The sequence below is a fragment of the Phocaeicola sp. HCN-6420 genome (genome assembly GCF_037890145.1).
In the GTDB taxonomy this organism is placed as follows: domain Bacteria; phylum Bacteroidota; class Bacteroidia; order Bacteroidales; family Bacteroidaceae; genus Phocaeicola.
This window is the reverse complement of record NZ_JBBKBJ010000006.1, coordinates 57,672-173,014: the sequence shown is the minus strand read 5'-3', so window position 1 is coordinate 173,014 and position 115,343 is coordinate 57,672. Positions and strand designations below refer to the sequence as shown.

Genomic DNA, 115,343 nt, shown 5'->3' with positions numbered 1-115,343 from the left:
TGGCGACCGCATGGCTACACTGGTAGCTATGGATACCAAGTCGGTCGTTGGTAAGGCATTGGTAGAAGAACGCACTGATTCTGTTTGCAATCATTTCCGTAACGGTGACCATACTACAACCTTGATTCGTACAGCGAATGGAAAAGTAATCGAAATACAGCACGATGTCATGACGCCACAGCCTTATAACCGTTTGTATCAGCTTACGGGAACGAAAGGCTTCGCCAATAAATATCCGGTAGAAGGCTATGCATTGGATGCCAAACAGTTGGCAGCATCGGGAGTTCAGCCTAAAGTGGATGACTTGAGCTCACATGGATTTTTGCCGGAAAAGGAAATGGCTGCATTGGTCGAAAAGTATCAGCATCCTATCTTGAAAAAATATGGTGAAATGGCTAAAGAAGTCGGCGGACATGGCGGTATGGACTTTATCATGGATAGTCGTTTGGTATACTGCTTGCAGAATGGCCTGCCACTGGATATGGATGTCTACGATCTGGCTGAATGGTGTTGCCTTGCCGAGCTGGGAGAACTTTCCATGGATAACGGTTGTGCACCTGTAGCCTTTCCCGATTTTACCCGTGGAGAATGGAATGTTGTAAAAGGGTATAAGCATGCGTTTGCTGCTCCTGAGGATGAGGCCGAAGCTGCACGGAAGGCTTCAGAAGCCACATCACGACTAAAAGCACAAGGTGCCAAGGAATGGGCAAAGAGTAAATAAAGTAATAAGCCGAAAATAAAGACTTCGAAACAGATTAAATATAACGAGTAATGGATGCCTTAAACAATGTTATAGCCCACTTTCCCGAAGTGGGTGAAATTATTCAAATCAAACCTTTGACTTCCGGACTGATTAATCAGACTTATCTGGTACAGACTAAGAGCGTGACAGATCCTGATTATATTTTGCAGTGTATCAATCATCATATTTTTACAGACGTAGATATGCTTCAGCACAATATAGAAGCAGTTACCTCACATATCCGGCAGAAGCTGGAAGAGGCTCACGAAGACGATATTGACCGGAAGGTACTTCGTTTTGTAAAAGCTGATAACGGTAAGACATATTATTTTGATGGAGAAAAATATTGGCGCATGTCGGTGTTTATTCCCGATTCGCAGACGCTCGATGTGGTTACTCCAGACTCGTCATACCTTGTCGGACTGAAGTTTGGGGAGTTTGAAGCCATGCTGGCAGATATGACCGAATCCTTGGGCGAAACCATTCCCGACTTCCACAACATGGAGTTCCGTCTGAAACAGTTGCGTGAGGCTGTACAGCAGGATGCGGTCGGACGGATGGAAAAGGTACATACTTTGGTCGCAGATATAGAAAAAGATGCCGAAGAAATGTGCTGTGCGGAACGTTTGTATCGGGAGGGTAAGTTGCCGAAACGTATTTGCCATTGCGATACGAAGGTAAGCAACATGCTGTTCGATGAGCAGGGAAAAGTACTTTGCGTTATCGATCTGGATACGGTAATGCCGAGTTTTGTCTTTTCCGATTTTGGCGATTTCCTTCGTTCGGCAGCCAATACGGCTCCAGAAGACGAACCGGATTTAAGCAAAATACATTTCAGATTCGATATTTTTCAGGCTTTTGCCAAAGGATATATTGAATCAGCCAGAAGTTTTCTGACGCCTGTTGAAATAGAGTTGTTGCCTTATGCCGTAACCTTGTTCCCGTACATGCAGGCGGTACGTTTTTTGGCCGATTATATCAATGGCGATACTTATTATCAGATAAAATATGCCGAGCATAATTACGTTCGTACATTGGCACAATATACATTGTATCAGGAAACAAGACGTGCCGTACCTGAAATGAAGTCATATATCGCATCCCTGATAAAGTAAGGTTTTTTGTCTTGACGAGGAGGGTATAGGCTTGTGTTAAGGGCTGTTAATGCTTTGGCTCATCTTGAAATATATGAAGCATTTTGCTATTTTTGCGGCGTAAATAATATGAAAATGAAAAAGATAAAACTGTTTTTTGCGGTAGTTTGTGTAGTGGCTTGCTGTTTGCAGAGTTGTAATAATGGCAAGACTTATGCTGAAATGAAAGAGGACGAAGCCGATGCGATTAACGCATGGATTCTGAGTCATAATTATCAGGTCATCAGCGAGAGAGATTTTTACAATCAGGATACAATCACAAATGAGAACCAGTTTGTGCTGTTCGAGGAGAGTGGTGTTTACATGAATATCGTACAGCCGGGAGAAGGTACTTCTAAGTTGGCAGACGGGTATTACGAAATTGCTTCCCGTTATTTTGAAATAGCAATGCAGAATCGTGACGGAATGTTTGCTGTCGGTGATACGCTTTCTGGGAATATGAATTTGCTTGATTATCCTGCGTATAGGGTTAATTCCAGTTGGAGTTTACCACAGTATATGCTTTATCCGGAAGTGTATAAACTGACGATAAGTGGCTCTTCTTATTCTGCTGCATTTACGGAAAGTTACCAGATGTATTCTATTTATAGTACGACTTCTGTACCTTCAGGATGGTTGATTCCGTTGAAATATGTAAAGCCGAGTCGTACTACTTCTTCAGAGAAAGTGGCGCGTGTACGTCTGATTGTTCCACATGGACAGGGAACCAGTCAGGCTTCTAAGTATGTATATCCTTGCTATTACGAAATAACTTATAATTTAGGTAAATAATGACACTGATTAAATCGATCTCTGGTATTAGAGGTACTATCGGAGGAAAAGCGGGTGAAGGATTAAATCCGCTGGATATCGTAAAGTTTACTTCGGCTTATGCCACGCTGATTCGTCGTACATCGACGGTTGGCAGCAACAAGATTGTTGTAGGACGTGATGCCCGTATTTCGGGTGAAATGGTGAAGAATGTAGTTTGTGGTACATTGATGGGAATGGGCTTCGACGTGATAAACATCGGTCTGGCCTCTACACCTACTACCGAACTTGCTGTGACAATGGCAGGCGCATGTGGTGGTATCATTCTGACTGCAAGCCATAATCCGAAACAGTGGAATGCACTGAAGTTATTGAATGAACACGGTGAGTTCCTGAACGCAGCCGAAGGTCAGGAAGTCCTTCGTATTGCCGAGGCAGAAGCGTTCGAATATGCAGACATCGATCACTTGGGTTCTTATACAGAAGATAATTCTTATAATGAAAAGCATATCGACAGTGTGCTTGCTTTGAAGTTGGTGGATGTAGAAGCTATCCGTCGTGCTAACTTCCGTGTGGCAATAGATTGTGTAAACTCTGTTGGAGGAATCATATTGCCGCAGTTGCTTGAGCGTTTGGGTGTGCAGCATGTCGAAAAACTATATTGTGAACCTACGGGAAATTTCCAGCATAATCCGGAACCTCTTGAAAAGAACCTGGGTGATATCATGAACCTGATGAAAGGAGGTAAGGCTGATGTTGCTTTTGTAGTTGACCCGGATGTAGACCGTCTTGCTATGATTTGCGAAGATGGAACCATGTATGGTGAGGAATATACACTGGTGACTGTTGCCGATTATGTACTGAAACATACACCGGGCAATACCGTATCTAACTTGAGTTCTACACGTGCTTTGCGCGATGTCACTCGTAAATATGGTATGCAGTATAACGCAGCTGCTGTAGGAGAGGTAAATGTGGTTACCAAAATGAAAGAAACAAATGCCGTTATTGGCGGTGAAGGAAACGGTGGAGTAATCTATCCGGAGTCACACTATGGACGTGATGCGCTGGTAGGTATTGCTCTTTTCCTGAGTCATCTGGCACACGAGGGAAAGAAGGTTTCCGAACTTCGTGCTTCTTATCCTAACTATTTCATCGCAAAGAACCGTATCGACCTGACTCCTCAGACAGATGTAGATGCTATTCTGGCTAAAGTGAAAGAATTGTATAAGAATGAAGAGATAAACGATATCGACGGTGTGAAGATTGATTTCCCTGATAAATGGGTTCATCTGCGGAAGAGCAATACCGAACCGATTATCCGTGTATATTCTGAAGCTGCCACCATGGAGGCTGCCGACGAACTGGGTAAGCAGATTATGGACATCGTTTATAGTCTGGCAAAATAACGATTAAGATAGAATTTTATAGGATAAGTGTGTTACCTTTGCGGTGGCACACTTATTTTTTGCTTTTTAACCCTTCATATCTTTCACGTTCTCATAGTCAACCCTTGTGCCTTTTTAAACTCACTGGGCGATATGCCACAACATCTTTTAAAAAATTTGCAGAAGGAAGCCTGGTCTGAAAAACAAAGTAACTCTGCTATATATTGTATTGACTGGCTCGGATTCTGTAAATAAGCTTTTGCTTCTATCATTAAATATTCGTCTATAATCTGTCCAGCCGATTTGTCGTAGGTCCTTCTTGCCCTGGCAGAAAGCGCATCCGATGAAACACACAACTGGTTGGCATACCATTTTACTTCGTGATGGTAACGGCAGTTTGTACGTACCAAGTGCAAGAAGTGTGAGAGAATATCGCTCCATAGCTGTTGTTCGTCCACTACTTCATTTTTATACAGATTAAAGACAATATTCCATATCTCAAGCTGGAGTGTACGCAGCATGTTTTCCATGACTTCATAACGAAAATGATATTCTGGCTGCTTGATAATGGCTATCAGTAAGTGCAGAAAAAGGATAATTCGTTGTATAGTTTCTTCATTGAGCGGAACGAAAGGTTTTTGTGCATATTGGTAGATAAGCCCTCCGAATTTGGAACGAATACTTGCCGATACTTTTATAAAGAAACTTTGTTCTGTCGTAACGAAATATCCTTCAAAGTCTTTACTTGTTTTTATCTTTTTCCACGGATAGATAAGGATAAAATCGATGTGTGACGGAGCTTGAATCTCGATGTAATCTCCGTTCATCCAGAAATTTAATTTACCTTTTGATAGAAAAAGAAAAGTTGGATGTGATTCTTCCAGCAGGTCAGGGCAAATTACATTTTCTCCTTGTGCTTTCAGTATAGTCATTTTGTCGTTTGCTGCCAGAATTTCAACTTGTCTGTTAGCTATAGATTTATCGTTAATCCATTGAAAAATAATATTTTCTTTCATTGCTCATGATGTTTTGAAGGCAATAAATGTAGAAATATATTTTTATCATGAAAAGGGCTTTTAAGTGTTTTATGTTTTGTAAACAGAAAAATTCCTAAACGTCGGTTTGAGGCAAGTATCTTTCGGTTTAAGACAAATGATTTGCTGATACAGCCTTTTAATTTTACACCGGATTTTAACTAAAAAAGGAAGGAAATGAATAGATTGTTTTTACCGATGAGTATTGCTTCTTTCTCTTTGGCGTTGCTTCTTACGGCATGTGGTCAGTCTGCCGGACAGCAAGGAAGAAGTGAATACAAGCTGATAACAGTAGAAAGAACAGACCGGACGCTGACCAGTGCTTATACGGCAGTCATCAGTGGTCGGCAGAGTGTAGAAATACGTCCGCAGGTAAGTGGTACCCTTACGGATATTTGTGTGAATGAAGGAGCCAAGGTCCATAAAGGACAGACCTTATTCATTATCGATCAGGTTCCTTATCAGGCATCCTTACAGACGGCATTGGCAAATGTGAAGAGTGCGGAGGCAGCCGTTGCTACGGCCCGACTTACAGCAGACAGTAAGGAGGAATTATTCCGAGAACATGTTGTTTCCGATTTTGACCGTCAAACGGCACGCAACTCCTTGCTGGAGGCAGAAGCTACGCTGGCACAGGCAAAAGCCGAAGAGGTGAATGCCAGGAACAACCTTTCGTATACCGTAATCAAAAGTCCGGTCGACGGGGTGGCTGGTATGTCGTCCTATCGTGTCGGAGCATTGGTTAACTCTTCTATTACTACTCCCTTGCTGACTGTTTCGGACGACGAAGAGATATATGTTTATTTTTCCATGACCGAACAGCAGATTCTTTCGCTTGTCCGCCAGTATGGCACAATGGATAAGGCTCTGGAAGGAATGCCTGAGGTAGAACTTCGTCTGAGTGACGGGCAAATGTACGGGCATAAAGGAAAAATTGATGCTATCAGTGGTACGACCGATACGGAAACGGGAGCGATTACGCTGCGTGCTGTCTTTCCGAATCCTGAAAGAATGCTCCGAAATGGAAGTACGGCAACAGTTATTTTTCCTTATGTAAAGAAAGGTATATTTGTTATTCCTCAGGAAGCTACATTCGAAATACAGGATAAAATATACGTTTATAAAATAAATAAGGAAGGTAAGGCTGAGTCGGCACAGGTTACGGTATTCCCGCAAAACAACGGGACGGAGTATATTGTGGAAAGTGGCTTACAGCAAGGTGAAACAATTATAGCCGAAGGAGCCGGACTGATTCAGGAAGATACGCAGGTGACGGGTGCTTCACCGGAAAAAGAATAAAGGAAGGAGGGTATCATGAAACTGAAGACATTTATAGACCGTCCCATTTTGTCGTGCGTGATTTCTGTGCTCATCCTGATGCTGGGAATTATTGGACTGGCCAATTTGCCGATGGAGCAGTATCCGGACATTGCTCCGCCTACCATTATGGTTTCGGCTACTTACACCGGAGCCAATGCGGAAACGGTTCAGAAGAGCGTGATTGCTCCATTGGAGGAAGCAATTAATGGTGTAGAGAATATGACTTATATGACGTCTACTGCTACCAATAACGGGTCGGCTTCCATTACCGTTTACTTTGCGCAGGGAACCGATCCGGATATGGCAACCATCAATACGAAAAACAGAGTGTCGGAAGCAGAAGGACTTCTGCCTGCCGAAGTTACCAAGATTGGTGTTACGGTAGAGAAACGTCAGAACAGTATGGTCAAGATTCTGGCGCTTTATAGTAAAGACGATAACTATGACCAGAATTTTATCAATAATTATTTTAAGATAAACGTTGAGCCTCGGTTATCACGTATTACCGGTGTGGGTAACGTGAATGTGATGGGTGGAGATTATGCGATGCGTATCTGGATGAATCCGCAAGTCATGGCTCAGTATGGGCTGGTCCCCGATGATGTGACATCCCTGTTGGATGAGCAGAATATCGAGGCGGCTACCGGAACCTTGGGCGAAGATTCGGAAAACACTTTCCAATACACATTGAAGTATCGCGGACGTTATGAAACGGAAGAGGAGTTTGGCAACATGGTAATCAAGGCACTTCCGTCGGGAGAAGTACTTCGCTTGAAAGATATTGCACGGATTGAACTGGGGGCACAGACTTACAGTTATAACAGTCAGATATCCGGGCATCCGGGAGCTACCTGTATGATTGCCCAGACGGCCGGATCGAATGCCAATGAAATAGTAAAAGATGTAGATAAGTTAGTGGAGGAAATCTCGAAAGAACTGCCGAAAGGACTGGTTCTTACCGATTTGATGAGTACCAAAGACTTTCTTGATGCATCTATCCATGAAGTGGTAAAGACACTCATAGAGGCCATCATTCTGGTTATTCTGGTTGTTTATTTCTTCTTGCAAAGTGTACGTTCTACCATTATTCCATCGGTGTCTATCATCGTATCTTTGGTCGGTACATTTGCCTTTCTTTATGTAGCCGGATTCAGTTTGAACTTACTTACACTTTTTGCCCTGGTACTGGTTATCGGTACGGTGGTCGATGATGCTATCGTCGTGGTAGAAGCGGTGCAGGCAAAGTTTGATGAAGGGTATCGTTCTCCTTACAAGGCGACTTTGGCTGCTATGGACGGCATTTCGGCAGCTATCGTAACCACTTCGTTGGTTTTTATGGCTGTGTTCATTCCTACATCTTTTATGGGAGGAACCAGTGGAGTCTTTTATACTCAGTTCGGACTGACTATGGCAGTAGCTGTCGGTATATCTGCCATCAATGCCCTGACGTTGAGTCCTGCTTTGTGTGCATTGATCATGACACCGCACATGGATAAGCAGTCGGGTAAAAAACTGAGCTTTTCAAGTCGCTTTCACCATGCCTTCGAGGCTTCTTTCAACCGGCTGGTGTTGAAGTATAAGAACGGAGTTTCATTTTTCCTGCATCGCAGATGGCTGGCAGGGGTTGCATTGGCTGCGGCTTGTGTATTGCTGGTACTTTTTCTTCGTACTACCAAGACGGGATTGGTACCCGATGAAGATATGGGAACCATTTTTGTTAATGTGACCACACCTCCGGGTAGTAGTCTGTCGCAAACAAAGAAAGCAATGGAGCAGATAGATGAGCGTATCCGGGAAATTCCTCAAGTCAAACTTTATAGTAATGTGAGCGGATTCAGTATGATGGGAGGACAGGCTGCTTCGGGAGGTATGCTCATCATTAAACTGAAGCACTGGGACGAACGTACCAGGGCGGAAGATAACATTAATGCGATTATTTCACAGATTTATGTGCGTACAGCAGATATTAAGTCGGCTAAGCTTTTTGTTTTTGCACAACCTACCATATCCGGATATGGTATGGGAAGTGGCTTTGAGCTTTATGTGCAGGATCGTGCCGGAGGAAACGTGAGTACTTTACAGAAGTATTGTCAGAATTTTATTGCGGCTTTAAACCAGCGTCCTGAAATATCGATGGCCTATACCACTTTCGATACCAAGTTCCCGCAGTACATGGTAGAAGTAGATGCGGCAAAATGCAAGCGGGCCGACATCAAGGTTTCCGATGTGCTGAGCGTACTTTCGGGTTTCATTGGCGGTAACTATTCTTCCAACCTGAACCGTTTTTCGAAACTTTACCGTGTCATGATTCAGGCCGACAAGAATTACCGTCTGGATACAGAGTCGTTGAATAACATGTTTGTACGTACGGGTAGCGGAGAAATGGCACCTGTGGGACAGTTTGTTACACTGACCAAAGTGTATGGAGCTGAAACGCTGACACGTTTCAATATGTATACTTCTATTCCGGTGAATGGAATGCCGGCCGACGGATATAGTACGGGAGATGCCATTCGGGCGATTGAGGAGGTTGCTGCACAGACGCTTCCTACCGGATACGGTTATGAGTTCAGTGGTATTACACGTGAAGAGGATCAGAGTTCGAGTAATACGACTATTATTTTCATCATTTGTGTCTTGTTCGTTTACCTGATTCTGTGCGCTTTGTACGAGAGTCTGTTTATTCCGCTGGCAGTTATCCTGTCTGTCCCGTTCGGGTTGATGGGAAGTTTTCTTTTTGCCAAATGCTTCGGACTGGACAATAATATTTACATGCAGACAGGATTGATTATGCTGATTGGTTTGCTTTCTAAGACGGCTATTTTGTTGACGGAATATGCTTCTGCCCGTCGTAAGCAAGGAATGACTATCGCTCAGGCAGCTATCTCGGCAGCGGGCGTTCGCTTGCGTCCTATTCTGATGACTGCCTTGACCATGATTATCGGTTTGTTCCCGCTTATCGTGGCCTCGGGAGCCGGAGCCAACGGAAACCGTTCGTTGGGAGTGGGTACCGTAGGAGGTATGTTGGTCGGAACATTGGCGTTGCTTTTCATCGTTCCGGTACTGTTCATGATTTTCCAGGTTGTCGAGGAGCGGGTAATGCCCCGGCACAATCGGGAAGAGGACGGTGAAGAAGTCGTCGCTCGGAACTAATGTTTTTAATGTAGCTATTAATATAAAGTGATATGCAGAAAAGAACCAATTATATATTGACTTTCGCCATTGCACTACTGCTGTTGAGCAGTTGCGGTATTTACAATAAGTACCGGCGTCCGGAGGTGAAGACGGATTCGCTTTTCGGAGAAATGTCTGCGGAGATAGACACCACATCTTCGCTGGCAGATTTGGAATGGCATGAGTTGTTTACCGATACATTGTTGCAAAAGCTGATAACCCGGTCACTGGAGGCCAATACGGACTTGAATGTGGCGAGGTTGAAAGTAGAGGAGGCGCAGGCTTCGCTGACATCGGCACGGTTGGCTTATTTGCCTTCCGTACAGCTTGATCCGGAAGGCTCTTTAAGTAAGGTGAAGGGCGGACAAACCAGTAAGACGTATACTCTTGGAGGTTCGGCAAGCTGGGAAATCGATTTGTTTGGCAAACTGACCAATGCCAAGCGCAGTGAACAGGCAGCACTGGAGCAGAGTGTTGCTTACCGGCAGGCGGTACAGACTCAACTGATTGCCACGGTAGCCGAAAGCTATTATACGTTGTTGATGCTGGATGAGCAGATTGCCATTACATCCGAAACCATTACGAACTGGAAAGAATATATTCATAGCTTGCGCGTACTGATGAAATCCGGTCAGGCAGACCGTGCGGCAGTCAGTCAGGCAGAAGCTTCTCGTTTGGGAGCAGAGGCCTCCTTGCTCGACTTGAAGCAGCAGATGGTGGAAATGGAGAATACACTTTGTTCGCTGCTGGCATGGTCTTCTCAGCATATAGAACGTAGCTCACTCGATTGTCAGCGTTTCCCGCAGAAACTTTCGGTGGGCATACCGCTGGAGTTGCTGTCACGCCGTCCCGATGTCATGCAGGCAGAAGCCGAGTTGAAACAGGCTTTTTACGGAGTCAATCAGGCAAAGTCGAATTTCTATCCAAGTATCACCTTGAGCGGATCAGCCGGTTGGACAAACAGTGCCGGAGCTGTTGTTTCCAATCCCGGTAACTGGTTGCTTCAGGCTATCGGTTCGCTTGTACAACCTATCTTCAACCGAGGTAAAAACATTGCTAATCTGAAAATATCGAAGGCACAGCGGGAAGAAGCTTTGCTGCAATTCCAGCAAACGCTTCTCGATGCGGGTGGAGAAGTAAATAATGCTTTGAATCAATGGCAGAACGCCCGGCAGAAGGTTGTACTTGATGAACAGCAGGTTGAACATCTGTCGGTTGCCGTTCACGATACCCGTTTGCTGATGGAACATGGTACGACCAATTACCTGGAAGTGCTGACGGCACAACAGTCGCTTCTGTCTTCTCGTCTGACAATCGTTGCCGATATAAATTCGGAAATACAAAGTGTTATCAGTCTTTATCATGCATTGGGAGGAGGTGTAAGCTACTAATAATTCTCACAAACATATTCATATTTTTTGTTCCACCCTGTTCGTGAAGAATCGGGTGGAATTTGTATATAAGTAGCACAGAAATCTGCCTTTTTATTGATGCATAAAAGAGCGCTTTATTGAATAGAAACGAACCGCGTTAAATTATGTTATTAAGTCCATGCAAGCATAACTGTTTGCATATTATGTTATAACTTTAAAAATATAAAACTTTTAACCTTAGTTGGAACATGGAAAAAACAGTAAGAAAGTCATGGTGGAATAATATTGTATTATTGGCTATGATGGGGCAAATCCTGATTGATAAATCTGTTCTCTTTTATCCTTATGGACTTTTTACACCTTATCTCATGGTTCTGGTTTATATATTGTTCTTTATTTACAGCCTTGATATTGTTATCGGTCAGATAAAGTCTTCCGGAACATGTATGAAGGATTTTTCGCAGGCATATCGTATCTGTCATCTTACGACACTCATTCTGTCCGCTTGCTACATTGTGGTATTTCTATTCTTTGGCATTAAGGACTTATTGAAAATAATATAATCGGCAATTCACAGTCGGCAATGAGCTATGGAGTTGACTAATCTACCCATAGCATATCGCTCATGATACCGTCGGATATAAACACACCTTTTTCCGTAAGCTTCAACACATTGTTGCTAAGCTCCAATGTCCCTTGTGATAAATGAGGTTGAGCCATGCGGAGGCAATAGTTGTACAGTTTCTCACCGAACTGCTCTTTCAGTGCGTCGAGCTGCATTCCCCACATAGTACGGATGGTTGTAATGACAAAATCGTTGTAGCGGGTATACAGATCGAGGTCTTCTACCTCAAAGTAAGTTTGCCCGTTATTTACCTGTTCGATGTATCTGTCCAGCGAAGCAACGTTCCATTGTCGGGAGATACCGTTGTACGAATGTGCCGAAGGTCCGCATCCCAGGTATTTCTTTCCAGTCCAGTAACTCGAATTATGCCGGGAATGCATTCCCGGCAGGCAGAAGTTGGAAATTTCGTAGTGCTGGTATCCGTTGTCTTTCAGCTTGTGGATGAGTTGAGTGAAGAGCGAAACACTCAAGTCTTCATCTGCTTCTTCTACCCGGTGTTGCTCGCGTAGTTTCCAGAGCACGGTACCTTCTTCATAAATCAGGTGATAGGCAGATATATGTTCCGGTTTCATGCTGACAGCTTGACGCAGGTCAGTTTCCCAGGTTTGCAGTGTTTCTCCCGGCAGTCCATACATCAGGTCGATGCTGATGTTGGTGAATCCGGCTTTCCGGCAGCGATTGAAAGCCTCCACAGCTTGCTGTGCCGTGTGCCGTCTGTGAAGCAGGCGCAGAATATCTTCCTGAAATGTCTGGATACCCATGCTCAGACGGTTGAATGGGAAGGTGCGCAGCATGCCGACGTATTCGTCTGTCAGGTCATCGGGATTGGCTTCGATGGTAATCTCTGCTTCCGGGGAAATTTCGTACAAACGGTAGAGTGCCTGGAAAATCTGTTCAAAGTCTTTGGCTTCAAGTTGCGACGGAGTTCCGCCTCCCAGATAGATTGTTTCTATTTTTTCACCTTCCAGATAGCTCTTTCTCTGGTCCAGTTCCCGGCAGAGCGCATTGATATAAGCGGCTTTCTTTTCGTTTTGTGTCGTTGAGTAGAAGTCGCAGTAAATACAGCGACGTTTACAAAAAGGGATATGAAGATAAATTCCTGCCATGAGTTTCTGCTGTTATTTCGGGTGCAAAAATAATGAGAACCTGTAAATTTCAGCCGATGTGCAGCAAATAAAGTTGTAAGGTGAAGATGCCCTTCCTGTGTTTTATGCAAAAGTGACGAGCTGTATTCAACCTGCTACGAACGTGTCAGGAGCTCGTCACGTTCGTGTTAAGGTGTCAGCACATACGTGATGAGAACATGACACGTTCGTGTTGAGATAAGTTCGGGCTTTAGTTACTGCTTGTTCTGAATATCTTGTTGCGAATATCTTTTCGTTAGGATAAAGAGAATAACAAAATGTTAGTAAAATCATATAATATTATATCTATGTGAAAAATATGCGATGAAAAGATTGCGGAAAAGTTTAATATATTTTATATTTGCATATCACACGAAAACAAACTTGTTTCTGGAAATCTTAAATCAATGTAAATATGAATTGTTGTAAGTTGGTAAATCTTTTGGCTGTACTGGGTGCAGGAACTTTACATGCAGAATCTGTTTTTGCTACAGAAGCTCCTGGATGGGAAAAAGGAATAGTACAGCAGGCAAATCAACAGAAAAATGTTGTGACCGGAACTGTACTTGACGAGAACGGGCTTTCTGTTCCCGGAGTATCAGTGATGGTTTTGGGAACTACAGAGGGTGCTGTGACTGATATGAACGGAGAATATTCGCTTTCATTGTCGCAGAAGAAAGCTGTTTTACGTTTTTCCTTTATCGGTCTGAAATCGGTTGATGTGGAATATACAGGGCAGAAAACATTGAATGTAGTTCTAAAACCGGATAATCAGGTGCTTGATGATGTTGTAGTTATCGGTTATGGAAGTAAGAACCGAAAGAGTCTTACCAGTTCTATTTCGTCGGTAAAGAAGGATGATTTGAATAAATTGTCGAAAACTTCTTCTACGGTTCAAGACATGTTGGGTGGAACGATAAAAGGTGTATTAGTGACTCAGAACAGTGGAGAGCCCGGGGCTACAATGACAGTCAACGTGCGTGGTATTACTTCACCATACCCTATTTCTACCTCACTTACAGCAAACAATGCTCCGCTTTATGTCATAGACGGAGTGCCTATGTTTGTAGATAGTAATGCGCTGAATCCGTTAATGAATATTGCACCAAACGACATAGAAAGCATTGATGTGCTGAAGGATGCTTCTGCCACGGCTATCTATGGTTCTCGCGGTGCCAATGGAGTTATTATAGTTACTACCAAAAATGGCCGGAAAGGAGAAAAGGCGACTGTGGAGGCTGGATATACATTAAGTATAGCCAATCCGGTGAAAATGTTTGAACCTTTAAACAATCAGGAGTTCCGTTCCTTGCAGGAGGAGATTTTGCGAAATACCATGGATGCATATAATTATGATATGGCAAACTATACCATGACTACGCAATACAGCATGATGTTCGATCCCACAATATTGATGGCGTATGGAAACTTTGAAGTGGACTGGAATACATTTATGTATACCAAATTTTTGGGATTGAATGAAAGTGCATACGGTAAGGAAAATATTAACTGGGTAGATGAAACAAGAAACAAGAATGCAATAACCAATCAGTATAATGTTTCTGTTCGTGGTGGTTCCGAAAAAACAGATTATTCGTTTGCTTTCAATGCTATCGACCAGGAGGGCTTGTATAAAAACGATAATCTTGAAACGTACAGCGGACGTCTGTCTGTCAATACGGATATAACCCGCCGTATACGTATGGGTGCCTTGCTGAGTTATTCATATTCCAAGCGTACCAGTCCGAGTCAGGAAAGCATTATGATGCCCGATACACATGCCTGGCTGGTTCGTCCGGATTTGCCGGTTTACGATGAAAATGGTGACTATACCCGTCTGGATAGAGGTGCTTTATATTTTATGCCGGCTGGTTATGTGAGTGGCCCTAATCCGGTTGCTTTGCTGAATCGTAAGGCTGAATATGAAAGTGACCAGTTTATGGGAAATGTATACGTTGACATTGAATTGTTACGTAATCTGAAGTTTCATTCAGACTTTACTTTGGCTTCTTATAACTATGATAATAGTTATTTCTCTCCCAGTTATTTGCAGGAAATTTGGGTAGGGAGTCCTTACTATGCACAGCTGACGACCAATAATTCGAAGTATGTAAGTACGTCAATAAATTTCCGTCTGGATTATAATTATCATACAGGCAAGCATTTATTGGGGGCTATGGTTGGTTATGGAGCTGATCGTACACGTAGTACCGGAGGAACAAACATGTATCAGGGTTTTCCAAATGATGATAATCTGGATAATGTAGGTTCGGCACAGTCTGTTCTGATGTATTCAGATTATGTCGTAAAAAGTGGACTAAATTCTGTTTATGGTAGATTGTCGTATGATTATGATTCTCGTTACTTGCTGGAAGTTAGTATGCGTGCTGATGCTTCGTCAAAATTTGGACCGGGTAATCAGTGGGGCGTTTTTCCGGCAGTTTCTACCGGATGGGTGATAAACCGTGAATCATTCATGGAAAAGGCTTCGTGGATAGATAATTTGAAAATGCGTTTGAGCTGGGGACAAACCGGTTCTACTAACGTGTCTGACTTTTCATTCCGGCAGTTCTATACATCCAGTCAGTATGGCGAAAACTCTTCGGTCAAGTTACAGGACTTGCTTCCCAATCGTGGTATTCATTGGGAAAAGACGAATGAAGTGAATTTTGGTTTAGACTTTTCTTTCTTCGACGGTCGTTTGTACGGAAGTATGGATGCTTACTATCGTTATACGAATGGTGCGCTGGCGCCAGCTCCTCATATTCTGGAATCGGGAATGTCGAATTATTATGACAATATCATAGATGTATCAAACCGTGGGGTAGAAGTAGCTGTAGGAGGATATCCCGTACGTGGAAAGAATTTCTCATGGAATACAGATTTAAATATTTCGGTGAACCGGAATCGTATCGAATCATTGAACAATGCTCAGATTAATTCGTACATGCAGGATGCCTTTATTGTAGGTCGTCCGGCTGGTACGGTAAAGGGATATGTGGTAGACCATATCGTGCAAGATATGGATGAAGTTAATCAGTTGAATGTAAAGGCAATGGAGAATGGCTATGCTGAATATCAGTCGGGTACGGGAGTCGGAGATTTTTTGATGAAGGATATCGATGGAAACGGTACCATTACTTCTGATGATAGGGAAGTAATTGCAACTCCCGAGCCGAAGTTTTTCGGGGGATGGACCAATACGTTTACGTATAAAAATTTTTCTTTGTCATTTCTGATGCAGTTTTCTTGTGGAGGTGAAGCGGTATACAGTAATTTAGGTGAGGAAATTGTTGGAATTCTTGGACAGAGTGTAGGTCGTGAATTGTATGGAAATACATGGACACCAGAGCGTACGGATGCAAAATATGCGCGTCTTGTGGCTGGGTCAATGAGCTATAATTATCAGACCAATGATCGTTTTGTCTTTGATACTTCTTACTTACGAATGAAGAATGTAACTCTTTCTTATTCATTGCCGAAAGCGTGGATCTCTAAATTATATGTAAGTAATGCTTCTCTATTTGTAACTGCTACTAACTTGTTTACGGTTACTCAGTGGCCGGGACTTGATCCGGAAACTGTAGCAACCGGTATAACAAGTATGGGTACAAATAATGATCCTTATCCGTTAAGTCGTTCATTCTCATTGGGTGTTAAACTGCAATTCTAAAAAAAGCTGGTTATGAAAATAAATATAAGATATTGTTTGATGGCAGGTTTGCTCTCTTTTGCAATGGCTTCTTGCAGCCTGCTTGGACCGATAGACGATATTCATCCGGAAAATGTGCTGGATGATGAAACTGTAATAACTGATGCCCGGTCGGCTGCTATTGCTGTTAATGGCATTTATGAAGGGTGGAGAGCGAAAAGTTCTATTTACAACGCAATGTTCTTGCGTACGGGAGTTATGCAGAGTTCGAGTGTAAATGGGGCAAGAAGCTTTATTAATGGTGATATACAAGATAATAACGTCATTGTAGAAGAAACATATATTTATCTGTATTATATTATCAATCAGGCAAACTCTGTCTTGACAGCCTTGGATAAAGATATAAAGGGGCTTTCAAAAGAAGAAAATCAGAATTATCAGAAGGAAGCAAAGTTTAATCGTGCCATGGCGAACTTTATGTTGTTGCGCTTATATGGAGAGTTCTGGAACTTGGATTCTCAGTATGGTATTGTATTGAACGAGGCTCCTATACGTGATAACGTATCTAAGAAGCGTTCAACAGTTCGTGAATGTTATACTTCTATTTTGAATGATTTGACTGAAGCTGAAACTTTACCGGTAAAGCTTACTTCTTCTGGTACTCCTGCCATGTATTATGCAAATGCTTTATCGGCTGGGGCATTAAAGGCGAAAGTATTGTTGTCGATGGGTGATTTTGATGGAGCCTTTCAGAAAGCGGATGAGGTGATAGCCCAGGGGCAAGAGCAGGGAATTGTACTTGATCCTGTATATGGCAATATTTTCAGCAGTTTCCAAAGTACAGACTTATTGTTCTATCCGTATACAATGAATAGCCAGCAAACTGTAGCCGGCTATCGCTACGACTGGAATGCCGGAGCAGGAAGTACTCTGAAGAAAATAGCGGCTCTCTATCCGGAGGATACTCGTTATAAGTGGGCATTCGATGCGGAACATATGGTGTCATCTTATCGTATGAATAAATATCAGATGAATGATAATGTAGATAAAGTGCCGGGTAACTCTTTATATATGTTACGCTTGTCGGAAATGTATTTGGTGAAGGCTGAGGCTGCTATTCGTAAGAAAGTTCCTGATTTTGGAGCTGCTCGTGAAGCTCTTCGTCCGATAACAGACCGTGCTGGATTTGCTGCTTATTTTGTTGATAATCTTTCCGAAAAAGATATGCTTATGGCTGTCTTCTATCAGAAGTATTTGGAATTGTTTGGAGAAAATTTTGAAGACTGGTTCGATATGGTACGTTATAATAAGCTTGATGGTGTCGATTGGGTTGCAATGGGATATGTCAATTCGTGGACAAAATTGATGCTTCCTATACCTCGTGCTGCTATAGCTGGAAATGATTTGTTAGTTCAAAACCCTTAAATGAAAATACATAGTTATGAAGAAAATTTTTTTATTGGGCATGATGGCTGGTATGTTAGCGTCATGTCATACGCAAACAGACGGATATACAATAAAAGGTTCGTTGACTGGAAATGCTGATTCCGGAAAGGTTTATCTGGAACGTTCGGAATATCAGGCTGAACCGACTGTTGTTGATAGTACGGTAGTGGAAAATGGAAGTTTTACTTTTTCAGGAAAGGTAGATCGTCCGGGATTATATTTTGTTGTTATCGATTTGAACAAGCCGGGAGAGGAACCCGACTACCAGAACAAGATGTTCCGTACGATGCTGTATCTGGAGAACTCGGATATTACATATAAGGGAGATGTTGCTACGCTACCGGGCTTTTATTATGCTCCCGAACGTAAGAGCGAAGCCCCAAAGATAACGGGATCTTCCGTGCATGATTTGTTTACAAAAATGAATGAAGGAATGCAAACATATTCTGATACGCTGAATGTTTTGTCGGATCGGTATTCTGATGAATATTTGATTCCGGATTCTGAAGGTAAGGATGTCAGTGCCGTTGGTATGGAGATTGCTCGTGAAGAAATGAAATGGAAAGATAAGTTGCTGGCTTATCAGTTGAAGTTTATCAAAGATCATGCTGATTCTCCGGTAGCTATGGATCAGGCTATGTATTATCTTTTGGGCATGGAGTTCTTACCTGATGTAGTCGAAATCGACCAGTTGCAGGCTTTGTTTGAAAAATATTGGGCGGGTACGCCGGAACTGAAACTTTTTGAGCAGGCTGCATCGGCTGCACGTCCGCTGGCAGTAGGGCAGAAATATAAAGATATCGATGTACTCGACCGTAACGGCAAAACGGTAAAACTGTCTTCTCTGATTCCTGAGAATGAATATGTCATGCTGGAGTTTTGGGCAAGTTGGTGCGGTCCTTGCCGTGGAGAGATACCGCATTTGCGCAAGATACATGAAAAGTATAAAGATTTTGCCATTGTAAGCATTTCGCTGGATGAAAAAGAATCGGAGTGGCAGAAGGCTCTGAAAGAGGAAAATATGAGTTGGACTCAGGGTAGAATGGACGGTGGTATTTATGGATCCGGAGCGAAAACTTATAATATCCAGGCTATCCCGATGTGTCTGATTCTGGACAAAGAAGGACGGTTTTATAAAACTAACATGAGAGGTGCGTACCTGGATGTATTTTTGGAAGATTTGTATCAGGCAGATTGATGAAATTGCCTGATAGAATGTCCCTCGGTAACTAATTTTTAGTATGTGCCGAGGGACATTTTTTGTTAGTTCGCTGGAAACCGTTATCTTTGCATTCGCAAATAATAGGCAAATGGATAAACAGTTACGATATAATGACTTCGCCGGCTTCTTGGCTCAAAAGTTTCCGTTCAAGGTACAGAAACTGTCGGTCAATGCAGGTTTTACCTGTCCCAACCGCGACGGCTCAAAAGGTTACGGCGGATGTACGTATTGTAATAACCAGACGTTCAATCCTGAATATTGTCGTACGGAGAAAACGGTCAGCGTCCAGTTGGAGGAAGGAAAGCAATTCTTTGCCCGCAAATATCCTCAAATGAAGTATCTCGCCTATTTTCAGGCGTATACCAATACATACGGAGAACTGGAACAGTTGAAGCGGATGTACGAAGAAGCATTAGCGGTAGAAGATGTTGTAGGATTGGTTATCGGTACTCGTCCGGACTGTATGCCCGATTCATTGCTGGACTATTTGGAGGAATTGAACCGGCAGACATTTTTATTGGTAGAATATGGTATAGAGAGTACTGATGATGAAACACTGGCAAGAATAAACAGAGGGCATACATTTGCCTGCACCCAGGATGCTGTTCGTCGTACTGCCGGAAGAGGTATCTTGACAGGAGGTCATGTGATACTGGGACTTCCCGGCGAAGACTCCGCAAAACTGATTCATCAGGCTGAAGCTTTGTCGGAACTGCCGCTGACAACATTGAAAATGCATCAGTTGCAACTGATAAAAGGTACGCGTATGGCACACGAATTTGCATTGCATCCCGAAGATTTTCATTTATATGCGGTCGATGAGTACATTGATCTGGTCATTGACTATATAGAATATCTTCGTGCGGACTTGGTTCTGGAACGGTTTGTGTCGCAGTCGCCTAAGGAATTGCTGATTGCGCCCGACTGGGGCTTGAAGAATCATGAGTTTACGGCTCGGCTGAAACGCCGGATGGAAGAGCGTGATGCATGGCAAGGAAAACATTGTAGTGAAATATATAGTATAACTAATTCGGATAACAAAAATGGAAATTAAAGGAAAAGTACATTATGTAGGTGTGAACGATCGTTCGAAAGCGTTGTTCGAAAACCTTTGGCCGTTACCTTATGGAGTGTCTTATAACTCATACTTGATTGCTGACGATGAAATGGTGGCATTGGTAGATACGGTTGATGTAGCCTTTTTCGAGGTGTATTTAAAGAAAATTCGTGCCGTTATCGGTGACCGTAAAATCAATTATTTGATTATTAATCATATGGAACCTGACCATTCTGGTTCTATCGCATTGATTAAACAATATTATCCTGACATCGTATTGGTAGGAAACAAGAAGACTTTCGATATGGTAGAAGGTTATTATGGTGTGGGAGGTGACCGTTACGTAGTAGGTGACGGCGATTTCCTGAAGCTGGGACACCACAACTTACGTTTCTATCTGGTACCGATGGTGCACTGGCCTGAAACAATGGTTACTTTCGATGAAACAGAAGGTATCTTGTTCTCGGGTGATGCTTTCGGATGCTTTGGTGCATTGAATGGCGGTTGCATCGACAAGAATATCAATACTGATATTTACTGGAACGAGATGCGTCGTTACTATTCTAATATTGTAGGTAAATTTGGAAACCCTGTACAGAAGGCATTGCAGAAATGCGGTGGACTGCCTATCAAGATGATTTGTCCTACTCACGGACCGGTATGGGAGGAAAAGATTCCTCAGGTTATCGATATGTACGACAAGATGAGCCGTTACGAAGGTGAAGAAGGCGTTGTTATTGCTTATGGTACGATGTACGGCAATACAGAGGAGCTGGCCGAAACCATCGCTGAGGAGTTGAGCGCTCAGGGAATCAAGAATATTGTAATGCACAATGTTTCGAAGACTCATCATTCATTTATTCTGTCGGATATCTTTAAGTACAAGGGGCTGATTGTGGGATGTACTACTTACAACATGCACTTGTATCCTGAAATGGAGGCATTGCTGAGCAAGGTAGCTGCCCGCGAAATGAAGAATCGTGTGATGGGATATTTCGGCTCGTTTACATGGGCAAGTGCTGCTGTCAAGAAGTTGGGTGAATATACCGAAAAACTGAAATTCGAGGTTGTCGGCAATCCGGTGGAAATGAAGCAGAGCATGAAAGAAGATACTTACCGTCAGGCTAAGGAACTGGCCAAGGCTATGGCCGACCGCTTGAAAGCTGACCGTTGATGGTCTGGTAAGCGTTACGAATTTTATAGCGTAAAATATAAAGGAACCGTATTAAACTCTCTATTATAGAGTGGTGATGCGGTTTTTTTTTATTGTGCAGTTGTTGGTCTGATTGGGTGGTGTGATTGTCGGCTTTCGACAAAAAATCTTGTGATGAATAATAGTGGCTAAAAAATGTCATTGTGTTCTAAAAAACATTATATTTGTGATTATGATACAGAAATTATACTCCAAAAATAATGATCCCGAAGTGCTGCAGCACATTGTGGACATTTTGAATGACGGTGGAATAATCATTTATCCTACCGATACCATGTATGCTATGGGGTGTCACGCATTAAAAGAGCGTCCTATCGAGCGGATTTGTAAGTTGAAAAACATCGATCCGCGTAAAAACAACCTTTCCATTATTTGTTATGATTTGAGCAACATCAGCGAATATGCCCGTGTAAGCAATGCTACCTTTAAGTTGATGAAGCGTAACTTGCCCGGACCGTTTACGTTTGTACTGAATGCCGACAGCCGGTTGCCTAAAATATTCCGAAACCGTAAGGAGGTAGGAATCCGTGTGCCGGATAATAATATAATCCGTGAAATATGTCATTTGCTCGATGCTCCTATCCTCACCACCACGCTGCCTTTACGTCCCGGCGAAGATATAGAGTATGTTACCGATCCGGAACTGATAGACGAAAAGTTTGGTGAGGAAGTCGATTTGGTAATAGACGGAGGAATAGGAGGCATTGAACCTTCTACCGTCATAAATTGTTGTGAAGATGTACCTGAAATTATCCGACAGGGTAAAGGTATACTGGAAGAATAAATAATTTATCATTAAAAACAAACAACTATGTTATTATCATCTTTACTGAATGCAACTTTACTTAGTGCTGGTTCTCAGCATATAGATGTAGAACCGTTGCTGTCGAAGTTACTTGACTGGGGCATAGAGGTAGGCAAGGACCTGCTGGGGGCAATTATCATTTACATTGTCGGACGCTTTATCATCAAACAGGTCGGACGTTTGCTTTCTCGTATTCTGGAAAAGAGAAAACTGGAAATCAGTGTACAGACTTTCTTGAAGAGTCTGGTTAGCATACTGCTGAACTTGGTACTGGCCTTTGCCATTGTGAGCAGGCTGGGTGTAGAAACTACCAGTTTTGCTGCTTTGCTTGCTTCTGCCGGTGTTGCCATCGGTATGGCTTTGTCGGGAAATCTTTCCAATTTTGCAGGTGGACTGATTATATTGGTGTTCAAACCTTTCAAGGTGGGCGATTATATTGAAGGACCGAATGCAAACGGAACAGTCCGCGAAATTCAGATTTTCCATACAATTCTGACTACGGTAGACAATAAGGTGATTTATGTTCCGAATGGAGCTTTGAGCAGCAATGCCATCACTAATTACAGCAAGCAGGAAACTCGTCGTGCTGAATGGGTGTTCGGTGTAGAATATGGAGAAGATTTTGAAAAGGTAAAAGCGGTGTTGCAGCGTATTATTGACGCAGACGAACGTATATTGAAAGATCCGGCTCCGATGATTGCTCTGGGGGCTCTTTCGGCAAGTAGTGTAGACATTAAGGTTCGTGTATGGACTAAGTCGGCCGATTACTGGAATGTTTATTTCGACATGAACCAGGTAGTGTATGATACATTCAATAAAGAAGGTATCGGGTTCCCGTTCCCGCAGCTCACTGTTCATCAGGCAAAAGACTGATTTAAATTGAAAATCTAAATAAAAAGCATTTTCCGTTCTCTGTATAGAGGGGTGGAAAATGCTTTTTTTGTTTGGAAGTTATTTGCAATATCGTTGTATCAGTTGTCGTACTTCATCTTTCTCCGAAGGAAAATCCATCGTATCGATGATAATCTGCTGGTTGTGACAGTCGTATATATGAGGAGCCATGACTTGCAGGAACTTCATTCGTTCGCTGTCGAAGTCACATATCGAAAGTAGCTTGACACATTGCTTGCAGGTAATGTTTCGGCTGTTCAATCCTGTTTCCAGAGTTTTCAACTGCTCGGACGATGGAAAAGCATTCTTAACTCTGTCGTATAATGTATTGATTTCGGCATCAGTATATAGGCGACTGCTGCAATGCTTGGTATTCAATATGTTTCGTGCCTTTTCTTCTCCCGAAATGAAAGTCATGGAATTGATAATGCGGTCTGCATTCTGCCGGTCAATGATCGTCGGTTCCAGAATGACCAATGCTTCCAGTCTTTCATCGTCGGAATTGAATATTTTCATCAGTTGTACAATTTCATCACACGTAAAGTCGGACTGGCGAGCAGCGTTTCTGAGTACATCCAGACGTCCGTCCTTGAAGGGTTTCTCCTTTACTCTTTGGCATAATTCGCGAAACCATACCTGATCGTCTGTCGAGGCGGGAAGAGAGGAGTTGCTTCCGGCAGGAGCAGGCGGGCAAATAGCTATAGGTGGGTAGGCAGGAGAGGGATAGTTTCCGTCATACGAATCGAATGAAATGACCTTGTCGTTCCGAAAATCGAGCAGGATAACTGTTTGTGCTCCACTGAAGTGTGTCTTATGAAATTCCCATTGTTCTATTCCATTGTTGGAACGTCTGAATTCAGGATTTCCTAATATAGCTACGACTTCACGTTTCGTCATCCCTTCGTGCAGGTTTTCCATCAGTTGGGCACGTTGTCCGGCAGTATCGTAAAGTCCACAACTGGTCATTGCTACCAGTAAGGTTGCCATAGTGATTGCTTTCATTAAGTTCTTCATATTCTTCATTCTTTTTGGTTGATGTTGCAAAAATAGATAATAAAATAAGGGCAGACGAATAGAAAATCCTATAAATATGCAGGTAAATTCCTATAATAAATAGGAGTTTCCCTATAGACAGTATTGCTTGGAGTATAATTTCTGCAGTCTTGCTTTTTTATTATAAAAAAAAAACTATTTTTGTGATAAATCCGAAAACTATGAATACAAATCTGTCTCTTCGTCGCAGGCTGGGGTTAGAGATAGCCCGTAAGATGACTAACGCATTGGTCGAACAGCATCCTCTGAAACAATTATTCTGGGAATGTACTTTACGCTGTAACTTGCATTGCCGTCACTGTGGCAGCGATTGCAAGAAAATATCCGGTTATGCCGATATGCCTAAAGAAGATTTTCTCCGGGTTTTGGATAATATAGCTTTACATACCGATCCGCATCATGTTTTTGTCGTGATAACGGGTGGGGAACCTCTTATGCGTGAAGATTTGGAAGAGTGTGGAAAAGCGATTCACGACAAAGGATTTCCGTGGGGAATGGTGACCAATGGACTGGCTATGACTCCCGAACGTCTTACTGCTTTGCTGAAGGCCGGAATGCATACCGCTACAGTCAGTCTGGACGGGTTTGCCGATGAGCATAACTGGATGCGCGGGCATCCTCAAAGTTTTGACAAGGCTGTTCGGGCCATTCGTATGATGGCTGCTCTCCCCGGATTTGTGTTCGATGTAGTAACATGCGTCAATAAACATAATTATGCACGGTTAAGTGAATTGAAAGAGTTTCTCATTGGCATTGGCTTAAAGCAGTGGAGGTTGTTTACGGTATTTCCTGTAGGACGTGCAGCCAGGGATGCCGAACTTCAATTGTCCGGCGAGGAATTTCGTGGAATGCTCGATTTTATCAAGCAAACTCGCAAGGAAGGGCGTATACGCATCAGTTATGGATGTGAGGGATTTTTAGGTAATTATGAAGGCGACGTACGCGATCATTTCTTTTCTTGTCAGGCAGGAGTAACAGTGGGATCAGTCCTTATCGATGGTTCTATATCCGCTTGCCCCAGCATTCGTGCTGATTACCATCAGGGAAACATTTATAAAGATGAGTTTATGGATGTTTGGGAGAATAACTATCAGCCTTATCGCGACCGCACATGGATGAAGAAAGGAGAGTGTGCTACATGCAAGTATTTCCGTTATTGTCGTGGAAATGGTATGCATTTGCGTGATGGACAAGGAGAGTTAATGGTCTGTCATTTGAAAAGAATCGTCAATCCTTAATGTAAAAATCATACAGTTATGAGAAAAAAAGTTAGTTGTTTTAGTACTCGTGTCTGGGCTGGATTTTTAGCCTTGTTAGGCTTTGCTTCATGCAACAGTAATGAGGACCCGGGTGATATTCCGTTGGAATATGGAACACCTACGGTTGGTTTTCAGGTTCAAGGGGTAGTAACCGACGAAGAAGGCAATCCGCTGGAAGATATTCAGGTTATCGTACGCAGAGCGTACAATAATGATTATCGTTCGGGGGATACGATTTACACGGACAGCAAAGGAGCATTTGCTGCAGAGAAGTTTGTTACAACTGGTTCCGTGCCGGACGAGCAGAAAGTCTATTTCAATGACGAAAACAAGGTTTTCAAGTCGGATTCTATTTTACTGAAAGATATGAAGCTTGAAAAAATAGAGGAAGGGTCCGGCTGGAGCCAAGGTACTTATCAGGCTACTACGGAAGTTAAGTTGAAGAAGGCGGAAAAAGAAGAATAAGTCGCTTTTCTTTTGACAAAAAGACGATGAATTATGGCAGAAAATTTGTACAAATTTTCTAATCTTTTGTACAAAAAAAATAAAGACCTCAGCATCTTTTCGGAAAGAGATACTGAGGTCTTTTATATTGTTACATTACAAACTTTACAGCCACCCAGCGGTTCTTTTCCCGGTGATGAACAAAAGTCATTCCCAGACTTTCTGCCTTTTCGCGGATAGCAGGAATGTCTTCTACATAGAAGCCACTCATATAAAGTTCAGATCCCTTGTGCATGCATGCTGCATAGGCAGCCATATCATTCAACAAGATGTTGCGATTGATATTGGCTATGATGATGTCGAACGGCTTGCGTCCCTTCAGCAGCGATGCATCTCCCAGTTCGACTGTAATGTTTGAAATATGGTTCAGGGCAATATTATCGCGTGAATTGTTTACACACCAGTCGTCTATGTCGATAGCCGTTACCGGGTCTGCTCCTCTCATGCTTGCCAGAATAGCCAGAATGGATGTGCCGCATCCCATGTCGAGTACAGACTTGCCTTTCAGGTCGGCATCCAGCAGTTCTCCCAGAATAGAACTTGTCGTTTCGTGATGTCCGGTTCCGAAAGCCATTTGCGGATTGATGACAATGTCATATTCAGCACGCGGATAATCGTGGTGGAATGTACTGTGTATCACGCAGCGGTTGTCGATGACGATAGGCTGGAAAAAATTCTTTTCCCATTCCTCGTTCCAGTCTTTGTCTTCCGGTTCGGTAATGGTATAAGTGATTTTCGTATCGGGTATAGGGAAGTTTTCCAGTGTTTCTTTCAGGGCATTTTCGTCGAACAAGCTTTGCTGTACATAAGCTTGAACGCCTCCTTCACACTCGACAAAACTTTCGAAACCTATTTCACCTGCCAGTGCCGACAGGACATCGGTAACAATTTCATTGCACGGCTGTGCAGTAAAAGTGACTTCAAAGTATTTCATATATATATGGAGATATTCGTTTGTACACACAAAGGTAGTGAAAATAGGGAAAACCCTATATCGAAATAGGGAATTTCTACTTGTACATAACGATTAACTCCTTACTTTTGTAAGTGAAATAAACCGTATAAATGATATATGTGTATGAAAAGTAGAATATGTGCTTCGTTGCTGATAGCTTGCTTGCCGTGGCTGGCTATGGCGCAGAGTAATGACGACCTTTACTTCGTTCCGAAAAAAGAAAATAAAACGGAGCAGAAGACAGAGGTACAGTCCGTTCCGAAGCAAACCTCAAACAATACGACGGTATATGCAGCTCCCGGGTCGACAGTTGTGGTGAAAGACGTAACTGGAAAGACTCGCGATATTGATGAATACAACCGACGCTATACTTCGCGCGACAATACTTTTTCTATGCAGAATGATACATTGTATATAGAAGAAAAGCCTTATAGTGAGCGTGGGGAATGGGTGAACGGTTTTGAAGGTTCACAAGACGATTATGAATACGCCATGCGTATCGTACGTTTCCGCAGTCCGCGTTATGCCATACCTGTAAGCAGTCCGCTTTACTGGGATGTAGTGTATGGCGTATATCCTTCATGGGACTGGAATGTGTATGATGATGGTTTGTATGCTTATATTTTCCCGACGGCTACAAATCCGCTGTGGTGGGACTGGCGCTGGAACTGGGGCGTTGCAGGTCCAAGATGGGGATTTGGCTGGGGATGGTCGTCTCCATGGTATTATAGCAGTTGGTATTCTCCCTATTGGTACGGTGGCTACTGGGGGGGCTATTGGGGAGGCTACTGGGGCGGTTACTGGGGACCGGGCTGGCATCATCATCATCCGTACTGGGCAGGCAATTATCGTGTAGGACACACAGACTATCGTCCGTCGAGATATACAGGTTATTCTTCTTCCAGACGGAGTAACGCCGTTTTCGGTAATACCAGCCGGTATACGAATACCTCTTCGCGGAGAAGTTCGTCTTCTAACTCTACCATAGGTCGTGTAGTACGTCCGGGAAGTGGTTTCGACAATACGTCCAGCTCTGTACGTCCGTCGGCAGGTGGAGGTTCCAGCTTCCAGCCTGGCAGCGGTTCTTCTGTCACTCGGCCTTCTCGTGGAAACGGTTCGTATGTACGTCCCAGCAGTACGGTCGACCGTACGGGCTCTACCTACAATCGTCCGAGCAGTACCCGACGCAGTTCCAGCTATAACTCGAACACCCGTTCCAGCAATAGCTATTCTGCTCCTCGTAGTTCGAGCAGTTCTTTCTCTGGAGGAAGTGGCGGCAGCTTTAACCGTGGTTCGTCTGTAGGTGGAGGCTCTTCACGTTCCAGCTCCAGAGGTGGAGGTTCAAGCAGAAGATAAAAATGTAAAATAGAAGATTGTTTGAATTATGAAAAAGAAAATAATGGTTCTGACTGTGGCAGGTGCACTGGCTTCTGCCGCAGCAGCACAAAATCAATATGATGCGCTCCGCTTTTTAGGAAATGATGTAAATGGTACGGCTCGTTTTGTGGGTATGGGGGGTGCAATGAGTGCTTTGGGAGCTGATTTGTCTACCATCAGTACAAACCCTGCCGGTATTGGTCTTTATCGGAGTAACGATGTGGCTTTGAGTTTTGGCTTTAATACCAATAAGTCGCACAGTGATTTTAGCGGAAGCGTGATGGACGAAAAGCGTAATCGTGCTTCGTTCGATCAAATCGGTTTCGTATGGAGTACGAAGATTGGTAATAAGACCGATTTGAGATTTTTGAACTTTGCATTCAACTATCATAAACTGGTGAATTTTAACCGTCAGTTTGCTTCGAAAGGGGGATTGAACGGCAACTCACTGACGTGGCAGATGGCTGATATGATTAACGGAGCAGGATATCAGAACAAAACAAATTTTGATGCTCTGCTGGATGCGGGTAACCCGTATACGGAAAGTGCGTTTTACGATACTCCTTATTTAGGTGTTATGGGTGCACGTACCGGACTGGTGGATGTTGACTGGAATGATCAGGGAAATATTACTCGTATTTATGGATGGAATGGTATCGACGGAGAATATTACAGCCGCGAAACGGGATCTATCAACGAATACGATTTCAATATTGCCTTTAATGTCCGCGACCGCTTTTATTTTGGTGCGACATTGGGCGTATACGATGTAGATTATCTGCGCTATTCTTCGTATGGTGAGAATATGCAAAGATCGAACGGTGACTATCAGGGCAATTTTACATTGAACAATACGTATAAGACTGAGGGTACAGGACTGGACTTGAAGGTGGGTGCCATTATCCGTCCGTTCGAATATTCTCCGTTCCGTTTTGGTCTGGCTATACATACGCCTGTATGGTATAATATGTCCGACCGTTACACTTCTGTCTTGACAAGCAATTTAGCATTGGGTAATTCTACATCCAGCTATACCGAAAATCTGATGGACTATCTGAGCGGTGGACAATATGCATGGGATTACAGGCTGATTACTCCGTGGCGTTTCAACGTCAGTGCCGGTACTGTAGTGGGTGGTATCATGGCTTTGGATGCCGAATATGAATTCGAGAGTTATTCGTCTACCAAGCTACAGGATTATGAAGGTCGGGAACTGAACGGTCAGGCTGCTATAAAGGAAACCTTGAAAGGAGTTCATTCGTTCCGTGTTGGTATGGAAACAAAAGTTTCATCGGCTTTCAGTGTGCGTGCCGGATATCATTTCCGCTCAACACCTATTACGAGTGACGCATTCAAGAATATTCCGGCTACCGATAATACTCGTACCGATGCCGAATATATGAACCTGAAATCGCGTCAGGCAGTCAGTGTCGGACTGGGTTACAGAGGACGCCTGATTTATGCGGACGTAGCTTATAAATACGATTTTTACAAAGGTGATTTCTATGCTTTCGATGGTGGGATAGATCAGGCAGGAAACTTGATGTTAGCGCCTACCAAAGTGAACAATGAGCGTCATCAATTGTTATTTACAGTAGGAGTACATTTCTAAAAAGATAGGATTTAAATTGTGTGTGTTTATCTGCTTCACCGTGGGCAATGTTTATTGCCTGTGGTGAAGTTTTTTTATTGTTTATCTTCTCTGTATTCCTTTTTCTTCCAGAAGTTGAAGCCGACATAGATGCGTAGGCTGCCGAATGAATTGGTCATTGAGAAGTCTGATTTACGGTAATCGTAGGTATTCAGTACGAGTGAAGCGCCTACGTAGTATTTGCTGTTGTTCCAGGTGATACCCGCGCGAGTCACCAGATCGAAGTTGATATCATTGATCCATTCCATCCAGTTGTTTTCCATTTCAGCCGGCTGTCCGTTCAGTTTTGCTTTCTTGTAGGCTATGGCAGGCATCAGTGATACATTCAGCAGGCAGTTCTTTGCAAATACCCAGTTGTACCCGTATCCGAAGCTGAGATTGTAGTCGCGATACTCCAGCTTATTGAACTTGAGCGGTGAACGGATTTGTTCAATCATGTCGGCAGGCAGTTTGGTATGGTCGAAGGAGATGCTGTGATGTGAATAAGAAAATCCTGCCATAAATGAGCCGCAGCTGCGCCGCTGGTTGGTAGACTGGCTGTAGGCGGCAGGGTAAGAGAATTTTTTGTTGTTGAAAATCCAGTAAGTATTCAGCCCGACTATCTTGCTTTGGAATCCTTCGAATTTATGTCCTTCATAATCTTCGGGCAGGTTGAATCCGGAATATGAAGTAATATGAAAGTCGCTTCCTGTTTTTCGGTAATATAAGTCCACTCCTATGCGAGAACTGTACAGGTTGAATACATATTCTTTTTTCGATTTACCGTTATGACTTTTACCCAACAGTTCCGGGTAGCTGAAAGATATTCCCAAAAAAATCCATCTCCATCCGAAATAAGCTCCGATTTTAGGTGTAGGAGTCGGTGCGAAAGTAATGTTCTGGCGTTGGTTGTCGATACGTGCTCCCAGCTGATAGCGCTCATGCCAAAAGCTTTGTTCGATCATAAATGCCAGATTATATTTGTTGGGTTCGATATAACTGGAGTCTGTTTCACTGAAAATTTCTCCGAGGCGCTGCATGAATTTGTGCTGTTTTTCGGTCTGAGCATATAGTGTCTGACCGAAAAACAGCGACAGAATCAGGATATATCGTGAAAAATTCATGCGGCTGTCCGAATAAAAACAGTAACTGAAGGCTTTTTAGAGTTTATTTAAAATGCGGTCCATTACCCAGTTGGTAGGAGTGGCACTTACACCGTCGCACGTACATATTGCTTTTCCCTGTAAATGCTCTACTACAGCCTGAATCAGGGGAAGCTGTACGTAAGGTGGATTTTGCGGAAGAATCTCTTCACGTCCACGTTCAGTGTGCAAGGCTATCGGGTCGTAAGTGAAGACAGAAAAGCATATCATTCCTTTGTCGCCAATGATTTCTATGCGGTCTTCCTTGGCAGATTCGTGAGCCACGAAGCACCATGAGCCGGAACCCGGCAGACCGGACGCGAATTTAAAACAGGCACTGATGGTATCTTCTGCCTGATAAAGTCCTCCACGGTTGCTCTTGTATCCTTCGGCTTCGAGTATGCAGCCAAACATTTCCTGCAAGAGATCCAGTTGATGAGGTGCCAGATCATAAAAATATCCACCTCCGGCAATATCCGGCTGAACACGCCACGGTAAGTTGGTACTGTTATAGTCGAGTGCTCGCGGAGGCTGGGCGAAACGTATCTGTACGTTAATGACATTTCCTATTTCTCCTTCTTCTACCAGTTGCCTTACTTTTTGGAAATAAGGCAGATACCGACGGTAGTAGGCAACAAAGCAAGGTATTCCGGTTTCTTGCGATATACGGTTGATGCGTGCACAATCCTCATAGCTGGCAGCCATCGGTTTTTCGATGTAGACAGGCTTTCCTGCTTTCATTGCCATAATGGCAAATGTCGCATGCGATGAGGGAGGGGTAGCAATATAAATGGCGTTCACGTCTTCATCGCCTATCAGTTCCTGCGCATCGGTATACCATCGTGGTATATTATGCCGGCGTGCATACGATTTTACTTTTTCTTCATCGCGGCTCATTACTGCAACGACTTTCGATCCTTCTATCATGTTGAAGGCCGGACCGCTTTTCTTTTCAGTCACTTCACCGCAACCGATAAATCCCCAGCGTACATTATCTAATTGTATCATAGCTAACGGTATTAGTTAAAGTATTTATTATATAAATTTTTATATGTCTTGGTTTGTATAAAGCTGTCCATCCATACATTCAGGCTGTCCAGCAGGGCGGGAGAGTGTTTGCTTACTCCCCATGCATAAAACTGGGTAAAGCTGATGTCTGTATTAATGTCCAGATTAGGAAATTCTTTTATGGAAGCTTTGGCTATATTTTCGTCGCATACTGCATAGTCGATATCTCCGCCCGAAACCATTGCCAGCAATTGTTCGGGACCATATAAGTCGACTTCATCAATATAGATTGTATCTGCTATTTCATTGATAAGGTTGTGTATGCGGAGCAGGGCAGGAGAACCTTTGATAACGTGAAGGTGTTTGTTGGCCAGATCGAGCTGGTTGTGTATGTATAGGCTGTCCTTTCCATCTTCTTTTTTCCGTTGTACCAGCACTTGCTTGCTCAGCAGCAAGGTTCGCGTAAAGAATAGCGAATCTTTTAGCTGAGTGGTTACTACAGTTCCCGTAGCCAGAATATCGTATTTACCGCATATGATGCCTTGCAGGCGTTTCTCGAAACTCATTTCGGGAGTTATTTCGAGTTTCAGTCCTTTCTCCGATGCAAAAATATTCAGCAGCTCGTAGTCGAATCCTTGCAAGGTATCGTCGGTTACGTGATAACTTACCGCATTATATTCGGTTACGGCACGAAGAATGCCCGAACTGGCTATTTCATCATAATCACGTGGTGTAAAAGCTGTTTGTTGCTCTTTTTGCGTATTCAGCAGGATGATGCCTGCTGCAATAGCCAGTGCGATAAAACCATATCGTAACCATTTCTTTTTCATAAGCGTACAGGTTTAATCGAAGAAATTCCATGACAGTCCGAATTTCAGCAAGCGAGGATTCAGCGGGTAGTGAGGAGCCAGGAAATAGCTCTTTTCTCCTTGTCCTTGAATCAGGTTGTACATGGCTATGAAGATACGTGTACGTTTCAGGTGGAGGTTGATATATCCGTTCAACAGCGGGTAACCGCCCAGTTTGTAGCGGGTTTCTTTGTTCTGCAAATAAAATTGTCCGATAGCCGGAGCGTAATCGGGGGCATAATACTGTGTGAAATAACGTACATCTGCTCCCATTTCTATTTGCAGCACTTTCTTTGCCAAACCGAATTTGATATATAAATTGTGGTAGAGAGTCAGTTCCGGTAATGGAAGAACATCCTGATTGCTCGATTTCTGATAAGTTATCTCATTGTCGAGATGGAAGATACCCAACTTGAAATCTTGTCTCAGAGCCGCACTGAAGACCTGTATGTTGCCAGAGTTCTGTCTTACAGCCACGTCGTTCTTGTAAGTCGTGACTTCTTTATCTGAAGACGTTTCTGTATATTTAACAGAGGTATTATCCAGGTACGTATAGTTCTTGATATTTTCTACTCCGGCTTTAAGCTGGGTTTTCCAGCGGTCAACGCTCAGCTTTCCTTCGAGGCGGGTACGCATGATTTTAGACAAATCGTCATTATCCCACCAGTAATGTTTGGAATGGAAATGTCTGTAGTAGAAAATTGGGTTCAGGTTTTTGATATAAGCATTGGCTTCCAGACGTACCGTATCACTGAACAGGCGGAAGTTCAGGTCGCCTTTACCTTGTATCTGAAATTGTCCGGCATCTTCTCCCACAAGGGCGATTTCTCCCATTACATTATAATGCAGAGTCTGTCCCTGTTCCTTGATAAGCTGTCCACCTACCGAAATTGTGTTTTCCACATAATCGGTGGGTATGCGCTGACCCGGAGTTCGTGCAATAGTGTCGGTCATGGTAAAGCGTCTGTATTCGTGACTCATGAACGCCGTAAGTCCCGCCTTCGCCCATTTGTTGAATCCTTCACGCAACGATATACCGAAAGTGTTCTTTACAGCCAGCTGTTCCGTTTCGTCACGCTGTACATCCGTCAGGTAATTGTTCTGGAAATATTGCTGGTTTTGAGTTTCGTCGTATGAAATGTATTGACGGCGGTTAATGTCTACCTTGAGGGTGTGCAGGAAGCTTGTCACAGGTACAAAAACTTCTGTGTTGACTGTATCTTTGGCATCCGGATTCTCACGGTAGAATCCCACGTTATAACGGTGAGTCAGAAAAGCGTGGTAACCGGTGTTGTGGTTCCATACTTGCGACAAGTTAGTAGGAATTTCATCATTGGCATATACCTTTCCGCCTTCCGCCATATCCAGCGGACGGGTAACATACCGGTCGTCTACGATACCTCCGTTCTCGGCAACCTTCAGGTTGTCGTTGATGAAACTGAAATGCATGTTGTATTTATCGCCGAGATAGTAGGCAAAAAGATCTCCGTTGAATAAGGCTGTAGACTGGTTCATGTATTTTCCGCGTCCATACACATAGTCAATATTGAATCCAAATCCCAATCTTTTGTTGGCATTGACGGCAAAATAAGCCTTGAAACGCTCTTCTCCGTCAGAGCTTCCTCCTTGTTTGTAATAGGTAAGATTTGTAAAAGGGGACTTGGTGTTGGTATATACCACGTCTTCCGGTTCGATGACGGTAAAGTCGTAAGGGTCGAGAAAAAAGAATTGTTCGGGGTCTTTCCGTTCGAAAAAGATATGTGAAATACGTGGAGAACCCAGATTACCCAAATAAGTATAATGACCGGTTGGCCCTCCAGTATCATTTGTGTTCTGGAAATCATGCTGCAAGGTATCCACCGGAACTTCAGTCATGTTGCCGAACTGACGGTCTATTTTCCAGCAAGACAATCCGATAGGAATAGTGCTGGCATCAATCACAGAGGTTGTGTCAATCGGGTTTCCGTTACGGTCGTACAGATTGCTGTCTACTCCCGAAGCAGAACTACCAAACTGTCCCGTAAACTGACTTTGCTGATAGGTGTTTTGAGCGGAAATCGTACCGCAAATCAGTAATATTGTTACTATAAAAAATATCTTCCTCATAATGGGGGCAAAGATACAATTTAAAAACGAAAGAAACCGTGTGCAAAGTGCAAAAATACGAGAAGATATCTATTGATACAGAGGCGTGCGGAATATCTTCTTGCTGAAAAAATCCGTACGCCTCTCTCATGTCTTGGTATGATATGGATAATTCCTGTTATTTTACTTCTTTGATGATGTCCATACCAATATGAATAGCCTCTTCATTCATCGGTATCAGATGATGATGGCGTTCGGGCAGTGTTTTGCGCAGTGCCTTGATGACGCTTTCAATAGAAACAATCGGGCGGATTTTCAATAAGCCACCCAGTACGATCATATTGAATGTTTTTGCCATTTTCCGTTCGTTGGCTTCATCCATGGCATCAATGCGATATACATGAATGTCCTTGCGTGTCGGCGGATTGATGATACCATAGCCATCGTAAATAAGTACGCCGCCGGGTTTCACCTTGTTTTCGAACTTGGCAAGCGAAGGCTGGTTCAAGATAATGGCTGTATCGTATTTGCTTAGAATAGGAGAGGAAATGCGTTCGTCACTGATGATGACGGTCACGTTGGCCGTACCTCCTCGTTGTTCGGGACCATAGGCAGGCATCCAAGTGACTTCCTTGTCTTCCATCAGTCCTGAATAAGCCAGGATTTTACCCATCGACAATACACCTTGTCCGCCGAATCCTGCTATAATGATTTCTTCTTTCATGATAGTTCTTTTTTTGATGATTTTATTTGTTATCTCCGCTTGTGTCTTTCAAGTCGCCCAGCGGGTAGAACGGGAACATGTTTTCTTCCATCCATTTGTTGGCTGCTTCGGGTGTCATTTTCCATCCAGAGTTACATGTAGATACGATTTCCACCAAGTTTGAGCCTTTTCCCTGCATGCTGTTTTCGAAAGCCTTGCGGATTGCTTTTTTAGCCTTGCGGATAGCTGCTACCGTATGAACTGCCTGACGGGTAACGTAGCATGTTCCTTGCAAGGTTGCTGCTATTTCTGTCATCTTCAAAGGATATCCGTGTATTTCCGGATTTCGTCCGTAAGGACAGGTGGCTGTTTTCATTCCTATCAGTGTAGTAGGAGCCATTTGTCCTCCTGTCATGCCATATATCGCATTGTTGATGAAAATGATAGCTATATTATCTCCACGGTTCAGGGCGTGGATTGTTTCTGCTGTACCAATACATGCCAGGTCACCATCTCCCTGATAAGTAAATACCAGTCGGTCCGGCCACAAACGTTTGATGGCTCCGGCAAGAGCAGGTGCACGTCCGTGAGCGGCTTCCAGACAGTCAACATCGAGGTAGTTATACATAAATACGGCACATCCTACCGGGCTGATACCGATAGTTTTCTCTTCCATGCCCATTTCTTCTATAACTTCAGCTATCAGTTTGTGAACTACTCCATGGCTGCATCCCGGGCAGTAGTGCATTGGATTATCATTCAATAAACGAGGCTTCTGGTAAACCAGATTCTCGGGCTTCATTATATCTTCTTTTGTCATAAATATCTCCTCCTTGTCGGGTTAGCGTAGAAAGAAACGGAACACAAATTCCATCATCTTTATAAACAGCGATGCGCCGCACACATAAAAGAAAATGGTTTTATCATCTCCCAATGAAAAATACAGAATGAAAGAAGCTACGGCTCCTATCATAAATATTACATTGAGTACGGTTCTGATCTGATCTATATTGCCCATAAGTTTCTTACTTATTAATGATTTTTTCTTTTAACGCATCGATAACTTCGTCTGGATCGGGGACGATACCTCCCAGGCGTCCGAAATGTTCGACGGGGACACTGCATTTTACAGCCAGCTCTACGTCTTCAATCATTTGTCCGCTATTCAATTCCACAACAAGGATGCCTTTTATATTTTTAGCTCTTTCGGCTAATGGCTTACTTGGGAACGGCCATAAGGTAATAGGACGGAACAATCCGACTTTGATACCCTCTTCGCGTGCATGCTCCATTGACTTTTGTGCGATACGTGCACATGATCCGAATGCCACGATCAGATATTCTGCATCCTCGCAGTCTATTTCTTCGTAGCGAACTTCCTTAGCCTCGATTTCTGCATATTTTTCCTGCAGGTGAAGATTTCGTTTTTCCATTACAGCAGGATCAAGTTCCAGCGAAGTGATGATATTGGGCTTACGTCCCTTGCATCCGGTTGCAGCCCATGGACACTGTGCAATGATTTCTTCTTCCGTACGTCGTGGGCGAGGAGCTGGAAGGACTACCTTTTCCATCATCTGACCGATAACTCCATCGGCGAGAATCATTGCCGGATTGCGATATTTGAAAGCCAGTTCGAAAGCCAGACTCACAAAGTCGGCCATTTCCTGAACCGAAGCCGGCGCCAGCGCTATCAGATGATAGTCACCGTGTCCACCACCTTTTGTTGTCTGGAAATAATCAGCCTGACTGGGCTGGATGGTTCCCAGTCCCGGACCTCCACGCATAACGTTTACTACCAGACAGGGCAATTCTGCACCTGCAATGTATGAAATACCTTCCTGTTTCAGGCTGACACCCGGACTGGAAGATGAAGTCATAACCATTTTACCGCTTCCGGCACCTCCATATACCATATTAATTGCTGCAACTTCACTTTCGGCCTGCAAAACCACCATACCGGTAGTTTCCCACGGCTTCTGTTCGGCAAGAGTTTCCAATACTTCTGATTGGGGAGTGATAGGGTAACCGAAGTATCCATCTACACCGATGCGGATAGCCGCATGGGCAATGGCTTCGTTTCCTTTCATTAGAACTACTTCTTCTGCCATAATTTTGATTGTTTAGCTTATAAGCACTTAAAAATTATTCTTCACATTTTGCTCTATATACGGTCAAGCAGCCGTCTGGGCATACAATTGCACACGAAGAGCATCCGTTGCAGGTATCTTCTACAACCTGTTGAACGTAATTATATCCTTTTTGATTTACTTTGGCGGTGAGCGACAGTACGTGTAACGGGCAGGCTACCACGCACAGGTTGCACCCTTTGCAGCGTTCTGTATTCACTACAACTACACCTTTCATTTTAGCCATAAGTCGATTATCTTATTGATTAAACATATCTTTATTATAAAAATTGAGAATATCCATCACCATATTTCGGGCCTCTGCTGCCGGACTCTCCGGATTTAGTGCAATGGCTTCCTGATAATTGTTCAGCGCCCCTTGCCAGTCACCTTTTTTCCGGAAAGCATTCCCTAATAAATAATACGCTTCGGATGCGTATTCTGGGTTTTGATTGATGAATTGATTCAATTGGTCGATTGCGTGATCTGTAGAGCCCTCGGCGATTAAATTCTTTATATCTTTCAGCTTTTCGGTCATGATTATGAATTTATAGTATACCCACAAAGATAAAGTTTATTTTCAATCGAATAGGAATTTTAGGCAATTATTTCCTCCAAATAGATGAAAAAATTTTTTTCTCTTTTGTGCAATTTGTTGATTGTAAATTGTTTATTGGTATGCTCAAAATGTTTCATTTGAAAAAGTTGTTTGTTTAATTATATAAGCGTTTTTCGGAAATACAGTGGCGATTTGATGTGCTTTGCTGCACAATATTCTAATCTTTATGCAGGATATAGATTCGTTTTTTTGCAAAAAATTATATTGCGGCATTGAAGAAACAAGGGCATCTCTATATTATTCGGGAATATATATTTACTTTAATGAAGTCGTTTAGTGTCTAATTATTTTATATATTTGCTGATTATAATGTTTTTTATTAATAAATAATCGAATTTATGAAAATCAAGTTGTTGTTAGCTGCCACAGTTGCATGCGTATTGGGCTTTTCTTCATGCTCAAATGAATCAGTGAAAACTATCCCTGTGTATGGTTGGCAAGGAGAAGGGGAGGAAGCTACAGAGGCATCTATCCAGTCCGATTTCCAGAAATGGAAAGATCACGGTTTGGTAGGTATATGTTACAATGCGGGTGGTTTCAATGTGGAGAAACACGCTCGTGCGGCAAAAATAGCTCATGCTACTGGGCTGGAGTACCATGCATGGATTCCTGCCATGCTGAAAGGAGATGCTGATTCTACATGGTATGCAGTAAACCGTAAAGGAGAGTCGGCATATTCTGTGCAGGCATATGTTCCTTATTATAAATGTATGTGTCCGAATAATCCGGATGTAATCAATTATCTGGTTACCGAATATAGCAAGATAGCAGAAATACCGGATGTAGATTTTGTTCATTTGGATTATATCCGCTATGTAGATGTAATTCTGGCTCGCGGCCTTTGGGAAAAATACGGTTTGGTGATGAATGAAGAGTATCCTACAGCCGATTATTGTTACTGCGACAAGTGTGTAGCCGATTTCAAGGCTGAAAGTGGTATAGATATCAAGGCTGTGGAAGATCCTTCTACTTGCGAGGAATGGAAGCAGTTCCGTTATAACCGCATTACCAATCTGGTGAATAAGATTGCGGCTGCGGTTCACGCAAAAGGTAAAAAAGTCAGTGCTGCTGTATTCCCAGGTCCTGATTCTTATGCAAAGAAACTGGTTCGTCAGGAATGGAACAAATGGGATATCGATGCGTTTTTCCCGATGAATTACAATGACTTTTATTTGGAACCAGCTTCTTGGGTAGGAAAAATAACCAAAGAAGAAGTGACTTCCGTAAACGGTAAAAAGCCTGTTTACAGTGGCCTCTTCATTTGTCATGACTGGCAGAACAAGGCTAATATTAAAGATCCGGAAGGTCACGGTCTGACACCTTCTGAAATTGGTGAAGCTGTTCGTGGTTCGATTGAGGCCGGAGCTGCCGGAGTTGCATTGTTTACTCCTGCCAACATGACGGACGAGCATTGGGCTGAGCTTGATAAAGCGATTCAGGTAAAACGTTGATGTAGTTGTATCAGACTATACAAAAGAATAATTGAAAATGGAATCTCCTTCGGATTTAAAAAAAAGTCCGGAGGAGATTTTATTTTTATATATGGTTTGATTGAGCAGTTCGTGTTACGTTTTCCCTAAGAATATAATGTTTAACAGCAGTGGGGCGATTGCCTGACTATAATGAATCGCTATCTTCACCATAGTGAGGCGATCGCTTCACTATAGTGAAATGATTTGTATATGCGGAAGATTCACAATCCTATGAGGTAATGGAATAAAATAGGATAAGGTAGTTCCTTTACGTATCATTTCTATAAAAATACCATTTGGTCTGTCTGTAATATATCATGCATTCATCGTTATTGTAAGTTTGGGTCAAAACAAGAAGGGCATAAGACAAAAATACAAGACAGAATTTGTGAATTTAGGAATTTCTTTTGGTATTATTTTATTTAGTGATAACTTTGCAAAAGACAATAAATTGCAAAAAATAACTAACTTATAGTACGAGGAAATGAATAAAATTATTTCAAAAGAACATTTTTCAGAAAAGGTTTTTAAGCTGGTAATCGAAGCTCCTCTGATTGCTAAGTCACGTAAGGCAGGTCATTTTGTGATTGTACGTGTAGGCGAAAAAGGCGAACGTATGCCTCTTACCATTGCTGAAGCCGATCCCGTAAAGGGAACTATTACGTTGGTCGTACAAGAGGTTGGTCTGTCATCGACCCGCTTGTGCGAACTGAATGAAGGTGATTATATTACCGATGTAGTAGGTCCGCTGGGTAAGGCAACCCACATCGAGAACTTTGGCACCGTAGTTTGTGCTGGAGGTGGAGTAGGAGTAGCTCCGATGCTTCCTATCGTTCAGGCCTTGAAGGCTGCCGGAAATCGTGTTATTACTGTATTGGCAGGACGCTCTAAGGAACTGATCATTTTAGAGAAAGAAATGAGAGAAAGTTCGGATGAAGTAATCATTATGACCGACGATGGTTCGTATGGCAAGAAAGGTCTGGTAACAGAAGGTATTGAGGAAGTCATCAAGCGCGAAAAAGTTGACAAATGTTTTGCCATCGGTCCGGCTATTATGATGAAGTTTGTTTGCCTGCTTACTAAAAAATATGAGATTCCTACCGACGTTTCACTCAACACGATTATGGTAGATGGTACCGGTATGTGCGGTGCATGCCGTATTACCGTAGGAGGCAAGACAAAATTCGTTTGTGTTGACGGTCCTGAGTTCGACGGACATCAGGTCGATTTCGATGAAATGCTGAAACGTATGGGTGCGTTTAAGGATATTGAGCGTGAAGAAATACACAAACTGGATCCTGTACAGCCTGATACATGCGAAGCTGTAAAGGCAGCCGACGACCGTAATGCAACATGGCGTGCAGACCTGCGTAAAGCGATGAAACCGAAAGAACGTACAGCCATTCCACGTGTTAAGATGAATGAACTCGATCCGGAGTACCGTTCTCATAGCCGTAAGGAAGAAGTTAACCTGGGGCTGAACGAAGAACAGGCACTGACCGAAGCCAAACGCTGTCTGGATTGTGCTAATCCGTCGTGTATGGAAGGTTGTCCGGTTGGCATCAATATTCCCGGATTCATCAAGAACATCGAGCGCGGTGAATTCCTTGAGGCAGCTCGTGTTTTGAAGCAGACCAGTGCTTTGCCTGCCGTGTGTGGTCGTGTTTGTCCGCAGGAAAAGCAGTGTGAGTCGAAATGTATACACCTGAAGATGGGACACGAAGCAGTAGCTATCGGTTATCTGGAACGCTTTGCTGCCGATTATGAACGTGAAAGCGGACAGATTTCGGTTCCTGAAATAGCCGAAAAGAACGGCGTTAAAGTTGCAGTTGTAGGTTCCGGACCTGCCGGACTGTCGTTTGCCGGCGATATGGCGAAACTGGGTTACGATGTAACCGTGTTCGAAGCCTTGCATGAAATCGGAGGAGTATTGAAATATGGTATTCCCGAATTCCGTTTGCCGAACAAGATTGTCGATGTAGAAATAGAAAACCTGTCGAAGATGGGCGTGCAGTTTGTCAAAGACTGTATCATCGGTAAGACTATCAGCGTAGACGAACTGGAACAGGAAGGCTATAAAGGAATATTTGTTGCTTCCGGAGCCGGACTCCCTAACTTCATGAATATTCCGGGTGAGAACTCTATCAACATCATGTCGTCCAATGAATACCTGACTCGCGTCAACCTGATGGATGCGGCAAGCGAAGATTCTGATACGCCGGTTACATTCGGCAAACGAGTAGCCGTCATCGGTGGAGGTAATACTGCTATGGACTCTGTCCGTACTGCCCGTCGTCTGGGAGCCGAAAAAGCCATGATTATTTATCGTCGTTCGGAAGCAGAAATGCCGGCTCGTCTGGAAGAAGTTAAGCACGCTAAAGAAGAAGGTGTGGAATTCCTGACTTTGCATAACCCGATAGAATACATTGCCGACGAAAAGGGACGTGTCAAACAGGTTGTCTTGCAGAAGATGGAACTGGGCGAACCCGATGCTTCAGGACGTCGTAGTCCGGTGCCTATCCCCGGCGCAGTAGAAACCATCGATATTGATATGGCTATTGTCAGTGTAGGAGTTTCTCCGAACCCGATTGTTCCACATTCTATCCCCGGACTGGAACTGGGACGTAAAGGAACCATTGCTGTAAACGACGATATGCAATCGTCTATACCGACTATTTATGCCGGTGGAGATATAGTCCGTGGTGGGGCCACCGTAATTCTGGCTATGGGAGACGGACGTCGTGCAGCTGCAGCAATGGACAAGCAGTTACGCGGATAATGCAGCATTAAGATTGTAAACCTGTTTTCCTAAAGCGATTGTCAGGGTGAAATCTTCAAGGCTGGACAGTTTGCTATGGAACAATCAGAATAGACGAAGAGGCTGTTTCAAAATGAAAAACTGAGATAGGCTTACTTATAATCTATAAGTTACAACATAAAAATCTCCTACTTTAGTCTTTGTTTTCTTCAATTACAGGACTAAAAGTAGGAGATCTTTTTATTTCTAAATTCAATCTGTCAGATTTTTATTTTTTGCAATTCTATTTTGAGGCAATCTCTTTTTATTTTGCTTCCAGCAGCCTGTTGTTTGTGAATATACAAAAAATGATTACTTTTGTATAGAATATATTTATAATTGTAAGAGAACTTAAATTTATTATGAGAAAACCTCTTTTGCTCGGCATCTTGGGAGCTTGTACACTTTCTTCCCAGGCGCAGACTTTCAAGGAATGGCAAGATCCTGAAGTCAATGCAGTTAACCGCGCTCCGATGCACACCAATTTCTTTGCTTACGAAAGTACGGATGCTGCCACTCAGGCCATCAAGGAAAACTCCGACAACTTCATGACTTTAAACGGAAAATGGAAATTCTTCTGGGTAAAGAATGCAGACGCACGTCCCACCGATTTTTGGAAAGTTGATTTTAATGATAAGGGATGGGATGATTTGCAAGTCCCGGCAGTTTGGGAATTGAACGGCTATGGTGACCCGATATACCTGAATGTAGGCTATGCATGGCGTAACCAGTTTACAAATAATCCTCCTTATGTACCTGTAGAAAACAATCACGTAGGCTCTTACCGCCGCGAGATTGTTGTTCCTGCCGACTGGAAAGGAAAAGACATTATCGCACATTTCGGAGCTGTAAGTTCGAACATGTACTTATGGGTGAATGGCAAATATGTAGGATACAGTGAAGACAGCAAGTTGGAGGCCGAATTCGACCTGACACCTTATCTGAAATTAGGACAGAAGAATGTTATTGCATTTCAAGTATTCCGCTGGTGCGATGGTAGTTACTTTGAGGATCAGGACTTCTTTCGCTATACAGGTGTAGCTCGCGACTGTTATCTTTATGCCCGAAACAAGAAACGCATCGATGACATTCGTGTCACACCAGACCTGGACAGCGAGTACAAAAACGGTTCTTTGGCGGTAGAGTTAAGCCTGAAAGGCAGTTCCACAGTCACTCTTGACCTTCTGGATGCCCGCAATCAGGTAGTAGCAACCCAGAACGTAGCAGGAAGTGGCAAGGTTTCCACAACCATCAACCTCGATGCACCTCACAAATGGTCGGCAGAAACTCCTTATTTATATACTTTGCGTGCTACACTGAAAGATGGAAACAAAGTCAGTGAAGTTGTTCCGGTCAAAGTAGGTTTCCGTAAGATCGAACTGAAGAATGCACAGATACTGGTAAATGGCGAACCGGTACTGATAAAAGGAGCCAACCGCCACGAAATGGATCCCGACGGCGGATCTTATGTATCGCGCGAACGGATGATTCAGGATATCCAGATTATGAAGCAGTTCAACATCAACGCCGTGCGTACCTGCCACTATCCGGACGATAACTTCTGGTATGACTTGTGCGATAAATACGGTATCTACGTAGTAGCTGAAGCCAATTTGGAATCACACGGTATGGGTTATGAAGAAAAGACATTGGCCAAAGTTCCTTTATTCAAAAAGACTCATTTGGAGCGTAACGAACGCAATGTACAACGCGGATTCAATCATCCCAGCATTATTTTCTGGTCATTGGGTAATGAGGCCGGTTACGGACCGAACTTTGATGCCGCTTACGAATGGGTAAAAGCCGAAGACCCGAGCCGAGCTGTACAATACGAAAGAGCCGGTCTGGAAGGCAAGACCGATATCTACTGTCCGATGTATTACCGTTATAAAGACTGTGAGGATTATGTAAAGAATGAAAACAGCACCAAGCCTCTTATCCAGTGTGAGTATGCTCATGCCATGGGAAACTCGGAAGGCGGTTTCAAGGAATACTGGGATTTGATACGTAAGTATCCGAAGTTCCAGGGAGGTTTCATTTGGGATTTCGTTGACCAGTCATGCCGCTGGACCGGAAAGAACGGTAAGATGATTTATGCATACGGAGGCGATTTCAACCGTTTCGATGCCAGCGACAACAACTTCTGCGACAATGGACTGATCAGTCCCGACCGCAAGCCCAATCCACACATGTACGAGGTTGGCTATTTCTATCAGAACATCTGGACCACGGCAGGCGATTTGTCGAAAGGAGAAATCAATGTCTATAATGAAAACTTCTTCCGCGATTTATCTGCTTATGCACTCGAATGGGAACTTCTGAAAGACGGAAAGGCAGTCCGTAGCGGACGTGTTGAGAATCTGTCGGTCGCTCCACGCCAGACAGCCAGTATAAAACTCGACTGGGGCAAGACTTGCAAGTGCGGCGAATGGTTGCTTAACGTAAAATACATTCAGAAAAATCGCGAAGGCCTGCTTCCTGCCGGTCATGTAGTGGCTAAAGCCCAGCTTACACTGAATGCTTACGAAGCTCCTGCTATGAATCTTGCCAATGTTGCAGAAAAGAACGTAGCAGTAGTTACTCCGCAGATCAAGAATGAAAACGTAAACCGTATGGTTGTAGTCGGAGAGGACTTCAATATCCAGTTCAATAAGCAAAATGGTTACATGGATAAGTATGAAGTGAACGGGCTGAATATGATAAAAGAAGGAGAAGCCATGACACCTAACTTCTGGCGTGCTCCGACCGATAACGATTTCGGTGCTGGTCTTCAGCAGAAATATGTAGCATGGAAGAATCCCGACATCAAACTGCTTTCATTGAAGGGAGAAATGAAAGACGGCATGGCAGTCGTTTCAGCCGAATACGACATGAAGAACGTTTCAGCTAAACTGTTGCTTACCTATACCATCAATAACAAAGGTGCCGTCAAGGTTACTCAGAAGATGACAGCCGACAAGAATGCCAAGGTAGCCAATATGTTCCGTTTCGGTTTACAGTTGGTAATGCCGGCATCCTTCGAGAAGATTTCTTATTACGGTCGTGGACCAATTGAAAACTACGTTGATCGTAAGACATCTACCGACCTCGGCGTTTATAACCAGACCGTAGACGAGCAGTTCTATGCTTATATCCGTCCGCAGGAAAACGGTACCAAGTCGGATATCCGCTGGTGGAAACAATTGAACGAAGCCGGCAGCGGACTGATGTTTGTAGCCGAAGCTCCGTTCTCAGCATCTGCTTTGCATTACACCATCAGCTCGCTCGATTCAGGATGGGAAAAGAAACAGGAACACTCCAACGAAGTAGAAAAGGCAGACCTGACCAATGTCCTGATCGACAAGGCGCAGATGGGATTAGGATGTATCGATAGTTGGGGAGCCGTTCCCGAACCACAGTATATGTTACCTTACGGCGATTATGAATTTACCTTCATCATGACACCGGTAAGCCATTCATACACCCGATAAGACCTGATCAGTCAGAAAAATAGAAGAGGGGAAATTTGAAATTATTCTCTGCGGAATAGCTTTCAAATTTCCCCTCTCTTTTTATGTCAGTACGGGAATTCCGTTTCCTTTATCTCATCCAAGTTTTTGTTACCTCACCGATATACATAGTATATTGTTTCGAAGCATCTACATTCTGGTTCAGCGATTTCAAGTCATCAGCAGTCATCTTTTGCGACATAGCCTTCTTGCATTCCACAACCACACTTGCCTTTGTGTTGTTGTCTGTATAGAATGAGATTTTGTATGTATCACTCTGTTCCATCAAGGCAGTAGCAGCTATACGGCTCTGGTCAATCAGCAGATAAGAAACATTCTTGTTGAACATCTTGCCGAATCCGCTCCAGTTTTCAGCTTTGATATCGATTTCCTCACCGTTTGCTGCCGTCAGCGTGATACGTCCCTTTGCCGCAATCTCGTTCAGGTTGGCAGGCAATTGTTCCAGACCGACCTCTTTCAGTTCTGCCGAAGCATTGATAACCGGAGTAGCAGGCTGCAACGTCTGCATGGGAACACTTTGTGCAGTAGTTGGTGTATTATTTAAGAGCTTCTGACCTAAGGCAGCTGATGCTGATTGAAACAATTCATCTTTCAGATCGATAGTCTCCCTTCTGAACTTGCCACAGATAGGAGCCAGTTTTGTTTTCTTTTTATTCAGTGCCATATCATCGTTTATCCACTCCTCGGCAGTATATTTCTGTCCACCGTCTCTTGCTTCGTCGTACCAGTAACGGATACGTGTCATCAGCATTTTACATTTACCGTCTTCCGTATTAATGAGCAACTGATAATAGATACGTGTACGGTCGAGTGATAGAGCAGAGGAAGAGAATATCATATATTCTTCAGCTGTTGCAGCAATTGTTCCATCCTCTTTGTTTGAATATGACACTTGACTATACAGCTTGCCGTCGGGTTTGAAACGTCCTTTAGCCCATTCTAACATTTGATTGAATATATCCGTTTTCGACAGTCCCGGTGCATTTATTTCATTGGTAAAAGCCACCTTTCCGTCGATTGTCGTTACAGCACCGGCCAGATATTTTGGGTCGGTATTATCTTTCTTGTCTTTTGCCATACCAGCTATTGGCAGACACATTAGTAGGATAAATAACAGTTTTTTCATGGTAATTTTTCTATTTGATTTTCTTTTTTGTTTTTTATAGTAAGCAAATATACAGATAAAAATATAGGAAGTAAAGAGAAGCTTGCTAAAAAAAGGAAATGTCCGAAAATAAAAATATTCACTACAAGCCCTTGCAGCCCTGTAGTGAATATCATTATATTATCTGTCAGAAGAAAGATTATTTGACTGGAATCTTGTCAATTCTTGCCTGATGGCGTCCACCTTCGAAGCCCGTAGCGAAGAATTCCGTCATGATTTTATCCGCCATTTCCGTATCGATGAAACGTCCCGGCATAACCAGCACATTCGCATCATTATGCTGTCGTGCCAGATGCGCTATTTCCGGCATCCAGCAGAGAGCAGCCCGGATACCCTGATGTTTGTTCAGTGTCATGCTGATACCCTCTCCGCTTCCGCAGATAGCTATTCCCGGGTAACATTCACCAGCCTCTACAGCCAGAGCCAGCGGATGAGCAAAATCCGGATAGTCACAACTCTCAGTACTATACGTTCCAAAATCTTTATACTCCCATCCTTTTGCCTTCAGCCACTGTTTTACATACTCTTTCAGCTCAAATCCGGCATGATCGGAAGCCAGTCCTATTACTTTCATTCTAACATTGCTTTTACTTGGTTATATACATTTTCTGCAGTGAATCCCAGTTTTTCGTCCAGCACCTTGTAAGGAGCAGAGAAACCGAACGATTCCAGACCCCAGATCTTACCATTGGCGCCAACCAGCCCTTGCAGGTTGACAGGCAGACCAGCAGTCAGTCCGAATACCTTGGCACCCGTCGGGATAATGCTTTCCTGATACTCCTTGCTCTGGCTGCGGAACAAACCTTCCGACGGAACAGAAACAATACGCAGTTTCACACCATCCTTACGCAACAGTTCGGCACCCGCTACCAAAGTAGAAACTTCAGAACCCGAAGCCACCATAATCACATCCGGATTTTCATCCGAACCAGCTACGATATAAGCACCCTTTGCAGCCTGCGTATAGTCAGTACCTTCCGGCAGGTTCGCGATATTCTGTCGAGAGAAAATCAAGGCAGTAGGAGTAGATGTATTCTCCATTGCCAGCTTCCAAGCCTGAGTTGTTTCCTCTACATCAGCCGGGCGCAGTACCAGCATCGAGTTATGTCCTTTATGATTCTTCAGTTTTTCCATCAGTCGGATTTGAGCCTCCTGTTCTACCGGTTCATGCGTAGGACCATCTTCACCCACACGGAACGCATCGTGAGTCCAGATAAACTTCACAGGCATTTCCATCAGTGCAGCCATACGTACAGCCGGTTTCATATAATCGGAGAATACAAAGAAAGTACCACATGCAGCGATAACACCACCGTGCAGCGCCATACCGATACAGCAGCAAGCCATTGTCAGCTCAGACACACCCGCCTGCAGGAACGCACCGCTGAAGTCACCTTTTGTAAAGGCATGAGTCTTTTTCAGGAATCCGTCAGTCTTGTCCGAATTAGAGAGGTCGGCAGAAGACACAATCATGTTTTCCACATGTGTAGCCAGCACACCCAGTACAGTAGCCGATGCAGCACGTGTTGCTCCACCCGCTTTCTGTTCGATAGCCTCCCAGTTAATTTTCGGAGTCTGGTTAGAGAACCAGAATTCCATCTTGGCAGCCAGATCCGGATGAGCCTTAGCCCATTCAGCCTTCGCAGCATAACGTTCAGCCACGATAGCCTTCAACTCTTCACGGCGTTTAGCATACAGCTCAGCCACTTCTGGGAATACCTGGAACGGATTTTCCACGTCACCACCCAGATGCTTGATTGTATTGATATAAGCCTCGCCGCCCAGCGGAGCACCGTGAGTAGCACAGTTACGTTCATAGCTTGTATTGTCCGCTTTCAGCGCACCCTTACCCATGATTGTCTTACCGATAATCAGTGTAGGCTGTCCTGTTACTGCTTTCGCTTCAGTCAGTGCTTCACGTATTTGGTCAGCATCATTACCGTTGATGGTAATAACCTTCCATCCCCACGCTTCATATTTTTTAGCTACATCCTCGTCGGTTACCGCTTCACATTCAGTAGAAAGCTGGATATCGTTCGAGTCGTAGAACATAATCAGGTTGTCCAGTCCCAGATGTCCGGCAAGACGTCCGGCACCTTGAGAAATCTCTTCCTGCACACCACCGTCGGAGATGTAAGCATAAATGGTCTGGTTCATTACGTCACCCAAACGAGCCTTCAGGAACTTAGCCGCGATGGCAGCACCAACGGCAAACGTATGTCCCTGTCCCAGTGGGCCGGAAGTATTTTCTATACCACGCATGATGTCCACTTCCGGATGTCCCGGAGTAGGGCTTCCCCATTGACGGAACTGAGCCAGTTCGTCCATCGTAAATTTGCCGCTCAGTGCCAGAACCGAATACAACATCGGCGACATGTGTCCCGGGTCGAGGAAGAAACGGTCACGTCCTTCCCAGCGTGGATTCTCAGGATCATAAACAAGAAATTCAGAAAACAGTACATTTACAAAGTCTGCACCACCCATAGCGCCACCCGGATGACCGGATTTAGCTTTTTCCACCATGGCAGCAGCCAGAATACGGATATTGTCGGCTGCGCGGTTCATTAATTCTTTATTGTTTTTCATCATTGGATATGTTTGTTTATGCAAAGATAGTAATATTCTTCAATATGTAACGAATTTTATTTAAAAGCTTGTCAACTCAGGTTATGTATGTTTGCTTTTACTTTATTTGCTTGATATAAAAAAGACTCTTCAAGTCTTTTTCTTGAAGAGTCCTTCTGTTCAGAAAGCCTGTCAGACTTTCATGAAATGTTTGATGTATTTAGAACAATAATTAGCAGACTTTGTGTGAGCCGTCGCTGATCACTACATCGTATACTTTCGGGCTGCGTCCGAATTTTTCTTTGAAGCGTTCCTTGGCTGTGATAATGAATGTTTCGTAGAGCTCATTCTTTACCAGATTGATGGTGCAGCCACCGAAGCCGCCTCCCATAACTCGTGAACCGGTTACGCCGCAGTCGAAAGCAATGTCGTTCAGGAAGTCGAGTTCTTCGCAGCTTACTTCGTACAACTTGCTCATGCCGTGATGGGTTTCGTACATCTTCTGTCCTACGGTTTCGTAGTCGTTGCGTTCAAGAGCATCGCATACGTCGAGTACTCGCTGGATTTCTTCGATAACGTATTCGGCACGCTTGTAGTCTTCTTCGGTTACTTCTGCTTTTACCTCGTTGAGCATATCGAGCGTACAGTCGCGCAGATATTCTACTTCAGGATATTTTTTCTTGAGTGCTGCCACTACGTTTTCGCAGCTTTGGCGGCGCTTGTTGTATGCAGAGGATGCCAGTTCGTGCTTAACGACTGAGTCTACCAGTACCAGACGGTAGCCTTCCGGACGGAAGGGGAAGTACTGATATTCCAGTGAACGGCAATCGAGTCGCATCAGGCTGCCTTCCTTGCCGAATACAGATGCAAACTGATCCATGATTCCGCAGTTTACTCCGCAGTAATTGTGTTCGGTGGCCTGACCTACTTTGGCGAGTTCGAACTTGTCGATCTTGTTGTCGCCGAACAGATCGTTCAGGGCAAATGCGTAAGTCGACTCAAGGGCTGCCGATGAAGACATGCCTGCTCCCAAAGGAACATCGCCTGCAAAAGCTGTGTTGAAGCCTTTCACGTCGACACCTCGCTTGATCATTTCACGGCATACGCCGAATATGTAGCGTGCCCAGCTTGCCTTGGGGGCATCTTCTTCGTTCAGACCGAATTCTACATAATCTTTCAGGTCGATGGAATAAGCACATACTTTGTCTTTTCCGTTCGGCTTGATTTCTGCCATGATGCCTTTGTCTACTGCGCCGGGGAATACAAATCCTCCATTATAATCGGTGTGTTCGCCTATAAGGTTGATACGGCCCGGAGAAGTATAAATGCTTCCGGTTGTACCATCGAAATGCTTAATGAAACGGCTTCTTACATATTCTATATCCATAATGGTAAAAGCTTAAAAGGTTAATATTGTTTTTCTTGTTGTCTGTTCAGTCAATCAGTCTACAGGGATGTCTTTGTTTACGTTCTTGCAACCAATCAGTCCGTAGAACAGCAGGTATGCCAGCATGGCAATGATGAGCCAGTAGCTGTTCATGTAACCGGCTGAGTCGGAGATGAACTGCTGTACCAGCGGCAGGATTCCACCACCTACTACCATCATCATGAAGATACCAGATGCCTGTGCGGTGTATTTGCCAAGACCTTCTACTGCCAGGTTGAAAATTCCTCCCCACATCACCGAAGTACAGAGTCCGCAAAGTACGAGGAACAGTGCACTCAGAGGTACGGAAGCCATTTGGAAACCGTTGTCGGCGCTGTAGCCCGGCATGGAAACGGTTACTGCTTTCGGAGTGAAGATGGCGATAAGGATGAAGCAGATTGCAAGGGTTGAAGCAATGATGAGCTGTACGCGGCTGGATACTTTACCACTGATGACGCTACTTGCCAGACGGCCTACCAGCATGAGCAACCAGTAGATAGCGGCGATGGCTCCACCGATAGCAGCACCGTCGGTCAGCAAGCCTGCACCTTTTTCGCTGGAGTCGGCCAGGTAGAAGTTTAATGTTCCCGGAATACCTACTTCAATACCTACATAGATGAAGATACCGATTACGCCAAGTACGGTGTGACGGAAGCTCCAAGGGCTGTGAGAGAATTTTTCTTTCTCTACTTTACCTTTACGCAAGTGGGGTTCTGGGATGGAAACAAACGAAATGATGATGAATGTGAAGATGAATACACCCATAGCGATGAAGAGCAGCGGGGCTACATCCGACATGGCTGTCTGGGGAGTAACGCTTCCGATCAATACTCCGACGAAGAGGGGAGTAAGGGTTCCTGACAGAGAGTTCAGGGCACCACCTGCCTGGATAAGCTGGTTTCCTTTGTTACCGCCTCCACCTAACAGGTTCAGCATCGGGTTTACAACGGTATTCAGCATACATACTGAGAAACCGCAGATGAATGCTCCCAACAGGTAGATGATGAAGTTCAGCTTGATGTAATATCCGCCCATTGCAAATACGTCTACATCGGCACCTACAAGGCTGGAAATGTACTGGGTAAACAGGCCTAAGAAACCTACTGCCATAGCGATAAGGGCAGTTTTCTTATAACCGATCTTTACAAGCATGTTTCCCGCAGGAATACCCATGAAGAGGTATGCGAGGAAGTTCATCATGTTTCCCATCATACCGAGGGTGTTTGCGCCTGCATATTGATTTTTCCAGATTGTTCCGAAAGGTGCGGCAAGATTGGTTACGAAAGAGATCATCGCAAAAAGAAAGAACATCGTTATAATTGCGATGAGATTGCCATTCTGTTTTTGTTGATTCATGGTTTAATTGAAAAATATTGGGTTAATAAATTAGGTTAGTTTTCTAAAGTATTTGTTTGCTCATTTTTCTGTTCCGAACTTGTACACGGTTACCTGATGGTATACTTCGCCGGGGTTGAGGACTGCCGACGGGAAATGTCCCTTGTTGGGAGTGTCGGGGAAGTGTTGTGCCTCGAAGCAGATGGCGCTGCGGGCAGGGAAAGTAGCTCCGTGCCAGCCTGCAAAACCGCTGTGCCAGTTGGCTGTGTATACTTGTACTCCCGGTTCGGTCGTGAAGACTTCGAGGGTACGTCCGCTTACCGGTTCAACGCACTTGGCAGCAAAAGCAAGTGTTCCTGCTTCATGCTTGTTGATGACGTAGCAATGGTCGTATCCGGCTCCGTATACCAGTTGCTGGAACGGCTCGTTGATGCGGCTGCCTACGGTGTGAGGAGTGCGGAAATCCATCGGAGTGCCTTCTACTTTCAGAATTTCTCCTGTAGGAATAGATACTTCATCCATAGGAGTGTAGAAGTCGGCGTTGAGAGTAACGATATTGTTTTCTACGCTGGCGGTAGGGGTTGCCAGACCGGAAAGACTGAAGAATGCGTGGTGAGTGAGGTTGACAATTGTACGTTTGTCGGTTGTCGCCGTATAGGTGATGATGAATTCGTTCTGGTTAGTGAATGTATATACCACGGTGATGTCGAGGTTTCCGGGGAATCCTTCTTCACCATCGGCCGAAATGTAGTGGAGTTTCAGGCTCTGCTTGCTGGTCTGTTCGGCGTCCCATACGCGTGCGTGGAAACCAGTCGGTCCTCCGTGTAATGAATTGGGGCCGTTGTTGATGGTGAGTTTGTATTCTTTTCCGTCGAGCTGGAAGGTTCCTTTGGCAATGCGGTTGCCGTATCTGCCTATAAGGGTACTGAGGAAAGGTTCCGGACTGTTGATTACGCTTTCGATGTTGTCATGTCCTTGTACGACGTTTGCCAGTTTGCCGTCCTTGTCGGGTACCATGATGGCGAGGAGGGCTCCTCCGTAGTTGGTTACTGCCATTTCGGCACCGTTGTCGTTTGTCAGAATAAACAAATCTGTTTCTTTACCTCCGATGTTCTTCTGGAAGTCGGCTCTTTTCAGGCCGCAAAGGTTATTTTCGTAATAGAATGTGTTATTCATATTTTTGAGTATATATCGTTATCTTTATTATAGGTGTAAAATGTATGCAAATAAAAAGATTTTATTCAAGATACACAAACAAATCTGTTATTTTATTCTACCGGAAAGCATGTGGAAAGCAAATCGGCAACGATAAAACTGCTGCCGCCGACAAAAATAAAGTCATCGGCATCGGCTTGCTTTTGTGCTGCTTCGACGGCTGTCTTGACATCGGGATAGGCATTTCCCGACAGTCCGTATGAATTTGCCAGCTCTTTTACTTTCCCGGCTGGCAGGGCGCGCTGGACGCTTGCCTGGGTGAAATAGTAAATCGCGTCTTTGGGAAGCATGGCAAGTACGCCGCTGATGTCTTTATCATTTACCATTCCGATGACGATGTGCAGCTGTTTGTATTGCTGAAATGACAGTTGCTTTACGATGTACTGGATGCCTCCTACGTTGTGACCTGTATCGCATACGATGGTAGGGTGGCTGGAGAGTTTCTGCCAGCGTCCCATCAGGCCTGTCAGTTCGCATACATGGGCGAATCCGTTTCGGATGTCGGTTTCGGTTATGTGGTAGCCTTGCTGCTCGAGCAGAGGCAGGGCTGTAAGCAGGGTGTTGGTATTCTTTTCCTGACAGATTCCGCCCAGTTCGCCTTTCAGGTCGTGGTAGCGGGTGGTCTGGTAGATGTAGTTTCCTGATTCATCGTGCAGGGCGCTGAGCAGCGGATGCTCTTCTTCGGCAAAGAAAATGGGGGCGTTGACTTCGGCGGCTTTCTGCTGGAATACGGGTTTGGTTTCGGGTGTGGTTTCACCGATGACGACCGGTACGGAGGGTTTAATAATGCCGGCTTTCTCACCTGCTATCTTTGCCAGGGTATTGCCCAGGAATTGTATGTGGTCGAAACTGATGTTGGTGATAAGGCACAGGTCAGGATGGATGATATTGGTGCAGTCCAGCCGTCCGCCCAGTCCTACTTCGATGACAGCGACGTCGACTTGCTGGCTGGCGAAGTAATGGAATGCCATGGCTGTGGCAAGTTCGAAGAATGAGGGATGGAGGGGTTCGAAAAAGGAGCGGTGCTTTTCGACGAAATCGATAACGAATTCTTGTGAAATGGGGACTCCGTTGATGCGGATGCGCTCGCGGAAGTCGACCAGATGGGGGGAGGTGTAGAGTCCTACACGGTAGCCTGCCGACTGAAGAATGGCGGCAAGGGTGTGTGAACAGGAGCCTTTCCCGTTGGTGCCCGCTACGTGAGTTGTGCGGAATTTGCGATGCGGGTGTCCGAAATATTCATCGAGTGCCAGTGTGTTTGATAATCCTTCTTTGTAAGCTGCCTTCCCGACATGCTGGAACAGGGGGGCGCTGTTGTATAAATATGTGAGTGTTTCCTGATATGTCATTGCGCTTATGATATTTTTTAACTATGCAAAGTTAATTTATTTATTGACATAATTTATCAGTACCACCAGGGATAATCATTTTTTCTGCCCTCTATGCCTATGCTGAATGAGCTGCTTTCGCCTACTTTGAAGTTGATCATTCCTCCTATACGGTCGGGCGTATAGTTGGGAAGCGGGTAATAATAGGGGGAACGTTTGGGGGTGAATGATTTGTTGCCGTAGGCATAGATGCTGATACGGTCGGTAAGTTTGTATGCGGCTACTCCGGCCACGCCTATTGTGCGGTAGCGCAAGAATCCCCAGTCCATGTTACTGGCGTAAAGTCCTCCTGCCACACTGAGGCGGTCGGTAACGGGTACTGCATACATAAAGGCGGCATCTTGTCCGAATCCTACTCCTGAGGGGGCATAGCGGCTGGGACTATAGGTGAGGTTCAGCCCGATAGAGGCGTTGAAACCTTTGTGTAACTGCCAGGTGGCGTAACCGTAATCGAACGGGGTGATGCCATACATACCGAAAGGTGCCGTATAACCTGTCTGTGGAATGGGAGAGGCAAGCGGCAAGCTCAGACTGTCTTTTTCTGCTACAGGCGGGGCGGACGTTTCGGAGGCTTCGATGCTTTGGCAATTTTCGGTCTGTGATGTGGCTGCAAGGGGGAGCAACATGGCAAACAGTATCAGGTATAGTTGTTTCATGTCATTTGTCTTTATAAGTGAATCGTATCAAAGATACGGATTATTCTGTAATGCATAGGCAGGAAGGAAGCAGAGATTAACGCAGATTAACGGAGATTTGTAAGAAAAAAGGGTACAGCGCAGCAACCGTTTGTTTCTGATGGTTGCTATGCTGTACCCTTGTGTAAAGAGGTATCTGACGTTTAATCGAACAGACTTCTGAACTTCTTGAAGATCTTTTCTTTCAGGCTCATGTTGGGCTTGAAGCTTTCTGATTCCTGCCATTTCTCGAGTGCCTGACGTTCTTCCTTGTTTAATGTTTCAGGAATGTATACGCTTACGTTTACCAGCAAGTCGCCTGTTCCGGTGCTGTAACCGTAACTGTTGATGTTGGGCAGACCTTTGCCACGCAGACGGAGCACTTTGCCCGGTTGGGTTCCCGGCTCAATCTTTATCTTGGCTTTTCCATCGATGGTAGGTATTTCTACGGTACCTCCCAAAGCTGCGGTCGGAACGCTCAGAAGCAGATTGTAGATCAGGTCGCTTTCATCACGGATCAGTTCTGGATGTTTCTCTTCTTCGATGAGAACCAACAGGTCGCCTGGAACACCATTGTGCTTTCCGGCGTTACCTTTACCGTTCATGGTAACCTGCATGCCTTCGGCTACTCCTGCCGGAATCTTGACGGTTACTACCTCTTCGCCGTATACGATACCTTCACCACCACATTCCTTACATTTGTTTTTGATGATTTTACCTTCGCCGCCGCACTGAGGACAGACGGTCTGGGTTTGCATCATGCCGAAGATGCTCTGCTGGGTGCGTGTAACACTTCCCGTTCCGTGGCAGGTAGGACAAGTTTCCACTCCACCGTCACCTTCGGCTCCTGTACCATGGCAATGTGAGCACTGTACGTATTTTTTCAGTTTGAACTTCTTTTCTACTCCCGTGGAGATTTCTTTCAGGTTCAGCTTTACCTTTACGCGCAGGTCTGAACCGCGGAATTTACGCTGGCGTGTCTGGGAACCACCTCCGCCGAAACCTCCAAATCCACCGTGTCCGCCGAAAATATCGCCGAACATGGAGAATATATCATCCATAGACATACCTTGTCCGCCAAATCCTCCGAAGCCACCTGCACCGGCTGCTCCGTCTACACCTGCATGTCCGAACTGGTCATAACGCGCACGTTTGTCGGGGTTGCTGAGGACTTCGTAAGCCTCGGCTGCTTCCTTGAATTTTTCTTCTGCTTCTTTATCACCCGGATTCTTGTCGGGGTGATACTGGATTGCTTTTTTACGGTATGCTTTCTTTATTTCATCTGCTGAAGCTGACTTGTCGACACCCAGCACTTCGTAATAGTCTCTTTTTGCCATAATGATAAAAACAAGTATTAAGAATTACTGTGCTACAACAACTTTTGCGTGGCGGATTACTTTATCGTTCAATTTATAACCGGTCTGAACGCAGTCGAGGACTTTCCCTTTTTGTGCTTCGTCCGGTGCCGGAACCAGTGCGATTGCTTCATGGTAATCGGTATCGAATGTTTCACCTACCGGTTCCATCTTCTGAAGTCCCTCTTGTGCCAGAACTTTGTGGAACTTCTGGAATATCAGATCCAAGCCTTCGTACATAGCCTGTACGTTATCGGCTTTCTGCATGTTCTGCAGGGCGCGTTCCAGATCGTCGAGAATCGGAAGGATGGCGCTGATGGCTTTCTCACCGCCGTTCTTGATCAGTTCGGCTTTTTCCTTCATGGTACGTTTGCGGTAGTTATCGAATTCGGCAGAAAGACGCAGGTATTTGTCTTTTTGTTCTTCGATTGTCTTTTTCGCTTCTTCCAGCTCTTTTTCCAACTTCTGTTCGTCAGTTGGCTCTTCAGCCTGCTCTTCTGTGCCCTGAGCTTCTTCGGCTTGTGTTTCGGCTTGCTCCGATGCTTCGGCTTGTTGCTTCAACACTTCTTCCTCTTCTTGTTGTGAATGATGATTTTTTGTTGTCATGATGTTATCTGTTTTTATTTTTTATTTCTTATTTTCTTTGGCATTATATGCATGAAATGCGTATACAAATTTCGTGCCCGAGCTGATAATCGGGCAAATTTGTTGCAAAAATACTAATTTTTGTCATACTGACAGCGAAAATATTGCTTGACTTATATTTTACATGTTGATAGAGAGAAGGGGGAGGTGTGTTGGAATTTATGTACCGGAGGGATTGCTTTTTGCTTTTTTATGACTGGAGATTTCCGTAAAGGATGGTGCGGGAGAACGGGAGAAATAAAAAAGCCGGTTCTATGCCTTATCTCCATTTAGTGGAGGGTTAAAGCATAAAACTGGCTTTATCGAATAACACCTCTCGGGGCTTATTTTTTCAGAACTTCTCTGATGCGGCTGATAACCTCAGGGTTGGGTAAGTCCTTTTTCTCTGTTAGCATATAGGCAAAGTTATCGGCCAGCACTTCTTCTGGGTTGATGACATAATTGGTGTTTTTACCGATTTTTTCGTAAAAGTCTTCGGCCTGTTCTATTGGAACAATGACGGTTTTTCCACTTTCCTGTACCGGAACAAAGTGATCATTCAGTGGAATGAGTCCGATTTTCATGTAGTCGAAAATATCACCTCCTGTATAAGGACGGTCGGTATATGTCATCATGGTGTAGTTTTGTATTGTACCCTTAACGGTAAAGGGTGCATAGCTGTCGTAGCGGCTGATGTCCGGATTGGAGATACGTTTTTCCATGATGTCGGTCGGAAAAATAATTTCGCGGTCCAAGACGGTAAAACCTATGGTCTGGTATACAGACTTCTTGAAATTTAAGTCATAGCGGGTAAGAATATGAAATAACTCGTGTGCTACAAGAATTTGCAGTTGTGCTGCTGAAATCTTATTCAGCACGTCTTCGCTAATGGCTATCCAGTTTTTGCGTGTATAGGCACTTGCTCCTCCTTCTTCCTGCATAGATGTTTTTACCAGAATAATTTCGTCGGGATAATTCAGGGTCAACTTTTGTCTTTTAGTTGCCGCTGTTATCGCATTGAATGCTGTGGTAATTTGTTTTTTCTCTTGTTCGCTCCAGTTTTGTACGCAGCTCATAGCAAGTGTCAGCAATTGTGACTTACGCCCTTCATTATTTTGCAGACGAGCATTAATGTCGAACTGATTCCAGTTATTGGTATACTCGTCGATGTCTGTTATGAGCATCTGCGCTTCGGCTTTGGTTGCGAAACGGAAAAAAGGATTGTCTTTTGCCTTTTGAGCAAATCCTGTCATCGCTGTCAGACATAAGCAGACAGCGAGGAGTGTACGTGTTAGTTTCATAATCATACCCTCTTTGAATGTTATTCTTTATCTTTCAGTGCTGCAAAAATCAGCCCTTCCAGTTCTTCGGCCAGTTCAGGGTTGTCTTGGATACACTGTTTGGCTGCATCGCGTCCTTGTCCCAGTTTGGTATCGTTGTAGCTATACCATGATCCGCTTTTCTTTATGATACCCAGTTCGGCTCCCAAGTCTATGATTTCTCCGCTGCGAGAAATTCCTTCACCGAACATAATATCGAATTCTGCTTTTCTGAATGGAGGAGCAACTTTGTTTTTTACGACTTTTACGCGAGTCTGGTTCCCAATAACGTCCTCTCCGTCTTTAATAGGCTGGCCTTTGCGGATGTCCAGACGTACGGAAGCGTAGAACTTCAGTGCATTACCTCCGGTCGTTGTTTCTGGGTTGCCGAACATAACACCTATTTTCTCACGCAACTGGTTGATGAAAATACAGGTCGTATTTGTCTTGCTGATAGCAGAAGTAAGTTTACGCAAAGCCTGAGACATCAGTCGGGCTTGTAATCCTACTCGGTTATCTCCCATATCTCCTTCGATTTCGGCCTTTGGAGTCAGGGCAGCAACAGAGTCGATTACGATGATATCAATAGCAGACGAACGGATTAATTGTTCGGCGATTTCCAAAGCTTGTTCACCATTGTCGGGCTGTGATATCCACAAATTGTCAATGTCGACACCTAACTTGGCAGCATAGAAGCGGTCGAAAGCATGTTCGGCATCGATGAAGGCTGCGATACCTCCTGCCTTTTGTGCTTCGGCAATGGCATGGATGGCCAAAGTTGTTTTACCAGACGATTCCGGGCCGTATATTTCAATGATACGTCCTTTAGGATAACCGCCTACGCCGAGTGCCGCATTCAGTGCGATGGAACCGGTAGGGATTACTTCAACTTCCTGGACGTGATTGTCGCCCATTTTCATGATAGAACCTTTGCCAAAGCTTTTTTCTATCTTGTCCATTGCAGCTTGAAGCGCTTTTAGCTTTTCACTGTTATTGGGTTGGGGAGTTTCTACTCCTCCTTCGAATTCTAATTCATCTTTTTTCGCCATATTGGATATTTTTATGTGTCAAGAAATTGATTCGGGGTAAAAATAGTAATTTATCCCAAAATCTGTGCAGCGTGATCTTTTGTTTTTATTTCTTTAGGGGTAATGATACGTTCGATGACGCCATCTTCGTTGATGATGAAGGTAGTTCGGAACGTTCCCATGTATTTCCTTCCGTACATACTTTTTTCTCCCCATACACCGAATTCTTGTACCAGTTTCTGGTCTGTATCAGCAATTAAAGTAAACGGAAGGTTATTCTTTTCTATGAATTTCTGATGTGACTTCTGGTCATTGATGCTTACGCCGATAATTTCATATCCGGCTTCACGAAGTGCTGTGTAATTATCGCGTAGGTTGCATGCCTGCGCCGTACAACCGGAGGTCATATCTTTAGGATAAAAGTACAAAACGACTTTTTTACCTTTATAATTGCTTAAACGTATTTCCTCACCTTTCTCGTTGAGGCCTAATACTTCGGGGGCTTTATCTCCTACGTTCATAAATTAAAAAATGATAGAATGAAAATATATAGCTGTTCAGATCATTGGATGAAGTGTCTTTTATCCGGATATTCTCTGCTATAATCCGGCAAAGACTGAAACAGACTATAAGAGAATGTGATGTAATAAGATAATACATCACATTCTTAATTTTTATTGGATATAATATAAATCGGATAAAACAGTTTATCCGTGATTTACGGGAATAGTATTATAGTTCCAGGTCGCCGTCGAATACTTCATGCCAAGGCAGTCCGTATTTATTCAAAGCATCCATAAATGGATCTGGATCGAATTCTTCTACATTCCATACGCCCGGACGTTTCCATAAGCCTTTCAGGAACATCATGGCACCAATCATGGCAGGTACTCCGGTAGTATAGCTTACACCCTGCATACCTGTTTCCTTATAAGCAGCCTGATGTGAACAGTTATTATATACATAATAAGTATGTTCTTTTCCGTCTTTTATACCACGAATACGGCAGCCGATAGAAGTTTCACCTTCATAATTTTCTCCCAGATCCTGAGGGTTCGGCAATACGGCTTTCAGGAATTGCAATGGAACAATCTCCATTCCGTTGTAATTGATTGGTTGGATGCTTGCCATACCGATATCTTGAATAACACGCAAGTGAGTAAGATATTCCTGTCCGAATGTCATCCAGAAACGTGCACGCTTGATAGTCGGGTAATTCTTTACCAGTGATTCCAGTTCTTCGTGATACAACAGATAAGAATCACGAGGACCGATATTCGGGTAAGTCAAGTCTTTGTGGAATTCCAACGGTTTGGTTGTAATCCATTTTCCGTTTTCATAATAACGTCCGTTCTGAGTGATTTCACGGATGTTGATTTCCGGATTGAAATTAGTAGCAAATGCTTTATGATGATTTCCTGCATTGCAGTCAACGATATCCAGATAATGGATTTCATCGAAGTAGTGCTTAGCTGCATAAGCTGTATATACACCGCTTACTCCCGGATCGAATCCGCATCCTAATATCGCAGTCAGACCTGCTTCTTCGAAACGCTTTTTGTATGCCCATTGCCAGCTATATTCGAAGTGAGCCTCGTCTTTCGGCTCGTAGTTTGCTGTATCCAGGTAGTTGACTCCGGCTTTCAGACAAGCTTCCATGATGGTCAAGTCCTGGTAGGGAAGAGCTACGTTAATAACGATTTCGGGTTTAAAACCATTGAATAAAGCCACCAGTTCGTCTACATTGTCTGCATCTACCTTAGCGGTCTTGATGTTGGGGTTACCGATTGCTTTTACAATCGCGTCACATTTTGACTGGGTGCGGCTGGCAATCATTACTTCGCTGAAAACTTCAGGATGCTGAGCCACTTTGTGTGCAACAACGGTACCTACACCGCCTGCACCGATAATCAATACTTTACTCATTTATCTTAATTATAATCTTAAATGCCCGGTAAACGTTACCGTTCAATATGCAAAGATAAGAAATTTTCTAAAACCTCATGCAGTATTCCGATTATATCCGTATTTTTGTAATAGATAAGCCCGGTTTGGGTAAACTATTTGATACATTCTTTGTTCTTTATGTAAAAGGATTGTAGCGTTTTTTATAAAGGTACTATTTAAAAATATGAATATGATAGCTATGAAGAAGAAGTTTTTAGGAGTAACTGCCGTTTGTGCAGGAGCATTGATGATGACAATGGCTGGATGTAGCAGCAATAAGAATTTACCGAAGGTCGATCTGGCAGGTGAATGGAACATTGTCGCTGTGGATGGTGAAAAATTGAATGTAGAAAATATGCCTTATATCGGTATGGATCTGGAGGCTAAACGTATCTATGGTAATGCCGGGTGCAATAATATGATGGGTACGTTGGAGATGGATTCGTTGAAGCCGGGTATCATACATTTCGCTCAGGTGGCTACATCACGTATGATGTGTCCGGACATGGATGTAGAGAATAAAGTTCTTGGAGCGCTGAATAAGGTTAGTGGCTATACTGAAACAGCCGAGGGTGTAGCTCTGACCGACGCCGATGGTAATACGGTTATCAGTCTGGAAAAGCGTCAATTGCCTGAAGTTTCTATCAATGATCTGGCTGGTGAATGGATTATTTCGTCGGTCAATGGTACAGAACTGGGTAAACAAGAGAAAACTCCTTTCCTTGCATTCAATGTAGAGGAAAAAACTGTTCATGGGAATGCCAGTTGTAATATTGTAAACGGTGGATTTACGCAAGAAGAGGGTAAGGCAAGTTCACTGAAATTTTCTCAGATGTTGTCTACCATGATGGCATGTCCGAATATGGATACCGAAAGAATGATTCTGGAGGCTCTTAATAAAGTTGCCGGTTTTACGCTGAATCAGGATAAGTCTTCTTTGTCATTGCTCGATGAAACGGGTAAGGAAGTTATGACTCTGACAAAGAATACGGGTGAGAAGTTGGCTGAGTAACAATATTTTTATAGAAAAAGAGGCGATGCTGCTTACGGTGGAGGAAGCAAGCATCGCCTCTTCTTTTTTTAAGAAGCGAACATTTAATTCATGCTGTTTAACTCGTATTTCACGGAAACCATGATATAACCTCTGAGCTGCTGTTCGTAATACTCGTAGAATCCGGTAGAGCTGGCACTGCGTGATAAGCTTTTCCGCTGATTCAGAATATCAGCCCAGTATAGAGAAAGCTCGGCACGTTTTTCTTTCAGGAACTTCCATGAAAGTTTGATGTTCCATAAGAGTTCGTTATCGTCGTTGCCAGAAATGCCAGTACCGTTGCGAAAGCGATAGTTCGCATCGGTCTGAAAGATAAGATCGGCTGGAAGATTTACCGAGCTGTTCAATCCTACGGTATAGACCCGGGTATATGTGTTTCGGTTTTGCAAGGAATTTTTTGACTGGTAAAAGGTCCATTTCCCATTCAGCTCAATATTGCCCCATGAAGGCAGGTAGGACAATCTCAAGTCGGTGCTTAATCCTGTAGTATGCGTATTGCTGCGTTGGGGCATGTCTTCTTCGTATCCTTCATTTATCAGACTCACGTTTTGGTTGAAATTGCCTGATCCTGCTACATACATCCGGAACAGATTGATCCGTTTATCATAAGAAGCATTACCCGATATACCCCAGTTACCGTTAATATTGACCGGAAAAGTTTCCCTTCCTCCGGTTTCCGTATTATAGATAGTGGCACGTGTCACAGAATTAATTTGTTGGTTCCAATTGACCCCTACCATGATTCCTTTGCGAAAATTACTGAACATAGCATATATATAATGTGTATACGAAGCATGCAAATTGGGATTGCTCCGAGTTATGTTTAGTGGAGAACTGTAGTCGGTAGGAGAGATAAGATCACTCAACATCGGTTGTGAAGTACTTCCGTCGTAACTGATCATTGCATAATTGTCATCTTTACGGTAGGTAATAGTCAGATTGGGTTTCCATTCAAGTGAGTTAATTGTTGTATCTGCCAGCCGGTTGCCGGTACTTTCTTCGATGGCACGTTTCTGTAAGGTAGCGGCAAGTGCACTTCGTACGCCCCATACTTCGCCATTATATGTAAATAGTGCAGAGAACCGATGTCCTGTTGTCCGGCTGTTGCTACGGCTTGTCAGACTGTCGATGTTGGTGGTTTCATATCCTTCCGGCAGGACTCCGACAGGAAGTTCCATTGAACTGAACGAATTTAAATCATAAGTGTTGCTGTTTAATTTCTCTTTGTTGCAGGTAAATCCGTACGAGAACTGCAGACGTGACTTCTTTGTCAGTACTTGCGTGTAAGTAACTGCCATATTATAATTCTGTTCTTTATCCGGTGCATGTTGATACTGATTAAGATAAAGCACGGAATCTTTTCCCGATTGGTCTTGCAAGCGGTAATAATGAGTAGACGACAGCGTATAATATTCTGTGTTGTTTGTTTGCTGGTATGTGGAAAAGTTCAGACTGAGGTTATTCCCCTTTTTATTCAGCTTTCGGATGATACTTGTGCTAAAGTTATAGTTTGTATTCCGGTTGTAGGTCTGTGATTGTCTTTTGCTGTCGTTGATACGGATAGCCGGATCGATTTGTTCGAACTGAAGGAAAGGATGTTTTGTGTCTACTTCCGGATTGGCGTCGAAGGTAGCTTCCCGGTTTTGGTTATTGTTCTTGTTGCGACTGGAGTTAACGCTTCCATTAAAATTGAAAGTTGTCTTGTCGTCTATCTTCCAGGTAACATCCATACTTCCGTTTATTCTGTTGCTTTTACTCAGACCATTTGTTTCAGTGGTGGCATATTGACTGGAAGTTGCCAGATACTGTTCACTGTACGAACTCGATTCACTGCCATTCCGATCGTTGGAATAGTTCAGGTTTCCCGAAATCTCGAATTTATCCTTCACCTTTGTTATGTTAGCTCCTACGGTATTCGATATGTTTCCTTCATAAGGAGTAGTTGCATAGCGGTTGGTCGATTGTCCGTTGACCATGAAATTGTCTCCACTTTCGTTAAAACGCATAATCTTCCCATTGATGTCCCTTCTTTTGTGCGTACCATAGCCCGCCTCGGCAGATAGAAGCAATGCATCGTTCACCTCTTTTTTCGTCTGGAGGTCGAGTACATAATTCTTCTCTGTCGATTTAACTCCTGTAGCTTCTTCTTCTTTAGTCGGTTTGTCGTATACTTTCAACTGGCTGATAAATTTAACCGGAAGATTTTCCAATACAACCTGCTGATTACCTTTGAAAAAATCTTTTCCATTGACAGTTATTTCCTTTATCGTATGACCGTTGTAAGTAATAGTCTGCTCTTGAGCATTGTACGTCAGTCCGGGAATACGTTTGACCAGCTCTTCCAGATAAGCACCTTCCGGAGTTGGGAAAGCCTCGGCATTGTAAATAGTTGTATCTCCTTTCTGCTCCATGGGTTGTAGCGGAGCCGTTACGATAATTTCTTTCAGATGCAGCGGATTGTCTTTCAGCTTAATGGTTCCTAATTGTATTGTATCCGGTCTTGACGGTATAGACTGATATACAGATGTGCATCCCGTATACGAAACCTTTATCAGATAATGGGCTGTCGGTTTTCGCGAAAATGAGAAGATAAATTTTCCTTGTTCATCGCTTACCGTGCCTTTCATGAAAGCTGAGTCGGGCAGTTGCATCAGACTGATGTTGGCATATGGCAAAGCTTCAGCCTTGCGGGTTGCATCAGATAAGACGATACGGCCTTTTACTATCTGCTTTTGTGCCGATATGCCGGCAGGAAATGCTAACAGTAGTATACTTACTATGAATAAGCTGAGTATTTTCATTACAAGCACAAATGTAAGAAAATACTTCTCAATGTCTTATTCAGACAACATAGATATAGGAGTTTTAACTATTAAGCCACATTTTTAATAAAGAAACCTTTTCACGACTGATGTATATAGCTTCGTTATGTGGAGGAAGGACATTTACAATAGCCTTTCCGTTGAAGTAATTCTGTATACTTTTGATGGAATCGGCCGATAAAATGAACTGCCTGTTAGCCCGGAAGAACAATTTACTGTCCAGTTGTTCTTCAAGTTTGTTAAGCGTAAAGTCTATGGCATGTGCTTTGCCATCCCTGGTGACAGCAAACGTTACTTTTTCTTCACTGTAGAAATAGGCTATGTCTGCTACCTGAACCGTGTATAAATGACGTGCTCCGTAGATAAGAAAACGTGTCCGGTACTGCTTTTCCCTATTTCCGGCAAGCGATTGCAGCAAAAATTCTATGTCCGACAAGTTTCTGGCATTCTCTGCATTGATGGAAGAAAGACGTTCGAATTTTAAAACGGCATCAAGTAGTCTTGCTTCGTGTACAGGCTTGAGCAGATAATCGATGCTGTTTACCGTAAAGGCACGTACGGCATATTCATCGTAGGCTGTGGTAAAAACGATCATGCTTTGCGGTTTTGCCTGCTCGATAAAAATAAATGAGTTTCCGTCATTCAACTGTATATCGAGAAAAATGATATCCGGATGTGCATGCTCACTGAACCAGTTGACTGCTCCCTCTATGGTGCCGGGAAGGATAGTGACCTCCCAGTCTGGACGAATATTCTGTATCATTTTGTTGAGCAGACGGGCTGCCGGATATTCATCTTCTATAATAACTGCTTTTACTTTCTTATTCATACAAGAATGGAACTTTGATGACAAATGAGTCTTTGTTATTTTCTACAATAGGTTCTTTGTTGCACAATAACTTATAGCGTTGTGCCAAGTTGGCCAACCCTTTTCCCGACGAGATTACTCCTTGCTTGGGCCTAACAGGGTTTGATACGCTAAGCCAGGTTTCCTTATGAAGTACTTCGGTTGCAAGCTTTACTTTCATTGGTTTGCCCGGACTGATAATATTGTGTTTAATGACATTTTCTATCAGTAATTGTAAAGTTAATGGAGGAACGGATACATCCCAATATTTGTCTTCTATTTTATTGTCTATTTCCAGACAGTTTCCCAGTCGGACTTTCTGTAAGAGGACATAAGTGTCGAGAAAATCCAGTTCTTCCCGTAACGGAATGGTATGCTTGTCCTGACAGTAAAGAATGTATCTGTATGTATCTGCCAGGTTTCGGGTAAATTCTATTGCGTCCATCGGATTGTATACTATTTCAGAAATGAGAGTATTCAGGCTGTTAAATAAAAAATGTGGGTTCAACTGGTTCTGAAGAGCCATATAGCGTGCTTGAGTTGTCTTTTCTTCCAGCTCTTCTGCCCGCTTGTATAATTTTACCAGATCGATGTAAAACCGGTTTAGCATGAACTGTCCCACAATGATAAGCTCAACAAACCAGACTCCGAGCATTACGTACAATCCCTTATCTTTTAAGAGAAAAGGATAAGGTAGTCCGACGAGCAGCTTGGTAGATATCAGTAGCAGATAGTTGGAGCCGAACAGAATGATGGCGGCAGTAATCAGTCCTACCGACAGCATCCGGCGGTTCTTCAGAAAATATTGGTAATACATGCTCAACTTTTCGTTGATGTATTTTACGCTTAATCCTACTCCGTTGAACAATATGATTACAGCCAGGAAAGCCTGAAAAGTCATCAGCCGGTTCTGATAGCGTGGGGGAATATCGGCATAGTAAACAAGCAGGAAATAAGAAAAGCATCCCATACCTGAAAATAAAAGTATATCCCACAAGTATCTCTTTATATATTTCAATTTTTTCTCCATGCTACTGTGTTATGATGGTCGTTGATATTGCTTCCGGTTGCCCTGTCCATTGCACTTTTAGCTATTTGTGCATTCAGTTTCGACTGGATGTAATTAATCCGGGCCTCCTGATGATACAGTTGGGCATTAATCACTTCGATTATAGAAACATTTCCTTCTTTGTATTTATCCATTGCCATTTTCTCGCTTTCGGCAGCTTTGGCAAGCGAGTTTTCCGTTAGTCTGACTTTTTCGACTGCTTGCGAATAGGTATAGAAAGCTGTTTCTATTTCCAGACGTATGTTGTCGGCCACTTTCTGATGCTGCTCTATCGTTTTGTTTATGCTATATTCTCCTGTCCGGCGTGTATTTTTGCGTTTTCCCCACTCAAAGATAGGAATGCTTAATTGGGCATAAATGATATAATTGGGGTCTGGGCCTGATCTGAAATCATATCCGGGAGATGAATAGTTCCCGTCTATTCCAACCGATAACCGGGGCAGATACTGGGCGTTGGCTATTTGGAATGCCGATTTTTGAATGGCAACTTCGTTGGTCGCTATCCTTAGTTCCGGACGAGAAGCCATGGCTGTTTCTACGGTTCCTGTATATGCTTGTACCGTTGTCAGCGGTATGACAACAGAATCGGTCGGAATGATTTTATCGAAAGAAACGCCGGAAAATGAATTCATCGACATGCGTGCGACTTCCGCATCGTTGCACGATTGGGTGAAGCGATATTCTGCATCGTTAAGCCTGACTTCGGCCATAAGTAAATCGTTGCGGTCGGTGTATTCTTCTGTTACCCGATCCTTTACGACTTCTACCAGTGCGGAAACTGATGTCTTGTATTCTTCGGCAACCGCAATCATTTCCTGACGTGCAACTTTATTCCAGTAGTAAACATCAGCATCGTACATGATGTCGTTAATGATTCGTTGTTGCTCATATTGTGCCTGCTCGTTTTCTTTTTTCGCTTTTTCATATCCCGCTTTCAGCGCTCCTCCGGTATAAACCGGTTGTGCCAGTGTGAGTGATGCGCCATACTGATTATGCTGCCCCTGAAAGTTCAGACTTTCATTGAGTGAAGGAACCGTAACAGAAAGTTCCGAAGGATTTCCCTTATAACCGAAGTTGGCATTTCCCGACAATGCTGGCAGGAAATCGGCTTTGGCTGATTTCTGCTTTTCCCTCTGGATAGCTGCATCGTATCCGGCCATTTTGATATCTTGGTTGTATGCTTTCACTTTGCTACGGTATTCTTGTAATAATGTACTGTGCTGTGCGTGTACCTGATTAGACAGGCACACCAGACAGATTATTATCCATTTATTCATGCTTCTGATTATTTGTAAAGGTAAGAAAAAGTTTAACTTAAAGTCGGTATCTTCCACTATATTTTATAGAAGATGGTATATAAAGCCGGAGTAACAAACAATGTAAGGAGTGTAGCAAACGACAATCCGAATACAATGGTTGCAGCCATACCGCCGAATACAACGTCGAACAGCAAAGGAATGCTACCGAAAACCGTAGTCAGTGCAGCCATCAGTACCGGGCGGACTCTGGATACTGTAGCTTCGATGACCGCGGTACGGGCTTCAATACCTGCCCGTCGCTGTACATTTACTTCATCCAGCAAGACTATGACATTCTTTATTATCATTCCTAATAGTCCAAGCCATCCGGCTATACAGAAGAAGCCGAACTGGAACCCTGTGAGCAGCAGGCCAAATACCATACCTATGAGTGACAGCGGAAGAATCAGAAAGATAATGAGCGGCTGGCGGAAGTTTCCGAAAAGCATCACCAAGATAATTGTCAGCAGAATGACAGCCAGCGGAAAATATTTCGTCAACGCCTCCATTGCCTCTTTCTGGTCTTTGTATTGAGAGTCCCAGAAAAATGTATAGCCTTCGGGTAATTCAATACTTTCTATTTCTTTCCTGATTTCGGAATGAACTTCCTTCATGGTATATCCGCGCTTGACGTCGCATTGCGCAGCCATGGAAAGCTGGCGGTTGTAAGTACGGACCAGCGGATATTCCCATCCGGTTTTTATACCGTCGGTGACCTGTCCCAAAGGAGCTGAGCGCTGTCCGTTCCATATCTGGAGATCTTCCAGTTCCGCCCTGCTTTCCGGTGGATTTGCTGCCGTACATAGCAATACAGGAACTTTCTTGTCTTCGTCCCGGTAAATGCCTACAGGAGTTCCGTCGTTTGCTGCTTTAACGGCATTCATCATATCGTTCCGGCCGATGTTCAACTTTCCGGCTTTTACCGGGTCGTAGCCGGCTTTTATCATCATTGCCATGTTTCCCCATTCATTGCGTGCGTTCAGTACCTTGGGATTCCGGCGCATAATGTCGATGGCAATATTAGTCAGTGAGTCGAGAACAGCAGGATTGTCGCCACAGAAGCGGGCTTCAATCAGTGCCTGCGGGATGCTGTTGATTTCGAAACTGTTGACCCGAATCAGCGCATTCTGAAATTTATCGGGCAATGCCTTGTATAACATTTCCTGCAACTCCCGTGATTTTTCCGGGCTTTCCGCTTCTATCAGGCATTGGGCATAATTAGGCTGAGGCCCGTATGCTGCATTGGCCAGATAATATCTTGGTGGCGTCTGTCCGATATAAGTCGAAACCTGTCGTACTCCTTCGAGCGTTTGCAGAAATGTTGTCAGTTGGGCTGCTTGCTTTTCACTTTCTTCTATGCGTGTACCTTCGGGCAGCCACATGTCAATGGTGAAGTACTGCTTGTTGAGCAGCGGCATGAATTGCTGTGGAATGTACTTGAATCCCCAGCCGGCTAAGGCGAGCAGTACGACCATACAACTTACGATCAGGTACCGTTTGCGTATGGTAAATGCCAGTGCCTTTCTGAAAAAGTCGTATATCCGTCCACTGAACAATTCGTTCTTCAGCTCTTCCGGACGAGGACGGCGTACGAACTCTTGTACGAAAAAAACATTCTGTGTGACAGCCAGTACCCAGCTGAGCAATAACGATACGGCAATCACAATAAACAGAGAAGACAGGATCTCGCCTGTGATATGCGGGGAAAGGTATACCGGCAGGAAGGTAAGTACGGCTATCAGTGTCGCACCGAGAAGAGGCATGGCTGTACCCGATACCGCATTCAGTATCGCGATTCGTTTTCTCATGCCGCGCTGCATGTTTACCAGTGCAGCATCGTATACTACAATAGCATTGTCTACCAGCATTCCCATGGCTATGATTATGGCAGCAAGCGACATACGCTGCAATGCGATTCCCGTGGCCTGCATATAAACCAGTGTACCGAAAATGGAGAAAATAAGTCCGCTTCCTATCAGGAAACCGTTCTTCAGTCCGATAAAGAACAAAAGTACCCCGACAACAGTCAGGACCGAAACAATGAGATTCATGATAAAACCGTCGTTGGCAACAGCCGATTCGTGTCCCTGATCGTAGATAATGTTCAGGTTATAGCCTTCCGGCATAGTTGCTTTCAGCCTTTTGATTTTGCTGGATACCAGCTCTGCCATTTCGACAACGTTTCCGTCGGATACGGTCGAGATGGCGATACCTACAGCCGGCACATTGTCGATTCTCATCAGGCTGCGCGACGGATGCGCATAGTCTTCGCTTACTTCCGCTATTTCTCCTAAACGGAAATATTCTCCTTTGTGCGAAACAACCGTCAGATTCTTTATTTCGTCCAGGCTGGCAAAACAACCTTCGGATTCAATGCGAAGACGATTGGTTGAAGTTTCTATTGCTCCGGCATCTACTATCCGGTTTTGCTTGTCGAAAGCAGAAGTGATGTCGCTCATCATGACACCACTTTGAGAAAGTAAGGTCGGATTGACTTTCACCTCGATTGTGCGGTTGGGAATACCAAACAGTTCGACTTTGGCCACATCTTTCACATTAAGCAATTCGTTTTTTATTTCTCTGGCATAATCTTCCAGCTCACGATATGTATGCGTTTCGCTACTCAATCCGTAGAAAACGCCCAGTACATCTCCAAAGTCGTCGTTTACTACCGAAGGACCTGCGCCTGCCGGCAGTTTGTCTTGTACGTCATTTACTTTCCGGCGGAGTTTATCCCAAAGCTGCTGCATGTCTTTGGCACGAATTTCTTTTTTTACATAGACCGTAATTTTAGAAAGTCCCGCCCGGTTTTCTGTCTTCAGGTAGTAAAGTTCTCCCAGTGACTGTATGGCCTCCTCCAGCACATCAGTTACTTGCTGCTGGACTTCCATCGGCGAAGCCCCCGGATAGGCAGTCGTAACCAATGCCTGCTTGATGGTGAACGGGGCATCTTCCAGCTTTCCCATACTCTGATAGGCAAATACTCCTCCTGCAAGTATGAGAATCAGTATGAGCCAACTTAACGCTTTGTTCGTCAGAAAAAATTTCACAATACTTTTCATCAGTTTCTATATATTTTAGTCCAGAATAGTTATCTCCTTGTTCTCCGACAGGCTGGAAAGCCGTGTTACGGCAATTCTGTCACCGACAGAAAGTCCTGACAATATTTCTATTTTGTTATTTTCTTGTAAAGCTCCTGTGGTAACCGGTGTTCTTGTTACCCGGTTTTGTCCGTTTATCAGCCAGACGTATGAGCCGGTTTCTTCATTATGGCAGACAGCAGATTGGGGAATGGTCACGCTCGAGGGTAAACATGAAGATGAAATTAAGCTAGGGATTGACAATGAGCCTGCCATTCCACCCAATAAGCTGTTGTCTGTATTGTTAAGTATCGCTGTAAATAAATAGGAGATATTATTATCGGTTGTGCCTTGTGTTATAAAAATCTTTTCGGGCGTAAATGTTTTGTCCTTCAGCGATTTGAAGGAAACGGTACAAGATGGGGATTTTTGCTGCCGCATGTTCATTGCCATGCCTTCGGTAATGTAGGCTTCTGCCTTTATCCGGGAGAGATCGATGAAGCTGACTACAGGTGAAGAGGCTTTTACTTCCTGAAAACGTTCGATGTTGACTTGTTGCACGTAACCGTCGAAAGGAGCATACAGGCGCGTATCGTTCAGTTGGTTACAAGCGTTTTCATATTCAGCCTTGGCTTTTTCGTAGTCCGCTCTGGCTTTCTCGTAGCTTGTACCGGAGATGTTTCCTTTTTCATACAGGCTTGAAATTCGCAGAAACTCAGCCTTCATCTGTCTGTAGATGGCTTTGGCCTGCTGTTTGCGTATCAAGAAGTCCCGGTCGTCTATGGCTGCAATCAGTTCCCCCTTGTGGAAAAACTGTCCACTTTGTACATCGAATGTATATACCGGACCACTTACTCTGAAAGACAGTTCGGTGGTCCGGTACGGTTGCGAAATGAATGAGTAGCAGCGTTCGGATGAGATTTCAGTCTGTTCAGCCCGGGTAACCTTTACACTGACGGGTTGCTCTTTTTCCGTATTGGAAGAGTTATCGCACGATATGAGGTAACATATACATGCAAAAAGTAAAAATGCTTTTTTCATCTTTTGGTTTTCTGAATAATTAAGTTGCTGCAAAGGTAGAAGGAGGGTGCAGCCCGTTCAATACGTTGGTTGCTCAACCGTATATATAAGGTGATGAACCGGAAAAAAACATTACCGAGAAATAAACCTTGTTGTGGCTCGTCGGCTTATTCATGGAGTGGGGGATGAGTAAAGCTCTGCATGTCCTTGGAAAAATGTCCCGACGTTTTTTTATTTTTTGTACAAATTCGCTGATTTTTTGTACAAAAAATAAACGGTTTCCGGCGGTATCTTTTCCGGCTTCCGGCATCGGATCGGGAAAACAAAGCCGTCCGTCGTCAGAAAAGCCATGTGTAGGCAGAAACTTTAACGGTAAACAGTGTAAAAAATGGCGTATGGCTTGTCTGTGATGTCAGAATTTTCTGACAAATTGTCGGATTTCTTTTTTGGCACACCATTTGTCTTAATTAGGGCGTAATGCTTCGGCATTACAGAATTAACTTGAATAAAAATAAATAAAATAGATACAATTATGGGAAAGATTATTGGTATTGACTTAGGAACAACAAACTCATGTGTTGCAGTATTCGAAGGTAACGAACCGGTGGTAATTGCCAACAGCGAAGGTAAACGTACCACTCCTTCAGTAGTAGGTTTCGTTGACGGTGGTGAACGTAAGGTCGGTGATCCGGCTAAACGTCAGGCTATCACAAACCCGAAACGTACGGTATATTCTATCAAACGTTTCATGGGTGAAACTTATGATCAGGTTCAGAAAGAAATAGCACGTGTACCTTACTCAGTAGTAAGAGGCGATAATAATACTCCGCGTGTAGATATCGACGGACGTCTGTATACTCCGCAGGAAATTTCAGCAATGATTCTTCAGAAAATGAAAAAGACTGCTGAAGATTATCTGGGACAGGAAGTAACAGAAGCTGTCATCACAGTTCCGGCATACTTCTCTGATTCACAGCGTCAGGCTACTAAGGAAGCTGGTCAGATTGCAGGTTTGGATGTAAAACGTATTGTTAACGAACCGACTGCTGCCGCTTTGGCTTACGGTGTCGACAAATCTAACAAGGATATGAAGGTTGCCGTATTCGACCTTGGTGGTGGTACATTCGATATCTCTATCCTGGAATTCGGTGGTGGCGTATTCGAAGTATTGTCAACTAACGGTGATACTCACCTGGGTGGTGATGATTTCGACCAGGTTATTATTGACTGGTTGGTACAGGAATTCAAGAATGATGAAGGTGCAGACCTGACAACTGATCCGATGGCTATGCAGCGTTTGAAAGAGGCTGCTGAAAAAGCTAAGATTGAATTGTCTTCTTCTACATCAACCGAAATCAACTTGCCGTACATCATGCCGGTAGCCGGTGTTCCTAAACACTTGGTTAAGACATTGACTCGTGCTAAATTCGAAGCTTTGGCTCACAACTTGATTCAGGCTTGTCTTGAACCCTGTAAGAAAGCCATGAGCGATGCTGGTTTGACAAATGCAGATATCGATGAAGTTATCTTGGTAGGTGGTTCATCTCGTATACCGGCTGTACAGAAACTGGTTGAAGATTTCTTCGGTAAAGTTCCTTCTAAAGGTGTGAACCCAGATGAAGTTGTAGCCGTTGGTGCTGCCGTTCAGGGTGCCGTATTGACAGATGAAATCAAGGGTGTAGTCCTGTTGGATGTAACTCCGCTGTCAATGGGTATCGAAACTATGGGTGGTGTGATGACAAAATTGATTGATGCCAACACTACTATTCCATGTAAGAAGAGTGAAGTATTCTCTACCGCTGCTGATAACCAGACAGAAGTTACTATCCACGTTCTGCAAGGTGAACGTCCGATGGCTGCTCAGAACAAATCAATCGGTCAGTTTAACCTGACAGGTATTGCTCCGGCTCGTCGTGGTGTTCCTCAGATTGAAGTAACATTCGATATCGATGCGAACGGTATCTTGAAGGTTTCTGCTAAGGATAAGGCAACAGGTAAGGAACAGGCTATCCGTATCGAAGCTTCATCTGGCTTGAGCAAGGAAGAAATCGAACGTATGAAAGCTGAAGCAGAAGCTAATGCTGAAGCAGATAAGAAGGAAAAGGAACGTATCGATAAGTTGAACCAGGCAGATAGCTTGATTTTCTCTACTGAAAATCAGTTGAAAGACCTTGGCGATAAGATTCCGGCTGACAAGAAAGCTCCTATCGAAGCTGCTCTTCAGAAACTGAAAGATGCTCACAAGGCACAGGATTTGGCTGGAATCGATGCTGCAAGTGCAGAATTGCAGACAGCTTTCCAGGCAGCAAGTGCTGAAATGTATGCTCAGACAGGCGGTGCTCAGGCTGGTCCTAATGCAGGTCAGGCTAACAACAATGCTAATGCTGGTCAGAATGACAAGCACGGAGACAATGTTCAGGATGCTGATTTTGAGGAAGTGAAATAAGTATCGGTAAATAAACGATAAGCAAAAGCCCGTACGACTCTTATGAAGTTGTACGGGCTTTTTTTGTGTGTATAAAGGATGAGAACTTTCTCCTTATGATAAATCTAAAGTTAATTATGTAATTAATATAAAGTGAAAAATTACCTTAACAATGAGAACTGAGAAATATTTTATTACAAATAGAGGGGGTAAATCTTAAAAAAACTATCTTTGTAGCATGAATTTATTTAATGTTTATGCTATGAAGAAATCTCTCTTGATGATTGCAGGACTATTTCTGTCAGTTCTGTCTGTAGCCGGGCAAGGTCTTTCTATGGATCGGGTGAATGCCGATTTCCAGAAAAAGAAGGAAGCATTGCCGACAGGTGATTTGTTTAGTGTCTTCCGGCAACAGCTTACACAGGAAGAACGTGATGCACTTACGTTCTTTTATGCTTATATGTCGGTAGGGGATATTACCGATTATTCCGGAAATTTCTATTTGGATAATGTACGAAGCTCATTAGCTACCCGGAAGGAAACATCGTGGGGTAAAACAATCCCAGATGACATTTTTTCTCATTTTGTCCTTCCGGTACGTATTAATAATGAGAATCTGGATCGTGCACGCATGGTTTTTCACGATGAATTGATGCCTCGTGTGAAAGGATTGTCTATGCTTGATGCTGTATTGGAGGTTAATCACTGGTGTCATGAAAAGGTAAATTACCAGCCTGCTGATGCTCGTACCAGTGCTCCTTTGGCTACCGTAAAGACAGCATACGGACGTTGTGGAGAGGAATCTACTTTCCTTGTTGCAGCTCTTCGTTCTGTTGGCATTCCCGCTCGTCAGGTTTATACTCCGCGCTGGGCACATACCGATGATAATCATGCATGGGTTGAGGCGTGGGTTGATGGCGAATGGCATTTCTTGGGTGCTTGTGAACCGGAACCTGTGCTGGACTTGGGTTGGTTTAATGCGCCGGCCAGCCGTGGTATGTTGATGCATACAAAGGTTTTTGGTTATTATCAGGGACCGGAAGAGGTGATGCGTACTACCGCTAATTATACTGAAATTAATATCATCGGGAATTATGCCAAGTTTGCTCCGCTGACGGTTACTGTTGTCGATGAACAGGGTAAACCGGTAGAAGGTGCATGTGTACAATATAAGATTTATAATTATTCTGAGTTCTTTACTGTTCATACAGTGGTAACGAAACAAGATGGTCAGGCCAGTTTGTCAGCTGGATTGGGAGATATGATGGTTCTTGCAACGAAAGGTGACCGGTTTGGTATTCAGAAAGTTACTTTTGGTAAAGAGCGTAATGTTACTGTTGACCTTCGTCATCGTGTGGGCGAAGAGTTCTCATTCCCGGTAGATCTGGTACCTCCTCCTGTGAAACCTAATATCCCGGAAGTCACTCCGGAACAGCGTGCGAAGAACGATATCCGTTTCAATCAGGAAGATTCTATCAGAAACGCTTATGTAGCTTCTTTCCCGGATGCTTCGGCTATTGAAAAATTTGCGGAAGAAACGGGATATAATACTCAGGATATTACTAACTATATTGTAGCCTCAAGAGGCAATTATGCAGATATCATGAATTTCTTGCGTGATGCTTCGAAGAAAAATTATGCGTCGCGTGCACTTCAATTGTTGGCTACATTGTCTGAAAAGGACTTGCGCGATACTCCTGAAGCTATATTGAATGACCATCTGTATAATACAGCTCTCTCGGCTGATGCTGCAAAGGTGTTGGCGCCACGTATTGCTGGTGAAATGCTGACCGCCTATCGCTCCTTCTTCCAGAAAGAGATCTCGAAGAAAGATGCTAAGCGGTTCTGTGCCGATCCGAATGTTCTGGCTGAATGGTGCCGGAAGAACCTCACATTACGTGACAATTTATGCTGTGTAGGAACATTTATTTCTCCTGAAGGTGTATGGCGCAGTCGTACAGCTGACCGTGTATCACGTGATATCTTTTTTGTAGCGGTAGCTCGTTCGTTGGGTATCCCGGCATGGATAGATGGAGTTACAGGAAATGTATTCTATCAGAAGAACGGTTCTGATATTCAACTGGATTTTGAGAGTGGTGTTTCCGGTGCTGCTGAAACTGGTCAGTTGCAGCTGAGTTATTCAGCTATTCCGCAATTGAATGATCCGGAATATCTTCGTCATTTTACACTCTCGAAGTATGATGGAACAGGCTTTACCTTGTTGAATTATCCGGATTTTGCTAAGTGGAGTGCTTTGTTTAAAGAGGCTTCTCCGCTGGATGAAGGTTATTATATGATGGTGTCTGGTAGTCGCTTGGCTGACGGCGGTGTATTGGGACAGGTTTCTTTCTTTAATATCAGAAAAGGTGAGCAGACTAATGGCGAATTGTTGGTTCGTGATAATACAGAAGCCGTTAAAGTTATTGGTAATTTTGATTCAGAATCAAAATTCATCGATGCGGCGACAGGTGAAGAAACAACTGTACTGAAATCTGCGGGTCGCGGCTTGTTTGTTTTGGCAATTTTGGGTGTAGGTCAGGAACCGACGGACCATACATTGAAAGATATTGCTGTAAAAGCAAAAGAGTTTGATGCTTGTGGACGGAAGATGATATTGTTATTCCCGAGTCATGCCGCTTATGAAAAGTATCTCACTGCTCCAGCTCCAGGGCTTCCAGAACATATTGTCTGGGGTATTGATACTGATAGTAAGATACAAAAACAGTTACTGGAGGCATTGAGCTTGGAAGCTAATACTCAGTTACCTATCTTTATAATAGGTGATACATTCAATCGTATTGTCTTTACTTCACATGGTTACACCATTGGCTTAGGAGAGCGTCTGTTGAAGATTATTGATAGTTTGAATGAATCGGAAACTGCAGATAAATAAAATACAGAATTAATTGTAAGCCTTTAAAGAGGTCGACATAAGTGTAGTGCTTATGCCGACCTCTTTTGTTTGCTGATAGCTGTGGAAATATGGATGAATTAATATTGTGATTCTTTAAAAATAGGCCCAATATTTTATAAAATTTTTCTATTTTTGCCTTGTATTTCTCTTTTTTGTAAAAATTAGTAAGTGAACAGGAAAAGATCGTTGTTCATATATAATATACTTGGGTTAGGTGATAAGTAGAAAGGAATATATATGATTAGTAAGTAAAAGAGTGCATTGCATTATTTGAATAAGATATGTTTTGTTTGTTAATAATGCCTAATCATGGGAATATTCTAATGTCTTGTAAATAAATTATTTTAAAATATAATTATATTTGTAAAGTTAAATCATAAAATTTCATTAGCATGATAAAGAAGCAGATTGTAGCTTTGTTTACCGCTTTTTGTTGTGCAACTGCTCCAGTCATAGGGCAGACACAAGAAAAAGAACAACAGGATGCACAAAAAGAAAAAAGGATGGAGTGGTTTGCAAATGCCAAATTGGGTATTTTCATCCATTGGGGTATTTATTCTGTAAAAGGAGTTTCTGAAAGTTGGTCTTTCTTTAATAAGTATTTGCCCTATGAGGAATACATGAGTCAGAAAGATGGATTTACTGCCTCAAAGTATGATCCAAAAGCGTGGGTTGATTTAATCAAAGAAAGTGGTGCACGCTATACGGTTATAACGACAAAGCATCATGATGGTATGGCTTTGTGGGATACAAAGGCAGGAGAACTGAGTACTGTAAAATGTACACCTGCTAAGCGTGATTTAATCAGTCCGTTTGTAAAAGAAGTTCGTAAGCAGGGACTGAAACTCGGATTTTATTATTCATTGTTAGACTGGTCACATCCTGATTATCCCAATAAAACACGTACAGAGGTTCGTTATAAAAATGATTCTGTACGCTGGAAACGGTTTGTTGACTTCAATATGGCACAGTTGTCGGAATTGAATAAGACATGGAAGCCCGATTTGTATTGGTTTGACGGAGACTGGGAACAAACGGCTGAAGCTTGGAATTCTAAAGGTATCGTTGAATTATTGAGATCAGACAATAAGAATGTGATTATTAATTCTCGTATTCAGGGTTATGGTGACTATGCTACTCCGGAACAGGGAGTGCCTATCGTACGTCCTGAAGATAAGTATTGGGAACTGTGTATGACGATGAATGATTCATGGGGATATCAGCATACGGATACAAATTATAAGTCACCGTTTATCTTGTTGCGTACGTTTGTTGACTGTTTGAGCATGGGTGGAAATCTGTTGCTTGATATCGGTCCCAAAGAAGATGGTACTATTCCAGAAGAACAGGTTGCTATATTGAAAGAATTTGGCCGTTGGACTAAAAAACATAAAGAGGCTATCTATGATACTCGTGCAGGTATTCCAACTGAGCATTTTCAAGGATATACGACGTTGAACAAGGCAGGAGATATTTTGTATCTTTATTTGCCTTACAAACCGAATGGTCCAATCGAAGTAAAAGGATTGATGAATAAAGTGAACAGAGTGTGGGTTGTAGGCAACGGATCGATGTTGTCATATAAGGTCTATAATAAAAATTATTGGAGCGAGGTACCGGGTAACCTGTATATTGATGTACCAGAACATGTACTGGATCCACAAATAACGGTAATTGCTGTATTATTGGATGGTCCGGTTAAGTTGTATCGAGGAGCCGGTCAGGTGATTGAAAGTAATTAATTAAAATAACCATGAGAAAACAACTAGTATGTAGTTTGCTTGCGTTGACAATGGGCGGACAGCTCCTGGCGCAGAATTTATATTCGAAATACGAACGTATGCTTACTTTGCCTGCAGGGTATGTATGCTATCGTGTTGATGGAAAGATTAAGGTAGATGGAAAATTGAATGAAGCTGACTGGCAGAAAGCGCAACCGACTTCTTCTTTTGTGGATATAAGTGGAGAAGGATTTGCCAAGCCGTGTTATGATACTTCTGCTAAAATGTTATGGGACGATAAGTATCTTTATGTTGCTGCTATATTGCAGGAGGACGATATTAAAGCGAAGCTGAATCAGCGAGATACCATTATTTATTATGACAATGATTTTGAGGTTTTTCTTGATCCGGATGGTGACGGGCAGAATTATTTTGAAATCGAAACCAATGCAAAAGCTGTTATTTTCGATTTAATGCTGGATAAGCCTTATCGTTCTGGAGGAAACTTCATGGTTCAGTGGGATTGTCCGGGACTTCAGTTGGCTGTACATCGTGACGGAACATTGAATAACTCGAAGGATAAAGACAAGCAGTGGACTGTAGAAATGGCTATTCCTCATAAAGCATTGACTGTAAATTTCTCTAATCCGGGAGAAGCCGGTAAGTATTGGCGGATCAATTTTTCACGTGTGCAATGGCTGAAGCCGGGCCAGCGTGAAGAAAACTGGGTATGGATGCCGACTGGTAAAATTGATATGCACATGCCCGACAGATGGGGATTCTTGTATCTTTCTGATAAAGTAGTAGGACAGGGAACAGATACATTTAGGTATCCTTATAATATGGCTGCATATAAATTGCTGTGGGCGATGTTTTATGCGCAGCAGGATTTCTATTCAAAAGAAAAGAGATACTTGCGTGAGAAAGAAAGTTTCTTCCTGACTGCGGATGAACTAAATGGCCTGCCAGCTGGTTCTGATATTTCTGTAGAGGCTACTACTCATAGTTTTCGTATTGCGATCAGTATGCCGGAAGAAAATGTACGCTATGTGGTAGATAATCTTAGCAAGTTTACCTGCGAGCCTATTATTGTACAAAAATAAATAAAGATTTCGAGTCCTTTTTTTAATTATGGCTATCTGTATAAATCAAGGGACTCGAATCTTATTAATCTGAAAGCATTAGAATTTAAAACAAACATGAAAAAAATCTTTATTCTTTTTTCTTTGCTGTTTACACTAACAGTAAATGCAGCCAGTCATAAAGAGCTACCAGCTAAGGGTGACTTGAGTTTACAGGTATTTAACAATGCGAACATACGTTTTTTGCCTGATAAATATCCAAGCTTCTCGGAAGCGGACAGTGATGGCATAATCCATTTGGTGAATGGTCGTATTATCTTAAAGAAAATTCAGATACCCGATTATCAGCGTGATGTAACGGTTAGCGTGAAAGTAAAGGTTGCTTCGAATGGCGATCGCTGGGATAAATCAGGTTCTTGTTTTGTCCTTCCTAAGCATTCTGCAATCAATTTGTTGAGCATAGCACAAGGAAAGAAGAAATTCCCAGAAGTGGATAGCTTGAAGTTGGAAAATATGATTGGTATAGTGCCGGGAAAAGATTATTTACCAACTATTGAATTAATGCGTTTCATGACTCCTTTTGGAGTGGGATATTACAGCCAGAATGATGATTCGCTTTCTAGCAAACGCCGTCCGGTTTATATTCCAAAATGGGAACAGTGTGTACAGTGGGAACAGGATATTACCGATTTGTACCCGGCTCTTACAGGAGAAGTTTATGTAGGAATTTTTATTGATACATGGACAGCCGAGGGGTATGTTGCCAGCATGGAACTGAATGTTAAGGAAACCCCGGTACCTTGCGAAAAATTAATCCGACGTCATGTAGAGCCTTTAATGAATACTGTATATTATATAGGTCAGACTTATCCGGATATTTTTGCACGTAAGTCGGTTTCCACTGATTTTGTCCTTCCTAAAAATGCTAAGAATGTACGTTTGAAGTATATAGTAACCGGACATGGTGGTCATAGTGGAGGAGATGAATTTGTCCAAAAGAAGAATATACTTTCTATAGACAATAAGGAAGTGTATAGTTTTATTCCGTGGAGAGATGATTGTGCTTCTTTCCGTCGGTTTAATCCAGCAACAGGTGTATGGCTTGTAAAACGTTTGGCAGCTTATATTGCAGAAGACGGTTATAAGACAAAGGAAGTTGAAGAACCTTTGGCTTCTTCCGATCTTTCTCGTTCTAATTGGTGCCCGGGTTCGGACGTAGTTCCTGAAGAAATTTGTTTGAAGGACTTACAAGCGGGTAAACATACGTTTACGGTGACTATTCCTAATGCTCAACCCGCAAACGGTGAAGAGTTGAACCATTGGCTGGTTTCTGCTTACTTGGTATGGGATGAATAAATGCTATGAATAATTGTAAGATAAAAATCCTCGGTGTTGTTGCCGAGGATTTTTTTATTATAGATCGTTTAGTGCTTCAATTGTATGTCTTACCCGTCGGGCAGTTGTTATTTCACGTGTATATTCATTAATGGAATCACTTCCCATCTTAACTTCCGGATTGGAATAGCGCATGGCACTTTCTATCTTTTCTCGTGCTGAAAAATGAAATTCCGTAGCACCACTATCCAATGCTAACCGGCGAATGTTATTTTCATTTACCCCACATCCGGCCATCAGGCTTACCCGTCCATTGGAATAATCGATTAATTTTTTAATTAATGCGCTGCCTTCGGGAGCTGTAGGCTGCTGTCCTGAGGTCAGTATACGATGAATATCTAAGTCTGCAATTTGGTCAAGCGCTTTAAAAGGATCTTTGCATCTGTCGAAAGCTCGATGGAAAGTGACGGCACAATCTCCTGCTGCCGTTCTGAGTCGTTTCATTGCAGGCATGTCTATTTCACCGTCAGGAGTCAGACAACCTATTACAATTCCATCAGCTCCTGCCTTTTTAGCTACACGTATATCTTCCTCCATTATTTCCAGCTCTAAAGGAGAGTATAAAAAATCTCCTCCACGTGGACGAATGATAACATGTAATTTGATTTGCAGTAAACGGCGTGCCGTTTGTATTTCTCCCAATGATGGGGTTGTTCCACCCTCCGGTATGCCGGCACATAATTCAACACGATGTGCTCCTCCTTCTTGGGCTGCCAGGCAACTCTCTACTGAGTTTGCGCAAATTTCGAATTGATATTTCATGCTATACTTATAAAGATTAATGTCTGATAGGAATGAGGCGGTAAAGCATCTTGCGTGTCATTATCTTGTGATTCAGAAAATTGACTATATAACCTGTGATGCAGGCTGCAATGACGGAACCTTCACGGACTCCTTCTATGCGCATGGTGAAAGCTAATGATATGAGAATGGCAAGGCTTACGAGCGTAATATCTACATATACTTTTACATTGCCGAATTCTTTATTGCAGCGACGAGCAATATATTTTACTAACCCTTCTGCACTCATCATAGCTGCTTTAGGTTTTATTTCCAGTACAACACCAATTGACTGAATAAAGCAACCTGCTAATAGGATTCCCAATGCCATACCATAGTTAGTTGGTGCCACGTCGCGAATCAGTATCATGTTTAAGTCGATAAAAGCTGAGAAAATGAATGAAAAAGGAATTTGCAATAAAATTTCGATAGTGTCTTTGCGCGTTCCATATTTACCTCTTGCCAACCATAGTTGAATAGCAATCATTAATAGGTTGACAATAAAAGTCCATGTGCCAAGAGATAATGATGTGTTGATACTTAATACGTAGTTCATGCTTGAAATAGGGGTTGTTCCTAAACTGGAGTGGACAATAAGCGTTATTCCCATTGCGAGAAAATACAACCCTGCGATAAAAACTAAATACCTTTTAAAAAGACTTTCTTTTTCCATATCGTTATATGAATTTATATCAAATGCAAATTTCGCAGTTTTTTTTGAGATAATAACTATAGATATCTTTTTTAATGTTCCTTAATTTTGTATATTGCATTGAGTATAAATTTATAAACTTGTTATGGATATGGAAATAAAACATAATGTGGACAAAATGAAATTTTGGACGGAAGTTGATGGATATGAAGCGCATGTTGCTTATCAACTTCATGATAAGGGATTGGATATTCGTCATACAATTGTCCCGACAGAGATTGGGGGAAGAGGCATTGCATCGGCTCTGGTAAAGGCTACTTACGACTATGCACGTGCTAACGGTTTGAAACCGATTGCGACTTGTTCGTATGCCGTAGTATGGTTACAGCGCCATCCTGAATACCAAGGGGAAGTAGGAAAAGATTTCTGTGGGGAAAACTCTTGTGCTTTGTAATAGATTTAGATTTTACTATTGAGTATATTACACTTTAAATTGGAATGAATGAAGGTTGGCGGGTGAACCTGCTTATACTAAAAAACGGCGACCTATCCTAACATGCCTTCATTCATTTATTTCCATATGTTTGTGGGTATCTGCCATTTTTTTCAGGCAACAGGTTTGTCAAAATGTTTCCCGCATTGTTTGCAAATATATTCCCAATGTTCTGTACCCGGAGGGGCACCTGCAAGCATAGCCAGAATGGTTGAAACAATGGCTCTTAATTTATTCTTTTTCTTCAAGACGAACTGAATATTGCAGGAATGGCAGAATGGGCAATATTTCAGTTGTTCGGGTATCATTTGATTCTGCTCAAGGAGTTTTATCGCTTTTTCATATTCGTCTTCGTAAACAAAAATATCTACGCCAGAGATATTGCTAATAAATCCTCTTAAAACATTAGAAGTGTTTTCGTTATGTAATATTGCTGCAATGCCTTCATTTTCCAACGCTCCAAGAATGAGTCGTGCCTGAAACGAGTCTTCGCAAGTGATTAATCTGACTGTTTTCATACGCTTTGGAATATTTTTATTCTTTTTTCTGTTTCCTGAATAATCTTCGTAGTATGGTTCCCGGAATGGTGTTTCTAAATCTATTCAGTTCATCAGTACGTTCGTCTATTTTCTGCAACAGTTGTTCTGCATCTTTTTCGGTGAGAACTCCATTTTCGGTCAGTTGTCTGATTGTTTTACGCTCATTGCTAAGTAACATACGGATAGATTTTAAAGTCAGCGCATGGTTATAAGCCTTGGGAAAACTTACAGACAAGTTGTCTATCAGTAGATTCATAGCTTCAATATTTTTAGTAATCTCTTTTTTTAATATATCGGTTACTGGTTTTTGATCTTTGTTTAATAGGTCTGAGTTTTCCAGTTCATCTAAAAATCTCAAGACTTCTTTTTGTGTGATGATGAATCCTCTGCCTAAATCATAAATTAGTGCAATGCGTTTACGGAAGTAAAAGCTCATCAGATTATGTAAATATGGTTCATTTCGTAAGCTGTTCAATAATGCAGTCCGGTTACAAAAACGGAAGATAGAATCTCGATGATCTAATGAATAGGTTCCATCGTGATCATACAATTCATCTAAAGAATTCATAAGTCGGCGGAAGGTATATTGTGCAATAATACCTTGGTCATAAAGTTCATGGCAAAGAGCCTTTTCTCGGTCAAGTACACGGAGTCTGACTTCTGTAAGCATAGCATGTGTGCCAGCTGCTTCAGGAGTTTCCTGTGGTTCTGGGAAAAGATAATGTCTGACTTTATCCCAATTAGTTCCAATTAAGGCTTCTCTTTTTTCCAAGCGTTCCAAGTATTTTTCAGAATTCTCTCGAATCGTTTTTTGTATTTTGTTTTCTAATATAATTCGTGCCGAAGGTATATTGATTAATCCTAAACGGTTTAGTAACCATCGTGTGGTCGTAGCATTGATACAAAGTGTAAGTGTGACAATTCCCGCCGTAAAGAATAAAACCTGACTACGAACATCTTCGGGAATAGTGGGAGTATACGATACCATAAGAGCCAGTGTCATTCCTAATGCTCCTCGTAGGCCTCCCCAGGTAAGAATAACAGATTCACGCTTGCTTAAGCCATATCCCATTCTTTTCATGAGTGGATATAACAGCATAATCATGGCGAAACGGATTAAATTCAGACAAATATAAATCAAAATCAGAACGCCGAATGCATTCCATGTAAAGTTAACTTTTTCAGCGATAACAATTCCGACAAGGATGAATATTAATGTGTTGGCTATATAGGTCAGGAGTTCCCAGAAATGCTCCATAAAACTGTTGACTTGTGGTTTCAGTCTTGGTTTTCCTACATAAGTAACAGTTAGCCCGAATACTAACAGTGCGATGACTCCGGATACTCCCAAATAATATTGTGAAATAATGAAAGTAAGATATGCAGAGAGAATAACAACACTGTTTTGGATCATTTCTTCCGAATTAATACGGGTAATAAACCAGATGACAATACGTGCCAGGAAGAATCCTAATAAGGTACTGATGCTTACCACTTGTATAAATTCCATGACTGGTGAAGACTCATTTTCTCCTGTGGCTGCATAGGTCCCAAAAAATAACATAAAACATACGATACCAGTACCATCGTTTAAGAGTGACTCTGCATCGACAAGTGTAGAAAAGCGCTTACTGGTTTTTAATTCATGTAATAGAGCAACTACAGCAACAGGGTCGGTTGCACTGATTAAAGCTCCGAACATCAGTGCGAATCCCCATGTCCATGAGCTGAAACCCGGTACGCAAAAGGAAATTCCCATTAATAATGCACCCGTAAGCAACATACAAATCACTAAACCAGGCACAGCAAGTAAAGTAGCATTGGCCAGCGTTTTTTTGAATATATGCAGATTCAGTTCATAAGCCGCATCAAAAATCAATATTGGCAGGAACAGGTAAAGTATCAAGTCCGGATTGATATTGGCAACCGAACTGATGCCTTCCGATAACCCATCCCAAAAATTAAATATACCTGAACGATTGAGTAAGCCTACCAGAAGTCCGATGGCGAAGAGTCCTACCGTATAAGGGATTCGGGTATGTTGTAATAGTGATTTTAGTATGGCTCCTATGACAAGTCCGCCGATTGTTAGCAACAAAGGAATTAGAAAAGATGTTTCTTCCATAGTATTAGTTATTAAAACTTTATTATGGGAAACAAATATACGGATTTAAGTATTTTTTTCCTATGCTTTATCTATTTTATTTATAGCTAATTTTCGTGCGTTTGCTCTATCGGGCTTACCGGTTTCTGTTTGTGGAAGCTTTTCTATATTTATAATTTGTTTGGGACGCCAATAAGGAGGTAAAGTAGCTATTGCTTTATTTATATTCTCATAGTCAACGGTATCTGTTTCAAGAAGCAAAACAATTTGTTCTCCAAATTTAATGTCGGATACTGACGTAATCATAAACGGGCAGGAAAGTAATGGTCTAAGTGCGTCCTCAACCTGTTCTATCTGTACTTTGATTCCTCCCGTATTGATTGTATTGTCTTTTCTTCCTAAAATACGGAATTGTCCTGAGATGTTGAATTCTACAATGTCATTTGTTTGTAATATTTCTGGATTGACAAGGGGAGCATTGATTACCAGTGTACCTTCTTCCGAAGAACTGAGACTGACATGGCTGAAAGGAGTATACCATTCAGAACGTCCTTTTCCGTTTAGTTGGCGTAAAGCAATGTGGGAGAGAGTTTCTGTCATTCCATAAGTACTCCATATGGCATAAGGAAAATCTTGTAGCGACTTTTCCAAATTTTCATCGATAGCTCCTCCACCTATTATCAAGTGACGGACCTGCATGAGCAGTTCTCGTTCGGCAGGTTCTTGAAGAGTATTGAATACTTGCATAGGAATCATAGCTGCAAAAGTTGGTGCAGCATGCAAATCCTGCATCGGGTGTCCGCATGGAGATACAGGTATCAAATTCAGTCCAGTTACGAGTGAACGTACTACAACCATTTTGCCTGCTATGTATTGCAGAGGCATGCATAACAGAGCACTGTCACCTTTGTGTAAATTTAAGAAAGATACGGTCAGTTTGGCGCTGTTCATCATCCGGCTTTTCTCCACCCAAAGCTCTTTAGGTGTTCCGGTGGAACCGGATGTATGTACTTTCAGAGTATCGTTTCCGTCGAACCATTCAGCCAGAAAATCGGCAAGAGCAGCATAAAAGCTGTTCTCACCATAAATAGTGCGAAACTTGGTTTGAAGAAGACTCTTCGTTTCCGGTGCAGACGCTGTGGCATCGGCAGCTGTATAGTGTATGCCGTCTATTGTGATGGTTTGCTGAGATATTTCGGTGACAAATGTTGACATAGTAGTTGTGTTAGATGAGAAATGATTTAAAATCAGGTTCCTTTTCTTTTGGGTGGAACCACAGACAATCCCCTTCAATATGAAGCGGGTAGTCGATATTATCCGTAAAAAGCATACCTGTACCTAATCCTTGAGGCATTGCAGGATGAAGAGTGGCACACCATTGTGCGATAGAATTAAGTCCGATGTTCGATTCCAAAGCGGAAGTTACCCATGAGCCGATACCTCGTTCGGCGGCGAGTTCAATCCATTCCTGAGCTCCTTTCATGCCTCCGTGGAGAGACGGTTTTAAAATAATATATTGCGGTCGGATAGTTTCAAGAAGCTCTACCTTGCGTGCCAGCGTATTCACTCCAATCAGTTCTTCGTCCAGTGCGATGGGGAAAGGTGTCTGGGCGCACAGTTCAGCCATAGCCTGCCATTGTCCGGCATGGATAGGTTGTTCGATGGAATGCAGATGAAACGCATGAAGTCTTTTCAGCTTTTCAGGAGCATCTGCCGGAGAGAAAGCTCCATTGGCATCTACCCGGAGCTCTATTTGTTCGGGAGAAAAATGATGGCGGATGTGTGCCAGCAGCTCCAGTTCCCGGTTGAAATCGATAGCACCTATTTTTACTTTGATGCATCGGAAGCCGAGTTTCATTTTCTCTTCTATCCGATGGTACATTTCGTCGAAGTTTCCCATCCATATCAGTCCGTTGATAGGAATTCCTTCTTTCCCTTCTGAAAAAGGAGTCTGCCAGAATTTTAAGTTACCGGCTTTTAGGTGAGCAAAAGCAGTTTCCAATCCAAACAGCATAGAGGGATAGGGGCGGAGAGCCTCATAGTCGATTGTTCCATTCTGTTCCGTCTGCCGGCAGTGCTTGGCCAAGATTTCCTCATAGTCGGGCAAGTCGTCGCAACTCAATGCCGGTAGGGGAGCACATTCTCCTACACCATATTTCCCCGTCTGTGTGTCCGTCAGCAACAAGTACCACACTTTCCGGGTGCGATATACCCCTCTTGATGTTCCTGCCGGTTGTTTGAAATGTAAAGTCTTCGGAATAATTTTGATTGTATACATAAGCATTGTGGTGAATTGAACGTTACGCAGACCGTAACAGACTGACGTTAGTAGCTGCTCTCTTAACGAATAAAAACTTTCAGACACACTCGTGTCTGAAAGTTTTATATACTTTGATGATTAGGGCATTTTCGGAAATTTACTCCAGTCGGGCTTGCGCTTTTCCAAGAAGGCACGTCCACCTTCCTGCGCTTCTTCTGTCATGTAATAAAGCATGGTTGCGTCGCCTGCCAGTTCCTGAATACCTGCCTGACCGTCCAGTTCTGCATTCAGTCCGGCTTTTATCATACGCAATGCCAGCGGGCTGTGCTGCATCATCGTTTCGGCCCATTCTACTACTTCATCTTCCAGTGAGTCGAAAGGAACGACTTTGTTGACCAATCCCATCTCGAGGGCTTCCTGTGCCGAATATTGGCGGCAGAGGAACCAGATTTCACGCGCTTTTTTCTGTCCTACGATGCGTGCCAGATAAGAAGAACCGAATCCTGCATCGAAACTGCCTACCCGTGGACCTGTTTGTCCGAATATCGCATTTTCGGAAGCAATTGTCAAGTCGCATACCACATGTAAAACGTGTCCGCCTCCAATGGCATAACCGTTGACCATGGCGATAACCGGTTTCGGAATCGAACGGATTTGTTTCTGTACATCGAGCACATTCAGACGAGGTACTCCGTCGGTGCCGATGTAACCGCCGTGTCCTTTTACATGCATATCTCCACCCGAGCAGAATGCTTTGTCGCCGGCTCCGGTAAGAACGATGACATTGATATCCTGACATTCGCGGCAATAATAGAGCGCATCGCTAATTTCCGATGTCGTTTTTGGTGTGAAAGCGTTGCGATAACGCGGACGATTGATGGTTATTTTAGCTATTCCATTATAGAAATCAAAAAGAATATCCTGATACTCTTTGATGGTTTTCCATTCTCTCTTTTGTGACATAGTGGAATTATTTTTGTTTTAGGTTATGGTAATATTCTTTCAACAGCTCGATGTCTGTTTTTTTGTCTGTAAAGACTTCCAGTAACATCGGACGGGCAGTGATATCCGGTTGGGTGAATATACTGACTGCATTTGTCAGCTCTTCTTCGTTGTGTGCCGAGAGATATTCAAATCCTCTGTCTTCGGCCCAGGCACGTGCGGATGTGGTATGAGTGGCTGTTACAAACCGACGGGCATTTTCATGCAGTTCAAGTCCTGGCAGTGCATGGAAAATCTCTCCTCCGGCATTGTTCAGCAGCAGAATACGTACGTTCGTGCCGTAGTTGGAATTCCAAAGTGCATTCATGTCGTAGAAGAAACTCAAATCGCCGATGAGGATAAAGTTCAGCTTGTCGGAAGCCGTAGCATATCCCAGTGCGGTAGAAAGAGAACCTTCTATACCGTTTGTTCCTCTGTTGGACAAGATTTCCACATCGTTGGGCAAATCGAACAATTGCGCATAACGCACCACGGAACTGTTGGCCAGGTGTAGGGAGCACGGAGATGGCAGATGACAGATGACCTTGCCGATGGCACTCATTTCGGAATAGGCAAAATCGGCTTGTGGAATTGCTTTCGAGCGAGCCTCCCATGCTCTCGGGTATTCCGGCGTACGGCTGTCCAGCATCGGAGCGATTCTTTCCAGAAATTCAAACGGATCCATTTCGATGATGGTAGTCAGTGAGCCGAACAAATCGACCACTTCGCCGTCGGCCGATACATGCCAGTGTTCTACGGGAGGATGTTTGCGAAGGAATTTCTTCAGACGTTTCGAGATGATGTGTCCCCCGTAGGTAATAAGCAGTTCGGGACGCATTTTCTCCTGTTCCTCGTTGTTCATGGAACAAAGCAGAGGTTCGATATTCCGTATAGGCATTCCCGGTATGGTACGGTTGCTTATATTTTCAGTAAACCATGCGAAATGCTTGTACAGCATCTTGGTATACTTCTTGTCGAACAGATAAATCAGATTCATCTGTCCTACTACCGCCATGCGTCGCTGGTATTTGTTGAGACGTTCTATCAGCGGCTGGTAATCCTTGTCATAAATGTTCAGTCCCTGATAGCGGGTGATGACTCTTGCCTGCGGCAGTTCGTTGACTGGAAGCAGGAAGAACGGTTCGCTGATAGGTACGTTGATGTGGACCGGGCCTTTACCGTGATGATTAAGTTCGAGCAAAGCTTCGTTAATCAGTCGGTTACAGAACCATTCACTTTCTTCGTCGGTTACTTCGGGCAGGTTGACCGATTTTTTCACCAACTGACCAAATACCCCGGGTTGAGGAAGCGTTTGTCCATCCATTTGTCCAATCCAGGCAGCCGGTCGGTCGGCAGAGATAACTACCAACGGTACTTGCTGATAGAATGCTTCGGCTACAGCCGGATGCAGATTCAGTAGGGCGGTTCCCGATGTACAGCATACGGCAGCAGGTGCTCCGCCGTGTAAGGCCAGTCCGAGGGCAAAGAAGCCTGCACTGCGTTCGTCGGTCATCGGGTAACAGGTGAAGTCCGGAATATTAGTGAGTGTCTGGACGATAGGTATATTCCTGCTTCCCGGACAGAGTACAATACGTTTAATTCCGTGGCTCCGAAGTAAGGAAGCCAATTGCAATATGCTTTTTTTGTCAGTATACATAGGCTCTTTTTTATAATATGTTGCGCATGGTATTCATTTTTTGTTGGGTTTCTTCCCATTCTGTTTCTACTGTTGATGAAGGAAGTATACCTCCTCCGGCATAGAGTGTAGCTGTATGTCCGGCAATGTTCATGCATCGTAGGTTCACGTAAAGTGTGGTATCGCCTTGAGGATCCAGCCATCCGATAATTCCGGCATAATAGCTTCTATCATAACCTTCGTTTCTCAGTATGAAAGTGTAGGTTCCCTCTTTAGGCAGTCCGCATACAGCGGGAGTAGGATGAAGTTCCTTTAATATATCCCCCAAATGAGAAGTATCTTTCAACTGGAAATGAAAATCCGTTTTCAGGTGTACCAGTTGTCCGGCTCTGGCTGTATAAGGCCCTTTTTCTTTGAGCTTGCTGCCAAAGCGTTTGACTGTCTGTCGGATGTATTCACTGACAAAAGCCTGTTCTTCCTGATTCTTTTCACTCCATTCCGTCGGCATGGTTTCTCCTTGCATAGGCATGGTTCCGGCAAGTGCTACCGTGTGCCATTCCGTTTCGTGGCCGCTTAAAATAATTTCGGGCGTACTTCCGATCCAGGTCCCGGTCAGAGGAGTATGGCACAAAGAAATCATCATGCGCGGATAACTGTTGCAGGCACGGATAAAGGCGCTGAGAGGAGAAAAGGTAATATCCAATTCTTGCGTATAATTACGCGAAAGTACCAGCTTTCTGAATGCTTTATTTTGTAAGGGAGTTATAAAACGACTGAAGGCTTGTTCATATTCGATTTTAGCCTCTTCATCATTGGTTATCTTTTTTTCGGTTATTATTGTTCCTGCTGAAGTAATGTTTCTCGCTGAAGCAAAGTCTTCTAATACTTGGCTGATATTTCCCCACCCATGTGCCACTTTATCGGGATGTATAATAATAGCTGGATGTGTTTGGGTCTGATGAAAGGGAGTAAGTACGAATCCCCGCTTTCCATTCAAGTCAGTTGGATTTCCCAAAATTTCTGTTTTTCCTTCTTCTTGTAATACCAGTATTGGTTCGTCTGTCCACGGCAGACGATACAAGGCAAAACTGAAGAGACTTTGTGTCAGTTGGTCTATCAGTTTGTGGATGGTAATTCCGGGAAGATTCATGAGCGTTTCTTGACTATTAGATTGACAACACGAGCGGTTGATACCAGTTTTCCGTCGGGAGTTGTAATATCGACGTTCCATACATGTGAGGTTCGTCCTCTGTGTACTAATGTGCCGGTTGCTTCTACATAAGTTCCAACGGGTACCATGTGTACATGGTTGGCACTGATTTGTATGCCACAAGGCATCTGCCCAGGTTCACAAAGAGGAATGGAACCGTATCCGGCAACAGTTTCAGCAAGAGCTAAAGAAGCTCCTCCATTTAGGATATCTTTGGGTTCACATGGGCGTGAGGTACGTACATCGACAGGCATAGTTGCTTTTACGTATCCTTCTTCTATAGCAACTAGTTGAATCCCGAGGTTTTTCCCTAATGATTCAGGTAGTTCATAAGATGTCTTTTCGCTCGTTTGCATAAATTATATTTTCGTAATATATTGCAAAATTACAATTTTCCAGTCAATAAGCCGAAATAAGGGTGAGAAATTCTATTTTTGCCTCGTAAAGTTGGCCTATGATAGCAGTATGCTTACACACTTTTTATATATTGGATCTTACTTTCCTTTTAGCAAGATATGTTGTTTGCGATATTTAAGAGGGGATATACCATAGTATGACTGGAATTTTTTTATCAAGTGGCATGCATCGCTGTATCCGGTGCGATAAGCTATTTCTTTCATGCTTAATTGAGTTTCTTTTACGAGTGATTCTGCCATTTTTATTCGGTTACGGCTGATGTATTGTTGAAGACTTTCCTGAAAATGATGTTTGAAATAACGTCCGATGTAGTTTTTCGACAGGTTAAACTTCTGGCAAAGGGCATCTATCCTCAGCATCTGAGGCTGATAGATATGCTGTTGAATATATTGCAACAGATAGAGTGCTTTGTCCGTTTCTTCTGTATCGGCCGGAAAAATTGTTTGATTATCGGTAAGGAAACTGCGGGCTATCAGTACGATGAGGCTATTCAGCCATTGTTGTTGTAAATAAGCTGAGAAATTTTGTCTGTTTGTCTGTTCATTTATTATGAATGTAATTAGCTGCCTAACCACTTCCTTTTCGTGGTTGGTTAATGTAATATATGGAGTTTTTTCTGGTATATATAATGTACGTTCGACATATTTTCCGATATAGTCTGCTACATATTGAGTTGTAAAACGTAAGAATACGTATTTGCTGTATGTTTGAATTGTAAAGCAGTGTATTGTATCGGGAGGGATAAGAAAGATAGTATCTGTACTATATGAAATTTCTTTCTTTTCGGATGTTTTATTATATATGTAAAATGTACCTGTTCCAGAAATGATATAGGCCATTTCAAAAAATGAATGCCGGTGTTCTTCTATTGGGAATATTTCATGTTCACGGATTAATATTTCTACAGGTTCGTATAAATTTTCTTTCCACATTGGTCGTAATCGTACAATAATTTGCTGCAAATATACTATAATTAACTATGATGACTATTGTAATTTTGCGGCAATTAAAAAAATGTTGAGATGGATATACAAAAGTTGAAAGGGCATGGAGCTATGCTTGGTGCAAATAGTATGTGGGGATTGATGTCACCGCTTGCTAAATTTGTAATGTTAGGTGGAATGGTAACTCCACTTGTAGTAACTGATTTACGTATTTTTGGTGCTATGGTATTATTTTGGCTTGCTTCATTCTTTAGAAAGCCTGAACATGTTGGGCATAAGGATTTAGCTAAGTTATTTGTGGCGTCATTGCTTGCTATTGTATTTAATCAAGGATGTTTTATTTTTGGTGTGGGATTGACCTCTCCTGCTGACGCTTCCATTATTACGACCAGTATGCCGCTTTGGGCTATGATTTTGGCTGCTATTTATCTGAAAGAGCCAATTACAGGAAAGAAAGTTTTGGGTATTGCTTTGGGAGCTACAGGTGCTTTATTGCTTATTTTAGGTAGCCAGCAAGCTGGGGGTGCAAATACAAATGGAAATAATAATATTTGGGGAGATATTTTAGTACTTTGTGCACAGCTAAGTTATGCTCTTTATATTGTATTATTTAAGGATTTTGTAGGTAAATACTCTGTCTTTACCATCATGAAATGGATGTTTACTTATGCTTTTATATGTGCTTTACCTTTTTCGTACAATGATTTATTGGCTGCTGGATGGACAGACTTGGGCAGCGCAGAATGGTTTTCGCTGGCGTTTATTGTCATAGGAAGTACATTCTTGAGCTATATTTTTGTTATTGTTGGGCAAAAGAACTTGCGCCCTACTGTTGCTGGAATGTATAACTATGTACAACCTCTTGTGGCATGTATCGTAGCAGTATGTTGGGGAATGGATCGTTTTAACTGGATAAAAGTAATCTCGGTTATATTGATTTTTGGAGGCGTTTACTTGGTTACTATTAGTCGTACGCGCGCTGAAGTAGAAAAGCATGAAGCTTCTGTGGTAAAGTGATGAGTTCCCTTTCAGGATATTTATCCCGCAGGGGACTGTATGCATCGGGAAGTAATGTCTTTTAGAAATAAAAGCTGTTGGTTGTGCTGGTGTAGAAAGTGAGCTACAGTCGGTGACTGAGCAGATTTTACAATACTCATCAGCAGATAACGGTAGTTGTTGTTTATCGTTACCGTATCTTTTCCGTTGATGATGACAGCTACTCCTACTTGTTCCCGGGGGGATTTAGTGACTTGTCTAACCTATGATTCCAGTGTATGTTGTTGAGTTTGTAATGTAGGGAATATTAATGTACAGGGGGAAAAGATAAACGTATGTATATTGTCTAATGATTTTATAAAATAAAGATAGAATAATTTGTGGGCAACTTGAAATCTTATTCTTAAAAACTTATATCTTTGTATAGTAGATTTTTGTTTATTGTATGGAATATGACTGACTATTTGCTTACAACTTCGGTTAGAGCTGAAGCATTATCTCCAGTATTCGAGGAAGCGGTACGTGTAACCTGTCGTAAGGACTATACCTCTGCTCAAGTAGAGGCATGGTTACAGTGTGCTACGCTTTCCCGCTGGGAGAAATTACTCTCAGGTGATTTACATTTCATAACAGCAGTCAGTCAGCCTTCGGGGGAGGTGGCAGGATTTACGTCGGTGAGATGTGACGGTTATATACATAGCATGTTTGTACATCCAGCCCATCAGAGAAGAGGAGTTGCGTCTTTTCTCCTTTGTGCAGCAGAAGATTATGCTCGTTATTTTCAGGCTCCCGGTTTGTTTTCAGAAGTAAGTCTTACTGCTAAATCTTTTTTCCTGTCACAGGGATTCTCTATGGAACAGAAACAGATAGTGAGGGTGAATGGAGTAGATTTGACAAATTTCCGGATGAGAAAACCATTGATTTATCAACCGGATGAAACCGATTTTGAAGAATTATTATTGATTTGGGAAGAAGCTGTCCGTAGCACGCATCATTTTCTTTCGGAAGAAGATATACAGTACTATAAGCCTTTAGTTCGTATGATTTATCTTCCAGGAGTGGATTTATATTGCATTCGTAATAGAGAAGGAAGAATAACCGCCTTTATGGGATTGAGCCGTGAACTGATTGAGATGCTTTTTGTCGCTCCTCAGGAGCAAGGAAAAGGATATGGAAGCAGGTTGATTGATTTTGCTATACGAGAAAAATGCATTGATAAGATAGATGTCAATGAACAAAACTCTGTGGCAGTTCGCTTTTATTTAAATAAAGGTTTTGAGATTATTTCACGCGATGAATTTGATGCTGCTGGTCGGCCGTTTCCGGTTTTACATTTAAAATTGAAATATGATAGAAAATGATGATAGAAAATGGAAAATCCTTCATAGTGAGTATCTTATCCGACGTCCGTGGTTGACAGCTCGGCGTGATTGTGTTCGCTTGCCAAACGGAGTGGTAAATGATGAGTATTATGTGCTGGAATATCCCGATTGGGTGAACGTTATAGCTATCACGAAAGAAGGAAAATTCTTGATGGAACGTCAGTATCGGCATGGCTTGCAGTGGACTGGTTATGAAATTTGTGCCGGAGTCTGTGAAAAAGGAGAGGAACCTTTGGATTCAGCCCAAAGAGAATTATATGAAGAAACGGGGTATGCCGGAGGTACATGGACAAATTTTATGACGCTTTCAGCTAATACCAGTACGATGAATAATCTCTGTCATTGCTTCTTGGCAGAAGGAGTTGAACCGGTTTCCGGACAGCATCTCGAACCGACCGAAGATATAAGTATACATTTATTGTCGGTCAATGAGGTTCGGGAACTGTTAATCGGTAATAATATTCGGCAGGCACTGATGGCTGCCCCCTTGTGGAAGTTGTTTGCCGAACGTCATTTACTATGATGCTTGATGACGCTGGTATGCGATACGTGGAGTGCCATTGGATACGTAGATGATTCCGCAGCGTGTAAAACCGTTTTTCTCCAACAAATGCTGCATAACTTTATTGTCTGAATGAGTGTCGATACGCAGATTTGTAGTTTGTTGTATGCACCATTTGATGCAGGCCTCAAATACTCCGTGGCAACTGTTGTCGGAAGCCAGTCTGTGAATAACCCAATAAGGAGCTTCATCTAACCAATTACCTCCTTCGATATAAGAATATGTGGGGTCGGGACCTTCGATAAAGCAAAAAGTACCTACTGGAGTTTCTTGTTCATTCAAACATATATAGCAGTGTCCCGATGCAATTTCTTGAGCAATTAGTTCGCGTTGCGGGTATCCGTTTATCCATTGGTTAGCATTTCCTGTTGCTTGCATGAATTTTCGTGCAGCATCGAAAATATCCATAAGTTTATTCAAGTCGGAATTTGTGGCTTGGCGTATTTTAAGTTCCATTATGTCGAATTTGATTTTTTCGAAAAAAAGGTAAAGAACCTGTTTAAATATCCCGTTAGAAGAATATGTTAAAATGCACGGAATAATTTAAACAGGTCCTTTTAAAATCGGTTGTATTTTTATGACTTATTTAAAAATCTTATTGTATATTTGTCAGCATAATACTTAATGGGGCATTAGCTCATCTGGCTAGAGCGTTTGACTGGCAGTCAAAAGGTGGCAGGTTCGAGTCCTGTATGCTCCACTTTTTCTTGTAAAATGCAATTCTGTAAATCCTTAGAAAATTATTTTAACGTTCTTTTCTTCTATCTTTTTAATATCCTCCTCTGATATTTTATTGTCTGTAATGAGGGCTTTTATCAAAGATATGCTTCCTAAGCTGGCAAAGGATGTATTTCCTATTTTGGAAGAATCTGCAACCAAAAATACTTCATCCGAGGATCTTATCATAGCTGATTTTACTACCAAGTCACTTAAACTTGGATATGTGAGCTGCATTTTAGAAGATATACCCGCAGTCGCTAAAAATAATTTATTTGCATGTAGATTATTGAATGGTTGTGCGGCCATTTCTCCTGTTAAAGATAATGTTGGGGCCTTGAATTCTCCACCTGTGACAATTAGGTTAATGTTAGGATTCTCTCCTAATATTAAGGCTATATTGAGTGCATTGGTGATGATGGTTAGGTCCTTGTAAGAAATCAAAAGCTTTGCTATTTCAGTTGTAGTGGAACCTGAATCTAAAATAATACAATCACCTTCGTTTATGAAGTTGACAGCTTTTTTGGCTATTTCTTTTTTTTCTTCAATGTTTTTTTGGTTTAAGAGTTGACCTGTTTTAGCAAACGAACTGACATCTTTCAAGAAAGCACCGCCATGTTCTCTTTCAATGTATCCCATTTTTTCCAATTCTTCTAAATCTTGTCTAATGGTTACATCTGTTACTTTAAATATTTTGCTGAGGTCTTGTACCTTTGCATGTCCGTCTTCTCGAATGAGATTTAATATTTTTAGTCTTCTTTGATTTAATGCCATGGTACTTTTATTATTTAGATGTTATGTTTTATTCGATATTCTTGAATACTTTTTATTGATACTATTTTTAAGTGGAATTTTTTCGCTATTTTTTCTAATTGTGGTAAGCGTGCCATTGTTCCATCTTCATTTAATATTTCTATAAGAGCTCCTCCGGGTTTTAATCCGGCGAGTCTAGTCATATCAAGTAATGCTTCTGTATGTCCATCTCTTTCTAATACGCCATTAGAAGCTCCGTAAAGGGGAAAAATATGTCCAGGTCTTGCTAATTCATCTGGTTTTATGTCACCACAGACAAGTGCATGGATGGTTTTTGCTCTATCGTAAGCTGATACACCTGTTGTACATCCATATCCTTTCAAATCTACAGACATAGTAAAAGGTGTTCCTAATAATGATGTGTTATCGGTAGCCATTGGCGCCAGTTTTAATTCCGCGCATCGTATCTGAGGGATAGGAGCACAGAGTAATCCTCTACCATTGGTTATCATGAAATTTACTATTTCAGGAGTAATTTTTTCTCCAGCAACAATAAAATCTCCTTCATTTTCTCTGTTTTCATCATCAATTACAATAATAACTTTCCCTTGGCAGATATCTTTCAGGCCTTCTTCTACTGAATTTAGCATACTTTTTATGTGTTATAAGATTATATTATTTGCAAAGGTAATTATTTTCTCTGAAGAACTGTTTGATTTTGAGCTTTTTTAAGGGCTTATTTTTTTATTTCTCTTCTCCCTTATATTTAATTAGTGTTAATAATATTTCGTTTATCTTCGTTTTGTTTGCTTGTTTTCTTTTTTTATACTTTATTTGTAAACGAAAAAATGAACAAATAATATGGAAACGAAAGAGTTGTACTTGAAATCAGAAATTAATCGTAAAAGATTAATAGAGATTGTATTTAAAGCTAAGGCCGGGCATATTGGGGGAGATCTTTCTTGTCTTAATGTGTTGACAGTGCTTTATAATGCTGTGATGAATATCAATCCATTGAATTTGAAGGATCCTGACCGTGATCGTTTTGTTATGAGTAAAGGTCATTGTGTTGAAGCGTTGTATGTCACCTTAGAAGCGAAAGGTATTATTCCTTCTGCAACCCTTGATACGCTTGGAGAATATGGTTCTATTTTGTCAGGACATCCTACAATTGAAGTTCCTGGAATAGAAGTGAACACAGGTGCTTTGGGGCATGGGCTATCTATTGGCGTAGGTATGGCTCTTGCTGCTAAAATGAATCATCAGTCTTATAAAACATATGTCTTAATGGGCGATGGAGAACAAGACGAGGGTTCTATTTATGAAGCTGCTATGGCTGCGCATCAGTATAAATTAGATAATTTAGTAGCTATTATAGATAGGAATAAATTACAGATTAGTGGAACAACAGAGGAAGTTATGGCTTTGGAAAGTATATGCCAACGTTGGACTTCGTTAGGATGGGATGTCAAAGAAATGAATGGGGATGATATTGATGATATTGTAAAAAGTTTCTCTAATATTAATTTTGAGAATCATTGTCCTCATTTATTAATTTCTCATACGACAAAAGGGAAAGGCGTTTCTTATATGGAAAACGTAGTTAAGTGGCATCATGGAGTGCCTACAGAGGAAGAGTTTAATTTGGCAATTCAAGAAATTTCAGAAAGAATAGCAACTTTAGAAAAATAATATTATGATAGCTTGTAGAAAAAGTTTTACAGATACATTGTTGGAGTTAGCTCGTACGGACAAAGATATTATCGCAGTTACAACAGATGCTCGTGGTTCTGTTACGTTGGGCGACTTTGCTAAAGAGCTTCCTGAACAATTCGTAGAATGTGGTATTGCAGAACAGAATGCTGTTGGCATTTCTGCTGGTTTAGCTCATTCAGGGAAAAAAGTATTTGTTTGTGGTCCTGCTTGTTTTTATGTAGCCAGAAGTTTGGAACAAGTGAAAGTTGATTTAGCATATAGTCAAAATAATGTAAAGATATTAGGAGTCAGTGGAGGTGTTGCATATGGAGCTTTGGGAGCGACTCATCATAGTTTGCATGATATAGCTGTTATGAGAACTTTCCCGGGTATGAATGTTGTACTTCCATGCGATGCTCGACAGACTAAAAAATTAGTAAAGTTATTAGTGGATTATCCTGAACCGGTATATGTACGTGTTGGTCGTGCAGCTGTTCCTGATGTGTATACAAATGATGATTTTGAATTTGCATTAGGAAAGTCAAATGTCTTGTTAGAGGGAAATGATTTGACAATTATAGGAACCGGAGAAACTGTATATCATGCTTATCAGGCTGGGCTGAAACTACGTGATAAAGGTATTTATGCACGAGTGTTGGACATGGCTTCATTGAAACCATATGATAAAGAAGCTATTTTGAAGGCTGCTTCAGAAACTGGTAGAATTTTAACAGTAGAGGAACATAGTCGGTTTGGTGGTTTAGGAGGTATCGTTACAGAAACTCTTTCAGAACATCCTGTGCCTGTTAAAATATTGGGTATTCCTGATGAAAATGTTGTTCATGGAACTTCTGCTGAAATATTTGTCCACTATGGTCTGGATGCAGAAGGTGTTTATCGAGCAGCGTTAGAGTTTTTAAAATGAAAATGACTTTAAGTCTAATAAATATGAAAACAAAAGTTATTGCAATAGATCAAAGTACTTCGGCTACAAAGGCTATGCTTTTTAATGAGTCTTGTGAGTTATTGCACCGAGTAAATATTTCTCATCATCAGTTTTATCCCCATACAGGCTGGGTTGAGCACGATGCTGTTGAAATTTATCAAAATACACTGAAAGCTATATCTTGTGTTCTGCAACAAGATGAAGATAAAGAAGAATGTACATATTCATTGGCTCTTACTAATCAGCGTGAAACAGTTGTTGTTTGGGATAGACATACAGGACTACCGGTTTATAATGCAGTCGTTTGGCAGTGCATGCGTGGAGCTTCTATATGTCAGAATTTAAAAGATGAGGGATATAACGGATTAGTTCGTGAAAAAACAGGTTTGTTAATCGATCCGTATTTTTCAGCAAGCGGTGTTAAGTGGATATTAGATAATGTAGATGGTGCCCGTCAGAAGGCGGAGCAAGGTGATTTGCTTATGGGGACCATTGATTCTTGGCTTATTTGGAAATTAACAGAGGGAAAAGTTCATGCTACAGATTATACAAACGCTTCTCGAACATTACTTTTCAATATACATACCTTACAATGGGATGATGAACTATTAAAACTGTTTACTATACCAGTTTCAATGATGCCTCAACCTTTGCCGTGCGATTCTGTTTTTGGTGAAACTACATTAGAGGGATTGTTTCAGAAGCCTATACAAATAGCAGGTGTTTTAGGTGATTCGCATGGAGCTTTAATGGGACAAATGTGTTTTGAACCTGGTTTTGGAAAAGCTACTTATGGTACTGGTTCTTCTGTTATGATGAATATTGGGGAAAAGGCTTTAAAAGCTCCGGAGGGATTGGTCACTTCTGTAGGTTTTGCAGCATTAGGAAAAGTGTTTTATGCTTTTGAGGGGAATATACATTGTACTGGTGCAACTATAAAATGGCTAGTCGAACAAATTCATATGATTGATACGCCTGCTCAAATAGAAGCATATGCTTCATCTGTAAAAGATACTGAGGGGGTATATTTCGTTCCTGCTTTTGCTGGATTAGGAGCTCCATGGTGGAGACCAGATGTGAAGGCTGCTATTTTTGGTATGACATTAGGAACAACTAAGTCGCATTTGTTAAGGGCTGCATTAGAATCAATTGCATATCAAGTAAAAGATCTTGCAGATATGATGTCGCATAGTGCTGGTACTCCTTTAAAAGAGCTTAGAGTTGATGGGGGACCGACAAAAAATAATTTACTGATGCAATTTCAGGCTGATATACTTCAGGCTCCTATTTGTTGTTCTGATGTAGAAGAAGCATCTGCATTGGGCGCTGTTTTGATGAATGGACTGGCTCGTGGAAAATGGAATAATTTTTCAGAATTGTTGTCGTTAAGAAAAAAACAGAAGCTACGGCTTCCTTTAATGTCAAAAACGGATGTCGATTCTCTGTATGAGGGTTGGAAACATGCAGTTAAAACTTTGATAAAGAAATAATATAACAAATCAATTAAACTTTAAATGATATGAAAAACAAGAAAAAACTGTGCTTTGGAGTAATTATTGGAACACGTGCTTATTTTAATTCTGCGTTAGCAAAAGATGTTCGAAAACAATTGTTGAAAACAATAGAAGAACAGGGATATGATTATGTTATCTTGCCCGAAGATGCAACGCCGACAGGCAGTAGCAGTATTGAAACTCGTGAAGATGGTATAAAATGTGCGGAATTGTTCCGTCAGAATCGTGATAAGATTGATGGCATTATTGTTTCATTACCAAATTTTGGCTTTGAAATAGGTATAATCAATGCTATCAGTATTGCAGATTTGAATGTTCCTGTTTTAGTTCAGGCATGTGATGATGAGAATGACAAGGTCGATTTGGATAGCCGTCGTGATGCTTTTTGTGGAAAAATTTCTGTTTGTAATAATTTATATCAGTATGGCATACCATTTACCGATACAACTCTGCATACATATTCTATCTATTCAGATCTATTGGCAAAAGATATAAATCGATTTGCTTCTGTATGTAGAGTGGTCAATGGACTTCGTCATGCACGTATCGGAGCGATTGGTACTCGTCCTGCTGGCTTCCAGACAGTACGTGCAAGCGAAAAAATTCTTCAGGCTACGGGAATAACAGTTGTCCCTGTTGATTTATCTGAAATATTAGGAGCTGCCCGTAAGATAGAAGATGCAGATGCTGAGTTGATACAGAAAGTTGAAGAAATAAAGAAATATGCAAAAGTTCCTCAGCAATATAGCGAGAAACTGATGTTGCAAGCTAAGTTTGGTGTAGCTGTTGAACGTTGGATGAATGCTAATGCTATTGATGCTGTTGCAATTCAGTGTTGGGATTCATTGGAACAGAATTATGGATGTGCCGCTTGTGTTACGATGAGTATGTTAGGAGAAAAATTGATTCCAGCTGCTTGTGAGGTAGATATAGCAGGTGCTGTTTCTATGTATGCACTTACTCTTGCTTCTGGACGTCAGTCTGCTTTGCTTGATTGGAATAATAATTTTGCCGAAGATCGTAATAAATGTGTTTGTACTCATTGTGGCAATTTCCCGAAGTCATTTATTATGAACGATATAGAGTTGGGAACTTTAGGAGTATTGGGTAGAACTTTAGGTAAAGTTCATACATTTGGAGCTGTATATGGAAAAGTAAAACAAGGTGATTTTACATTCTTCCGTATATCAACAGATGATACAAAAGGATGCATCAAGTCTTATTTGGGAGAAGGCTGTATTACAGATGATCCATATGGTATGGATGGATGTATTGCAGTAACGAAAGTAGACAATTTGCAGACATTAATGAAATACATTTGTAAGAATGGATTTGAACATCATGTTGCAATGTGTCGTGGAAATGTAAAAGATATCTTGCAAGAAGCTATTGAAAGCTATTTGGGATGGAATTTGTACGTTCATGAATAAATAATAAGATTATGATACTCGTAGAAAATTACATCTTGGCAATTCTTTGCTGCGTTGTTTGTTGTATCTGTTGGGGATCATGGGCTAACACTCAAAAAATGGTTGCAGCAAAAAACTGGAGTTTTGAATTGTTCTATTGGGATTTAACTATAGGCTTATTCCTGACAGCAACATTGGCTGCTGTTACATTGGGAAGCCTGGGAAGTGAAGGTCGAACATTTTTCGAAGATATTACGGCAATGGACTGGAATAGCATTAAGTATGCAATTTTAGGAGGTATCGTCTGGAATTTCGGTAATATCTTTTTAACGGCGGCTATTGCTGTGGCTGGTATGTCTGTTGGTTTTCCGATAGGCGGTGGACTTGCATGGATTGGAGGTATTATTTTCAATTATCTACTTATTGCCTTTACGGGACAGGCTTATCCGGGAAATCAGCTATTGTTATGGCTTGGTGTAGCTGTTATAGTGGTCGCTATTTTAATTTGTGGTAAAGCTTATGGAAAACTTTCTTCAGGAAAATCTGGAGTTACTCCTAAAAAGGGAATTTTGTTAGCGGTTATGGCAGGTATTGCAATTATGTTTTTCTATGGGCTTGTTGTAAAATCTATTGATCCGCAATATGTAACAGGTGGAACTGGTACATTATCGCCATATACGGGAGTATTTTTCTTTGCTTTAGGCGTATTGGTTAGTACCCCAGTCTTCAATTCCTTTGCAATGCGCAATCCGGTATCTGGCAATAAAGTAACAATGAAAGATTACTTTGCCGGTACTTCTCGAACTCACCTGATTGGTATTTTGGGTGGTTTAATATGGATGGGAGGAATGGTTGTCAGTTTTATGGGAGCCGGAGCTGCGAATCCTGCTATATCCTATGCATTAAGTAATGCTTCCCCTGTTGTTGCCATGATTTGGGGAGTATTTGTCTGGAAGGAGTTTAAAGGTGCCCCTAAGGGAACTAATGGCTTAATTAGTAGTATGTTTGTACTATTTATATTAGGTCTTGTATTAATAACTCTTTCTAACTGATTTATAGTTTATTATTTGTTTTCAGGGTTAGTTATTACAATTGGAGAGGAAATTTGTAAACTCTCCAATTGTAAGATTATATAATTATATATTTTTTGATGGATATCAAATAATAGTTTATGGATATTTTAAGAAAATGTTTGTTCTTACTTGTAATGTTATTAAGCTTTTCGCTTAATATCGTTGCTAGTGAAAGTTTTGAGAAAAAGAGAGTCATAGTTTTGACTGATATTGAAAATGAGCCTGACGATGCTATGTCATTGGTACGTTTCCTGACATATTCCAACCAATGGGATGTTGAAGGACTGATTGCAACTACTTCAGTACATCAAAAAAGGAAGTTGGCTACATGGAGAATTAAGGAAATAGTGGAAGCTTATGGAAAAGTTCAGCCAAATTTGTTAAAGCATGAACCTGGTTATCCTACAGCCCAATATTTAAACTCTGTTATAAAGGAAGGACGTGCTGATTACGGGATGCATGCAGTAGGAAAGGGGATGGACTCAGAAGGTTCAGACTGGATTATAAAGACTGTAGACAGTAAAGATACTCGTCCTGTATGGGTCTTGGTATGGGGTGGTCCAAATTGTTTAGCTCAGGCTTTATGGAAGGTCAAAGAAACTCGTTCCGCTCAGGAAGTAGAGAAATTTGTAAAGAAACTGCGTGTATATGCTATTTCTGATCAAGATGACAGTGGCCCGTGGATCCGAAAAACATTTAAAGATTTATTTTATATCGTAAGTCCGGGATATCATAAATTTGGAGGTTATCATTATGCAACATGGAGCGGTATCAGTGGTGATAAATTTCATGGGCGTTTTGCCGGAGCTGATTTTACGATTGTCGATAATCCGTGGCTGGATAAAAATATTCGTTGTAAAGGACCTTTGGGCGAACAATATCCTTTTATGAAGTTCCTGATGGAAGGAGATACTCCAACATTCTTATATTTGATAGACAATGGTTTGGGTAATTCTGAAAAACCTAACTGGGGAAGTTGGGGCGGACGTTATGAGTTCTATCAGCCCAGAACCGAACGTTGGTTTATTGAACCTGAAACTCGTCCTTTGTGGACTGATGCGCAAGATGAAGCTATGGGAATAGATGGCTCATGGCATACAGGCAACAAAGTTACGATCTGGCGTTGGCGTCAAGCTTTTCAGAATGATTTTGCTGCCAGAATGGACTGGACGATAAAAGATTATAAGAATGCTAATCACCCGCCAGTTGTAAAATTAGCTTGTGAGAAGGAATTTACGGCTAAAGTGGGCGACCGAATTGATTTAAGTGTAGAAGGTAGTTCTGACCCTGATGGTAATCAGTTGTCTTATAAATGGTTTTATTATCCGGAGGTTGGTACATTTAATTTTTCTTCAGCTCGTTCAGGCAATCCTTTGAAAATAGAAGATGCTGATAAGGCAAAAGCTTGGTTTATTGTTCCAAAAACAGAACGTAAGGGTACAATGCATATTATTGTAGCAGTAACAGATAGCGGACAACCTGCTTTAACACGTTATGAGAGAGTTATTGTTAATGTTATAAAATAGTAGAAGTTCATTGTTATATGAAAAAGTTTAGGTTTTTATTATATGCCATTGTGGGTCTAAATTTTGTTGGGCTTAATGCTCAACAAAATTTAAGTAGTTTGTCTTGGAATAAAGTAGCCAATTCTATGCCGGCTGAATGGTATGCAACAGATCAGGCTGTTCAGATAGCAGATACAGTAGTGGCTTATCAGACAGCAATTGGAGGCTGGACTAAGAATACAGGATTTCATAAAAAAATAAATCAGGAAGAAATGGCTAAAGTTCGTAAGTCTGGCATTGGGGCAACATTTGATAATGGGGCTACAGTGACGGAAATGCGTTATTTGGCAAAAGTTTATCAATCTCACAAAGATGCTAAGTATAAGGAAGCTTTTTTGAAAGCCTTTAATTACATTTTGGAAGCACAATACGATAATGGAGGATGGCCACAATTTTATCCGGTAAGACCAAGTAAATCTGTCTCTTATTCAGCTTGTATTACATTTAATGACAATGCTTATGTGAATGTTATGTACTTGTTGAAAGATATTTATGAAGGTAATTCTTGTTTCGCTGCGTTGGATTTGGATGACAACGTTAAGAAACAAGCTCGTGCTGCATTCGATAAAGGTGTGAAATGCATTTTGGATACACAGATTATAGTAGATGGCAAGAGGACTGTATGGTGTGCGCAACACGACCAGAATACATTAAAACCGGCAAAAGCAAGAGCTTATGAGTTACCTTCGTTCAGTGGTGCCGAGTCGGTGAATATAACCTTGCTTCTTATGTCAATAGATAATCCTACATCCGATATCGTAGCTGCTGTGAAAGGGGCTGTAGAGTGGTTTGAGACTCATAAAATAGCGGATATGAAATATGAGCGTTATCGTGACGAAAAAGGTGAAAAAAATGCTCGGCTAATTCCTTCTAAAGGAATGTCTGTGTGGGCACGCTTTTATGATCTTGATACAGGAAAGCCATTTTTCTGCGACAGGGATGGTGTAAAAAGAAGTTCTATCGGCGATTTAGGTAAAGAACGTCGTGGAGGTTATTCATGGTATACATCTTCACCTGAAAAAGTATTGAAAAACTATCCGAAGTGGATACAGAAAAATAATTTGTAAAAAGAGTTTATTGTATTTTTAATACTTCAACTTTAATCCGATGAAAAAATCTTATTTCTTTTGCTTGTCTTTTTTTATGATTTCCTTGTTTGCCTATGCACAGCAGGAAAACTCCCAGAAGTTTCGTATTTTAGTTAGTACAGATATTGGTGGAACGGATCCGGATGATAATCAATCGATGGCTCATTTGTTAATGTATAGTGATTGCTTTGATATTGAAGGATTAGTTTCTTCTCCTTCGTTTGGGAAGGGCTCCAAAGAAGAGATACTGCGAATGATTGATTTGTATGAGAAGGATTTTGAAAAGCTGAGAGAGAATAATCAGGATTTAATGAAACCAGCAGAACTACGCAAATTGTGTAAACAGGGCAGACGGGGATTGGCTTCTTATAAAGGATATAGCCAGCCTACCGAAGGTTCTGAATGGATTATAAAGTGTGCGCGTCGTAAGAGTGATCGTCCTCTTTATGTCTTAGTTTGGGGAACGCTGGAAGATGTTGCTCAGGCATTGCATGATGCTCCGGATATTCAATCAAAAATTCGTGTATATTGGATTGGAGGTCCAAATAAAAAATGGGGGGTAAATAGTTATGCATACGTTGTAGAAAATTTTCCTGACTTGTGGATGATTGAAAACAATGCTTCTTATCGTGGACTCATCAGTAATAAGAAAATAAATGATGAATTTAACAATGGGTATTATAATAAATATATAAAGGGAGCCGGATATTTGGGGGCCGATTTTATAAACTATTATGGAGGTCTTGTAAAAATGGGAGATACCCCGTCATTGCTTTATATGATGAATGGTGATCCGGCCGATCCTTATAAAGAAAGCTGGGGAGGTTCTTTTGAGAAGATGACTGAAAGTCCGCGTACAATTTTTACTTCTAATCCGACAATTAAGGATACTGTTGCTGTGTATTCGGTGCTGGAATTTCATTTTAATGGACCTGTACAAGAGGAAAAATACATAGGAAGAAAGTTCTTTACTTTCCGTATTGATCGCCAAGATTGGGATGGCGTGTATTTAGGTGATGGAATATATGGAGTTCGATATGCTCCTAAAGCTCCGGCTGTATTGAAGTATGAAGTTATTTCTGAAGTAAAAGAGTTGAATGGTCAGAAGGGAGTATTTGTCGTTGGAAAAGTATGGCCGGGAAATAAGACAATAAATGGCTATAAATTAGGTCAGAACTGGTATACAGACAAACTTGCTCCAGAACTTTTTGAAGGTGTATGGCAGGGTAGTAAAACTGTTTCAAAATGGAGAGAAAAAGTATTGACAGACTGGGCTGTTCGGTGGGGATGGCTTAAATAAGTACAGCATATTAATCTTAACATCTTAAAAACATGAACACATTAAATTCGGCAAGCTCGGTAATTATAGGTATTGCTGGCACTTTATTCTTATCGAGTTATGATGACAACAAAACAGGGCAAATAATAGCAGAAGAAACGAACCGACCTCGTGTTATTGTAACAACTGATGGAGAAATAGATGATGAATGTTCTTTGGTACGTTTTCTCTTATATGCTAATGAGTGGGATATCGAGGGGATTATTACTTCTAGTTCACAATACCACTGGCATGGTCATAAATGGGCTGGTGATGACTGGATGGAACCAACCTTAAAAGCATATGAAGAGGTTTATCCAAATTTGGCAAAACACGATCCAAATTATCCTACACCTGAATATTTGCGCAAGCATTGTTTCTTAGGAAATGTAGAGCAGGAAGGTGAAATGGATTCTGTAACGGCTGGTTCCCAGCAAATAGTGAAAGTGCTGTTGGATGAAACTGATAAACGTCCGATATGGATTCAGGCATGGGGAGGTACTAATACAATCGCGCGGGCACTGAAAACTATAGAAGAAGATTATCCGGAAAAAATGAAAACTGTTGCCGATAAAATGCGTTTTTTCTTTATTTGGGAGCAGGATTCTACTTATCAGGCTTATATTCGTCCTCATTGGAGTAAGTACAATATCAAAACTATTATTTCTGATCAGTTTGAAGCTATAGCTTATCGTTGGAAAATGGTTCAACCCGAAGATATGCAGAAATATTATGAAGGAAGTTGGATGAAAGAAAATATCTTACAGGGACATGGAGCATTATGCAGTTCTTATAAAGCACACGAAAATGGTGATTTTCGGTCGGAAGGTGATTCTCCTGCCTTTTTACATACAATAAATGTTGGATTGCGCAACCTGGAGAATCCTTCGTGGGGCGGCTGGGGTGGTCGTTATGTAAAGGTGAGAGAGAATACTTATCTTGACCCTGTGCCGGTAGAAGGATATCAGTATCCTGAGGGACGTTGGTACGGTGAGAATGGTTGGGGACGTTGTAGTTTACGTTCGGGAAGTACGGCAACTGAAGAGGAACGCCGTATTTATTTCAAGCCGATGTGGCGTTGGAGTGCGGCAATGCAGAATGACTTTGCAGCGCGTGCTGACTGGTGTGTGAAATCTTATGAAGAGGCTAATCATGCTCCAGTAGCAGTTTTGGCTCAGGCAGCCGACTTGCAGGCTCGTGCAGGAGATACCGTGAAATTGAGTGCTGAAGGAACAAAAGATCCGGATAAAGATAATCTTACATATTCGTGGTGGCAGTATATAGAAGCTGGAACATATAGTGGTAATGTCAAGATTGAAGGAATGCAAGGTGTCCATGCTTCTGTTATAGTTCCTGAAGATGCAAAACCTGGTAATACGATTCATGTAATTTGTGAAGTGACCGATGATGGGGTCCCACAATTAACCCGTTATCAGCGTGTTGTAATTCAGGTCGTTAAATAGCCTTTTGTTAAATTTTATTTTTACTTAAAGCAGATTATATTATGAAAAAACAGATGATATTAGCAGGGCTTTTGATATGTTCATTAGCCTCTGGTTCAATGTATGCACAAGAGCAGCTTATAGCTTTCCCTACAGCCGAAGGATATGGTAAATATACTGTTGGAGGTCGTGGAGGTGAAGTTTACGAAGTAACGAATTTAAATGATTCTGGTAAAGGGAGTCTTCGTGCTGCTATTGATGCAAAGGGTCCGCGAACTGTTGTTTTTAGAGTATCTGGTACCATCGATTTAAAAAGTCCTTTAAAGATTCGTAATCCTTATATTACGATAGCTGGACAAACGGCCCCTGGTGACGGTATCTGTATAAAGCGATATCCATTGAATATCTCTACGGATGAAGTTATAATACGTTATATTCGAGTCCGTTTAGGTAATGAATCTAAGAGAGCGGACGATGCTGTCAGTGCACGTTATCATAAGAATATTATTCTTGACCACGTTTCTGCAAGTTGGAGTGTAGATGAAACTATGTCAATCTATCATTGTGAGAATGTTACTATACAGTGGTGTATGATTACAGAGAGCTTGTTCCAGTCTAATCATAACAAAGGTAATCATGGCTTTGGAGGCATTTGGGGATCAAATTACAGTACCTATCATCATAATTTAATAGCTCATCATTCGAGTCGCAATCCGCGTTGGGCATCTGGAAGCGGGTTGAATGATTATCGTAATAATGTGTTATATAATTGGGGATATAATAGTAGTTACGGAGGAGAAAAACAGCAAAAAGGAAATCCGAAGTTCAATTCGATAACTGTAAATTTTGTTGATAATTATTATAAGCCGGGACCGGCTACGAAACCGGGGAATGTTTCCTATCGTATATTGAATCCCAGTCATACTAATGGAACCAATTATGGAAAATGGTATGTGGCTGGCAATGTTGTTGAAGGTTATCCTGAGGTTAGTGCCGATAACTGGAACGGTGGGGTGCAAATAGCCGGTGACAAACATATTTTGTCGGCAATGAAAATGAATGCCCCTTGGAATGCGATGAAAATAAATGAGCAGACTCCACAAGAGGCTTACCGCGCCGTACTGGATGGCGCTGGTTGCGTACGACCTGTACGCGATGCTGTCGATTGTCGTATCATTGAAGAGGTTCGTAAGGGAACTGCAACTTACGAAGGAAAGGCTTATAAAGCGAAAAGCAAGGTAGCCGACAAATCGAAAGTGTGTGGTATTATTGACTCACAGGAGGATGTTGGCGGATGGCCGGAGCTGAAAAGTTTGCCTGCTCCAACAGATTCGGATCATGATGGTATGCCTGATGAATGGGAAAAGGAAAACGGGTTGAATCCGAACGATGCAGCCGACCGTAATCAAAAGACTCCGGATGGATATACTTCCCTGGAAATGTATCTAAATAGTTTGTGCTTATGATAAAAAGATTTTTACTGTTACTATGTAGTATATGTTGTCTATGCTCGGTATGTTTGGGAGAAACCGATACGAGGACAAGAGTCATTGTAACTTCTGATGGCGAAATAGATGATGAATGTTCCATGGTCCGGTTTCTGTTATATGCGAACGAATGGGATATCGAAGGTATTATTACTACAAGTTCTCAATATCATTGGCAGGGACATAAGTGGGCGGGAGATAATTGGATAAATCCTTATTTGGATGCTTACGAAAAGGTTTATCCCAATTTGATAAAGCATGATAAGGATTATCCGACACCCGATTATCTGCGAAAATGTTGTGTGCTGGGAAATGTCAAGGCCGAAGGTGAAATGAATGAGGTAACAGAAGGTTCCGAACTCATTGTAAAAGTATTGTTGGATGAAACAGATTCACGTCCTGTATGGATTCAGGCATGGGGTGGAACCAACACTATTGCGCGTGCTCTGAAAACTATAGAAGAAAAGTATCCCGAAAAGATGGAATATGTGGCAAATAAGATTCGGTTGTTTCTTATTTGGGAACAAGATAATACCTATCAGTCTTATATCCGTAAAAATTGGGGGAAGTATAATATTTTGACAATTATTTCCGATCAGTTTATTACGTATTTTTATCATTGGAAGAAGTTTTTGCCGGCAGAATCACAGAAATATTTGGTAGGATCGTGGATGAATCCAAATATTAAAAATGGACATGGAGACTTGTGTGCTTTGTATAAAAGTCATGAAAATGGTGATTTTCGTTCCGAGGGTGATTCTCCAGCGTACTTTCATGTGATACCTACCGGGCTGCGTAACGAAGAGCATCCGGACTGGGGAGGATGGGGTGGCCGCTATGTGAAGGTAAGAGAGAATACATGGTTAGACCCTGTTGAAGAAGAAGGCTATGAATACCCCGAAGGACGCTGGTATACCAGCAATGCATGGGGGCGAACACGCTTGAAAAAGGAAATTCCTAATGATACAGTTTTGTTGAAGTATTTGAAGCCTACGTTGCGTTGGATTGCTCCTTTGCAAAATGATTTTGCAGCGCGTGCCGACTGGTGTGTGAAATCTTATGAAGAGGCCAATCATGCTCCGGTTGTTATGTTGGCGCATGAAGCTGATATGCAGGTTGAGGCAGGCAGCAGAATATGTTTAAGTGCTGAGGGAACGAAAGATCCTGACGGTGATAAGCTGACTTATAGATGGTGGCAGTATCAGGAAGCTGGTACGTACGGAAGATGTCTTAACTTGCAAGATGTAAATAATCAACGCCTCTGGCTGCAGATTCCATCTGATATTCAAAAAGGAGAAACCATTCATGTCATATGTGAGGTTTCGGATGATGGAACTCCATCGTTGACTCGTTATCAGCGGGTTGTGATTACTATAAAATAAAATTGTAGGATTGAATTATCATTGAATTTTATGATTGTAAGAATAAATAAGTATATGATTGCTGCCTTGGCTTTGGTGTTATTGGGGCTTTTTTCGGGGATTGGCAATGTTGTTGCGCAGGATAAAATGTACGTGCGCATGGCGGATTCCGAAATGAAGCGTTTTCCAGAAGCCTGGCAAATAGACTGGGCAAAACGTCCTGCTTTCGGATATTGTCAAGGAGTTGTGACACTTGCTATGCTGAAAGTGTGGAAACAGACTAAAAATGAAAAATATTATAAGTATGTAGAAGAGTATGCCGATAAAATGGTAAAAGAAGATGGCACTATCTTGAACTACGATTATGTGAATGGCAGGCGTAATATAGATATGATTAATGCTGGAAAAATATTATTCGATGTGTATGAACAGACAGGAAATCGAAAATATAAGAAGGCAATGGATTTGCTTTACAATGCGATGATGGATCATCCTCGAAATTCGTTGGGCGGATTTTGGCATAAGGAAGCGTATCCGTGGCAGATGTGGCTCGACGGGCTTTATATGGCTTCTCCTTATCTGGCGCAATATGCTCAGGTCAACAATAAACCTGAGTTACTGAACGATGTAATTATGCAGTTCCTTATTGTTGAGAAATTTATGCGTGATCCGGTCACTGGATTGTATTTTCATGCGTGGGATGAAAAGAATGTACAGAAGTGGTGTGATCCGGTTACCGGACTTTCTCATCATTTTTGGGGAAGAAGCATAGGTTGGTGGTATATGGCATTGGTTGATGTTCTCGATTTTGTACCCGAAAATCATCCGTTGCGAAACAATCTGCTGGCCATAGCCGATGGACTGGCTCGTACTTTACCTAAATACCAGCACAACGGACTTTGGTATCAGGTAGTAAATATGGAAGACCGTAAAGGAAACTATCAGGAGGCTACGGCTTCTGCTATGTTTATGTATGCTGTAGCCAAAGCTGTGAATAAAGGCTACATTGACAGCAAGTATCATAAGATAGCGACAGAGGCCTATGACGGTATAATGAACAATTTGATTCGGATAGACGATGACGGAATGATAAATATAACTCAGTGTTGTATGGTTGCCGGTTTAGGTGGAAATCCTTATCGTGATGGGAGCTTCGAATATTATGTGAATGAACCGATTCGTGATAATGATCCTAAG

Annotated in this window: 90 protein-coding genes, 1 tRNA gene and 3 pseudogenes (2 of these 94 cut by a window edge); 46 read left to right on the top strand and 48 right to left on the bottom strand. The window is 42.4% G+C overall.

Annotation, left to right across the window (positions count from 1 at the left end):
* The 4 genes from WKT12_RS05895 to glmM form a co-directional block, all read left to right on the top strand.
* Positions 1 to 721, top strand: partial view of a Gfo/Idh/MocA family protein gene (locus tag WKT12_RS05895; protein WP_340319112.1) — the final stretch only. Its footprint begins 824 nt before the window's first position; only the last 721 of its 1,545 coding nucleotides appear in the window; the start codon falls outside the window, past its left edge; it ends in the stop codon at positions 719 to 721.
* A 50-nt stretch (positions 722 to 771) separates the two neighbouring features.
* Complete coding sequence (locus WKT12_RS05890; protein WP_340319111.1) at positions 772 to 1,857, top strand: phosphotransferase enzyme family protein; 1,086 nt, start codon at positions 772 to 774, stop codon at positions 1,855 to 1,857.
* A 114-nt stretch (positions 1,858 to 1,971) separates the two neighbouring features.
* A complete protein-coding gene (locus WKT12_RS05885; RefSeq protein WP_340319110.1) occupies positions 1,972 to 2,667 on the top strand; it encodes a DUF4827 domain-containing protein in 696 nt (231 codons plus the stop codon).
* A complete protein-coding gene (glmM, locus tag WKT12_RS05880; RefSeq protein ID WP_021972068.1) occupies positions 2,667 to 4,055 on the top strand; it encodes a phosphoglucosamine mutase in 1,389 nt (462 codons plus the stop codon). The genes WKT12_RS05885 and glmM overlap by 1 nt, the downstream gene beginning before the upstream one ends.
* 83 nt (positions 4,056 to 4,138) lie before the next feature.
* On the opposite strand, the gene WKT12_RS05875 is transcribed toward glmM, so the two are convergent.
* A complete protein-coding gene (locus tag WKT12_RS05875) occupies positions 4,139 to 5,050 on the bottom strand; it encodes a helix-turn-helix domain-containing protein (RefSeq protein WP_340319109.1) in 912 nt (303 codons plus the stop codon).
* Positions 5,051 to 5,245: 195 nt separating this feature from the next.
* On the opposite strand from WKT12_RS05875, the gene WKT12_RS05870 reads away from it, so the two are divergent.
* From WKT12_RS05870 to WKT12_RS05855, 4 genes are all read left to right on the top strand, one after another.
* Entirely contained in the window at positions 5,246 to 6,367 is a 1,122-nt protein-coding gene (locus tag WKT12_RS05870) for an efflux RND transporter periplasmic adaptor subunit (RefSeq protein ID WP_340319108.1), read from the top strand.
* 15 nt (positions 6,368 to 6,382) lie between these two features.
* Positions 6,383 to 9,541 carry an efflux RND transporter permease subunit gene (locus WKT12_RS05865; RefSeq protein WP_340319107.1) on the top strand — a complete coding sequence of 1,053 codons (3,159 nt, stop codon included), beginning with the start codon at positions 6,383 to 6,385 and terminating at the stop codon, positions 9,539 to 9,541.
* Between the two features lie 32 nt (positions 9,542 to 9,573).
* On the top strand, positions 9,574 to 10,953 hold the full coding sequence (locus WKT12_RS05860; RefSeq protein WP_340319106.1) for a TolC family protein: 1,380 nt from the start codon (positions 9,574 to 9,576) through the stop codon (positions 10,951 to 10,953).
* Between the two features lie 230 nt (positions 10,954 to 11,183).
* Positions 11,184 to 11,498, top strand: coding sequence for a hypothetical protein (locus WKT12_RS05855; RefSeq protein WP_340319105.1), 315 nt, complete (start codon positions 11,184 to 11,186; stop codon positions 11,496 to 11,498).
* A gap of 37 nt (positions 11,499 to 11,535) precedes the next feature.
* Here WKT12_RS05855 and hemW read toward each other — a convergent pair whose 3' ends face one another.
* On the bottom strand, positions 11,536 to 12,666 hold the full coding sequence (hemW, locus tag WKT12_RS05850; protein WP_340319104.1) for a radical SAM family heme chaperone HemW: 1,131 nt from the start codon (positions 12,664 to 12,666) through the stop codon (positions 11,536 to 11,538).
* A gap of 433 nt (positions 12,667 to 13,099) precedes the next feature.
* Here hemW and WKT12_RS05845 point away from each other — a divergent pair, with 433 nt between their 5' ends.
* From WKT12_RS05845 to WKT12_RS05815, 7 genes are all read left to right on the top strand, one after another.
* Positions 13,100 to 16,357, top strand: a complete 3,258-nt coding sequence (locus tag WKT12_RS05845) for a SusC/RagA family TonB-linked outer membrane protein (protein ID WP_340319103.1) — start codon at positions 13,100 to 13,102, stop codon at positions 16,355 to 16,357.
* Between the two features lie 12 nt (positions 16,358 to 16,369).
* Positions 16,370 to 17,761, top strand: coding sequence for a RagB/SusD family nutrient uptake outer membrane protein (locus tag WKT12_RS05840; RefSeq protein WP_340319102.1), 1,392 nt, complete (start codon positions 16,370 to 16,372; stop codon positions 17,759 to 17,761).
* Positions 17,762 to 17,777: 16 nt separating this feature from the next.
* Positions 17,778 to 18,980, top strand: coding sequence for a TlpA disulfide reductase family protein (locus WKT12_RS05835; RefSeq protein ID WP_340319101.1), 1,203 nt, complete (start codon positions 17,778 to 17,780; stop codon positions 18,978 to 18,980).
* Positions 18,981 to 19,092: 112 nt separating this feature from the next.
* Positions 19,093 to 20,058, top strand: a complete 966-nt coding sequence (locus WKT12_RS05830) for a TIGR01212 family radical SAM protein (RefSeq protein ID WP_340319100.1) — start codon at positions 19,093 to 19,095, stop codon at positions 20,056 to 20,058.
* The gene (locus WKT12_RS05825; protein WP_340319099.1) at positions 20,048 to 21,235 is read left to right on the top strand and encodes an FprA family A-type flavoprotein; all 1,188 of its coding nucleotides are present in this window, start codon (positions 20,048 to 20,050) and stop codon (positions 21,233 to 21,235) included. The genes WKT12_RS05830 and WKT12_RS05825 overlap by 11 nt, the downstream gene beginning before the upstream one ends.
* A gap of 211 nt (positions 21,236 to 21,446) precedes the next feature.
* Positions 21,447 to 22,058 carry an L-threonylcarbamoyladenylate synthase gene (locus WKT12_RS05820; RefSeq protein ID WP_340319098.1) on the top strand — a complete coding sequence of 204 codons (612 nt, stop codon included), beginning with the start codon at positions 21,447 to 21,449 and terminating at the stop codon, positions 22,056 to 22,058.
* Positions 22,059 to 22,085: 27 nt separating this feature from the next.
* Positions 22,086 to 22,952, top strand: coding sequence for a mechanosensitive ion channel family protein (locus WKT12_RS05815; RefSeq protein WP_340319097.1), 867 nt, complete (start codon positions 22,086 to 22,088; stop codon positions 22,950 to 22,952).
* 78 nt (positions 22,953 to 23,030) lie between these two features.
* Here the strand turns inward: WKT12_RS05815 and WKT12_RS05810 are convergent, their stop codons facing one another.
* Entirely contained in the window at positions 23,031 to 23,984 is a 954-nt protein-coding gene (locus tag WKT12_RS05810; protein ID WP_340319096.1) for a DUF4476 domain-containing protein, read from the bottom strand.
* 200 nt (positions 23,985 to 24,184) lie between these two features.
* On the opposite strand from WKT12_RS05810, the gene WKT12_RS05805 reads away from it, so the two are divergent.
* Positions 24,185 to 25,261 carry a TIGR04133 family radical SAM/SPASM protein gene (locus tag WKT12_RS05805; protein WP_340319095.1) on the top strand — a complete coding sequence of 359 codons (1,077 nt, stop codon included), beginning with the start codon at positions 24,185 to 24,187 and terminating at the stop codon, positions 25,259 to 25,261.
* 18 nt (positions 25,262 to 25,279) lie between these two features.
* Entirely contained in the window at positions 25,280 to 25,747 is a 468-nt protein-coding gene (locus WKT12_RS05800) for a radical SAM-associated putative lipoprotein (protein ID WP_021971516.1), read from the top strand.
* Positions 25,748 to 25,877: 130 nt separating this feature from the next.
* Here WKT12_RS05800 and prmA read toward each other — a convergent pair whose 3' ends face one another.
* Complete coding sequence (gene prmA, locus WKT12_RS05795) at positions 25,878 to 26,720, bottom strand: 50S ribosomal protein L11 methyltransferase (protein ID WP_021971517.1); 843 nt, start codon at positions 26,718 to 26,720, stop codon at positions 25,878 to 25,880.
* Positions 26,721 to 26,864: 144 nt separating this feature from the next.
* On the opposite strand from prmA, the gene WKT12_RS05790 reads away from it, so the two are divergent.
* Positions 26,865 to 28,097: a hypothetical protein gene (locus WKT12_RS05790; protein ID WP_340319094.1), complete on the top strand. Its 1,233-nt coding sequence runs from the start codon at positions 26,865 to 26,867 to the stop codon at positions 28,095 to 28,097.
* A gap of 28 nt (positions 28,098 to 28,125) precedes the next feature.
* Entirely contained in the window at positions 28,126 to 29,730 is a 1,605-nt protein-coding gene (locus WKT12_RS05785) for an OmpP1/FadL family transporter (RefSeq protein WP_340319093.1), read from the top strand.
* A 74-nt stretch (positions 29,731 to 29,804) separates the two neighbouring features.
* Here the strand turns inward: WKT12_RS05785 and WKT12_RS05780 are convergent, their stop codons facing one another.
* The 10 genes from WKT12_RS05780 to WKT12_RS05735 all read right to left on the bottom strand — a co-directional run bounded on the left by WKT12_RS05780 (position 29,805) and on the right by WKT12_RS05735 (position 38,198).
* A complete protein-coding gene (locus WKT12_RS05780) occupies positions 29,805 to 30,872 on the bottom strand; it encodes a DUF4421 domain-containing protein (RefSeq protein WP_340319092.1) in 1,068 nt (355 codons plus the stop codon).
* Between the two features lie 36 nt (positions 30,873 to 30,908).
* Positions 30,909 to 31,898: a Gfo/Idh/MocA family protein gene (locus WKT12_RS05775; RefSeq protein ID WP_021971521.1), complete on the bottom strand. Its 990-nt coding sequence runs from the start codon at positions 31,896 to 31,898 to the stop codon at positions 30,909 to 30,911.
* Between the two features lie 11 nt (positions 31,899 to 31,909).
* On the bottom strand, positions 31,910 to 32,728 hold the full coding sequence (locus WKT12_RS05770; protein ID WP_021971522.1) for a transporter substrate-binding domain-containing protein: 819 nt from the start codon (positions 32,726 to 32,728) through the stop codon (positions 31,910 to 31,912).
* A gap of 12 nt (positions 32,729 to 32,740) precedes the next feature.
* Positions 32,741 to 34,852: a putative porin gene (locus WKT12_RS05765; protein WP_340319091.1), complete on the bottom strand. Its 2,112-nt coding sequence runs from the start codon at positions 34,850 to 34,852 to the stop codon at positions 32,741 to 32,743.
* 157 nt (positions 34,853 to 35,009) lie between these two features.
* Positions 35,010 to 35,555 (bottom strand): 2-oxoacid:acceptor oxidoreductase family protein, encoded by a 546-nt coding sequence (locus WKT12_RS05760; RefSeq protein ID WP_021971524.1) that lies wholly within the window; start codon positions 35,553 to 35,555, stop codon positions 35,010 to 35,012.
* Between the two features lie 22 nt (positions 35,556 to 35,577).
* Positions 35,578 to 36,354: a thiamine pyrophosphate-dependent enzyme gene (locus tag WKT12_RS05755; RefSeq protein ID WP_340319090.1), complete on the bottom strand. Its 777-nt coding sequence runs from the start codon at positions 36,352 to 36,354 to the stop codon at positions 35,578 to 35,580.
* Positions 36,355 to 36,375: 21 nt separating this feature from the next.
* Positions 36,376 to 36,552: a hypothetical protein gene (locus WKT12_RS05750; protein WP_021971526.1), complete on the bottom strand. Its 177-nt coding sequence runs from the start codon at positions 36,550 to 36,552 to the stop codon at positions 36,376 to 36,378.
* Positions 36,553 to 36,559: 7 nt separating this feature from the next.
* On the bottom strand, positions 36,560 to 37,642 hold the full coding sequence (locus WKT12_RS05745; RefSeq protein WP_340319089.1) for a 3-methyl-2-oxobutanoate dehydrogenase subunit VorB: 1,083 nt from the start codon (positions 37,640 to 37,642) through the stop codon (positions 36,560 to 36,562).
* A gap of 34 nt (positions 37,643 to 37,676) precedes the next feature.
* Positions 37,677 to 37,907 (bottom strand): 4Fe-4S binding protein, encoded by a 231-nt coding sequence (locus tag WKT12_RS05740; RefSeq protein ID WP_021971528.1) that lies wholly within the window; start codon positions 37,905 to 37,907, stop codon positions 37,677 to 37,679.
* A gap of 12 nt (positions 37,908 to 37,919) precedes the next feature.
* On the bottom strand, positions 37,920 to 38,198 hold the full coding sequence (locus WKT12_RS05735) for a tetratricopeptide repeat protein (RefSeq protein WP_340319088.1): 279 nt from the start codon (positions 38,196 to 38,198) through the stop codon (positions 37,920 to 37,922).
* A gap of 419 nt (positions 38,199 to 38,617) precedes the next feature.
* Here WKT12_RS05735 and WKT12_RS05730 point away from each other — a divergent pair, with 419 nt between their 5' ends.
* The 3 genes from WKT12_RS05730 to WKT12_RS05720 all read left to right on the top strand — a co-directional run bounded on the left by WKT12_RS05730 (position 38,618) and on the right by WKT12_RS05720 (position 46,018).
* Positions 38,618 to 39,730 (top strand): hypothetical protein, encoded by a 1,113-nt coding sequence (locus tag WKT12_RS05730; RefSeq protein WP_340319087.1) that lies wholly within the window; start codon positions 38,618 to 38,620, stop codon positions 39,728 to 39,730.
* A gap of 505 nt (positions 39,731 to 40,235) precedes the next feature.
* On the top strand, positions 40,236 to 42,530 hold the full coding sequence (locus WKT12_RS05725) for a bifunctional dihydroorotate dehydrogenase B NAD binding subunit/NADPH-dependent glutamate synthase (protein ID WP_021971532.1): 2,295 nt from the start codon (positions 40,236 to 40,238) through the stop codon (positions 42,528 to 42,530).
* Between the two features lie 380 nt (positions 42,531 to 42,910).
* On the top strand, positions 42,911 to 46,018 hold the full coding sequence (locus WKT12_RS05720; RefSeq protein WP_340319086.1) for a glycoside hydrolase family 2 TIM barrel-domain containing protein: 3,108 nt from the start codon (positions 42,911 to 42,913) through the stop codon (positions 46,016 to 46,018).
* A gap of 109 nt (positions 46,019 to 46,127) precedes the next feature.
* On the opposite strand, the gene WKT12_RS05715 is transcribed toward WKT12_RS05720, so the two are convergent.
* The 14 genes from WKT12_RS05715 to WKT12_RS05650 all read right to left on the bottom strand — a co-directional run bounded on the left by WKT12_RS05715 (position 46,128) and on the right by WKT12_RS05650 (position 62,077).
* Positions 46,128 to 47,183, bottom strand: coding sequence for a DUF4468 domain-containing protein (locus WKT12_RS05715; protein ID WP_340319085.1), 1,056 nt, complete (start codon positions 47,181 to 47,183; stop codon positions 46,128 to 46,130).
* 178 nt (positions 47,184 to 47,361) lie between these two features.
* Positions 47,362 to 47,796, bottom strand: a complete 435-nt coding sequence (gene rpiB, locus WKT12_RS05710; protein ID WP_021971535.1) for a ribose 5-phosphate isomerase B — start codon at positions 47,794 to 47,796, stop codon at positions 47,362 to 47,364.
* A complete protein-coding gene (locus tag WKT12_RS05705; RefSeq protein ID WP_340319118.1) occupies positions 47,793 to 49,808 on the bottom strand; it encodes a transketolase family protein in 2,016 nt (671 codons plus the stop codon). Before WKT12_RS05705 ends, rpiB begins: the two co-directional genes overlap by 4 nt.
* Positions 49,809 to 50,019: 211 nt before the next feature.
* A complete protein-coding gene (galK, locus tag WKT12_RS05700) occupies positions 50,020 to 51,174 on the bottom strand; it encodes a galactokinase (RefSeq protein WP_340319084.1) in 1,155 nt (384 codons plus the stop codon).
* 54 nt (positions 51,175 to 51,228) lie between these two features.
* Positions 51,229 to 52,569, bottom strand: a complete 1,341-nt coding sequence (locus WKT12_RS05695; protein ID WP_340319083.1) for an MFS transporter — start codon at positions 52,567 to 52,569, stop codon at positions 51,229 to 51,231.
* A gap of 60 nt (positions 52,570 to 52,629) precedes the next feature.
* The gene (locus WKT12_RS05690) at positions 52,630 to 53,724 is read right to left on the bottom strand and encodes an aldose epimerase family protein (protein WP_340319082.1); all 1,095 of its coding nucleotides are present in this window, start codon (positions 53,722 to 53,724) and stop codon (positions 52,630 to 52,632) included.
* 92 nt (positions 53,725 to 53,816) lie between these two features.
* A complete protein-coding gene (locus WKT12_RS05685; protein ID WP_340319081.1) occupies positions 53,817 to 55,112 on the bottom strand; it encodes a bifunctional folylpolyglutamate synthase/dihydrofolate synthase in 1,296 nt (431 codons plus the stop codon).
* A 56-nt stretch (positions 55,113 to 55,168) separates the two neighbouring features.
* Positions 55,169 to 55,807, bottom strand: a complete 639-nt coding sequence (locus tag WKT12_RS05680) for a hypothetical protein (RefSeq protein ID WP_340319080.1) — start codon at positions 55,805 to 55,807, stop codon at positions 55,169 to 55,171.
* Between the two features lie 182 nt (positions 55,808 to 55,989).
* A complete protein-coding gene (gene dnaJ / locus WKT12_RS05675; RefSeq protein ID WP_021971129.1) occupies positions 55,990 to 57,162 on the bottom strand; it encodes a molecular chaperone DnaJ in 1,173 nt (390 codons plus the stop codon).
* Between the two features lie 24 nt (positions 57,163 to 57,186).
* Positions 57,187 to 57,786 carry a nucleotide exchange factor GrpE gene (locus tag WKT12_RS05670; RefSeq protein ID WP_340319079.1) on the bottom strand — a complete coding sequence of 200 codons (600 nt, stop codon included), beginning with the start codon at positions 57,784 to 57,786 and terminating at the stop codon, positions 57,187 to 57,189.
* A 362-nt stretch (positions 57,787 to 58,148) separates the two neighbouring features.
* On the bottom strand, positions 58,149 to 59,105 hold the full coding sequence (locus WKT12_RS05665; RefSeq protein ID WP_340319078.1) for a hypothetical protein: 957 nt from the start codon (positions 59,103 to 59,105) through the stop codon (positions 58,149 to 58,151).
* Positions 59,106 to 59,125: 20 nt separating this feature from the next.
* The gene (recA, locus tag WKT12_RS05660; RefSeq protein WP_021971132.1) at positions 59,126 to 60,172 is read right to left on the bottom strand and encodes a recombinase RecA; all 1,047 of its coding nucleotides are present in this window, start codon (positions 60,170 to 60,172) and stop codon (positions 59,126 to 59,128) included.
* Between the two features lie 50 nt (positions 60,173 to 60,222).
* A complete protein-coding gene (gene bcp / locus WKT12_RS05655) occupies positions 60,223 to 60,672 on the bottom strand; it encodes a thioredoxin-dependent thiol peroxidase (RefSeq protein ID WP_340319077.1) in 450 nt (149 codons plus the stop codon).
* Positions 60,673 to 60,883: 211 nt separating this feature from the next.
* Positions 60,884 to 62,077, bottom strand: coding sequence for a saccharopine dehydrogenase family protein (locus WKT12_RS05650; protein WP_021971134.1), 1,194 nt, complete (start codon positions 62,075 to 62,077; stop codon positions 60,884 to 60,886).
* A 205-nt stretch (positions 62,078 to 62,282) separates the two neighbouring features.
* Here WKT12_RS05650 and WKT12_RS05645 point away from each other — a divergent pair, with 205 nt between their 5' ends.
* Positions 62,283 to 63,110, top strand: coding sequence for an META domain-containing protein (locus WKT12_RS05645; protein WP_340319076.1), 828 nt, complete (start codon positions 62,283 to 62,285; stop codon positions 63,108 to 63,110).
* An 83-nt stretch (positions 63,111 to 63,193) separates the two neighbouring features.
* Here WKT12_RS05645 and WKT12_RS05640 read toward each other — a convergent pair whose 3' ends face one another.
* The 6 genes from WKT12_RS05640 to WKT12_RS05615 form a co-directional block, all read right to left on the bottom strand.
* Complete coding sequence (locus WKT12_RS05640) at positions 63,194 to 65,950, bottom strand: outer membrane beta-barrel protein (protein WP_340319075.1); 2,757 nt, start codon at positions 65,948 to 65,950, stop codon at positions 63,194 to 63,196.
* Between the two features lie 64 nt (positions 65,951 to 66,014).
* On the bottom strand, positions 66,015 to 66,800 hold the full coding sequence (locus WKT12_RS05635) for a LytR/AlgR family response regulator transcription factor (RefSeq protein ID WP_340319074.1): 786 nt from the start codon (positions 66,798 to 66,800) through the stop codon (positions 66,015 to 66,017).
* Complete coding sequence (locus tag WKT12_RS05630; RefSeq protein WP_340319073.1) at positions 66,793 to 67,848, bottom strand: sensor histidine kinase; 1,056 nt, start codon at positions 67,846 to 67,848, stop codon at positions 66,793 to 66,795. The genes WKT12_RS05635 and WKT12_RS05630 overlap by 8 nt, the downstream gene beginning before the upstream one ends.
* A complete protein-coding gene (locus WKT12_RS05625; protein ID WP_340319072.1) occupies positions 67,833 to 69,164 on the bottom strand; it encodes a TolC family protein in 1,332 nt (443 codons plus the stop codon). Before WKT12_RS05625 ends, WKT12_RS05630 begins: the two co-directional genes overlap by 16 nt.
* Positions 69,165 to 69,220: 56 nt before the next feature.
* Positions 69,221 to 72,247, bottom strand: a complete 3,027-nt coding sequence (locus WKT12_RS05620) for an efflux RND transporter permease subunit (RefSeq protein WP_340319071.1) — start codon at positions 72,245 to 72,247, stop codon at positions 69,221 to 69,223.
* Between the two features lie 15 nt (positions 72,248 to 72,262).
* Positions 72,263 to 73,306 carry an efflux RND transporter periplasmic adaptor subunit gene (locus WKT12_RS05615; RefSeq protein ID WP_340319070.1) on the bottom strand — a complete coding sequence of 348 codons (1,044 nt, stop codon included), beginning with the start codon at positions 73,304 to 73,306 and terminating at the stop codon, positions 72,263 to 72,265.
* 511 nt (positions 73,307 to 73,817) lie between these two features.
* On the opposite strand from WKT12_RS05615, the gene dnaK reads away from it, so the two are divergent.
* From dnaK to WKT12_RS05590, 5 genes and pseudogenes are all read left to right on the top strand, one after another.
* On the top strand, positions 73,818 to 75,731 hold the full coding sequence (gene dnaK / locus WKT12_RS05610) for a molecular chaperone DnaK (RefSeq protein WP_021971143.1): 1,914 nt from the start codon (positions 73,818 to 73,820) through the stop codon (positions 75,729 to 75,731).
* Between the two features lie 241 nt (positions 75,732 to 75,972).
* Positions 75,973 to 78,603, top strand: coding sequence for a transglutaminase domain-containing protein (locus WKT12_RS05605; RefSeq protein ID WP_340319117.1), 2,631 nt, complete (start codon positions 75,973 to 75,975; stop codon positions 78,601 to 78,603).
* 413 nt (positions 78,604 to 79,016) lie between these two features.
* Positions 79,017 to 80,366, top strand: coding sequence for an alpha-L-fucosidase (locus WKT12_RS05600; RefSeq protein ID WP_021970561.1), 1,350 nt, complete (start codon positions 79,017 to 79,019; stop codon positions 80,364 to 80,366).
* Between the two features lie 11 nt (positions 80,367 to 80,377).
* A pseudogene (locus tag WKT12_RS05595) lies at positions 80,378 to 81,433 on the top strand (carbohydrate-binding family 9-like protein); the annotation flags it as partial.
* A 111-nt stretch (positions 81,434 to 81,544) separates the two neighbouring features.
* Positions 81,545 to 82,783: a PNGase F N-terminal domain-containing protein gene (locus WKT12_RS05590; RefSeq protein WP_340319069.1), complete on the top strand. Its 1,239-nt coding sequence runs from the start codon at positions 81,545 to 81,547 to the stop codon at positions 82,781 to 82,783.
* A 57-nt stretch (positions 82,784 to 82,840) separates the two neighbouring features.
* Here the strand turns inward: WKT12_RS05590 and WKT12_RS05585 are convergent, their stop codons facing one another.
* Both WKT12_RS05585 and WKT12_RS05580 read right to left on the bottom strand, forming a co-directional pair.
* A complete protein-coding gene (locus tag WKT12_RS05585; protein WP_340319068.1) occupies positions 82,841 to 83,584 on the bottom strand; it encodes a copper homeostasis protein CutC in 744 nt (247 codons plus the stop codon).
* 16 nt (positions 83,585 to 83,600) lie between these two features.
* Positions 83,601 to 84,275, bottom strand: a complete 675-nt coding sequence (locus tag WKT12_RS05580) for a YczE/YyaS/YitT family protein (protein WP_021970558.1) — start codon at positions 84,273 to 84,275, stop codon at positions 83,601 to 83,603.
* Between the two features lie 130 nt (positions 84,276 to 84,405).
* Here WKT12_RS05580 and WKT12_RS05575 point away from each other — a divergent pair, with 130 nt between their 5' ends.
* Positions 84,406 to 84,708, top strand: a complete 303-nt coding sequence (locus WKT12_RS05575) for a GNAT family N-acetyltransferase (RefSeq protein WP_340319067.1) — start codon at positions 84,406 to 84,408, stop codon at positions 84,706 to 84,708.
* A gap of 152 nt (positions 84,709 to 84,860) precedes the next feature.
* On the opposite strand, the gene WKT12_RS05570 is transcribed toward WKT12_RS05575, so the two are convergent.
* The 9 genes from WKT12_RS05570 to WKT12_RS05530 form a co-directional block, all read right to left on the bottom strand.
* A complete protein-coding gene (locus tag WKT12_RS05570) occupies positions 84,861 to 85,265 on the bottom strand; it encodes a putative signal transducing protein (RefSeq protein ID WP_340319066.1) in 405 nt (134 codons plus the stop codon).
* Positions 85,266 to 85,281: 16 nt separating this feature from the next.
* Positions 85,282 to 87,411, bottom strand: coding sequence for a cation:proton antiporter (locus WKT12_RS05565; protein ID WP_340319065.1), 2,130 nt, complete (start codon positions 87,409 to 87,411; stop codon positions 85,282 to 85,284).
* 60 nt (positions 87,412 to 87,471) lie between these two features.
* Positions 87,472 to 88,605 carry an AMP-binding protein gene (locus WKT12_RS05560; RefSeq protein WP_340319064.1) on the bottom strand — a complete coding sequence of 378 codons (1,134 nt, stop codon included), beginning with the start codon at positions 88,603 to 88,605 and terminating at the stop codon, positions 87,472 to 87,474.
* Between the two features lie 10 nt (positions 88,606 to 88,615).
* The gene (menC, locus tag WKT12_RS05555; RefSeq protein WP_340319063.1) at positions 88,616 to 89,668 is read right to left on the bottom strand and encodes an o-succinylbenzoate synthase; all 1,053 of its coding nucleotides are present in this window, start codon (positions 89,666 to 89,668) and stop codon (positions 88,616 to 88,618) included.
* Between the two features lie 120 nt (positions 89,669 to 89,788).
* A complete protein-coding gene (gene menB / locus WKT12_RS05550) occupies positions 89,789 to 90,613 on the bottom strand; it encodes a 1,4-dihydroxy-2-naphthoyl-CoA synthase (RefSeq protein ID WP_021970552.1) in 825 nt (274 codons plus the stop codon).
* 7 nt (positions 90,614 to 90,620) lie between these two features.
* The gene (gene menD / locus WKT12_RS05545; protein WP_340319062.1) at positions 90,621 to 92,288 is read right to left on the bottom strand and encodes a 2-succinyl-5-enolpyruvyl-6-hydroxy-3-cyclohexene-1-carboxylic-acid synthase; all 1,668 of its coding nucleotides are present in this window, start codon (positions 92,286 to 92,288) and stop codon (positions 90,621 to 90,623) included.
* A 10-nt stretch (positions 92,289 to 92,298) separates the two neighbouring features.
* Positions 92,299 to 93,417: an isochorismate synthase gene (locus WKT12_RS05540; protein ID WP_340319061.1), complete on the bottom strand. Its 1,119-nt coding sequence runs from the start codon at positions 93,415 to 93,417 to the stop codon at positions 92,299 to 92,301.
* Entirely contained in the window at positions 93,414 to 93,833 is a 420-nt protein-coding gene (locus WKT12_RS05535; RefSeq protein WP_340319060.1) for a PaaI family thioesterase, read from the bottom strand. Before WKT12_RS05535 ends, WKT12_RS05540 begins: the two co-directional genes overlap by 4 nt.
* Positions 93,834 to 93,971: 138 nt before the next feature.
* Positions 93,972 to 94,826, bottom strand: coding sequence for an AraC family transcriptional regulator (locus tag WKT12_RS05530; RefSeq protein ID WP_340319059.1), 855 nt, complete (start codon positions 94,824 to 94,826; stop codon positions 93,972 to 93,974).
* A 90-nt stretch (positions 94,827 to 94,916) separates the two neighbouring features.
* On the opposite strand from WKT12_RS05530, the gene WKT12_RS05525 reads away from it, so the two are divergent.
* From WKT12_RS05525 to WKT12_RS05510, 4 genes and pseudogenes are all read left to right on the top strand, one after another.
* Complete coding sequence (locus WKT12_RS05525) at positions 94,917 to 95,855, top strand: DMT family transporter (RefSeq protein ID WP_340319058.1); 939 nt, start codon at positions 94,917 to 94,919, stop codon at positions 95,853 to 95,855.
* Between the two features lie 431 nt (positions 95,856 to 96,286).
* Positions 96,287 to 96,733, top strand: a pseudogene (locus tag WKT12_RS05520) (GNAT family N-acetyltransferase); the annotation flags it as partial.
* A 15-nt stretch (positions 96,734 to 96,748) separates the two neighbouring features.
* A pseudogene (locus tag WKT12_RS05515) lies at positions 96,749 to 97,195 on the top strand (GNAT family N-acetyltransferase); the annotation flags it as partial.
* Complete coding sequence (locus WKT12_RS05510) at positions 97,185 to 97,739, top strand: NUDIX hydrolase (RefSeq protein ID WP_340319116.1); 555 nt, start codon at positions 97,185 to 97,187, stop codon at positions 97,737 to 97,739. The pseudogene WKT12_RS05515 and the gene WKT12_RS05510, both read left to right, overlap by 11 nt.
* Here WKT12_RS05510 and WKT12_RS05505 read toward each other — a convergent pair.
* Positions 97,734 to 98,234, bottom strand: a complete 501-nt coding sequence (locus WKT12_RS05505; RefSeq protein ID WP_340319057.1) for a GNAT family N-acetyltransferase — start codon at positions 98,232 to 98,234, stop codon at positions 97,734 to 97,736. The genes WKT12_RS05510 and WKT12_RS05505 overlap by 6 nt on opposite strands.
* A 170-nt stretch (positions 98,235 to 98,404) precedes the next feature.
* Between WKT12_RS05505 and WKT12_RS05500 the strand changes: the two genes are divergently transcribed.
* Positions 98,405 to 98,478 (top strand) — tRNA-Ala (locus tag WKT12_RS05500).
* Between the two features lie 32 nt (positions 98,479 to 98,510).
* Here WKT12_RS05500 and WKT12_RS05495 read toward each other — a convergent pair.
* A complete protein-coding gene (locus WKT12_RS05495; protein ID WP_021970543.1) occupies positions 98,511 to 99,269 on the bottom strand; it encodes a DeoR/GlpR family DNA-binding transcription regulator in 759 nt (252 codons plus the stop codon).
* Positions 99,270 to 99,283: 14 nt separating this feature from the next.
* Positions 99,284 to 99,898 (bottom strand): 3,4-dihydroxy-2-butanone-4-phosphate synthase, encoded by a 615-nt coding sequence (gene ribB / locus WKT12_RS05490; protein ID WP_340319056.1) that lies wholly within the window; start codon positions 99,896 to 99,898, stop codon positions 99,284 to 99,286.
* A 211-nt stretch (positions 99,899 to 100,109) separates the two neighbouring features.
* Between ribB and WKT12_RS05485 the strand changes: the two genes are divergently transcribed.
* The 12 genes from WKT12_RS05485 to WKT12_RS05430 all read left to right on the top strand — a co-directional run.
* Positions 100,110 to 100,940 (top strand): transketolase, encoded by an 831-nt coding sequence (locus tag WKT12_RS05485; protein ID WP_340319055.1) that lies wholly within the window; start codon positions 100,110 to 100,112, stop codon positions 100,938 to 100,940.
* A 4-nt stretch (positions 100,941 to 100,944) separates the two neighbouring features.
* Positions 100,945 to 101,868, top strand: a complete 924-nt coding sequence (locus tag WKT12_RS05480; protein WP_340319054.1) for a transketolase family protein — start codon at positions 100,945 to 100,947, stop codon at positions 101,866 to 101,868.
* A 23-nt stretch (positions 101,869 to 101,891) separates the two neighbouring features.
* Positions 101,892 to 103,379, top strand: a complete 1,488-nt coding sequence (glpK, locus tag WKT12_RS05475) for a glycerol kinase GlpK (protein ID WP_340319053.1) — start codon at positions 101,892 to 101,894, stop codon at positions 103,377 to 103,379.
* 29 nt (positions 103,380 to 103,408) lie between these two features.
* Positions 103,409 to 104,833 (top strand): L-fucose/L-arabinose isomerase family protein, encoded by a 1,425-nt coding sequence (locus WKT12_RS05470; protein ID WP_340319052.1) that lies wholly within the window; start codon positions 103,409 to 103,411, stop codon positions 104,831 to 104,833.
* Between the two features lie 11 nt (positions 104,834 to 104,844).
* Positions 104,845 to 105,864: a GRP family sugar transporter gene (locus WKT12_RS05465; RefSeq protein ID WP_340319051.1), complete on the top strand. Its 1,020-nt coding sequence runs from the start codon at positions 104,845 to 104,847 to the stop codon at positions 105,862 to 105,864.
* Between the two features lie 221 nt (positions 105,865 to 106,085).
* Positions 106,086 to 107,411, top strand: coding sequence for a DUF1593 domain-containing protein (locus WKT12_RS05460; protein WP_340319050.1), 1,326 nt, complete (start codon positions 106,086 to 106,088; stop codon positions 107,409 to 107,411).
* 17 nt (positions 107,412 to 107,428) lie between these two features.
* Entirely contained in the window at positions 107,429 to 108,517 is a 1,089-nt protein-coding gene (pelA, locus tag WKT12_RS05455) for a pectate lyase (protein WP_340319049.1), read from the top strand.
* A 40-nt stretch (positions 108,518 to 108,557) separates the two neighbouring features.
* Complete coding sequence (locus WKT12_RS05450; RefSeq protein ID WP_340319048.1) at positions 108,558 to 109,838, top strand: nucleoside hydrolase-like domain-containing protein; 1,281 nt, start codon at positions 108,558 to 108,560, stop codon at positions 109,836 to 109,838.
* Between the two features lie 32 nt (positions 109,839 to 109,870).
* Positions 109,871 to 111,319: a DUF1593 domain-containing protein gene (locus tag WKT12_RS05445; protein ID WP_340319047.1), complete on the top strand. Its 1,449-nt coding sequence runs from the start codon at positions 109,871 to 109,873 to the stop codon at positions 111,317 to 111,319.
* Between the two features lie 41 nt (positions 111,320 to 111,360).
* Positions 111,361 to 112,764 (top strand): pectate lyase, encoded by a 1,404-nt coding sequence (locus WKT12_RS05440; protein ID WP_340319046.1) that lies wholly within the window; start codon positions 111,361 to 111,363, stop codon positions 112,762 to 112,764.
* Entirely contained in the window at positions 112,761 to 114,167 is a 1,407-nt protein-coding gene (locus WKT12_RS05435) for a DUF1593 domain-containing protein (RefSeq protein WP_340319045.1), read from the top strand. Before WKT12_RS05440 ends, WKT12_RS05435 begins: the two co-directional genes overlap by 4 nt.
* Before the next feature lie 30 nt (positions 114,168 to 114,197).
* Positions 114,198 to 115,343 carry the 5' portion of a glycoside hydrolase family 88/105 protein gene (locus tag WKT12_RS05430; protein ID WP_340319044.1) on the top strand. It continues 45 nt past the right edge of the window, so 1,146 of the gene's 1,191 nt are visible here — the first part of the coding sequence; it begins with the start codon at positions 114,198 to 114,200; its stop codon lies beyond the right edge, outside the window.

Coding starts and splice junctions, on each gene's coding strand:
- WKT12_RS05805 (WP_340319095.1), top strand. CDS start 24,185: ATGAATACAAATCTGTCTCTTCGTCGCAGGCTGGGGTTAGAGATAGCC.
- WKT12_RS05865 (WP_340319107.1), top strand. CDS start 6,383: ATGAAACTGAAGACATTTATAGACCGTCCCATTTTGTCGTGCGTGATT.
- WKT12_RS05755 (WP_340319090.1), bottom strand. CDS start 36,354: ATGACAAAAGAAGATATAATGAAGCCCGAGAATCTGGTTTACCAGAAG.
- WKT12_RS05720 (WP_340319086.1), top strand. CDS start 42,911: ATGAGAAAACCTCTTTTGCTCGGCATCTTGGGAGCTTGTACACTTTCT.
- WKT12_RS05855 (WP_340319105.1), top strand. CDS start 11,184: ATGGAAAAAACAGTAAGAAAGTCATGGTGGAATAATATTGTATTATTG.
- dnaJ (WP_021971129.1), bottom strand. CDS start 57,162: ATGGCAAAAAGAGACTATTACGAAGTGCTGGGTGTCGACAAGTCAGCT.
- menB (WP_021970552.1), bottom strand. CDS start 90,613: ATGTCACAAAAGAGAGAATGGAAAACCATCAAAGAGTATCAGGATATT.
- WKT12_RS05840 (WP_340319102.1), top strand. CDS start 16,370: ATGAAAATAAATATAAGATATTGTTTGATGGCAGGTTTGCTCTCTTTT.
- WKT12_RS05470 (WP_340319052.1), top strand. CDS start 103,409: ATGAAAAACAAGAAAAAACTGTGCTTTGGAGTAATTATTGGAACACGT.
- WKT12_RS05770 (WP_021971522.1), bottom strand. CDS start 32,728: ATGAAAAAGAAATGGTTACGATATGGTTTTATCGCACTGGCTATTGCA.
- WKT12_RS05885 (WP_340319110.1), top strand. CDS start 1,972: ATGAAAAAGATAAAACTGTTTTTTGCGGTAGTTTGTGTAGTGGCTTGC.
- WKT12_RS05845 (WP_340319103.1), top strand. CDS start 13,100: ATGAATTGTTGTAAGTTGGTAAATCTTTTGGCTGTACTGGGTGCAGGA.
- WKT12_RS05435 (WP_340319045.1), top strand. CDS start 112,761: ATGATAAAAAGATTTTTACTGTTACTATGTAGTATATGTTGTCTATGC.
- WKT12_RS05890 (WP_340319111.1), top strand. CDS start 772: ATGGATGCCTTAAACAATGTTATAGCCCACTTTCCCGAAGTGGGTGAA.
- WKT12_RS05730 (WP_340319087.1), top strand. CDS start 38,618: ATGAAAATCAAGTTGTTGTTAGCTGCCACAGTTGCATGCGTATTGGGC.
- bcp (WP_340319077.1), bottom strand. CDS start 60,672: ATGAACGTAGGAGATAAAGCCCCCGAAGTATTAGGCCTCAACGAGAAA.
- WKT12_RS05625 (WP_340319072.1), bottom strand. CDS start 69,164: ATGAATAAATGGATAATAATCTGTCTGGTGTGCCTGTCTAATCAGGTA.
- WKT12_RS05580 (WP_021970558.1), bottom strand. CDS start 84,275: ATGGAAAAAGAAAGTCTTTTTAAAAGGTATTTAGTTTTTATCGCAGGG.
- WKT12_RS05815 (WP_340319097.1), top strand. CDS start 22,086: ATGTTATTATCATCTTTACTGAATGCAACTTTACTTAGTGCTGGTTCT.
- WKT12_RS05820 (WP_340319098.1), top strand. CDS start 21,447: ATGATACAGAAATTATACTCCAAAAATAATGATCCCGAAGTGCTGCAG.
- WKT12_RS05725 (WP_021971532.1), top strand. CDS start 40,236: ATGAATAAAATTATTTCAAAAGAACATTTTTCAGAAAAGGTTTTTAAG.
- dnaK (WP_021971143.1), top strand. CDS start 73,818: ATGGGAAAGATTATTGGTATTGACTTAGGAACAACAAACTCATGTGTT.
- WKT12_RS05640 (WP_340319075.1), bottom strand. CDS start 65,950: ATGAAAATACTCAGCTTATTCATAGTAAGTATACTACTGTTAGCATTT.
- WKT12_RS05530 (WP_340319059.1), bottom strand. CDS start 94,826: ATGTGGAAAGAAAATTTATACGAACCTGTAGAAATATTAATCCGTGAA.
- WKT12_RS05825 (WP_340319099.1), top strand. CDS start 20,048: ATGGAAATTAAAGGAAAAGTACATTATGTAGGTGTGAACGATCGTTCG.
- WKT12_RS05800 (WP_021971516.1), top strand. CDS start 25,280: ATGAGAAAAAAAGTTAGTTGTTTTAGTACTCGTGTCTGGGCTGGATTT.
- WKT12_RS05600 (WP_021970561.1), top strand. CDS start 79,017: ATGATAAAGAAGCAGATTGTAGCTTTGTTTACCGCTTTTTGTTGTGCA.
- glmM (WP_021972068.1), top strand. CDS start 2,667: ATGACACTGATTAAATCGATCTCTGGTATTAGAGGTACTATCGGAGGA.
- WKT12_RS05685 (WP_340319081.1), bottom strand. CDS start 55,112: ATGACATATCAGGAAACACTCACATATTTATACAACAGCGCCCCCCTG.
- WKT12_RS05445 (WP_340319047.1), top strand. CDS start 109,871: ATGAACACATTAAATTCGGCAAGCTCGGTAATTATAGGTATTGCTGGC.
- WKT12_RS05525 (WP_340319058.1), top strand. CDS start 94,917: ATGGATATACAAAAGTTGAAAGGGCATGGAGCTATGCTTGGTGCAAAT.
- WKT12_RS05665 (WP_340319078.1), bottom strand. CDS start 59,105: ATGAAACTAACACGTACACTCCTCGCTGTCTGCTTATGTCTGACAGCG.
- ribB (WP_340319056.1), bottom strand. CDS start 99,898: ATGCTAAATTCAGTAGAAGAAGGCCTGAAAGATATCTGCCAAGGGAAA.
- WKT12_RS05480 (WP_340319054.1), top strand. CDS start 100,945: ATGATAGCTTGTAGAAAAAGTTTTACAGATACATTGTTGGAGTTAGCT.
- WKT12_RS05735 (WP_340319088.1), bottom strand. CDS start 38,198: ATGACCGAAAAGCTGAAAGATATAAAGAATTTAATCGCCGAGGGCTCT.
- WKT12_RS05590 (WP_340319069.1), top strand. CDS start 81,545: ATGAAAAAAATCTTTATTCTTTTTTCTTTGCTGTTTACACTAACAGTA.
- WKT12_RS05690 (WP_340319082.1), bottom strand. CDS start 53,724: ATGAATAACACATTCTATTACGAAAATAACCTTTGCGGCCTGAAAAGA.
- galK (WP_340319084.1), bottom strand. CDS start 51,174: ATGGATATAGAATATGTAAGAAGCCGTTTCATTAAGCATTTCGATGGT.
- menC (WP_340319063.1), bottom strand. CDS start 89,668: ATGTATACAATCAAAATTATTCCGAAGACTTTACATTTCAAACAACCG.
- WKT12_RS05575 (WP_340319067.1), top strand. CDS start 84,406: ATGGAAATAAAACATAATGTGGACAAAATGAAATTTTGGACGGAAGTT.
- WKT12_RS05535 (WP_340319060.1), bottom strand. CDS start 93,833: ATGCAAACGAGCGAAAAGACATCTTATGAACTACCTGAATCATTAGGG.
- WKT12_RS05440 (WP_340319046.1), top strand. CDS start 111,361: ATGAAAAAACAGATGATATTAGCAGGGCTTTTGATATGTTCATTAGCC.
- WKT12_RS05485 (WP_340319055.1), top strand. CDS start 100,110: ATGGAAACGAAAGAGTTGTACTTGAAATCAGAAATTAATCGTAAAAGA.
- WKT12_RS05570 (WP_340319066.1), bottom strand. CDS start 85,265: ATGAAAACAGTCAGATTAATCACTTGCGAAGACTCGTTTCAGGCACGA.
- menD (WP_340319062.1), bottom strand. CDS start 92,288: ATGTATACTGACAAAAAAAGCATATTGCAATTGGCTTCCTTACTTCGG.
- WKT12_RS05650 (WP_021971134.1), bottom strand. CDS start 62,077: ATGAGTAAAGTATTGATTATCGGTGCAGGCGGTGTAGGTACCGTTGTT.
- WKT12_RS05775 (WP_021971521.1), bottom strand. CDS start 31,898: ATGATACAATTAGATAATGTACGCTGGGGATTTATCGGTTGCGGTGAA.
- WKT12_RS05715 (WP_340319085.1), bottom strand. CDS start 47,183: ATGAAAAAACTGTTATTTATCCTACTAATGTGTCTGCCAATAGCTGGT.
- WKT12_RS05740 (WP_021971528.1), bottom strand. CDS start 37,907: ATGGCTAAAATGAAAGGTGTAGTTGTAGTGAATACAGAACGCTGCAAA.
- WKT12_RS05620 (WP_340319071.1), bottom strand. CDS start 72,247: ATGAAAAGTATTGTGAAATTTTTTCTGACGAACAAAGCGTTAAGTTGG.
- WKT12_RS05565 (WP_340319065.1), bottom strand. CDS start 87,411: ATGGAAGAAACATCTTTTCTAATTCCTTTGTTGCTAACAATCGGCGGA.
- WKT12_RS05810 (WP_340319096.1), bottom strand. CDS start 23,984: ATGAAGAACTTAATGAAAGCAATCACTATGGCAACCTTACTGGTAGCA.
- WKT12_RS05505 (WP_340319057.1), bottom strand. CDS start 98,234: ATGGAACTTAAAATACGCCAAGCCACAAATTCCGACTTGAATAAACTT.
- WKT12_RS05615 (WP_340319070.1), bottom strand. CDS start 73,306: ATGAAAAAAGCATTTTTACTTTTTGCATGTATATGTTACCTCATATCG.
- WKT12_RS05745 (WP_340319089.1), bottom strand. CDS start 37,642: ATGGCAGAAGAAGTAGTTCTAATGAAAGGAAACGAAGCCATTGCCCAT.
- WKT12_RS05765 (WP_340319091.1), bottom strand. CDS start 34,852: ATGAGGAAGATATTTTTTATAGTAACAATATTACTGATTTGCGGTACG.
- WKT12_RS05585 (WP_340319068.1), bottom strand. CDS start 83,584: ATGAAATATCAATTCGAAATTTGCGCAAACTCAGTAGAGAGTTGCCTG.
- WKT12_RS05785 (WP_340319093.1), top strand. CDS start 28,126: ATGAAAAAGAAAATAATGGTTCTGACTGTGGCAGGTGCACTGGCTTCT.
- pelA (WP_340319049.1), top strand. CDS start 107,429: ATGAAAAAGTTTAGGTTTTTATTATATGCCATTGTGGGTCTAAATTTT.
- glpK (WP_340319053.1), top strand. CDS start 101,892: ATGAAAACAAAAGTTATTGCAATAGATCAAAGTACTTCGGCTACAAAG.
- WKT12_RS05835 (WP_340319101.1), top strand. CDS start 17,778: ATGAAGAAAATTTTTTTATTGGGCATGATGGCTGGTATGTTAGCGTCA.
- WKT12_RS05540 (WP_340319061.1), bottom strand. CDS start 93,417: ATGAATCTTCCCGGAATTACCATCCACAAACTGATAGACCAACTGACA.
- WKT12_RS05465 (WP_340319051.1), top strand. CDS start 104,845: ATGATACTCGTAGAAAATTACATCTTGGCAATTCTTTGCTGCGTTGTT.
- WKT12_RS05860 (WP_340319106.1), top strand. CDS start 9,574: ATGCAGAAAAGAACCAATTATATATTGACTTTCGCCATTGCACTACTG.
- WKT12_RS05830 (WP_340319100.1), top strand. CDS start 19,093: ATGGATAAACAGTTACGATATAATGACTTCGCCGGCTTCTTGGCTCAA.
- recA (WP_021971132.1), bottom strand. CDS start 60,172: ATGGCGAAAAAAGATGAATTAGAATTCGAAGGAGGAGTAGAAACTCCC.
- WKT12_RS05760 (WP_021971524.1), bottom strand. CDS start 35,555: ATGAAAGAAGAAATCATTATAGCAGGATTCGGCGGACAAGGTGTATTG.
- WKT12_RS05680 (WP_340319080.1), bottom strand. CDS start 55,807: ATGAAACAACTATACCTGATACTGTTTGCCATGTTGCTCCCCCTTGCA.
- WKT12_RS05790 (WP_340319094.1), top strand. CDS start 26,865: ATGAAAAGTAGAATATGTGCTTCGTTGCTGATAGCTTGCTTGCCGTGG.
- WKT12_RS05780 (WP_340319092.1), bottom strand. CDS start 30,872: ATGAATTTTTCACGATATATCCTGATTCTGTCGCTGTTTTTCGGTCAG.
- WKT12_RS05670 (WP_340319079.1), bottom strand. CDS start 57,786: ATGACAACAAAAAATCATCATTCACAACAAGAAGAGGAAGAAGTGTTG.
- WKT12_RS05630 (WP_340319073.1), bottom strand. CDS start 67,848: ATGGAGAAAAAATTGAAATATATAAAGAGATACTTGTGGGATATACTT.
- WKT12_RS05635 (WP_340319074.1), bottom strand. CDS start 66,800: ATGAATAAGAAAGTAAAAGCAGTTATTATAGAAGATGAATATCCGGCA.
- WKT12_RS05450 (WP_340319048.1), top strand. CDS start 108,558: ATGAAAAAATCTTATTTCTTTTGCTTGTCTTTTTTTATGATTTCCTTG.
- WKT12_RS05560 (WP_340319064.1), bottom strand. CDS start 88,605: ATGTCAACATTTGTCACCGAAATATCTCAGCAAACCATCACAATAGAC.
- rpiB (WP_021971535.1), bottom strand. CDS start 47,796: ATGAAAGTAATAGGACTGGCTTCCGATCATGCCGGATTTGAGCTGAAA.
- WKT12_RS05605 (WP_340319117.1), top strand. CDS start 75,973: ATGAAGAAATCTCTCTTGATGATTGCAGGACTATTTCTGTCAGTTCTG.
- prmA (WP_021971517.1), bottom strand. CDS start 26,720: ATGAAATACTTTGAAGTCACTTTTACTGCACAGCCGTGCAATGAAATT.
- hemW (WP_340319104.1), bottom strand. CDS start 12,666: ATGGCAGGAATTTATCTTCATATCCCTTTTTGTAAACGTCGCTGTATT.
- WKT12_RS05495 (WP_021970543.1), bottom strand. CDS start 99,269: ATGGCATTAAATCAAAGAAGACTAAAAATATTAAATCTCATTCGAGAA.
- WKT12_RS05750 (WP_021971526.1), bottom strand. CDS start 36,552: ATGGGCAATATAGATCAGATCAGAACCGTACTCAATGTAATATTTATG.
- WKT12_RS05645 (WP_340319076.1), top strand. CDS start 62,283: ATGAATATGATAGCTATGAAGAAGAAGTTTTTAGGAGTAACTGCCGTT.
- WKT12_RS05870 (WP_340319108.1), top strand. CDS start 5,246: ATGAATAGATTGTTTTTACCGATGAGTATTGCTTCTTTCTCTTTGGCG.
- WKT12_RS05875 (WP_340319109.1), bottom strand. CDS start 5,050: ATGAAAGAAAATATTATTTTTCAATGGATTAACGATAAATCTATAGCT.
- WKT12_RS05695 (WP_340319083.1), bottom strand. CDS start 52,569: ATGAATCAACAAAAACAGAATGGCAATCTCATCGCAATTATAACGATG.
- WKT12_RS05705 (WP_340319118.1), bottom strand. CDS start 49,808: ATGAAAAACAATAAAGAATTAATGAACCGCGCAGCCGACAATATCCGT.